Consider the following 110,999-nt stretch of genomic DNA (forward strand, 5'->3'; position numbering starts at 1 on the left):
GTGCGTGCCGGCGCGGGAGAGCTCGATCATCTGGTACAGGTAGGCCGGGACGGGATCCCAGTCCTGGTCGGACAGCAGCGGACCGACCTTGTCTTTCCAGAACGCGGCCGTATCCACGCCCAGGCTATCGAGGAAGCCGGACGTGCTGTCGGGCGCCAGCGTGTCGTCGAAGTCGAATATCAGGGCGATGACGTCGGACATGAGTACGGCGGAAAGTCGGCAATAGGCGCCATTTTGCCTGAAGCGGCCGTCGGCGGGAAACGCCGCGGCCGCCGCCCCGCCCTGCCCTTAGCGCACCGGCACCGGCGTGGCGCTGCCGGGCGCGGTGCCCGGCGCAGCGCCCGGCACGGTCGCCGGCGCGGGACTGGCCGGCATCGTGCCGGACGGCTGGGCCGGCACGGGAATGACGGTTTCGCGCAGTACCCCGCCGCCCTCGACGCTGCCCTTGACGCTGGTGGGCGAAGACATCTGGCGCAGGCAGTCTTCGCGCTGGGCCTGCGGCAGCTTGTTGCAGCGCGCCACCGCGTTGGTGTCGTAGTTGGCCGACTGGCCGTTATCCAGCCGGTTGCGCCGCGCCTCGTCGCGCGCCGCGCCGGCCTCGCGCAGGCAAGTCGCGCGGTCCTGGTGCGTCTGGCCGCTGTTGCAGCGCTGCACGTCGAGTTCATACTGGGACTGGATGGAGCCCGACGCGGCCGCGCCGGCGGCCTGGGCGACCGTCGCGCCGGCCAACCCCGCCACGCCCAGGGCCAGGGCGCAGGTCAGTTTCTGCATACGTCGCATAGTCATCTTGCACTCCTTGGAAGCATGCCGCGCAGCCAGCGCGCGGCGGTCTTTTTACGGTACGAGAAAGCCGCGTCCATATGGGAATGCAGATGTTACAAATTCATCCGGCGGTAACCGGCCCGGCATGGCGCAGCGCCGGATACGCCTGCACCCGCCCTGCCCGGCTACTTCAGTTCGCCGCGCTGGCGCTGCCCGCGGTACACCGCCGCCCGCATGAGCAACATGGCGGTGACCGGCGAGGTCAACAGCAGCAGCAGGGTGATGAGGATCTCGTGGAACACCGGCCGCTGGTCCAGCGCGGAAAACACCAGGATGGAGGCCAGCAGTACGCAGCCGGCGCCCATCGTATTGCCCAGCGTAGGCGCATGGATGCGGCAGAAGAAATCGCGGAAGCGCAGCAGGCCGGCCGAGCCGATCAGCGCCAGCAGGCCGCCCAGCACCAGCAGGAAGGCGGCCGGTATGCCCGCCCACAGGGGGATATCGCCGCTCATGGTTCGATGACCTCGCCGCGCAGCAGGAACTTGGCCATGGCCGTGGAGCCGACGAAGCCGAACAGGGCGATCAGCAGCGCCACGTCGAAATACACCGGGGTGCCGGACCGGATGCCGAAGGCCAGCATGGCCAGCATGCCGTTGATATACAGCGCGTCGAGCCCCAGCACGCGGTCTTGCGCGGTGGGGCCGCGCACCAGCCGCACGGCGGCGCACGCCATGCCCAGCATGAAGCACAACAAGGCGAAGGAAGCGGCCCAGAACAGGACGACGTTCATTCGAAGATCTCCATCAGGGTGCGCTCATAGCGCTGCTTGATCAGGTCGATCCAGGCCTGTTCGTTCTCGAGATCGAGCACGTGCAGGGTCAATTCGGAGTCGGACACGTCCACCCATACGGTGCCCGGCGTGTAGGTCAGGATGCAGCCCAGCAGCGCGCGGCCGTGCGGGTCGCGCAATTCGAGCGGGATGTGGACGTAGCCGGGCGAGAATGGGCGGCGCGGCTGCAGGATCAGCCTGCCCACCGCGATGTTGGAACGCACGATGTCGACCAGCACCCGCCACATCAGGCCGGGCACCAGCCACGGCCTGTGCGGACGGCTGCGCAGCGGCCGCAGGCGGCTGGAGGCGAAGCCCAGCCACAGGGCCAGCACCCCGCCGATCAGCAGCTGGCCGGGCGAGGCGGACTGGTTGAGCAGCAGCCACAGACACAGCAGCGCCGCCGGCAGCAGGAACTTGTAGCAGCGCCGCATCATTGGCCTCCCAGGGTGCGGACCGTGTCGGCCGACAACACGGCGTCGATGTACTGGGCGGGCTGGTCGAGCGAGCGCGCGGCCTCGTCCAGGTATGCCGAGACGGGCCCCGCGCCGGCGGCCAGGGCGATGCACAGCAGGATCAGCACCGCCACCGGCCCCGCCTCGCTGATGCGCAGCCGCGGCGTGGTGCGCTCGTCGGTGCTCCAGAAGATGCGGATGCCAGTGCGGCCGAATGCCACGATGCCGGCCAGCCCGGAGACCAGCACCGCCGCCACGAGGATCCAGGCATCGGCCGGCTGCACCGAGGCATTGGCGGCAGTGACCGCAGCCGACAACAGCGAAAACTTGGCCACGAAGCCCGACAGCGGCGGCAGCCCGGTGACCAGCAAGGCGCAGGACACGAAGGCCAGGCCAAGGAACGCCATGGCGGCCGGGATCGCCACGCCCACCACGTCGTCGGAGCGGTTGGGCGTTTCCGGATCGTCCAGGTCGAACATGTCCATGGTGACGGCCAGCACGTTGGCGCCGAAGGTGCGCGTGCGCTCGACCAGTTCGACCAGCATGAAGAAGGCGCCGGTGGCCAGCACGGAACTGAGCAGGTAGAACAGCGCCGGCCCGGTCAGCGTGACGCCGGGCATGCCCAGCGCGGTGAGCAGCGTACCGGCCGAGACAATGACGCAATAGCCGACCAGTTGCTCCAGTTGCTGGGTGGCCAGCAGGCCGATGGCGCCGAAAACCAGGGTGGCCAGCCCGGCCGCGAACATCCAGTCCAGGCTGAAGGCGGCCGGCGCGCCGGTGGGCAGCAGCAGCGAGCCGATGCGCAGCAAGGCATAGATGCCGACCTTCGTCATGATGGAGAACACCGCCGCCACCGGCGCGCTGGCCGAACCGTAGCCGCGCACCAGCCAGAAGTTGAGAGGCCAGGCGCCCGCCTTGACCAGGAACGCCACGCCGAGCACGGCCGCGCCCGCTTCGAACAGCAGGCGCTCGCTGCCGGCCAGGGTGCCGGCGCGCACCGCCAGGTCGGCCAGGTTGAGCGTGCCGGTCACGCCATAGATGAGGGCGATGCTGATCAGCAGCAGGAACGAGGCCACCAGGTTGACGGCGATGTACTGCAGGCCGGCGCTGACCCGCGCCACGCCCGAGCCGTGCAGCAGCAGCCCGTAGGAAGCCGCCAGCAGCACTTCGAAGAAGACGAACAGGTTGAACAGGTCGCCGGTGAGGAAGGCACCGTTCAGGCCCATCAGCAGGAACTGGAACAGCGAGTGGAAGTGCACGCCCAAGCGGTCCCAGCGCGCCAGCGAATAGATGAGCGAGGCCAGTCCCAGGACCGCGGTGAGGCCCAGCATGATGGCCGCCAGCCGGTCGACCACCAGGACGATGCCGAACGGCGCCGGCCAGTCGCCCGGCAGGTAGACGCCCACGCCGTTGGGCCAATGCCCCCCTGCCCCGGCCGCCAGCGCCAGCAGCGCGATCGCGGCGGCCAGTTGCGCCAGGCATGAAGCCACCGCGATGCCGGCGCGCGCGCCCCGCTGCGTGTCCGACAGCAACAGCATCGCGGCCCCGGCGACCAGGGGCACCGCGATGGGATAGATGGGAGCGTGCTGCAGCCAGTCGATCAAGATTCAGACTCCCTGCCGTCGACGTGATCGGTCCCGGTGAGCCCGCGCGAAGCGAGCAGCACCACCAGGAACAGCGCGGTGGTGGCAAAGCCGATCACGATGGCGGTCAGCACCAGGGCCTGCGGCAGCGGATCGGCCAGCGTGGCCGGATCGGGCGCCACCGCGGCGTCGATGATGGGTGGCCGCCCCACCGTCAGGCGCCCCATGCCGAAGATGAAGAGGTTGACGGCATAGGACACCAGCGTCAGCCCCATGATGACCTGGAAGGTGCGCGGCCGCAGGATCAGCCACACGCCCGATCCGGCCAGGACGCCGACCGCCGCGGCGTAGATCAATTCCATCAGGCAGTACTCCCGGATTGTGCGGCGGCCTGCGCATCGGCGGCCGCCTTGCGTTGCGCGCGCAGCGATTGGTGCGCCAGGGCCACCAGCACCAGCACGGTGGAGCCGACGACCAGCATGTAGACGCCCACGTCGAACAGCAGCACGCTGGACAAATGCACGTGGCCGAGCACGGGCAGTGAAAAATCCCAGGCCAGCGCCGACAGGAACGGACGCGCCGCCAGCCAGGCGGAGATGGCGGTCAGGCCCGCGCACAGCAGCCCCAGCCCGACCCAGTGCTGCGGGTTGAGCCGGCTGCGCGACTCGACCCAGTACACGCCGCCCACCATATATTGCAGGATCACGGCGGTGGCCATGACCAGGCCGCCCACGAAGCCGCCGCCGGGCAGGTTGTGGCCGCGCAGCAGCAAATAGGCGGACGCCATCGCGGCCACCGGCAGCAGCAGGCGCACCAGCACGGCGGGCAGCATCATGCCATCCGGCGGCAGCACCGCATGGATGTCCGGCGCGACCGTGACGGTCTCGGCCTGGTCGCGCTGCTGCAGCGGCATGCCGGCGCTTTCCGGGGCCGGGCGGAAACGGCGCAGCAGCGCATACACCGTCAGGGCGACGATGCCCAGCACGGTAATTTCGCCGAGCGTGTCGAAGCCGCGGAAATCCACCAGGATGACGTTGACGATGTTGGTGCCGCCGCCCTCGGGCAAGGCCATGTGGACGAAGAATTCCGAAATGGGCTGGTCCTGCGGGCGCGTCAGCATCGCATAGGCCAGCGCCGCCAGCGACGCGCCGACGACCGCCGCGATGACCACGTCGCGCGTGCGGCGCACGCGGGCCCGCGCGTCGGCCTGTTCGCCGTCGGTCTTGCCCTCGATGCGGCGCGGCAGCCAGCGCAGCCCCAGCAGCAGCAGGACCACCGTCACGACCTCGACGGCAAGTTGCGTCAGGGCCAGGTCCGGCGCGGAAAACCAGACGAAGGTCAGGCAGACCGCCAGGCCCGCGCCGCCGGCCAGGATCAGCGAAGCCAGGCGATGGTACTTGGCCTGGAAAGCCGTGCCCACGGCGCAGATGCCGCCCACGACCCAGAGCACCGCGAAGGCCGGGTCCAGCGGCGTCAGCGGGGCGGCCGTGTCGGTCCAGGTGCCGCGGCGCAGCGGCAGCCAGGCGACCAGCAGCGCTCCCACCACGATCAGAACCATTTGCATCTGCAGGCGCGGCGAGGAAATGCGGCCCAGCAGCCAATTGGCCGCCACGCTGGAATAGTCGAGCAGGAATTCGAACGAACGCCGGCCGTCGAGCCGGTAGATGAACGGCACGCGCCCCGGATAGGCGCGCTGGCGCGCCCGCAGCGCCAGGTAGAGCAGCACCCCGCTGATCATGGCCACGAAGCTCATCACCAGCGGCAGGTTCAGGCCGTGCCATACGGCCAGGCTGTAGGAAGGCATGCCGTCACCCAGGATGCTGTAGGCGGCGGTATCCAGGAACGGCCCAACGGTGATGCCCGGGATCACGCCGACCACCAGGCAGCACAGCACCAGCAGCCCGCTCGGCACCAGCATCCAGCGTGGCGGCTCGTGCGGCGCGCGCGGGAGGTCGTGCGCCGGCGGCCCGAAGAACACCTGCAGGATGAAGCGCAGCGAATAGGCGACGCTGAACGCGCTGGCCAGCACCGCCATCGCCGGCAGCCCGTACTGGATGAGCGGATCGCCGCTGACGAAGGTCGTCTCGGCGAAGAACATCTCTTTGGAGATGAAGCCGTTGAGCAGCGGCACCCCCGCCATCGCGGCCGCGGCCACGGTGGCCAGCGTGGCGGTGATCGGCATGGCCTTGCGCAGTCCGCTCAGCCGCCCGAGATCGCGCGTGCCGGTTTCGTGGTCGACAATGCCGGCGGCCATGAATAGCGAGGCCTTGAAGGTGGCGTGGTTGACCATGTGGAAGATGGCCGCCACCAGCCCGAGCGGGCTGTTCATGCCGAGCAGCAGCGCGATCAGGCCCAGGTGGCTGATCGTGGAATAAGCCAGCACCCCCTTCATGTCCTGCTGGAAGATGGCCGCGTAGGCGCCCAGCACCAGCGAGCACAGCCCTGCCCCGCCGATGATCCAGAACCATTCCTCGGTGCCCGCCAGCACCGGCCAGAACCGCGCCAGCAGGAACACGCCGGCCTTCACCATGGTCGCCGAATGGAGGTAGGCCGATACCGGCGTGGGCGCCGCCATGGCGTTGGGCAGCCAGAACTGGAACGGGAACTGCGCGCTCTTGGTGAGCGCGCCCAGCGCCACCAGCACCAGCACGGCCGGATACCAGGGATCGGCGCGCACCAGGTCGCCCGCCGCCAGCACGCGGTCGAGGTCGTAGCTGCCGACGATGTGGCCGAGGATCAGCACCCCGGCCAGCAGGCACAGGCCGCCCGCCCCGGTGACGGTCAGCGCCATGCGCGCGCCGCGCTTGGCGTCGAGCCGGTGGTGCCAGTAGGCGATCAGCATGAACGAGGCCAGGCTGGTCATTTCCCAGAACAGCACCAGCTGGATGAGATTGCCCGACAGCACGACGCCCAGCATGGCGGCCATGAACGCCTGGAAGAACGAGAAAAAGCGCGGCACCGGGTCTTCGGGCGACATGTAGTAGCGCGCATACAGCACCACCAGCGTGCCCATGGCCGAGACGATCAGTGCGAACAGCCACGCGTAGCCGTCCATGCGCAGGGTGAACTGCAGGCCCAGCGCCGGCGCCCAGGCCAGGTCGGCCCGCACCACGCCGCCATCGACGACTTGCGGGAACAGGCTGGCCACCAGCACGGTGCAGGCCAGCGCGGTCAGCCCTGCCAGCCAGGCCTCGGCGTTGCGGGCGTTGGACGGCAACAGCGCGGCGCACAGGCTGCCAGCAAATGGCAGAGCGAGGATGAGAATCAGCGACATGGCGTTCCGGGAGGGCCGGCGGCTCGTCTCGTGGCGTGAGCCAAGCATAAAGCCGGCATGACGTTACTCGGAACCCCGGACAAGCGCGCCGTTGCAGCGACACCGCGGCCGCGGCGCCAAGGCGTCGACAGAGCCGGCCAGGAATCCACCCCGAAAAATATCAGATTCTTGTAAGGTTCGCACGATGCAATAGCCCACCCTGCGCCGCCATTTCCCGGCGGCGCGCTTTCAGGAGACTCCCCTTGAAGAAAAATACGCTGTTCAAGTCCATGCTGTTGGCGCTGCTGGCGGCCAGCCTGGCCGGCCCCGCCGCCCATGCCCAGGGCTACCCCGAGCGCCCGGTGCGGCTGATCGTGCCGTTCGCGGCGGGCGGCACCACCGACATGGTCGCCCGCATCGTGGCCGACGGCCTGGGCCGCGCGCTGGGCCAGCCGGTCGTGGTCGAGAACCGGGGCGGCGGCGGCGGCGCCATCGGCGCCGACGCGCTGGCCAAGTCGGCGCCGGACGGCTACACGCTCGGCGTGGCGACGGTCAGCACCATGGCCACCAACCCGGCCACCAACGCCCAGACGCCGTACGACCCGCTCAAGGACTTCACGCCCATCACCAACCTGGTCAACGTGCCCAACGTGCTGACGGTCAACCCCAAGACGCCGGCCAACACGCTGCAGGAGTTCATCGCGCTGCTCAAGTCGGAACCTGGCGCCTACAGCTATGCCTCGGCGGGCACCGGCAGCATTTCGCACCTGGACGGCGAACTGTTCAAGTCGCTGACCGGCACCGACATGATCCACGTGCCCTATCGCGGCTCGGGCCCGGCGCTCAACGACACGCTGGCCGGCCAGGTCAGCGCGCAGTTCGACAACCTGCCCTCGTCGTATGCCCACATCCAGGCCGGCAAGCTGCGCGCGCTGGCGGTGGCCGCGCCGGCGCGGGTGGCCGGCATGCCCGATGTGCCGACCTTCGCCGAGGCCGGGCTGCCAGCCATGAACAACATGGCCTGGTATGGGCTGGTGGCGCCGGCCGGGGTGCCCGCGGACATCGTCGCGCGCGTGCATGATGCGGCGGTAAAGGCGCTGCAGGATCCGGATATCCGCCAGCGCCTGATGGACCGCGGCTCGCTGGTCGACGGCGGCACGCCGCAAGCGTACGCCGCGCTCATCAAGCGCGAACTCGAGCTGCGCAAGCAGATCGCCGACCAGCAGAACATCCGCCTCAACTGAGGCCGGCGTCAGTGGCCCGCGGGCGCGCCGGGCACGTCCTGCACCGGCACGCCCATATCCTGCCAGGCCTCGCCATGGCAGGTGAACAGCAGCACCTGGTGCCGCGAAGCGGCGTCGTACAGGGCCCGCTTCATCAATTCGCGCCGCGCCTGGTCGGCATGCACGAGCGCGTCGTCGAGCATCAGCAGCGTCGGCCGGCCAGCCTGCTGCAGCAGGTCCGCATAGGCCAGCCGGGCCAGCACCCCCAATTGTTCGCGCGTGCCGAAGCTGAGCGCCTCGAGGGGGTCGTCGCCAGCGCCGCGCGCCAGCGCGGCCGGCAGCAAGGCATCGTCCAGGCGCCATTGCGCGCCGGCAAACAGCAGCGCGGCATAGTGCTGCAGGCGGCGCGCCAGGGGGTTCAGCAGCCGCTGGGTCGCGGCATTGCGCCGTTCGCCCAGCAACTGCCATAGCAAATCCAGCGCCTGGGCGCGCGCGGCGAATTCATCCCGGCGGCGCGCCAGCCGCTGCGCCTCGGCTTCGGCCACCAGCAGCCGCTCGCCCAGGCCTTGCGCCTGCGCCTGCTCGAGCTTGCCCTGCAGTTGCAGCAGCTCGGCATGGCGCCGGTCCTGGGCGTCGCGCGCCAACACCGCGGACTGTTCCAGGCGCTGCGCGTCCTGTTCGATAAGCTCGGGCTGGTGAGCCCGCAGGACAGCCTGCGCCGCTTCGCAACGCTGCGCCAGCGCGGCGCGCCGCGCAGCGGCCTCGGCCAGCCTGGCATCGCGCTGCTCGCGCTGGTCGCTGCGCCCGGCGGCCAGGAATTCGTTGTGCCGGGCCGTCCAATGGGCCTGCAGCGACTGCGCCCGCCCCTGCTGGGTATCGAGTGCCGTGCGCGCCGCCGCCAGCGCCTGCGCGGCATGCTCGGCCTCGACGCTGGCGGCGCGCAACGCTTGCTGCGCCTGCGCCAGGTCAACGGGCGCCGCGGCCTCGGGCAAGGCGGCGCGCTGCGCGTGGAGCTGCTCGCGCCGGGCGCGGGCCTGCGCTTGCGCGGCATGCAGCGCCTGCACGCCATCCGGGGCGTGGATGCCCAAGCCCTGGCGCGCCATATCGAGGTCGCGCCTGGCTTGCTCATGGCTGGCGGCGCGCGCCTCGGCCTCGGCCAGGCCGGCCACGCCCAGGCTGGCCAGCAGCGCGTCGCGCTCGGCGCGCGCGGCCTGCAGGCCGCCCAGCACGGCCGGCAAGTCGCGCCCGCCCGGTTCGATGCGCAGCATGCCTACCCCATCGATGTGCAGCTCGGCCGCGTCGCTCACCAGGACCTCGCCCTCGCCTGCCAGCGGCGCGCCGTCCAGCCGGATCGCGCGCCCGTCCTGCAAGCGGTGATACAGGCGCGTCGCGCTGGCGCGCTGCTGCGCCTGCAATTCGCCGATGCGCTGCTCCAGGCCGCGCAGTCTGCGCAGGCCGGCGGCGTCGATCGCCAGGCTTGCCGCCGCGATCTGCAATTCCTGGATGTGGGCGGCCAGCCGCGCGGCCTCTGTGATCGCGGCATCCCAGCGCTGCATTTCCTGGTCGAGGCGGGCGATCTGTTCATCGCAATCGAGCCGCTGCGCCGCCTGTTGCGCGGCGGCGACCTGCGCCTGCGCCTCGGCCAGGCGCCCGGCGCCTTTCTGGTGCTGCTGGCGCGCCCGCTCCAGCGCCTCGCGCGCCGGCGCCAGCGCCGCGTCAGCCTGTTCGGCCTGGACCTGCAGTTCGCGCAGCGCCTCGGCATCGCGCCGGTCGCGCTCGACCTGCTCGCGCAGCAGGCCGAGCGTGTCGTCGGCCTGCGCCAGTTCGCGCGCCAGGCCCGCCACCGTTTCACGTTCGCGTTCGATCTCGGCCAGCCGCGCGCGCGCCTGCGCCGCGCGCTGCTCCAGTTCGCGCCAGGGTTGTTCGCGCTTGGCGTGCTCGTAGTCGTGCCGCAGGCTCGCCAGCCGGTCCACGTCGGCGTCGAGCGCGCGCTTGGCCGCCGCCAGTTCCGCGGCAGCCTGCGCGGCCCGCGCACAGGCCTCCTCGGCTTCTTTGTAGGCGCCCTTGGGCTTGCCGCTGCGGGCGTCGCGCAGCATGGCGCGTTCGGCCTCGACCCTTTCATACAGGTCATCGCCCTCGGCCGAGGTCAGCTCGCCGGTCAGGCGGGTGAGCGCATCGCGCACGTGGACCTGCGCATGGGCGGCCGGCTCCAGCAGGTTGTGGCCGTCCCCCTGCTGGATCCACAACAGTCCCGGAATGCCGCCATGCTCCGGCCGGCTCTGCCCCTTGGCGGGAAACTCGAATCCCAGCAGCGCCGCCAGCGCGTTCTCGGCCGCCTCGCCTTCGTGGCGCTCGGCGCCGCCGTCGATCGACAGTTCGCAGCGCGCCCGGCTCAGGAACGACTTGCGCAACAGGTAGCGGCGCCCGCCGTGGTCGAACTCGACCTCGACCGTGGGGCGCGCGCCGTGCATGCCCCATGGCGCCAGGCCGGCCACCTTGGTGGTTTTGTAGCGTTCGAGGAACGCCGCGCGGATGGCCGCGGCCAGGGTGCTCTTGCCGGCTTCATTCGGGCCGGCGATGACGTTCAGGCCGTCGGCCAGTCCGTCCAGTTCGACGGCATCACGGAACTTGCGGAATTCCGCCAGGGCCAGGCGTCGCAGTTTCATGTCTGCCCCGCCGCCCGTTCGCGCTGGAACTGGACCAGCAGGCGCAGGGCATGGCGCGCCACGCCCGCCTGCCCCGGATCGTGCTGCAAGGCCTGCAACTGTGCCGCCACCTCGCCCACATAGCCGCTGCCGCCCAGCGTCGACAGATCGTGCTCGTCCGGCGCCAGCGACAAGCGGTCGGTATCGAGCAGCAAGGCACGCGCCCGCGCCGCCGCGCGCGCCGCGGCATCTTGCAGGGCTTGCCAGGCATCGAGTGAAATCTGGCCGGACAGCTCGAGGCGCAGCACCTCGTCGGCGCCGACCCCGTCCAGGCGGTGCGCCAGCGCCTCGGCATCGGAGGCCAGCTCGAGCGGCTCGATCCATTGCGTCCAGCGATAGCGGCCCACCGGCACGGCCTCGACCAGCGGCTCGGCCCCGGCGCCCGGCAGGCGCACGTCCAGCACGCTGCCGGAAGCGTTAGCGCGGAAGCGGTCCGGCTCCGGCGTGCCGGCATACCAGGTGCGCGCGTCGATCTGCAGGCAGCCGTGCCAGTCGCCCAGCGCGAGATAGTCCAGCCGGGCGCGCGCCGCCCGGTCGGCAGCGATGGGGTTGGCCGAGTCCACCGCGTCGGGCAGGCGGCCGGCGATGCTGCCATGGGCCAGCCCGACCCTCAGCCGGCCGGGGCTGGTCTGCAAGGTGTCGAATATCGCCGTGGTGTCGTCATACGTGTGGCGCTGCGTCAGCGGCGCGGCCAGCACGGCAAGATTGGCGCCCGCCACCTCGACCGCGCCGGGCCGCAGCGGAATGTGCACATTGGGGCCGATGCAGCCGAGCTGATGCGCACGCGACCAGACGCTGTCGGCCAGCGCGGCGTCGTGGTTGCCGGCGATCATCACCCAGGGGCCGGCATAGGTCGCCAGCGCGCCGAACAGGCGCCGGATACTGCGGTCGGATACGGCCTGGGTATCGAAGACGTCGCCCGCCACCAGTACGGCATCGACGCCCCGCTGCGCCGCCAGCGCGGCGATCCGCGCCACGGCGTCGAAGCGGGCCTCGGCCAGCAAGGCCGCGTCATCGGTATCGAACTGGCCGTACTGCCGGCCGATCTGCCAGTCGGCGGTATGGAGGAGATGAATCACGGGAAACCTGGGGAGTGCCTGCGCCACGACGGGCCGTCATGGCGCGATTGTGGCACAACCCCGCGGCGCTCAGGCGACCGAGCGTTCCCCCATGGCCATGCCGGCGCGGCGCGGCCGCGCGCCATAGCGCGACAAGGCCAGGTCGTCGGCCCGGATGGCCGGCCGCTGCCCGGTGACCAGGTCGGCCACCAGCTTGCCGGAGCCGCAGGCCATGGTCCAGCCCAGGGTGCCGTGGCCGGTGTTGAGGAACAGGTTGCCATAGCGGGTGGCGCCGACGATGGGGGTGCTGTCGGGCGTCATGGGCCGCAGGCCGGTCCAGAATTCGGCGCTGGCGACGTCGCCGCAACCGGGATAGAGGTCGTTGACGACGTGCTCGAGCGTGCGGCGGCGCGCCGGGTTCAGGCGCAGGTCGAAGCCGGCCAGCTCGGCCATGCCGCCCACCCGGATGCGGTTGTCGAAGCGCGTCACCGCCACCTTGTAGGTTTCGTCCAGCACCGTGGAAACCGGCGCCGCGTCGGCATCGGTCAGCGGAATCGTGAGCGAATAGCCCTTCACCGGATAGACCGGCAGGTCCAGCCCCAGGGGAGCCAGGAAGCCGCGCGTATAGCTGCCGAAGGCGGCGACATAGCGGTCGGCGGACAGCGACTCGCCCCCCACCTGCACGCCGACGACTTCGCCGCCGCGCGTCTGCAGGCCGTCCACCGGCTGGCCATAGCGGAACTCCACCCCCAGCCCGGCCGCCAATTGTGCCAGGCGGCGCGTGAACAGGCGGCAATCGCCGGTTTCGTCGTTGGGCAGGCGCAGGCCGCCGGCCAGCTTGTGGGCGGTGCGCGCCAGCGCCGGCTCGGCCATTTGCAGGCGGGCGCGATCGAGCAGCTCGTAGGGCACGCCGTTGGCTTCCAGCACCTCGATGTCGCGCTGCGCGGCCTCGTACTGGGCCTGGGTACGGAACAACTGCAGGGTGCCGCGGGCGCGTTCTTCGTACTGGATGCCGGTGTCGGCGCGCAAGGCGCGCAGGCAGTCGCGGCTGTATTCGGCCAGGCGCAGCATGCGCTCCTTGTTGACGGCATAGCGGTCCGCCGGGCAGTTGGCCAGCATGGCGGCCATCCATCGCCATTGGAACAGGGTCCCGTCCGGGCGGATGGCCAGCGGGGCGTCTTTCTGGAACAGCCACTTCAAGGCCTTGAGCGGGATGCCGGGGGCCGCCCAGGGGGTCGAGTAGCCGGGCGAGACCTGGCCGGCGTTGGCATAGCTGGTCTCGCAGGCCGCCTCGGGCTGGCGGTCCAGCACGGTGACCTTGGCGCCCTGGCGAGCCAGGTAGTAGGCGGTGGTCGTGCCGATCACGCCGCCGCCCAGGACGATGACATGCATGAGAATTCCCCGTCTTGGACTAGTCATATGGGTAATTGAATAGTCTAGAAGCGGCACGGCAGTGAAAAGCACTAAAATCACCCCTTCCTATCCACTTTTCGACTGGCGGCGCCTTGCCTGGCGGCCTCCAGGAGTGAAATGCGCGAGCTCGACCGCATCGACCTGAAAATCCTCGACATCCTGCAGCGCGACGGGCGGATCTCCATCACCGACCTGGCCGAGCGCATCAGCCTGTCGGCCACCCCCTGCTCGGAGCGCGTCAAGCGCCTGGAGCGCGAAGGCGTCATCGCCGGGTATCATGCGCGCGTCAATCCGGCGGCCCTGGGCCGAAACTTGCTGGTGTTCCTCGAAATCAAGCTGTCGGCCAAGTCGGGCGACGTCTTCGACAAGGTCAAGCAGGAACTGCTGTACGTGCCGGAGGTCATGGAATGCCACCTGGTGTCGGGCGATTTCGACTACCTCGTCAAGGCCCGCCTGACGGAAATGAACGAGTACCGCCGGCTGCTGGGCGAGATCCTCAAGCGCCTGCCGGCCTCGGCGGAATCGCGCAGCTACGTGGTGATGGAAGAAATCAAGGAAACCCTGTACCTGCCCACCACCGGGCACTAGGGCCAATACTTCGCGCGACGCCGCGCTGCAACGCCCGGCTGCTATGCTCCGGGGGCCGGCCCGATGGCGGCCGGACGCGCGGCGCTGCGCTCGCCTTACCGGAGAATCTTTCCGATGACACGCTTGTACCGATATTTTTTCCGCGGCCTGATCACCGTCCTGCCGATCGCGCTGACGATCTATGTGCTGTTCCTTTTCCTGTCGTGGACCGAGCGGGTCGCGCTGGCGCTGCTCAGCCCGTTCATCGGCAGCTTCTACATCCCCGGCATGGGACTGCTGCTGGGCATCCTGGGCATCCTGCTGATCGGCTACCTGGTCTCCAAAGAGCGGGTGCAGCGCGTCTTCCACCTGGTCGAGATGCCCTTCACCAACCTGCCGGTGGTCAAGAGCATCTATTCATCGCTCAAGAGCTTCGCCGATTATTTCTCGCCCAGCGCCAAGACCGACACCCAGCACGTAGTGGTGCTGCGCATGCCGGGCCAGCCGCTGGAGCTGGTCGGCCTGATCACGCGGCGCGGCACCGAAGGACTGCCGGAAGGCTTCCTGCCTGGCGAACGGGTCGCCGTCTACCTGCCGATGGGCTACATGATCGGCGGCTACACCGTCTTCGTGCCGGCCGACTGGGTGCAACCCATCGACATGTCGGTCGAGGAAGCCATGCGCGCCTCGCTGATCGCCTGGATGGCGCGCGCGCAGGATGCGCCGGCCGCCGTGCGCGCCGCGCCACCCGGCCCCCCCGCGCCGCCCACGGCGCCGGGTGGCGCTCCGTCGGGGCCGTCGGCGCCGCCCGCGCCGCCGGCCGGCACGCCGGCCGCCTGACCGCCATCAACAGTATCGGGACCGCGCATGAAGTTCATGGCCAAGAATTCGCTGTTCGCCATCCTGCTGCGCTCGCGCTGGTGGATCAGCCTGCTGGTGGCGGCGGCGCTGGTGGTGTTCGGCTTCGCCGCCCTGCCGCCGGCCTACGCGCCGTTCCCGGTATTCGCCGCGATTCCGTTCGTGGCCATCGCCGGCATCGCCGCCTGGAAGCAGCGCGACAAGCCCTCCCGGGCGCGGGTCGAACAGACGGCGGCGGCGCTCGCGGGCATGCCCTGGGCGGCCTTCGCCGACACCCTGGAAGCGGCGCTGCGCCGCGACGGCTGCGAAGTCAGGCGGCTGGACGGCGCGGCGGCCGACTTCGAGGCGACGCGCGCCGGCAGCGGCCGCGCCCTGGTATCGGCGCGCCGCTGGAAAGCCGCCCATGTCGGCGTCGAACCCTTGCAGCGCCTGGAAGCGGCGCGCGCCAAGGCGGGCGCCGGCGAGAGCATCTACGTCGCCCTGGGCGAAATCTCGGACGCGGCGCGCGCCTATGCCGGCCGCCACCAGATCCGCTTCATGGACGCAGAGGCATTGGCCCGCCTGCTGCCGCCGGGGGCTATGCAAACCGCGCCGCGGCAGTAGAATCTGGCGCCTGACGGCGCGCGTTGTCCCCCTCATCGGGCGCGCACCGGTTTGCGGAGCCGACGCATGCCCTCACCCGAATCGCCACGCCCGCCCGCCGCCCGGCAGGGTATCCGCATTGCCGCGTCCAGCCCGGCCGGCTTGCGGGCACACTGCCAGGCCGCGCACGACTACCTGGCCGCGCTCGGTCTTGAGCCTTATCTGGCCGTCCGCCCGGACGGCCCGCTGGCCATGCATTTCGAGGCATCCCCTGCCCTGCACGCGCTGGCGCCGGAGCGCGACACCACCGGGCTGCATGCCGCGCTGGGGCTGGGCCCCCAGGCCAGCGGCGACAGCCTGGCGCGCGAGATCGTGCTGGCCATGCTGCTGGGGCCGGTGGCGTTCCCGTTTCCCGACGCCGCCGAGCTGCGCAGCGCCGTGCGCATCCGCCAGCATATCGTGGAGGCGGCGCGCCGCACCGCGCTGGCGTTCGACACCGAACACGCCGAGCGCCCGGCCGGCTATTGGCGCTACGACGAGGCGCGCGGCTTCACCATCGAGCCGGGCGTATCGCTGATCGAGGCGCTGCGGCTGGCCACCCAGCCGCAGGCATCCGGCAAGCTTTACTCCTTCTCGTGCTATCGCGCCACCGAGTACGTGACGCTGCTGGGCATCGCCCAGGAGCTGCACGATGCCCACCCGGCCCTGTACGCCCGGCTGCAGCGGCAATGGGAGACGCGCGCCATCATGTCCGGCCAGTTCCACGAGGTGTTCCTGCGCGAGTACGGCTCGCTCGACCAGCCCCTGCCGGCCCGCTATTACGTGCCGGGCGACCGCCTGTGGTTCCGCAACCCCGACGCGCGTTCGTCCAATGTCGAGGGCTACGAAGGCTCGTGGCTGTTTTACCTGGGCGGCGGCCTGTTCAATAACTTCTGGAAGCGCGACCAGCCGTATACGCTCACCGCCAAATGCGTCGAGATCCACCACTGGCGGGACGGCGCGCGGCACGACGCGCGCGGGCGGCTGATACTGGACGAGGCCATTGTCGAGGAACGCGTGGCCCGCACCCTGCGAGACCCGGCGGCGGTGCAGGCCGTGCTGGCCCGCATGCTGCGCCGGCGCGATCCGCAAGGGGTCTACGCCGACGGCGGCTGCATCGACGCCACGCGGGAATGCGCGCGCTGGGTGCTGCCCGGCACGGCGCAGATCGAGCTGCCGGATTGGGCGGCTGCGACGTAGCCGCCGCCGCGGAGTCAGGCCGGCGGTGAACCGGGTTCGTCGGCGTTCATGCCGGCCGCCACGGCCCGATAGGAAGCGTGCAGCAGCGCCTTGGCAGCGCGCTCGGCCGCCTCGCCGTCTCCGGCGGCGACTGCCTGGGCCAGGCGCGCCCAATCCGCGGCTGATTCGCGCCGCCGTTGCTGAGTCCGGAAACTGACCGATTTCTCCCGTATGGCGTAGCGCCACAACGCCTGGTCGCTAAGCCCTTCGTAGATGGTGCGCAGCCGCTTGCCCGGGCATGCGCCGATCAGCATGCGCTGGGTGTCGATCGACAGGCTGGCATAGTCGGCGGGAGACGTGTCCGCCTCATCGGCCCGCGCCCGCAGTTCGCCGGCGCGCTCGAGCAGCGATGGCACAAGGCCTTCCGGCGGCCTTTCCGCCACCAGGCGGGCAGCCAAGCCCAGCAGTTGCGCCCGGATATTGAAAATCTCCTCGATTTCCTCGGCATCCACGGCAATGACGCGTACACCGTAGCGGGGAATGCGCTCGACCACGCCGCGCCGCTCCAGCAGCGCCATGGCTTCGCGCACGGTGCTGCGGCTGACGGCGAAAAGTTCGGCGTAGGTTTCTTCCTTCAGGCGTTCGCCAGGCGCGAGGGCGCCATCGTGAATGGCTTTCAACAAGGATTCGGCCACTTGCTCCGGCAGGGATTTGGCCAGGCGGCCGATTTGCGTCGTTTCTTTCTCGAAATAGGCGTTCGCGCCGGACATAGGCTTTTGGCGAGAGAGGATTGAGGGCCAGTATACCGTCGGGACCCGGGCAAGAATCACCTGCCGGACCAGGGTTGGTGGCCGCAGAATTTTTTGTCGACAAACGACAATCGACGTTAATATACTGTACCGGGGGCCGCCACCGCCCCACAAACAGGAGACCTTCATGACCGATATCAACGTCACCCCGCTTGGCTATGCGGCAGGTGCCCGGGTAGCCGGACTGGATTTGCGGCAGCCCCTGTCGCCCGTCCAGGTCGCCGCCGTGCAGGCCGCTTGGCATCGCCACCTGGTGCTCGTATTTCCCGGCCAGGACTTGAGCGCGCCGGAGCTGATCGCCTTCACCGCCCAGATGGGCGAAGTCGAGCGCAACGACAACGTGCCCTATTACCGGGACCCCGACTACCCGGAGGTGCTGCTCGTATCGAACAAGCCGCGCAACGGCAAGCCCTCGGAAACGCGCAACACCGGGCGCAACTGGCACGCCGACCTGACCTATACCGACCGGCCCGCCAAGGGTTCGGTGCTGATGTGCAAAGAAAAGCCGGCCATAGGCGGCGACACGATGTTCGCCAACATGTACATGGCCTACGAGACGCTCAGCCCGGTCCTGCAGAAGTTTGTCGAGTCGCTTGAAGCGGTGCACGACATCACCCTGATCAAGGGTTTCGAGCGCCGCGACCCGGCCCAGATCGCCGACATGAAGCGGGCCAACCCTCCCATTGCCCACCCCGTCGTGCGCACCCATCCCGAGACCGGCCGCAAACTGCTGTTCGTCAGCGAACGCATCCGCCATTTCGTCGGCATGACCGAAGAAGAGAGCCGTCCGCTGCTGCAATTCCTGAACAGCCACGCCACCTCCCCGGAATTCGTCTACCGGCACCAATGGGCACTGAATGACGTGGTGATGTGGGACAACCGCTGCACCCTGCACATCGCCCTGAAAGACTTTGACCAGAGCCAGGCCCGCCACATGATGCGCTGCTCGATGCGCGGCGAGAAATCCGGTTATGTCGTCGCGCCGGACACGGAGGACGGCGGCTCCCTCAAGAGCGCGCTGGCCGCGGTGTCCTGACCCAGGCGCGGCCCGCGCCGGGACACCAGAACAACACCCGCATTCCCCCTGGAGGAGACAACAAAATGCCTGGATTTTTCTCGCGTCGAGCGCGCCTGCTCGCCGTGCTGGCCTGTTTGACGGCCCTGCATACCGCAGGGCGCGCGGCGCAGCCCATGCGCCTGGAAGTGGGATTTCCGCCCGGCGGCACCACCGACGTCATGGCCCGCTTGATCGCCAATGAATTGAGCGCGCAAATCGGTCGCGACATCATCGTCGAGAACCGCGCAGGCGCCAGCGGCAACATCGCGGCCTCGTCGGTAGCCCAGTCCGCGCCGGACGGCAACACCCTGCTCTTCGCGCCCAGCAGCCATGCCGTGAATGCCTCGCTCTACCCCGACTTGCCGTTCGATACGGCACATGCCTTCACGGCAATCGGCATGGTGGCCACCACGCCTTACGTGCTGGTCGTCAACCCACGGCTGCCGCACGGCTCGCTCGGCGAACTGACGGGCTATCTCAAGCAGCATCCGGGCGAAGTGGCCTTTGCCTCCGCGAGTCCCGGCACCGGACAGCACCTGGCGGGAGAGCTGTTCAAAAAATCGGCCCAGGTCGACATCCTGCATGTGCCCTACAAAGGCAGTGCGGCCGCCCTGCCAGACCTGATCGCCGGTCGCACCGGCATGATGTTCGACAACATTGCGGTCATGCTGCCACACATCAAGAGCGGCAAAGTCAACGCCCTGGCCGTCACCACGGCCCAGCGCTCCCGCCTGCTGCCGGACCAGCCCACCGTGGCGGAAAGCGGCTATCCCGGATTCGACGTGACGGGGTGGTTCGTACTGCTGGCGCCGGCCGGCACGCCCGACGCGGTGGTCGATCGTCTGAACCAGGGCCTGAATACCGTTTTGCGCGGCAATCGCCTGGCCGGCAAACTGGCCGAACTGGGCGCCGAGGTGAAGACCAGCACGCCGCGAGAAGCCGACCGCTACGTGCAAAGCGAGATCAGCCGCTGGTCCTCGGTGGTGGAGCAAGCCGGAATCAGGCCGAACTGACGCTTGATCGAAAAAAAAAGCGGGCGCCGCGCGGCGCCCGCCCTTTATTCGGCTCTCGGGCCTCAGCGCACCTTGCCCTCCTTCCAGGCCTGCAACAGCTTGTCGTAGGGAATCGTCTGACCCTGCGGCTTCTCGTTGGCCAGCTTCTGCCACGGCGCGTGCTGGTCCGACAGCCACTTGGACGGGTCGCTCTTCTTGTTGAGCTTGGGCGCGCACTGCGCCATGCCGGCCCGTTCCAGGCGCGCCATGACCCGGTCCATCTCTTCGGCCAGGTTGTCCATGGCCCGCTGCGGCGTCTGCTCGCCCGTGACCGCGGTCGCCACGTTCTTCCACCACAACTGGGCCAGCTTGGGATAATCGGGCACGTTGTTGCCGGTGGGCGTCCAGGCCACCCGCGCCGGGCTGCGGTAGAACTCGATCAGGCCGCCATAGCGGTCGGCATTCTTGGTGAAGTAGTCGCTGTGGATGTCGCTGTCGCGGATGAACGTCAGGCCGGTGATCGACTTCTTCAGCGACACGGTCTTGGACGTGACGAACTGCGCGTACAGCCAGGCACCGGCCAGGCGGTTGGCGTCGGTGGACTTGAAGAAAGTCCATGAACCCACGTCCTGGTAGCCGTTCTGCATGCCGTCCTTCCAGTATGGCCCGTAGGGCGACGGCGCCATGCGCCATTTGGGCGTGCCGTCCTCGTTGACCACCGGCAGGCCTTTCTTGGTCATGTCGGCCGTGAAGGCGGTGTACCAGAATATCTGCTGGGCGATATGCCCCTGCGCCGGCACCGGCCCGGACTCGGAGAACGTCATGCCCATGGCCTGCGGCGGCGCGTACTTCTTCATCCAGTCGATGTACTTGGTCAGGGCGTAGACAGCGGCCGGGCTGTTGGTGGCGCCGCCGCGCTCGACCGAGGCGCCCACCGGCGTGCACTTGTCGTCGGCCACGCGTATGCCCCATTCGTCCACCGGCATGCCGTTGGGCAGCCCCTTGTCGGCCGCGCCGGCCATCGACAGCCAGGCGTCGGTGAAGCGCCAGCCCAGCGACGGGTCCTTCTTGCCGTAGTCCATGTGGCCGTAGACTTTCTTGCCGTCGAGCTCCTTCACGTCATTGGTGAAGAAGTCGGCGATGTCCTCATAGGCCGACCAGTTGGTGGGCACGCCGAGCTCGTAGCCGTACTTGGCCTTGAACTTGTCGCGCAGGTCCTGGCGGGCGAACCAGTCGGCGCGGAACCAGTAGACGTTGGCGAACTGCTGGTCCGGCAACTGGTACAGCTTGCCATCCGGCGCGGTGGTGAACTTGGTGCCGATGAAGTCCTTCAGGTCCAGGCCGGGGTTGGTCCATTCCTTGCCGGCGCCCGCGATGTAGTCCGACAGCGGCAGGATGGCGCCGTAGCGGTAGTGGGTGCCGATCAGGTCCGAATCGGAGATCCAGCCGTCGTAGATGGACTTGCCCGACTGCATCGACGTCTGCAGCTTCTCGACCACGTCGCCTTCCTGGATCAGGTCGTGGTTGACCTTGATGCCGGTGATTTCCGTGAAGGCGCGCGCCAGCGTCTTGGACTCGTACTCGTGGGTGGTGATGGTCTCGGACACCACGTTGATCTCGGTGACGCCCTGGGCCTTGAGCTTGGCCGCCGCGTCGATGAACCACTGCATTTCCGCCATCTGCTTGTCCTTGGACAGCGACGACGGCTGGAATTCCGAGTCCACCCATTTCTCGGCCTCGGGCAGACCGGCCCATGCGGCCGAGCACCCGATCAGGGCGATGGCCGCCGCCATGGCTTGCCTACGCAATTTCATGACCTATCTCCTCGATATGCCTTCCCTTTGTGCTGCGGACCTGGGCCTGGGAAGATGCCGGCCGGCGGTCGTTCGGCTACAACTCTTTTTGTTTCATCCCTTGCGCATGATCCAGGCCAGTACCAGCATCGACACCGCGAAGCTGATCCAGACCGTGGGCGGGTCCTCCAGCCCGAACCAGTCCATCATCTGCTCGCCCAGGCCGACGTAGGCCAGATTGACCCACGCGGCGGCCATCAGGCCAATGAACAGCCGGTCGCCGCGCGTGGTGGCAATGGGCAGGAACCCCTTGCGCAGGCGCGTGGGCGACTTCAGTTCCCAGACCGTCATGCCGGCCAGCATCAATACGATGCAGGTGAAGAAAACCGCCACCGGCGTGGTCCATACCATCCAATCGAACATGGCCCCCCCTATACGCGCCCCATCGCGAAGCCCTTCGCGATGTAGTGCCGCACGAACCAGATGACGATGCCGCCGGGCACGATGGTCAGCACCCCGGCCGCCGCCAGCACGCCCCAGTCCATGCCGGAAGCCGACACGGTGCGCGTCATGGTGGCCACGATGGGCTTGGCGTTGACCGAGGTGAGCGTGCGCGCCAGCAACAGCTCGACCCAGCTGAACATGAAGCAGAAGAACGCCGCCACGCCGACGCCCGACTTGATCAGCGGCAGGAAGATGGTCAGGAAGAAGCGCGGGAAGGAATAGCCGTCCACGTAGGCGGTCTCGTCGATTTCGCGCGGCACGCCGGACATGAAGCCTTCCAGGATCCACACCGCCAGCGGCACGTTGAACACCAGGTGCGCCAGCGCCACCGCCAGGTGCGTGTCCATCAGCCCCAGCGAACTGTAGAGCTGGAAAAACGGCAGCAGGAACACCGCCGGCGGCGTCATGCGGTTGGTCAGCAGCCAGAAGAACACGTGCTTGTCGCCGATGAACCGGTAGCGCGAGAACGCGTAGGCGGCCGGCAGGGCCACCGCCAGCGAAATCAGCGTATTGATGCCGACATAAATAAGCGAATTGATATAGCCGGAATACCAGGCCGGGTCGGTGAAGATGGTGCGGTAATGGTCGAGGGTGAACTCGCGCGGCCACAGGCTCAGCGTGCCGACGATCTCGGTATTGGTCTTGAACGACATGTTCAGCATCCAGTACAGCGGCAGGATGGCGAACGCCAGGTACAGCAGCAGGAAAGCGGCGCGCCAGGCCGAACCTCGCTTATCCATGGGAGACCTCCTCGGTGGCCGCGCCGGCACGCTGCATCCAGTTGTACAGGATGAAGCACAGCAGCAGGATGATCAGGAAGTACACGATCGAGAACGCGGCGGCCGGCCCCAGGTCGAACTGGCCCACCGCCTTCTGCGTCAGGTATTGCGACAGGAAGGTGGTGGCATTGCCCGGGCCGCCGCCGGTCAGCACGAACGGCTCGGTGTAGATCATGAAGCTGTCCATGAAGCGCAGCAGCACGGCGATCATCAGCACGCCGCGCAGCTTGGGCAGCTGGATGTAGCGGAATACCGCGTAGCGCGAGGCGCCGTCGATGCGGGCGGCCTGGTAATAGGCCTCGGGGATGGCCCGCAGTCCCGCATAGCACAGCAGCGCCACCAACGGCGTCCAGTGCCAGACGTCCATGACCAGCACCGTCAGCCAGGCGTCCAGCGCGTCGCCGGTATAGTGGTAGTCCACGCCCAGCCAAGTCAGCGCCGCGCCCATCAGGCCGATATCGGTGCGCCCGAACACCTGCCAGATGGTGCCCACCACGTTCCACGGGATCAGCAGCGACAGCGCCACCACCACCAGCGTGGCCGAGGCGCGCCAGCCCGCGGCGGGCATGCACAGGGCCAGCAGGATGCCCAGCGGGATCTCGATGGCCAGCACCGCCAGCGAGAAGCCGATCTGCCGCAACAGCGCGCCATGCAGTTCTTCGTCCTGCAGCACCATCGCATACCACTCGGTGCCGACGAATACGCGGCGCTCGGGCGAGATGATGTCCTGCACGGAGTAGTTGACGATGGTCATCAGCGGCAGGATCGCCGAGAAGGCCACGCAGACGACCACGGGCAGCACCAGCAGCCAGGCGCGTTGGTTGAGGGGCTTCATGAGATCCGTTCCTCGTCGCGGTAGAAGCAGGTGTGCGCATTCAGCAGCGGCAGCCAGACGGTATCGCCAACCGCGGCCGTGCTGCCGGCCGCCGTGCGGGCGCGCAGCGTCATGCCGTCGAAGTCGCCGGTCAGCAGCCGGTAGGTGCCCAGGTCCTGGACGCGCGATATCCGCACCGGCACGGCGCCCTGCGCGCCGGCGGTGCACGGCTGCAGGTATTCAGGGCGCACGCCCACGCGCACCGGGCCGGCGGCGGCCAGCGTGTCGGCCAGGGCGGCTGGCAGGCCGGAGAACCGCAGCGTCCCCACCACCAGCGCGCCGTCGCGCCATTGCGCAGGCAGGAAGTTCATGCCCGGGGAGCCGATGAAATGGCCCACGAAGGTATGCGCGGGCCGTTCGAACAGGTCTTCCGGCGTACCGATCTGCACCGCCTTGCCGCGCGACATGACCATGACCTGCTCGGCGAAGGTCAGCGCCTCGGTCTGGTCGTGCGTGACATAGATGAGGGTCAGGTTGAGCTCGTGGTGGATCTCTTTCAGCTTGCGCCGCAGCTGCCATTTCAAGTGCGGGTCGATCACCGTCAGCGGCTCGTCGAACAGCACGGCGGACACATCGTCGCGCACCAGGCCGCGGCCCAGCGAGATTTTCTGCTTGGCATCGGCCGACAGTCCGCTGGCGCGCCGGTCCAGCAGCGCCGACATGTCCAGCATTTCCGCGATGCGACCGACCCGCTCGCGCGCCTGGGCCGGCGGCACGCCGCGGTTGCGCAGCGGAAACGCCAGGTTCTGGGCCACCGTCATGGTGTCGTACACCACCGGGAACTGGAACACCTGGGCGATGTTGCGCTGCTGCGGTGTCAGGGCGGTAACGTCGCGGCCGTCGAACAGGATGCGCCCTTGCGAGGGGCGCAACAGGCCGGACATGCAGTTCAGCAGGGTCGTCTTGCCGCAGCCCGACGGCCCCAGCAGCGCATAGGCGCCGCCATCGCGGAAGGTGAAGCGCAAGGGCAGCAGCGCGTAATCGTCGTCCGACTCCGGCCGGCTGAGGTACGAATGAGCCAGGTCCAGCTCGATTGCCGCCATCAGGCCACCTCCGCGGCGCGGCCGGCGGCCAGCAGGGTTCCGGCGGCGTCGAATGCGTACAGGCTGGCCGGGTCGAAATACAGCGTCAGACGGTCTTCGAGCGCATAGCGATGCACGCCCGGCAACTGGGCCACCACCGGCCCCGCCGCGGTCTCCGCATGCACGAACGTGTCCGACCCCGAGATCTCGGCCAGCTTGACGGCCCCGGACAGCGCCACGCGCCCCGCGCCCGGCGCGATGCCGAAGGCGCCGGCGCGCAGGCCCGCCGTGATGCGCGCCTCGCCGTCGCCATCCGGCAGGGCGCGGGCCGCCGCCACCCCGCCTTCCAGTACGATGCCGCCGGCCTGGCGCCGGGCCGCGAACAAGTTCATGGGCGGATCGCTGAATGCCCGCGCCACCCGCAGGGAGGCGGGCCGGTGGAACACCTCGGCGGCCGGGCCGTATTGCAACAATTCGCCGGCATCCATGACGGCGGTATACCCCCCCAGCAGCAGCGCCTCGGCCGGTTCGGTGGTGGCGTAGACCACCGTGGCCTGGCCATCGGCGAACAGGCCGGCCAATTCGTCGCGCAGTTCCTCGCGCAGCTTGTAGTCCAGGTTCACCAGCGGCTCGTCGAGCAGCACCAGCGGCGCATTCTTGGCCAGCGCGCGCGCCAGCGCCACGCGCTGCTGCTGGCCGCCCGACAACTCGGCCGGATAGCGATCCAGCAGGTGGCCGATGTGCAGGCGGCCGGCCATTGCCCGCACGCGCCCGTCGATGTCGCTGGCGCCGCCCAGCTTCAAGGGCGAAGCGATGTTGTCGTACACCGACATGGAGGGATAGTTGATGAACTGCTGGTAGACCATGGCGACATTGCGGCGGCGCACCGGCACGCCGGTCACGTCCGCCCCGTCGACCCGCACACTACCCTCGGTGGGCCGGTCCAGGCCAGCCATGATGCGCAGCAGCGAGGTTTTGCCCGCCAGCGTGGCGCCCAGCAGCACCGTCATGGCGCCGGCCACCGGTGCCAGGCTGAGCGGGTACAGATAAGACTGCGACCCGACCTGCAAGGCGATTCTGTCCAGCGTCAACTGCATCGTTCTCCTCCAGGTGGGCGGATGCACTCGCTTTCGTTGTTTTTTTGCTTTTTTGCGTTTTACCCAACAAGCGAAAGAAAAACAATCTTGCAGCGCGTCATTATTTTTCGCTTTTGTTGTTTTATGATGCGAATATGACATTGAACCCTCGACAAAGCGCGCTCGTGGAAATGGTCCGTTCCCAGGGTTCGGCCACCATCGAGGCCCTGGCCCGCCATTTCGACGTCACCCTGCAGACCGTGCGGCGCGACGTCAACCTGCTGGCCGAGGCCGGGCTGTTGTCGCGCTTTCACGGCGGGGTGCGCATCGAGGCCTCGACCATCGAGAACATCGCCTACCGCAAGCGCCAGGGACTGCACGCCGAGGCCAAGCAGCGCATCGCCCAGGCCGTGGCGCGCGCCGTGCCGGACGGCTGTTCGCTGATCCTGAACATCGGCACCACCACCGAGGCCATCGCGCGCGCCTTGCTGCGCCACCGCGGCCTGCGCGTCATCACCAACAACCTGCATGTCGCCGACATCCTGTCGGACAACCCCGATTGCGAAGTCATCGTGGCCGGCGGCGTGGTGCGGCCGCGCGACCGCGGCATCGTCGGCGAGGCCACGGTGGACTTCATCCGCCAGTTCAAGGTCGACATCGGCCTGATCGGCATCTCGGGCATCGAGGCCGACGGCACGCTGCGCGACTACGACTTCCGCGAGGTGCGCGTGGCGCGCAGCATCATCGAGCAATCGCGCGAGGTCTGGCTGGCCGCCGACAGCAGCAAGTTCCAGCGCCAGGCCATGGTCGAGCTGGCGCACATCTCGCAGATCGACCGCTTCTTCACCGACGCATATCCGCAAGAACCCCTGGCGCAAGTCCTGCAAGAGTCCGGCGTGCGCTGCGAAATCGCGACGGCCGAGGCCGGCGCCGAATCCGCCGAGGACTGAGCCCGCCCCGTTTCCCTTGCCGGTCCGACACCACGCCGCCATGACCCCTGCCCCCGCTCCCCTTCTCCCGCCCAGCCGCGCCGCGCTGCTCCAGGCCCTGCAAGACCCCGCCCCATGGGACGTGGTCGTCATCGGCGGCGGCGCCACCGGCCTGGGCACGGCCGTCGACGCGGCCGCGCGCGGCTACCGGACACTGCTGATCGAGGCCGACGACTTCGCCAAGGGGACGTCCAGCAAGGCCACCAAGCTGGTGCACGGCGGCGTGCGCTACCTGGCCCAGGGCAACATCAGCCTGGTGCGCGAAGCCCTGCACGAGCGCGGCCTGCTCAACCGCAACGCGCCGCACCTGGTGTGGCCGCTGGGCTTCGTGGTGCCGGCCTACGGGCTGCTGGACCAGCCGTTCTACGGTGTCGGACTGAAGATGTACGACATGCTGGCCGGGCGGCTCAACCTGGCTCCCAGCCGCTGGCTGTCGCGCGCCGAAACCCTGGCGCAGGCCGCCACCGTGGCGCCCTCGGTAGGCGGCCGGGCCTTGCGCGGCGGCGTGCTGTATTACGACGGGCAGTTCGACGATGCGCGGCTGGCGGTGGCCTTGATGCGCACCCTGTTCGACCTGGGCGGCACCGCCATCAATTACGTGCGCGCCACCGGCCTGACCCGCGACGAGCGCGGCGCCATCGGCGGCGTGCTGGTGCAGGACGCGCTGGACGGCGGCCAGTACGCCGTGCGGGCGCGCTGCGTGGTCAATGCCACCGGCGTCTGGGTCGACAGCGTGCGCCGCATGGACGACGCGCAGGCCCAGACCATGGTCGCGCCCAGCCAGGGCGTGCACCTGACGCTGCCGCGCGACTTCCTGCCGGGCGACAAGGCCATACTCATCCCCAAGACCGACGACGGCCGCGTGCTGTTCGTGGTGCCCTGGAACGGCCGCACCATCGTCGGCACCACCGATACGCCGCGCGACGACCTGCCGCTGGATCCGCCGGCCCTGCCGGCCGAGGTCGATTTCATCCTGGGCACCGCCAGCCGCTACCTGAGCCGCAAACCCACGCGCGCCGACGTCACCAGCGTGTGGGCGGGCCTGCGGCCGCTGGTCAAGGCCACGGGCGAAGCCGCCACCAAGACCCTGTCGCGCGAGCACACCATCGTGGTGTCGCGCGCCGGCCTGGTTACCGTGACTGGCGGCAAATGGACCACCTATCGCCGCATGGCGCAGGACGTGGTCGATACCGCCATCCAGCGCCAGCTGTTGCCGCAGGCGCACTGCCGCACCGCCGAGCTGCCCCTGCATGGGGCGCCTGCGGCCGGCGCGCCGGCCGCCGCCCCGCAGGGCACCCCCGACAGCTACTACGGCACCGACCTGCCTGCGCTGCGCGCCCTGCCCGGCCACGAGCGCGTACTGGTGCCGGCCAGCGGGCTGACGGAAGCCCACGTGCGCTTCGCCGCCCGCCATGAACTGGCCCGCAGCGCCGAAGACGTGCTGGCGCGCCGCAATCGCGCGCTGTTCCTCGACAGCGAGTCGGCCGTCCGGGCCGCGCCCGAAGTGGCCCGCATCCTGGCCGAAGAACTGGGCCTGGACGCCGCCTGGCAAGGCGCCACGCTGGCGGACTTCGAACGCAGCGCGGCGCATTACCGGCTGGCCTGAGCGGCGCCGCCACGGCGGCGAAATTGCAACAGGTGCTTTTAATTAATTAAATCATTAATTAGAATGCCAGCATGAATCCAGCCCTTCCCGCTTCCCGCAAGCTCGGCCGCCCGGCCCGCCCCGCCGGCGCCGGCGGTCGCGACGCCATGCTGGACGTCGCCACCGAACTGTTCGCCTCGCAAGGCGTGGCGGCCACCACCATCGCCCACATCGCCAAGGGCGCCGGCGTGACTTCCGCAATGGTTCACTACTACTTCAAGAACCGCGAACAACTCATCGACGTGGTGGTTGCCGAGCGCCTGGCGCCGGTCATCGCCTACGTCTGGGCGCCCGCCGCAACCGGCCCGGCCGCCGACGACGCCACGGCGGCCGGGCCGCATGCCATGGTGGCGCGAGTGGTGCGGCGCATCGTCCAGTGCGCCAGCGAGCGCCCCTGGCTGGCGCCGCTCTGGATGCGCGAGGTAGTCAACGCGGGAGGGCAGTTGCGCGAACGCGTGTTCCGCCAATTGCCCTTCGATCACTTGCATGCCTTTGCGGCCCTGATCGCGCAGGGCCAGCGCGCCGGCGCGGTGAATCGCGACGTCGAGCCGCGCCTGGTATTCCTGTCGGTACTGGGCATGACCCTGGTGCCGCTGGCCACCTCCGACTTGTGGCAGCGCATCTGGGCCGACGACGGCAATGCCGCCACGCTCGACCCCGACACCATCGCGGCGCACGCCATCGCCATTCTGTCGGGCGGCCTGTTCCCGCCTTCCTCCTCCACCCGGCGCCGCCCCGCGCGCCTCCCGCTCCGGCCAGGATCCTGACGCCATGCCCGCCCGTCTTCCGCTTCCCGGTTTCCCCGCGCGGCGCCGCGCCTTGGCCGCCCTGTGCCTGCCGCTCCTGCTGGCCGCTTGCGGCAACGACGAACAACCGTTCTACCAAGGCTATGTCGAGGGCGAATTCGTCTACATGGCGGCCTCGCAGGCGGGCCGGCTGCAGGCGCTGCACGTATCGCGCGGACAGCAGGTCCAGGCCGGCGCGCCGCTCTTCGCGCTCGAGACCGACCCCGAGGCCGAGGCGCAACGCGAGGCCCAGGCCCGCCTAGCCGCGGCGCAGGCCCAGCTGCTCGACCTGGACACCGGCCAGCGTCCGCCGGAAATCGAAGTGGTGCGCGCCCAACTGGCGCAGGCCGAGGCCGAAGCCCGGCGCGCCGCCGCGCAGCTGGCCCGCGACCGCGTGCAGTTCCAGGCCGGCGGCATCGCCCGGGCCCAGCTCGACGACAGTCGCGCCCAGGCCCGTTCCAGCGCCGCGCGGGTACGCGAACTGCAGGCCCGCCTCGACGTCGCCGCGCTGCCCGGCCGCGACCAGCAGCGACAGGCCCAGCAGGCGCAGGTCGAGGCAGCGCGCGCGGCACTGGCGCAGGCCGATTGGGCGCTGGCGCAAAAGCAGGTGGCCGCGGCCGCGGCGGGCCGGGTATTCGACACGATGTACCGGGTGGGCGAATGGGTGCCGGCCGGCAGCCCGGTAGTCCGCCTGCTGCCGCCCGGCAACGTCAAGCTGCGCTTTTTCGTGCCCGAGACGGCGCTGGGCGCGCTACAGCCTGGCGGCCAGGTCAGCGTGCGCTGCGACGCCTGCGGCGAGGCGGTGCCCGCTGCCATCACCTACGTATCCGAACAGGCCGAGTACACGCCTCCGGTCATCTACAGCCGCGACAGCCGCGGCAAGCTGGTCTACATGATAGAGGCGCACCCGGCGCCGCAGGATGCGGCGCGGCTGCATCCGGGCCAGCCCGTCGAGGTCGTGCTGCCATGAACCGGCCCGACGCCGCCGAGCTGGTCATCGATGTGCATGGCCTGAATAAGCATTTCGGCGACAAGCACGTCGTCAACGATGTGTCGCTGCAAGTACGGCGCGGCGAAATCTATGGCTTCCTGGGCCCCAACGGCAGCGGCAAGACGACCTGCATCCGGCTCATGTGCGGCCTGCTCACGCCCGACTCCGGCAGCGGCACCTGCCTGGGCTACGACATCCTCACCCAGAGCGCCGACATCAAGCGCCACGTGGGCTACATGACACAGAAATTCTCCTACTGGGAAGACCTGACCATTCGCGAGAATCTCGATTTCGTGGCGCGCATGTACGAGATGCCCGACCGCCGCCAGGTGGTGGAGCAGGCGCTCGAGGGACTGGGCCTGCAGAGCCGCGCCGACCAGCTCACCGGCGCCCTGTCGGGCGGCTGGAAGCAACGGCTGGCGCTGGCGGCCTGCCTGCTGCACGAACCGCAACTGCTGCTGCTGGACGAGCCCACTGCCGGCGTCGATCCGACCGCGCGGCGCGATTTCTGGGAAGAGCTGCACGCGCTGGCCGCGCGCGGCATCTCGGTGCTGGTCAGCACCCACTACATGGACGAGGCCGAACGCTGCCATAAGCTGGCCTACCTGGCCTACGGGCGCCTGCTGACCCAAGGCACCGCCGAAAGCGTCACCGCCGAGCAAGGCCTGGCCACCTGGGCCATCCACGGCCATGACCTGGTCTCGCTGGGGCAGCGCCTGCGCGGCAGCCCCGGCGTCGACCAGACCGTGGCGTTCGGCTCGGCGCTGCATGTCAGCGGCAAGGACCACGCGCAGCTCGAGCGCACGCTGCGCGAGGCGGTGCAAGGTTCCGGCCTGCGGCTCGAACCGGTCGACACCAGCCTGGAAGACGTGTTCATCTATCTGATGAACCGCTCCACCGACAACTACGGAGGCCGGCCATGACGACGCGCGAGCGGCGCTTTTCGTGGATGCGCTGGTGGAGCATGGTGCTCAAGGAGTTCCTGCAGCTGCGGCGCGACCGCATCACTTTCGGCATGATCGTCGGCATTCCCATCATGGAGCTGGCGCTGTTCGGCTACGCCATCAATACCGATCCGAAGCAGATGCCCACCGCCGTGATCGTGTCCGACCACAGCGAGTTCACGCGCACCTTCGTCGCGGCCATGAAGGCGTCCGATTACTTCAACATCGTCGAGGAACTGCCCGACGAGGAAGCCGGCCGCGCCGCCCTGGCCCAGGGGCGCGTGCTGTTCGTGCTGACCATCCCGCCCGACTTCACCCGCAACCTGCTGCGCGGCGAGCGTCCGGCGCTGCTGATCGAGGCCGATGCCACCGACCCGATGGCCACCGGCATGGCGGTCAGCGCCGCCGCGCAGCTCGGCCAGACCGTGGCGCGCAAGGACCTGACCGGCCCGCTGGCGCACCTGGCGGGCGGGCAGCCGCCGTTCGAGGTACGCGTGCACCGCCTGTACAACGAAGAACAGATCGCCCAGTACAACACCGTGCCGGGCCTGATGGGCGTGATCCTCAGCATGACCCTGGTCATGATGACCGGCCTGGCCATGACGCGCGAACGCGAGCGCGGCACCATGGAAAACCTGCTGTCCACGCCGGTGCGGCCGCTGGAAGTCATGACCGGCAAGATCGTGCCCTATATCGCCATCGGCCTGCTGCAGGCCACCATCATCCTGCTGGCGGCGCGCTACGTGTTCCATGTGCCGTTCATGGGCAGCCTGCTGGCGGTATACCTGGCGGCGCTGCTGTTCGTGGCGGCAAACCTGACGGTCGGCATCACGCTGTCGTCGCTGGCGCAGAACCAGCTGCAGGCCATGCAGCTGACGATGTTCTATTTCTTGCCCAACATCCTGTTGTCGGGGTTCATGTTTCCCTTCCAGGGCATGCCCCTGTGGGCCCAGCACCTGGGCAACCTGCTGCCGCTCACCTACTTCAATCGCCTGATCCGCGGAATCCTGCTCAAGGGCAATGGCTGGGCCGACCTTTGGCCGCATGTCTGGCCGCTGCTGGTGTTCACCGTCCTGATCATGGCGCTGGCCGTGAAGTTCTATCGCCGCACGCTGGATTGACATGCCGAACCGACACCCACCCTCGCGCAGGTCCCGCGGGCGCGCCAAGCCGACGGCACTGGCCTTGCTGCTGATGCTGGGCGGCTGTGCCGTGGGGCCTGATTTCGAACGCCCTCCCGCGCCGGACGCCAGCCACTACGGTGAAACCCCCGCGCCGGCCGCGACCGCCGGGGATGCCCACGTGCCGGCGCAGCGGCTGCGCGCCGGCATGGACATTCCCGCCCAGTGGTGGCAGCTCTTTCGCTCGCCCGAGCTCGACCGGCTGGTGCGCGAGGCGCTGGCCCGCAGCCCCACCATCGACCAGGCCCGCGCCCGCCTGCGCGAGGCGCAGCAAACCCTGGCGGCCGAAACCGGCGGCCGCACCCTGCCCTCGGTGGATGCCAACTTGTCGGCGGGCCGCCAGAAGGTCGATCCGTCTGCCTATGGCGTGCCGGTGGCCGAGCAGCCGGCGCCGTTCACCCTGTACAACGCCTCGATCGACGTGTCCTACACGCTGGACGTGTTCGGCGCCGAGCGGCGCGCGCTCGAGGGCCTGCGCGCGCAGGTCGACGCGCAGGCCCGGGAATTGCAGGCCGCGCGCATGACGCTGGCGGGCAATGTGGTCACGGCCGCCATCCGCCAGGCCGGCCTGCAGGCCCGGCTGGAAGCCACCGAAGCGCTGCTGGAGGCCCAGGCGCGCCAGCTCGCCATCATGCGCCAGCGCCAGCGCGCCGGCGGCATTGCCGCCCTGGACCTGCACAACCAGGAATCGCTGCTGGCCCAGACCCGCGCCACGCTGCCCGGCCTGCGGCGGCAGCGCGACCAGGCGCGCCACCAGCTGGCTGTCTACCTGGGCCGCACGCCCGGGCAGGCCGACCTGGCGCTGCCCGCCTGGGCCGCCTTGCACTTGCCGCTGGACGTGCCCCTGGGCGTGCCCTCGCAACTGACGCGCCAGCGTCCCGACATCCTGGCCGCCGAGGCACTGTGGCATCGCGCCGCCGCCGATGTCGGGGTGGCCACGGCCAATCGCTACCCCCGTTTCACCCTCACTGGCAGTTTCGGTTCGCAACGGACCCGGGCCGGCGACGTGGCCGACGGGGTCAATGTGTGGAGCCTGGCGCTGGGCCTGACGCAACCCTTGTTCCGCGGCGGCGAGCTGCGGGCCCGCCAGCGCGCCGCCGAGGCGGCATATGATGCGGCGGCCGCTGCCTATCGCGAGACCGTCCTGCAAGGCTTCCGGCAGGTGGCGGACGCGCTGCGCGCCGTCCAGGCCGACGCCGCCGCCCTGCAGGGGCGCGCCGAGGCGGAGCGGCAAGCGCAGGCAGCCTACGCCATCGCGGTCCGCCAATACCAGGCAGGCGGCATCAGCCAGTTCGCCCTGCTCGACGCGCAACGCGAACAATTGCGCACCCGCGCCGAACGGATCCAGGCCCAGGCCGACCGCTATGCCGATACGGCCGCGCTGCTGCAGGCACTGGGCGGCGGCTGGTGGAACGAAGCGCCGGAGGGCGTATCATCCTCCCGTTCGCCCTCACCGCCTTCCGCATGCCATGGATGTCTTCCTGCGACTGCAAGCCCTGCTGACTGAACACCGGATTCCCTACCGCCTGCTGCAGCACCGGCCGGCCGGGAAATCCGAAGAAGTGGCCGCCATCCGCGGCACGGCGGTCAGCCAGGGCGCCAAAGCCCTGGTGTGCCGCGTGAAGGTCACCTCGAACCTGCGCAAGCACGTGCTGGCGGTGTTCCCCGCCGACAAGCAGGCCGACCTGGCGGCCATCGCCGCGGCCGCCGGCGGCAAGAAGGCCTCCCTGGCTTCCCATGAACTGGCGCGCGAGCTCACCGGCTGCGAGATCGGCGCGATCCCGCCGTTTTCGTTCAACCAGGACCTGTCCTTGCTGGTGGACCCGAGCCTGCGCGCGCGGCACGATGAGATCGTCTTCAATGCGGGCCGGCTCGACGCCTCCATCGTGATGCGCGCCGACGATTATTTTCGCCTGGCGCAGCCGGCCCAGGCCCCGTTCGTGCATCCCTGAGGACACCGCCATGTGCCTTGCCGTCCTCGCCCTGCACAGCGTCCCCGGCGTGCCGGTGCTGATCGCCGCCAACCGCGACGAGTTCCACGCGCGCCCCACCCGGCCGGCGGCGGCCTGGCCCGGCCGGCCCGCCATCTATGCCGGACGCGACCTGCGCGCCGGCGGCACCTGGATGGGCGTCGACGAGCGCGGCCGCTACGCGGTGGTGACCAATTTCCGCGATCCGCTGCACATCCTGCCGCAGGCCCGCTCGCGCGGCGCGCTGGTCGAAGACTACCTGCGCGGCAACGCCCCGCCCGCGGAATACATCGCCGCCGTGCACGCGGACGGCGCCCGCTACAACGGCTTCAACCTGATCGCCGGCGACGCGGCCGGCGCCTGGTATTGCAGCAACCGCGACGGCGCGCCGCGCGCGCTCGCGGCCGGCATCTATGCCGTCTCCAACCACCTGCTGGACACCCCCTGGCCCAAGCTGGCGCGCACCAAGGCGGCCTTCGCGGCCGTGCTGGGCCGCGCGGCGCAGCCCGACCTGCCAACGCTCTACGCGGCCCTGGCCGACCGCACCCCGGCCGAGGACGCCAGCCTGCCGGACACCGGCATCGGGCTGGCGCGCGAGCGCCTGTTGAGCAGCCCGTTCATCGTCAGCCCCGACTACGGCACGCGCGGCTCCACCGTGCTGGCCCTGCACGCGGACGGCCGCGGCGAGCTGCACGAGCGCCGCTTCGGCCCCGATGGCATGCCTGCCGGCGACAGCGACCTGGCCTTCACCTGGCACGCCTGACGCCGGCGGTGGCGAACTTCGCTGGCGCGGACTAATCTAAAGACAATGTCCCGCACCACGGGACCCGCCAGGCCCGGCCGCGGCCAAGCGCCGGGCTTTCCTGGAGAACGCCCATGAACAAACGCCACGAACGTTCGCGCATGGCCGCCGCGCTGGCCGCCGGCAGCCTGGCCCTGGCGGCCGGCGTCGCCGCCGCGCAGACCTCTTCCGCGCTGCCCGCGGTGCAGCAGCAAGGCAGCGTGCAATACATCACCGGCGGCGTCGGCATCGACGAGTCCGAAGCCATCAAGGCCGCCAGCAACCGCTACCCCCTGGCCCTGACTTTCGCCTCGCGCGACGGCGGCGCGTACCTGGCCAGCGTGCAGGTGACCATTACCGACGCGCAAGGCAACACCGTGCTCGACACCGCCACCGACGGCCCCTACCTGCTGGTGAAGCTGCCGGCCGGCCGCTACAAGGTGTCGGCCCGCTTCAACGACAAGGAGCAGACCCGCCAGGTCTCGGTGTCCGGCCACGGCACGACGCGCCAGAGCTTCACCTGGAGCGCCTGACGGGCCGGTCGCGGGCGGCTCAGGCCCCTGCGAACAGGATGGCAATATTCACCGCCAGCGCCAGGGCCCAGACGATGGAGCGCAGGGTGCCCCGACCGGCCGCGTACAGGGCCGCGTAGGCAACGCGCAGCGCCAGCCAGGCGCCGGCCAGCCACGCCAGGTGGCCCGCGGCGGCGCCGTTGTGCAGCGCCAGCAGCACCGCGGCAAAAAAGAACGGCAGCGCCTCGAAGGCATTGGCCTGGGCCGCGTTGGCCCGCGCGCGCCAGCCTTCCTGGCGCGCCAGCCAGGCGCGCGGCGCCTCGTTGTCGAAGCCGCGGCCGCCGGCCTTGGCGGCCAGGGCGGTCAGGGATGGCAGCAGCGCGGCCGCCAGCATCAGGCAGGTCAGGGTCGTCATGTTCGTCTCGCATGGCCGGGAACTTGCTGCAGACTGTAAACCAGCCCGTCGCGATGCGGGCCATTTGGCGGTACGCTTGCGGTCCCGCAACCTGCCGCCCTGCCAATGCCGCCCCTGCCCGATTCCTTGCCCTGGCTCGCGCTGTGCGCCGCCGCCGCGCTGCTGTGGCCCGCCGCCACGCGCGCCTGGGCGCTCGCGCCGCTGGCGGCAGGCTACGCCTGGGCACTGGCCAATGGCGCGGTCGAGCCGGGCGCCCTGCTGTGGCCCGCCCTGCTGCTGGCGGCGGCCTGGTGCCTGCGCGCCCCCGCTGCGCGCTGGCGCGCGGCTGCCGGGCATGCGCTGTTCATCGTGCTGGCGGCCGGCCTGAGCCTGCACCTGCTGCCGGGGTTCCACAACGTGCCGGCCATTGTTGGCGCGCGCTACACGGCCGATGCGCTGCCGTTCACCATGTACCTGAACCTGGACAAGCCGCTGGCGGCATTCTGGGTCGTGCTGGCGCTTGCACCGCCCATGTGGGGCGCGACGGCCGGCACCACGCTGCGCGCGGCGTTGGCCGCGTGCGCCGCGGCCGCCGCGGCGTGCCTGGGCATCGCGCTGGCGCTCGGGCTGGCGGGCTGGGCGCCCAAGTGGCCGCCGCAAGCGTGGCTCTGGCTGGCCAACAATGCCCTGCTGGTGAGCCTGGCCGAGGAAGCGCTGTTCCGCGGCTATGTGCAGCAGCAACTGGCGGAGCGCTGGCGTCATCGGCGCGGCGGCGCCCTGCTGGCGCTGGTCGCGGGCGCCCTGCTGTTCGGCCTGGCGCACGCGGCCGGCGGCCCTGCATGGATGGCGCTGGCCACCCTGGCGGGGCTGGCCTATGGCGCGGCATACCGCCATGGCGGCCTGGCCGCCGCCGTGCTGGCGCACCTGGGCCTGAACACCCTGCACTTCGCCTTGTTCACTTACCCGATGCGCGCGCTGGCGGGCTGAGCGCCCGCCCGGCCGCCGTCGCCATCGCGCGGCGGCTTGAGGCTGTCGGCCCATTCGCGGGCCAGGTCGCGGCGCGCGCCCCGGTTGGCCAGCGCCGTGGCGACCATCGCGATGCAGGCCCCGCAGGCGGCCAGCGCCATGTCCTTGTGGGCGTCCCAGATATCGCCCTGGGTGCCCAGGTAAGCCGCGCCAAGCTCGCCCCCGAAGGCGGCGGCCGCGCCCCATTCGATGAGCTCGTACAGGGCCGAGGTCGACAGCGCCACGTCGAGCGGCAGCAGATACCCCCAGAACCCGCGCACCTCGACCACCCGCAGGAAGATTTCGCGGATCGGGTAGGCCAGCAGCAGGCCGTACGAAAAATGCACCAGCCGGTCGAAATGATTGCGGCGCCAGCCCAGCGCCTCGTTCAGGCCGTGCCCGGTCAGGGCGCGCCACCAATCGTCGTATGGCACCAGCGAATAGGTATAGTGCGCCCCCACGGCGTGCAGGCACAGGAACAGGAATATCAGCGTGTACGACACCCGCGAGAATGCGAACCAGCGGCGCGTGACCAGCAGCGCCGCGCCGAACAGCAGCACCAGCGCGTTCTCGAGCAGCCAGTCGGCGCGGTCGTGCGGCTCGATGGCCAGCGCGACCCACAAGACGGCATAAAGGGCGGCGAGCAGGCCCAGGTACAGATGACGGGCGCGGGTGGGACGGGCCATGATTCAGTCGTCGGCCACCCGGCCGCGCAGGCGCTTGACCTCGCCATGCAGTACCTTGCGCTGCACGCGCCGCCGCTGCGACGCGCGGGTGGGCCGCGTGGGCCGGCGCGGCTTGGCCGGCCGGGCCACGCCACGCACCATCTCGGCCAGCCGCTCGAGCGCCTCGGCGCGATTTTTTTCCTGGCTGCGAAACGACTGCGCCTTGATGACGATGACGCCGTCCTTGGAAATGCGGCGGTCCGGCAGCGCGCACAGCGCCTCCTTGATGTGGGCCGGCAGGCCGGAGGCGCGCACGTCGAAGCGCAGGTGGACGGCGCTAGATACCTTGTTGACGTTCTGCCCGCCCGCGCCCTGGGCGCGGATCATGCCGAAGTCGATATCGCGTTCGTCCAGGTAGATGTCGTCCTGAACATGGTACATAGGCCGCCAGTCTACGCGACTCGGCCGGCCGCCGCGACCGGCGCCGGACCGGTAAAATAGCGGTTTGCCCCGGGGCCGGCCGCGCGCCGCCGCCATACGCATGACCTACTCCGCCAAAGAAATCTTCAAGACCCTGCAGGGCGAAGGCGCCCAGGCCGGCCGCGCGGCCGTGTTCTGCCGCTTCGCCGGCTGCAACCTGTGGTCGGGCCGCGAGGCCGACCGCGCCGCGGCCGCCTGTACTTTCTGCGATACCGACTTCGTCGGCACCGACGGACCGGGCGGCGGCAAGTTCGCCAGCGCGGCCTTGCTGGCCGACGCCATCGCCGCCGCCTGGGGCCCCGGCGACGCCGACCGCTATGTGGTCTTCACCGGCGGCGAGCCGCTGCTGCAGCTCGACGCCGCCCTGCTCGACGCCGTGCACGCGCGCGGCTTCACGGTGGCCATCGAGACCAACGGCACCCTGCCCCCGCCGCCCGGCATCGACTGGATCTGCGTCAGCCCCAAGGGCAGCGCGCCGGTAGTGGTCGAGCGCGGCAACGAACTCAAGCTGGTCTACCCGCAACTGGACGCGCGGCCCGAGGCGTTCGCCGACCTCGATTTCCAGCATTTCTTCCTGCAGCCCATGGATGGCCCCGCGCGCCTGGCCAACACCGAACGGGCCGTGCAATACTGCCTGCAGCATCCGCAGTGGCGCCTGAGCCTGCAGACCCACAAATACATAGGCATTCCATGAAACACCCCTACGCCGCGCGGAGCGCCCGATGATCTCGGTGACCCGCAGGCTGGAATTCGATGCCGGCCATCGCATTCCCGACCACCGCAGCCAATGCCGCAACCTGCATGGCCACCGCTACGTGCTCGAAGTCACGCTGGCCGGCGACGTGGTCGAAGCGCCGGGCGCGTCCGACAACGGCATGCTGATGGACTTCTCGGAGATCAAATCGATCGCCAAGCGGCATATCGTCGACCCCTGGGACCACGCCTTCCTGGTCTACCAGGGCGACGCGGCCGTGCGCGCGTTCCTCGACACGCTGCCCGGCCACAAGACCGTGGTGCTGGACTGCATCCCCACCGCGGAAAACCTGGCCGCCGTCATCTTCCGCACGCTGGCGCCGCACTATCACGGCCACTACGGCGCCCAATTGCGCCTGGCGCGCGTGCGGCTGTACGAAACCCCCAACTGCTGGGCCGACTGCGACGGCTGAGCGGCGCTACAGCCCGCGCTCGCGCGTGGCCATCAGGTAGTTCTCGGCCGCCCCGTCGTTGACGCTCGCCCACAGCAACTGGCCGTCGCGGAACGCACGCCACGAAGCCAGCACCTTGGCGAATTCCGGGCTTTTCGCGGCGTAGTCGTCGAGCACCTCGCGGGTGGCCCGCTGCATGGCATCCATCACGGCGGGCGGCCAGCCCTTGAGCTTGACGCCCTGGCCCACCAGGCGCTTGAGCGCGGGAATATTGTTGGCGTCGTACTTGGCCAGCAGGTCCGCGGCGGCACTGGCGCTGGCGGCGCGCAGCACCTCCTGGTAGCGCGGCGGCAGCTTGGCCCAGCTGTCGCGGTTGATCGCCAGGCACAGGCTGGCGCCCAGTTCGAGCACGCCCGGCCCGTAGTAGTAGCTCGCCACCTTGGCGAAGCCCAGCTTCTCGTCGTCGTACGGCCCCACGAACTCCACCGCGTCCAGCGCGCCCTTCTCCAGCGCGGGATAGATGTCGCTGCCGGCCACCTGCTGCGGAATCGCGCCGAGCTTCTCGTAGACCATGCTGAGCAGGCCGGGCGTGCGGATGCGCAGGCCTTTCAGGTCGTCCGGCGCCTTGATTTCCTTGCGGAACCAGCCGCCCATTTGCGCGCCGGTGTTGCCGCACGGGATCGCCAGCGCATTGAAGCCCGCGTACAGTTCGTCGACCAGCGCCTGGCCGCCGCCGTGCAGCAGCCAAGCGGTATGCTGGCGCGGCGTCAGGCCGAACGGCACGCCCGTATCGAACACCAGCGCGGGCTGCTTGCCCAGGTAATAGAATCCCGCCGTGTGCCCGCATTCGGTGGTGCCGTTCTGCACGGCATCCAGCACTTGCAGCGGCGGCACCAGCTCGCCGGCCGAGAACGGCCGTATGGTGAACTTGCCGTCGGTCATCGCCGCCACCCTGGCGGCCAGGAATTCGGCGGCGCCCCACACCGTGTCGAGCGAGCGCGGAAAACTGCTGGGCATGCGCCAGTTCACGGCGGGCGCTTCTTGCGCCACCGCGGGCGCGGCCAGCGCGGCGCCACCCGCGCCAGCCAGGGTCAGGAATCGACGGCGTTGCATGGCGGGCTCCTCTCAGGCGGTGCAGTCGGGCGCCTCGCGCAGCACCCGCCGCGCGAAATAGGCGAAGGTCAGTTCCAGGATCTTCGGCTTGACCAGGAAATCGTGCGACTCGCGCGCCAGTTCGGCAGGCACCGGCTTGACCGGCCCGATGGCCCGTGCGCGCAATTGCAGCGCCGCCACCTGTTCCAGCCAGATCGCCATCACCGTCGCCTCCTCGATCGACTTGCCGGCGGTCAGCATGCCGTGATTGGCCAGCAGGATGGCGCGCTTGTCGCCCAGCGCGCCGGAGATGATCTCGCCCTCGTCGTCGCCGATCGGCAGCCCGGGCCATTCCGGCAGATAGGCGCAATCGTCGAAGAACGGCGTGGCGTCCATGTGCGCCACCACCAGCGGCTCGCCCACCATGGACAACGCCGAAACGGCCGGCGGGTGCGTGTGCACGATGCACTGGACTTCGGGCCGGTGCCGGTATACCCAGGCATGGAAACGATTGGCCGGATTGGGCAGCGATTTGCCGTCCAGTGGATTGATGTCCTCGTCGATGAGGATCAGTTCGCTGGCGCGCGCCTCGTCGGCGCCCAGCCCGAAAGGCAGCGTCCAGATGGTGCCCGGCTGCTCGCCGCGCGCGGTGATCTGCCCGGCCAGGCCGCCATGCCAGTGGCCCTGCGCGGCCAGCATGCGGCAGGCCAGCGCCATTTTCTGCGCCGGGCTCCAGGCCGCCGCGGCGGGCGCGCGTTCATCGATCTCGCGATCGACACGACGGCGCAGGACGTCCTTGTCCTGGGAAGAATAGCTTTGCATCGTGGTCATCCGTGGTAATGGCTTGAAGATACTTTGTTGTCTTATAGGCAACTTGTTGCCCAAAGTACAAATAATTGCCCCGGCCTTCAACGCGGGGAAACCCTCGGGCGGCGCTGTCCGCCCGCTGCAAAAGTGGCATCATGCAGCCTTCGTCCGTCCGATCGCCGCCTCCATGCCGTCCAATCGCCCGCCGCCCGCCGCCACCGCGCCCGATGCCCAGCAGGTCGGGCTGCGAATACGGGCCACGCGGCGGCGCCGCAAGCTGACCCTCGCGCAGGTCTCGGCGCAGACCGGCCTGGACAAGGGGTTCCTCTCGCGCCTGGAACGGGGCGAGAAGTTCGCCTCGGTCGGCACGCTGCACACGGTGGCGACGGCCCTCGGTACCACCTTGTCGGCGCTGCTGGGCGAAACCGATCCCAAGGACGAGATCCATATCGTGCGGGCCGGCGAGCGCCATCGCGTGGCTTCGTCCGAACGCGACCCGGGCGAGCACGCCTACGAAGCCATCACCATGGGCGGCTCCGGCAGCGGGCTGTCGGTCATGGTGGTGCAAGTGGGCAGCCATGGCGAGCGCACGGTCGCCAACCATGCCGGCGACGAGCTCATCTTCGTGCTGGAAGGCCGGGTGCGCGTGTATTTCGGCGAACATACCGTGCTGCTCGAGCGCGACGACAGCGTGCGCTTTCCCGGCTACCTGCCCCACAGCCTGCGCGCCGAGGGCCGCAAGACGGCGCGCGCCCTGATCGTCATCGCCAGCGACCGGACCTGAACCCCGCCCCGCGGGCCGCCGCCCGCCCGTCGCCCTCGTCCACCCTATCCGTAGCGGCACAGCGGCGCCCCTCCTGCGCGCCGATTGATTGCGCCGCTCGAGATATTGATAGGATGCTAATAAATAGGATACAATCAAACTCATGAACACGCCGTCCGATTCCCGCCTCATGGCCGCCACGGCCAGCCTGATGGTGTTGTCGCGCGCCTATCGCGGCGCGGCCGACAACGCCCTGTCCGAATACGGCCTGTCGCAGGCCACGGCCTGGCCGGTCATCATCGCCGGCCGCCTGGGCGACGGGGTGCGCCAGGGCGCGCTGGCCGAAGCCCTGGGAGTCGAAGGCCCGTCCCTGGTGCGCGTGCTCGATCACCTGGTCTCGGCCGGCCTGATGGAGCGCCGCCCCGACCCGCACGACCGCCGCGCCCGCACCCTGCACCTGACGCCCGACGGCCAGGCCCTGCGCGAGCGCGTCGAAGGCGTGCTGGCGACCCTGCGCCGCCGGCTGTTCAAGGACGTCAGCGACGCCGACCTGGAAGCCTGCCTGCGCGTGTTCGACACGCTCAAGACCACGCTCGGCCGGCAGGCGGCCTCGGCCACCGAGGAGGACTGCCGGCCATGAAGCTCCCCGACGGCAACGAACTGCTCTTTTCCGTGAAGTGCTACCTGGGCGCCATTACGGCGCTTTATCTTTCCTACACCATCGGCCTGTCGCGCCCCTTCTGGGCCATGACCACCGCCTACGTCGTGTCGCAGCCCTGGGCCGGCGCGGTCCGCTCCAAGGCCGTGTTCCGCCTGGGCGGCACATTCTTCGGCAGCGCGGCCATGGTGTACCTGGTGCCGCGCTTGTCCAACGCGCCGGTGCTGATGATCCTGGCCATGGTGCTGTGGGTCGGCCTGTGCCTGTACATCGCCGTGCTGGACCGCACGCCGCGCTCGTACCTGTTCATGCTGGCCGGCTACACCGCCGCCATGATCGGTTTTCCCAGCGTCACCGACCCTTCCACCGTGTTCGACACCGGGCTGGCGCGGGTCGAGGAAATCAGCCTGGGCATCGTCTGCGCCACGCTCGCGCACAGCCTGGTGCTGCCGCGCGGCATCGCCGGCCCCTTGATGGCCCGGCTCGACGCCACCGTGCGCGATGCGCGCAACTGGATCCACGACACCCTGGCGCGCCGCGGCGCCGAGCAGAACGGCAAGGAACGGCGCGTGCTGGCGGAAGACATCACGCTGCTGCGCATGCTGTCGACCCACGTGCCGTTCGACACCGGCAACATCCGCTGGACCGCCGGCGCGGTGCGCGCCATGCAGGACCAGATCGCCGCGCTCACGCCCCTGGTGTCGGCCGTGGACGACCGCCTGCGGGCCTTGCAGGACAACGGCCAGGCGCTGCCCGAGCCGGTAGACGCGGTGCTGCGCGATATCGCCGCCTGGGTCGACGCCGGGCCGCAAAGCGAGCGCGCCCAAGCCGGCGCGTTGCGCGCCGCGCTGGCGCGCCTGGCGCCGCAGATCGGCCCCGCCGCGAGCTGGCGCGACACGCTGTTGGCCAGCCTGGTGACGCGCCTGCGCGAACTGGTCGACGCCTACGACCGCTGCCTGGCGCTGCGCCACGACATCCGCGCCGGGCTGGCCGGCGCGCCGCGCCGCGGCGGCCGCCAGGCCCGCCTGGGCGCCGGCGCCACGCTGCACCGCGACCACGGCCTGGCGCTGCTGTCGGCCCTGGCGGCCGGCCTGGCCATTTCGGTGTGCTGCGCCTTCTGGATCGGCACCGCCTGGACCAACGGCGCCACGGCGGCCATGATGGCGGCCATCTTCAGCTGCTTTTTCGCCGCGCAGGACAACCCGGTCCCCGGCATCATGCAGTTCCTGGCCTACACCATTTATTCGATCCCGCTTTCAGCGCTGTACCTGCTGGGCATCATGCCGGCCATCCATTCGTTCGAGATGCTGGCGCTGTCCATCCTGCCCGTGGCGCTGGCGCTGGGCGCGCTGATCCCCCGGCCGGCCCACACCGGCAAGGCCATGGCGCTGCTGTTCGGCTTCCTGGGCACGCTCGCGCTGCACGACACCGGCACGGCCGACCTGGTCTCGTTCGTCGACACCATGGCGGCACAGATCATCGGCGTGGCGACGGCCGCGCTGGTCGCCGCCATTTTCCGCACCATCAGCGCCGAGCAGAGCGCGCGTCGCATCCAGGCGGCCAACTGGAAAGAGCTGGCCGCGCTGGCCGGCGCCGGCGGCGCGCCCTCGCGCTCGGCCTATAACTCGCGCATGCTCGACCGCATCGGCCTGTTGCAGCCGCGCCTGGCGCTAGCCAGGCGCGCCGACGACCAACTGGCTGCCGATGCCCTGAAAGACCTGCGCGTGGGCAACGACATTGCCGAACTGCAGCGCGCGCGGCGCCTGCTGCCGGCCGCCGATGCGGCCATCCGGCCGGTGCTGCGCGGGCTGGCGGGATTCTTCCAGCAGCGCTCGGCCGGCCGCCCGCGCGGCGAATCGCCCGGCTTGCTGGCCGACATCGACCGCGCCCTGACGCGCGTGACCGCCACTCCCGGCGCCCTGGCGGCGCGCGACCGCGCGGTGGTGGCGCTGGTCGGCATCCGCCGCGCGCTGTTTCCCGAAGCCCTCGACTACCAGCCCGGCGTGCTGCCGCCGGCCCACGCATCATGATCGGCGAGTTCGATTTCTACGGCATTTATTTCCCCTGGCTGCTGGTGCTGGGCCTGGTCACGCTGGGCGTGGCCTGGGCCGTGCGCCGCGTACTGGCGCGCGCGGGCTTCTACCGGCTGGTGTGGCACCCGGCGCTGTTCGATGCCGCGCTGTTCGTCGTACTGCTGTACGGCGTGTACCTGATTTCCCCTTACGTATTCAAGACAGCATCATGAAAATCCTCAACGCGCTGCGCCGCCCCGTGGTGGGCAAGTTTCTCGTGACGGCATTGACCGTCGCCGCGGCCGTCTATGCGGGCTGGCAATTGTGGAATCACTACGAAGTCGAGCCCTGGACGCGCGACGGCCGGGTCAAGGCCTATGTGGTGCAGGTGGCGCCCGACGTGTCGGGCCTGGTGACCGCCGTGCCGGTGCGCGACAACCAGGACGTCAAGGCGGGCGATGTCCTGTTCGAGATCGACCGCGCCCGCTTCCAGCTCGCCTACGACCAGGCGCAGGCCGCGGTGCGCGCGCAACAAGTGGCGCGCGACCAGGCGGCGCGCGATGCGCGGCGCAACCGCTCGCTCGGCAAGCTGGTGGCGGCCGAAGTCCTGGAACAGAGCCAGGCCCGCCTGCAGCAAACCGAGGCGGCCCTGGCCGAAGCCCAGGTGCAGCGCGCCACCGCCAAGCTCAACCTGGAACGCAGCCGGGTGGTCGCGCCGACCGACGGGCGTGTCACCAACCTGGACCTGCGCGTGGGCGCATACGCCACCGCCGCGCATCCGGTCATGGCGCTGGTGGACGCCGGCTCGTTCTATGTGGAAGGCTATTTCGAGGAAACCAAGCTGGTGCATATCCATGAGGGCGACGCGGCCACCGTCACGCTGATGGGCGAATCGCGGCAGATCCGCGGCCACGTGGACAGCATCGCGCTGGGCATCGCCGACCGCGACCGCAGCACCGGCGCCAATCTGCTGCCCAACGTCAACCCCACTTTCAACTGGGTCCGGCTGGCGCAGCGCATCCCGGTGCGCGTGCAGATCGACCAGGTGCCCCAGGGCGTGCGGCTGGTGGCGGGCCAGACCGCGACCGTGGAGGTCGACGCATCATGATCGCCCGTCCGCTCACCGCCCTGGCGCTGGCCCTGGCGCTGGCCGGCTGCGCCGCGGTCGGCCCCGATTACCACCTGCCCGCCAGCGCGGCGGCCCAGCGTCCGGCGGCATCGGCCGGCTTCCAGCAGGCCCGCGAGACGGCGTTCCGGCAGGACAGCGTGCCCGGCACCTGGTGGCGCCTTTACCAGGACCCCACACTGGACGCCCTGATCCAGCAGGCGCTGCAGGCCAACACCGACCTGCGCATCGCCGCGGCCAACCTGCGGCGGGCCCAGGCCGTCACCCAGGAAGCGCGCGGCCAGCAACAGCCCACGCTGGGTATCGACGCCTCGCCCGCTTTCGGCCATGCCTCCGGCGTCCAGGCCGGCGCCCCCGATACCCGTCCGATGGACCGCTGGTCTTATTCCAGCGGCATCAGCATCGCCTACCAGGTCGACTTGTTCGGCCAGATCCGCCGCGCCGTCGAGGCCGCGGCCGGCGACGAACAGGCCGCGCAGGCTGCCTACGATGCCGCGCGCGTCACCGTGGCCGCCGAAACGGCGCGCGCCTACGCCGATATCTGCGCGGCCGGCATGCAACTGGCTTCGGCGCGCCGGTCCGTGCAAGTGCAGCGCGACTCGCTGGATGCCGTGCAGCGCCTGCAACAGGCGGGCCGCGGCACGGCGCTGGATGTCTCGCGCGCGCGCAGCCAGCTCGAGCAACTGCAGGCGGAACTGCCGCCTTTCCAGGCCAGCCAGCGCACCGCGCTGTACCGCCTGGCCGCCCTGACCGGCCGCGCGCCCGCCGAGATGCCGGCCGCGCTGCTGCAATGCGCGCGCCCGCCGCGCCTGGACCAGCCGATTCCGGTGGGCGACGGCGCGGCGCTGCTGCGGCGCCGCCCCGATATCCGCCAGGCCGAACGCACCCTGGCCGCCGCCACGGCGCGCATCGGCGTGGCCACGGCCGCGCTGTACCCCAGCATCACCCTCGGGGTGTCGGGCGGCTCGGCCGGCCCTGCCACCATGCTGGGCGAGCGCGGCACATTCAGCTGGAGCGTCGGCCCGCTGATCTCCTGGACGCTGCCCAATACCGGCGTGGCACAGGCCCGCATCGCCCAGGCCCGCGCCAGCGCCGGCGCCGCGCTGGCGCGCTTCGACGCGGCGGTGCTGGGCGCCTTGCGCGAAACCGAGAGCGCGCTGGTGATCTATGCGCGCCAGCTCGACCGCGACGCCGCGCTGCGGGCCGCGCGCGACCAGAGCGCGCTGGCCGCTCGCCAGGCTGAACAACTGTTCCGGGCCGGCAAGACCGACTACCTGACCGTGCTGGACGCCCAGCGCACGCTGGCCGCCAACGAAAGCGCGCTGGCCGCCTCGCAGGCCGCGCTCAGCGACGACCAGATCGCCCTGTTCCTGGCATTGGGCGGCGGCTGGCAGGATGCGCCGGCCGGGAGTGGGGCAGCGGCCGGCAGCCACGGATAGGCGACTGGAAGCCGGCGCCGCGCTGCGGTGTCAGACACCCCTGGCAACGCTTGCGAGTATTTGCGCCATCTACGCAGGGGGTGTCTGACACCTGGGCAACCGGCATCGGGTTGCGGTGTCAGGCACCATCGGCTTGTTGTGTCAAACACCCCTTGCGACGCTTGGGCCTATCCGCGCCGCTTGCGCAGGGTGTCTGACACCTGGGCGACATCCGGGCACCCCGGCCGACCCGCGTTCAATGCAGCGTCGATCCTTCGGGCGGTTTCTGGTTCAGCCCCAGCGCGGCTTCCCAACTGCGCAGCGGCACGCAGGTCTGCAGGCGCTCGATGGCCCGCTGCACCAGGGCGGGATGCAGCTCGTGGCCCACCCTGCTCGCCACGTCGATGGTGGAATCGCCATGCAGGGCATCGAGCCGCGCCTGGGCGGCCTGGGCATGCGCCACCGCCATGACCTGGTCGTCGGCGCCATGCAGCAGGTGGATGGTGGTGTACTGCGGCGCGCTCTTGGGCAATTGGGCATAGCGGCCGGAAAACGCCAGCACCCGGCCCGCCAGCCCGTCGTGGGCCTGCACGGCTTCCAGCGCCATGATGGCGCCCTGCGAAAAGCCCGCCAGGGCGGTATCGGACTGCAGCAGGCCGAGGCGGGCCTGGGCGGCGCGGATATAGTCGACCAGCGCCGGCAGGGCGCGGGCCACGCGCTCGCCGCGGTTGTCCTCGTTTATGCCGCGCACCGAAAACCATTGCCGTCCGACGGCCCCGCCGTCGTAGGGCTCGAAGCCCGCCGGCGCGAGAATGGCGGCCGCCGGGAAAGCGGCGCCCAACTCCCGCGCGAGCGGCAGCAAGTGTTGCGGCGTGCCGCCCACGCCATGCAGCAGGATGAACAACTGCTGGACGGCAGTGCCGGGGGCGGGCAGGAATTCGAGTTCGGCAGGATCGGCCATGGGGTTCCGGGGGCGCGCGCTGGCGCGCGCCGCAAAGTTTCATTGTAGAGGCCGCCCCGGGCAGTCCCAAGCCTGGTCCGCGCAGCGCCAGAAATACTGTATATTTGTACAGTAAACCAGGCCCATCCTATGTTGTCTCCCGAACGCATCCACCCCGCTCTGTGGCGCGCCACGCAACTGGCGCGCGGGGCCAGTTGCGGCGTGCCGACCGGCCACGCCGCGCTGTCGGCGCAGCTGCCCGGCAGCGGCTGGCCGCCAGGCGCCCTGGTCGAATTGCTGGCCCCGCACCCCGGCATCGGTGAAATCCGCCTGCTGCAGCCCGCCCTGGCGCAGCGGGGCGGCCGCCCCATCGCCCTGGTGCAGCCTCCGCACGTGCCGCACCTGGCCTGCTGGCAGGCCTGGGGGCTGGACCCGCGCCACTTGCTGTGGGTCGCCCCCGAGCGCCCCGCCGATGCCCTGTGGGCGGCCGAACAGATCCTCAAGCACGGCAGTTGCGGCGCCCTGCTGTGCTGGCTACCACGCGCCCGCGCCGAGTCGCTGCGCCGCCTGCACCTGGCCGTCCAGGGCAGCGATACGCTGTGCTTCGCCTTCCGTCCCGCCACGGCGGCGCAACAGGCTTCGCCCGCCCCGCTGCGCCTGGCGCTGGCGCCCGCGCCGGGCGGCCTGTCGGTGCACATTCTCAAGCGGCGCGGCCCCGCCTGCCCCGAACCGCTGGCCATCGTCTTCGAACCCGGCACCGCGCCGGCCGCCGTTCCTCATCATGCGCCTCTGGATCGCCGTCTTCCTGCGCTGCCTGCCGCTGGACGCCGCACGCCCGCAATGGCCTCCTGACGCGGCATTCGCCGTGATGGACCAGGAACGCCTCGCGGCCTTGACGCCGGCGGCGGCCACGGCCGGCCTGCAGCCCGGCATGCGGCGCGCCGGCGCGGCCGCCATTGCGCCACACGTGTCCCTGCTGGCGCGCGACCCGGCCGCCGAAACGCGGCTCCTGCACGAGACCGCCCTGGCCTTGCTGCAATACACCCCGGAAGTCGCCCTGGCCGGCGCCGATGCGGTGCTGCTGCAGGTCGGCGCCAGCCTGGCATATTTTGGCGGCCCGCGGGCGCTACACCGGCGCATTGCCGCCACGCTGCGCGCCATGGGCCTGCACGCCCGCCTGGGCATGGCGCCCACCGCCCAGGGCGCCTGGCTGCTGGCCCGCCAGCCGGAACGCGGCAGGCCGCGCCGCGCATTGCAACTCGCCACCCTGGCGCGCCGGCTCGACGCCTTGCCGTGCGAACTGCTGCCCTGCGCCCTGCCGCGCCAGGACTGGCTCCACGACATCGGCTGCCGCACCCTGGGAGCGCTGCGCCGCCTGCCGCGCGCCGGCCTGCAGCGCCGCTGCGGCACCGAGCTGCCGCAGGCCCTTGACGCCGCCTATGGCGTGGCGCCCGAATGCCACGCCTGGATCCAGGCGCCCGCCCGGTTCCGGCAACGCCTGGAACTGCCCGACTACATCGAGCACGCCGACGCGGTGCTGGCTTCGGCGCGGCGCCTGCTCGAACAATTGTGCGGCTGGCTGGCCGCCCTGCGGCGGGCGGTGCGGCACGTTACGCTGGTCCTCGAGCACGAACGCGGCCGGCGCATGCGCGCGCCCACGATGCTGCACCTGCAGCTGGCCGAGCCCGCCTGGCAGCCGTCGCACCTGCTCAGCCTGCTGCGCGAAAAGCTGGGCCGCCTGCAGCTCGAGGCGCCGGTCATCGCGCTGGTGCTGCGGGTAAGCGAAACCGTGGAGCAGCCGGCCGCCAGCACCTGCCTGTTTCCCGAACCGGGCGGCACGCCCGCCGAACACGCCCGCCTGCTGGACCTGCTCAGCGCCCGCCTGGGCCGCGCCCGCGTGCTGCATGCCCGGCCGCTGGCCGACCACCGGCCCGAAGCCGCCAACCGCTGGCAGGCCGCGCAAGACGGCCCCGGCGCCGCGGCCACGCTGCCCGGGCCGCTGGACCGCCCTTTCTGGCTGCTGGATCCGCCCGTGCCCCTGCAAGTGGCGCAGCACCGGCCGGTCTATGCCGGCCAGCCCCTGCGCCTGGTGCGCGGCCCGGAACGCATCGAAAGCGGCTGGTGGGACGCGGCCCTGACGGTGCGCGACTACTTCGTGGCCGAGGACGCCGCCGCGGCCCGCTACTGGATCTACCGCGAGCGCGATACCGAACACGCCCGCTGGTTCCTGCACGGGCGCTATGCCTAGGGCCTGCCCACGCTGAAAGGAGCCTCGCATGGACCTGCCCTCATCCGCCCTGCTGCCCGGCTACGCCGAGCTGCAATGCCTGACCAACTTCTCGTTCCTGCAAGGCGCCTCGCACCCCGGGGAACTGGTCGAGCAGGCCGCGCGGCTGGGCTATGCCGCCCTGGCCATCACCGACGAATGCTCGCTGGCCGGCGTGGTGCGCGCCCTGGTGGAAGCCGAAAAACACCGCCTGCCGCTGATCATCGGCAGCACCCTGGCGCTGCGGGCCGATCCTGCCGCGCCGGCCTTGCAGCTCGTGCTGCTGGCGCAAACCCGCACCGGCTACGGCAACTTGTCCGAACTCATCACCCTGGGCCGCTCGCGCGCGCCCAAGGGCGAATACCGGCTCGCGCCCGGCGATATCGCCGCGCCCGGCGCGGCCCACGCGCATTTGCGCAGCATGCCCGAATGCCTGGCCATACTGTCCCCGCCGCATGGCGTGGATGCGGACTTGCTGGCCGAGCAGGCGCGCTGGCTGGCGCGCACCTTCCCGGGCCGTGCCTGGGTCGGCCTGACCCTGCTGCACCAGGCCCGCGACGACCTGCACAAGGCAGCGGTGCAGCAGGCGGCGCAGGCCGCCGGCCTGCCGGTGGTGGCGCTGGGCCGGGTGCAGATGCACTTGCGCTCGCGCAAGCCGCTGCACGACACGCTGGCCGCCATTCGCAGCAAGCGGACCGTCGCGCAATGCGGCTACGACCTGCTGCCCAATGCCGAGCAGCACCTGCGCACCCGCATGCGCCTGGCCGCGCTGTATCCGCCCGAGACCCTGGCCCAGACCCTCGCCATCGCAGAACGCTGCACGTTCTCGCTGCGCGAACTGAAATACGAATATCCCGACGAGATCGTGCCCGCCGGCGAAACGCCGACCAGCCACCTGCGCCGCGCCGTGCTGGCCGGCGCGCGCGACCGCTTCCCCGACGGCATACCCGCCTGGGTGGCCGGGCTGATCGAAAAAGAACTGGCCCTGATCGCCGAACTGGAATACGAGCCCTACTTCCTCACCGTCCACGACATCGTGCGGGAAGCGCGCCGCCGCGACATCCTGTGCCAGGGGCGCGGCTCGGCGGCCAATTCGGTGGTGTGCTATTGCCTGGGCATCACCGCCGTCCACCCGCACCAGAGCCAGACCCTGTTCGAGCGCTTCATCAGCAAGGAGCGCAACGAGCCGCCCGACATCGACGTCGATTTCGAACACCAGCGCCGCGAAGAAGTCATCCAGTACATCTATGAAAAATACGGCCGCGACCGCGCCGCCCTGACCGCCGTGGTCATCTCGTACCGGCCGCGCAGCGTGCTGCGCGACACCGGCCGCGCGCTCGGCGTGGACCCGGGCATCATCGACGCGGTGGCCCGCGCGCACCAATGGTGGGACGGCAAGCAGGCGCTGCTGCGCACCCTGGGCTCCTGCGGCCTCGACCCGCAGTCGCCGGTGGCGCGCCACTGGGCCATCCTGGCCGAGACGCTGATGGGCTTCCCGCGGCACTTGTCGCAGCATCCGGGCGGCTTCGTGATCTCGCGCGGCAACCTGGCGCGGCTGGTGCCCATCGAGAACGCCGCCATGCCCGAGCGCAGCGTCGTGCAATGGGACAAGGACGACCTGGACGCCCTGGGCCTGCTCAAGGTCGACATCCTGGCGCTGGGCATGCTGTCGGTGCTGCACCGCGCGCTGGATTTCGTCGGCCGGCGGCGCGGCCGGCCGCTGGCGCTGCACGAGATTCCCGCCGACGACGAAGCCACCTACGACATGATCTGCGAGGCCGATACCATCGGCGTGTTCCAGATCGAATCGCGCGCGCAGATGAGCATGCTGCCGCGCCTGAAGCCGCGTAAATATTACGACCTGGTGGTGCAGGTGGCCATCGTGCGGCCCGGCCCGATCCAGGGCGGCATGGTGCATCCGTATCTGCGGCGACGCAATGGCGAACCCGCAACCTATCCCAGCAAGGAAGTGGAAGGCGTGCTATCGCGCACGCTGGGCGTACCCATCTTCCAGGAACAGGTCATGCAGATCGCCGTGGTAGCTGCCGGCTTCACACCGGGAGAGGCCGACGCGCTGCGGCGCTCGATGGCGTCCTGGAAGCGTAAAGGCGACGTCGACCGGTTCAACAAAAAATTGGTCGAAGGTCTGCTGAAAAACCAGTACAGCCCCGCATTCGCCGAGGCCATCATCCGCCAGATCGAGGGTTTCGGCGAATACGGGTTTCCCGAAAGCCATGCCGCCAGCTTCGCGCTGCTGGCCTACGCCAGCGCCTGGCTCAAATGCCACGAGCCCGAAGCCTTCCTGGCGGCGCTGCTCAATTCCCAGCCCATGGGCTTCTACGCGCCAGCCCAGCTGGTGCAGGACGCGCGCCGCCACGGCGTGACGGTGCTGCCGGCCGATGCCGTCATCAGCGGCTGGGAAGCGTCGCTGGAAGTCCTGCCCGCCGCCGGCGCGGCCGCCGAGGCGCCGCGTCCGGCCGTACGGCTGGGCCTGAACCAGGTGCAAGGGCTGTCGGAAGACGCCGCGCGGCGCATCGAACGGGCGCGCCAAGCACGGCCGTTCGCCGATACCCGCGACCTGGGCCGCCGCGCCGCGCTCAGCCGGCACGAGCTCGACGCCCTGGCCGCCGCCGACGCGCTGCGCAGCCTGGCCGGCCACCGCCGGCTGGCCAGCTGGCAGGCCAGCGCCAGTGTCGCCAGCCGCGACCTGCTGCGCGATGCCGATATCGTGGAGACCGACACGCCCGCCCTGCCCGCGCCCACCGAAGGGCAATCGATTTCCGCCGACTACCGCAGCCTGCGGCTGACCCTGCGGCGCCATCCCCTGGCGCTGCTGCGTCCGCGCCTGCAGGCGCTGCGCTTCCAGACCGCGGAAACGCTCAGATCCTATCCGCACCGCCGCCTGGCGCGGGCCTGCGGCCTGGTCACGGTGCGCCAGCGCCCGCAGACCGCCAAGGGAGTGATCTTCGTCACCCTGGAAGACGAGACCGGGCCGGTCAACGTGGTGGTGCGCACCGAGCTCATCGAGCGCCAGCGCCGCGAACTGCTGGGCGCCACGCTGCTGGGCGTGTACGGCACCTGGCAAAGCGTCGAGGGCGTGAGCCACCTGGTGGCGCAGCGCCTGGTGGACTTATCCGAGCTGCTGGGCGGCCTGGAAGCGCGCAGCCGCAATTTCCATTGAGGCGGCCCGCCGGGCCAGGCCCGCACGGCGCTACGGCTTGAACGGCGCCGCGTCGATCGGCAGCTCCAGCCCCGACATCTGCGCGGTCAGCAAGGCAGCGCTGCCGCAGGCCAACGTGAACCCCAGCGCGCCCTGGCCGATGTTCAGCCACAGGTTGTCGGCCGCCCGGCTGGCGCCGATCAGGGGCTTGCCGGTCGGCGTGGCCGGCCGCTGTCCGGCCCAGGGCACGGCCTGGCTCAGGTCCAGCTGCGGGAAGGCCTCGCCGACCTGGCGCTTGAGCAGCGCGATGCGGGCCGGCTCGATGTCCGCATCCGGGCTGCCGATATCCACCATGGCCGCGATGCGCAGCACCCGTCCCAGGCGGGCATAGACGATGCGCCGCTCGTAATCGGTCACGCTGATGGCCGGCGCGGCCTGGTCGTCCGCCGCCAGGGGCACGCTCAGGCTGTAGCCCTTCAGGGGATACAGCGGCACGTCCTGGCCCAGCGGCTTGAGCAGCGCGCGGCTGCCCGTGCCGGCGGCGATCACCACCGCGTCGGCGCCGATGTCGCCGGCCGCGGTCTCGACCGCGACGATCCTGCGGCCCTCGCGGCGCAAGGCCCGCACCGGGCTGGCCATGCGGCATTCGACATTGCCCAGCGCCTTCAGGCGCCGGAACAGCGCCTCGGTGAATTGCCGGCAATCGCCCGCCTCTTCGCTGGGCGTATAGACGGCGCCGGCCAGGCTGCTGCCCAGGCCGGCCAGGGCCGGCTCCAGCGCCACCGTCTCCGCGGCATCGAGCACGCGCTGCTCGGCGCCCAGCGCCGCCTGGTAATCCACCAGCTTGCGGGCCTTCGCCAGCAATTCGGGGCTGCGATAGGCGATCAGCTTGCCGTTGCGCACATGGCCGAAATCCAGCGGCTCCTGTTCGAGCAGTCCGTGCATGACGTCTCGGCTCAAGTACGACAACGCCTGCAACTGCGCCGTGGAAGCGCGCGCCACCGAGGCCCGGCACGCCAGCGCGAAGCGCAGGCACCACAGCCACTGGTGCGGGTCCAGACGCGGACGGAAGCGCAGCGGCGAATCGGCGCGCAGCAGCCAGCCCGGCACACTGGGCAACACCCCGGGACCGGCCAGCGGCGCCACATAGCTATAGCTGAGCTGCCCGCCATTGGCATAACTGGACACCGTGGCCGGACGCGCCCGGCTGTCGACCAGCACTACCTCGTGGCCCTGCCGGGCCAGGAAATACGCCGACGTCACACCCACGACGCCGGCCCCGATAACGCAAACCCTCATGGAAAACCCTGATAAAAAGACTCCGGACCATTCTGTAACAGTGCTGCCCCCGTGGCAAATTCCAAACTCGCGGGTGGGCATAACCTAAGGTTCGGGGTAAGAGGTCGACACCCCGGAGTGTGTCCGTGGATGCTGATGGCGTCGTTGCGGGTGGGCGGGGCCAGGGATGGATTGGGTTCTTGCGTTTGGGCGTCGCGCCCGCAGAAAGGACGACAACTTTGCAGGCCCATTCGTTGCTGGCGCCGGGCGCACGCTGGCGGAGCCCAGCAGGCACGAATTCAGCCTGGCTCAGGCTGCCCGATGCAGCCGCACGATGGCGGCCTGGGTGGGTTCGCGCACCAGGTCGGCCAGGCTGTGGCGGTTCAGGCTGTCATAGAAGCCCTGCAGGCTGTCCGCCAGCACGCCGGACAGCCTGCAGGAGCCGTTCAGCGCGCACGGCGGTTCGGCGCAGTTGATCAGCGGGCCCTGGTGTTCCAGCGCGCGCACCAGGTCGCCTACCGGATACTCGGCCGCCGGGCGCGCCAGCCGCAGGCCGCCGCCCTTGCCGCGGGTGGTCGACACCCACCCCTGCGTCGCCAGGAAATGCACCACCTTGGCCATGTGATGGCGCGACACGCCGAAGCGCGCGGCGATCTCGGGGATCGTTGCGGGCATGTCGCGGCCATCGCTTTGCGTCAGGTACATCATGACGCGCAGGCCGAAATCGGTGTACCGGGTCAGCTGCATGCGGCCAGACTATACCGTCTATGCGCCCGGCCCGCCCGTGCCGAACACTTCGGCATGGATGCGCTCGGGCGCTACGCCCAGCCGCGCCAGCGCCTCGCACTGGGCGCTCATGAAGGGCAGCGGGCCACACAGGTAGTAATCGGCGTCGGGCAGCACCGCCACGTCGCGGATCGCCTGCAGGTCAATGCGGCCCACATAGTCGTAGTCGCGTCCCGGCTCGTCGCCGGCGCCCACGGTCTCGTAGTAGACGATCTTGCGCACGTTGGGCCGGGCGGCCGCCGTGTCATTGATATGCTGCTTCATCGCATGCACCGAGCCGTCGCGGCAGGCATGCACGAAACGGATCTGCCGGCCATCGTCGCGCGAGACCAGGTGGTTCAGCATCGACACCATGGGCGTCAGGCCCACGCCGCCGCTCAGCAGCACGACCGGCGCGGGGCGGCTGGTCTGCAACACAAAATCGCCCTGCGGCGGCGCCACGTCCAGCACGTCGCCCTCATTGACGCAGCCATGCAGGACATTCGAGACGCTGCCGGCCGGCGCGCCGCCGGCCCCGCCCTCGCGCTTGACCGAGATGCGCAGGCGCCCCTGGCCGGGCGCATCGGACAGGCTGTACTGGCGCGGCTGCATCATCCCCAGCTCGGGCACGTAGACGCGCAGCGAAATGTACTGCCCCGGCAGGTATTCGGGCACCGGCCCGCCGTCGGCCGGCGCCAGGTAGAACGAGGTGATCTCGGCGCTCTCCGGTACCTTGCGCTCGACCCGGAAGGCGCGCCAGCCGGTCCAGCCGCCGGGTTTCGCGGCCGACTGGGCATACAGGCGGCTTTCCTCGGCGATCAGCAAGTCGGCCAGTTGCCCATAGGCGGCGGCCCAGGCGGCGACCAGCTCATCGGTGGCCGCCTCGCCCAGCACCTCGCTGATCGACGCCAGCAAATGCTTGCCGACGATGGCGTAGTGTTCCGCCCGTATGCCCAGGCTGACATGCTTATGCACGATGCGCTCGACCACCGGCATCAGCACCGATGGATCGTCGATGTGCTCGGCGTACGCGGCCACCGCCGCCGCCAGCGCCTGTTGCTGCTGCCCGCCCTGCTGGTGTCCCTGGTTGAAGACCTGCTTGAGTTCCGGGTTGTGGCGGAACATGCGGGCGTAGAAATGGCGGGTCAATGCCTCGCCATGGGTTTTCAGGACGGGCGCGGTGCCCTTGACCAGCGCGCGGACTTCCTGGCTCAACATGAATACGGCTCCTTCGACAACGGTTGCGGCTAAAACATGTATTTATAATACATCTTTAAACGCCGCCTCGCTGCCACCATTCAGCCAGGCCGCTGATCAGGCGTTTGCGCGCCATGCTGCCGGGCGGTTAAAACAACAGTTTCGCCGTACTCACCACAAAGGTTTTCACCATGAGCAGCATCCCGCTCAAGACCCGCCTGTCCGACGCCGTCAAGGACGCCATGCGCGCCCGCGACTCGCAGCGCCTGTCCACCCTGCGCTTCCTGGTCGCCGCGGTCAAGCAGAAGGAAGTCGACGAGCGCCGTGAACTGAGCGACGCCGACGTCACAGCCATCATCGAGAAACAGGTCAAGCAGCGGCGCGAATCCATCGCCGCCTTCGAGCAGGCCGGCCGGCTGGAAACCGCCGCCCAGGAAACCGCCGAACTGGACGTGCTGCGCGAGTTCCTGCCACAAGCCGCCTCGCCGGAAGAAATCAGCGCCGCCATCGACGCCGCGCTGTCCGAAGTGGCCGCCCAGGGGGTCAACGGCGCGTCCGCCATGGGCAAGGTCATGGCCATCCTGAAACCGGCCCTGGCTGGCAAGGCCGACATGGCGGCCGTCTCGCAGCAGGTCAAGCAACGCCTGGCGTAGCGGCCGGCGACACGCCGAACAGGTCCAGGTCGGCCTGCCGCGCCTGCGCGGCGCCGTCGCTGAAATTGCTCATTCCCACCCCCGCCAGCCGATAGCGCGTACTGGCCGGCAGGTCGACGCGCCCGCGCAACTGGCGGGCCACCTCGGCCAGCATCTCGGCCGACTCCGGGGCGCGCGCCAGCGTCAGCGTGCGGGTCAGAATGCGGAAGCGGTCGGTCTTGAGCTTGAGCACCACGGTGCGGCCGATGGCGCCCTTCTTCAAGCCCTGCTCCCATACCTTCACGGCCAGGCGCTGCAGCGGCTCGTCCAGCGCCTCCAGCGGCAAGTCGGTGAGAAACGTGGTTTCGGCCGAAATCTGCTGCAGCGGCGCGTCGGTCTGCACCGCGCGCTCGTCGATGCCCTGCGACAACTCGTGCAGGCGCACCCCGTAGCGGCCGAAATGTTGCTCCAACTCGGCCGCGCCATACCGCCCCAGGTCGCCCACCGTGCGCACGCCCAGCGCTTCCAGGCGGGCCTGCATGACCTTGCCCACGCCCGGCACCTTGCGCACCGGCAACGGCTGCAGGAATGCCAGCACCTGCGCGGGCTTGATGACGAACAGCCCATCCGGCTTGTTCCAGTCCGACGCAATCTTGGCCAGGAACTTGTTGGGCGCCACGCCGGCCGAGGCGGTCAGGCGGGTTTCCTGCAGGATCTCGCGGCGAATGGCGCGGGCGACCTCGGTGGCCGACGCCAGGCCCAGCTTGTTGACCGTGACATCCAGGTAGGCTTCGTCCAGCGACAGGGGCTCGATCAGGTCGGTATGGCGCGCGAATATGCCGCGCACCTGGCGCGACACCTCGCGGTAGCGGGTGAAATCGGGCGGCACGTACACCGCGTCCGGACAGAGGCGCTGCGCGCGCGCCACCGACATGGCCGAATGCACGCCGAAACGCCGCGCCTCGTACGAGGCCGCGCACACCACCGAGCGCGGCCCCTCCCAGGCCACCACCACCGGCAGCCCGCGCAAGGCGGGATTGTCGCGCTGCTCGACCGACGCGTAGAAGGCGTCCATGTCGATGTGCACGATCTTGCGCGGGGACGAAAGCATGGTTGGCGAAACGGCAAAGCGGAAAAGAGAATATTATGGCGCGCTTGTCGCGCTTTCATCTCTACCGCACGCCTTCATGACCACGCCCGCCTCCCCCGACTACTTCGGCCTGACCATTCCCCTGATGAGCCTCATGGGGCTGATCCCCGACAGCGTCGGCCCCGACACCGCCCGCACGCGGCTGCCCTGGCGCGCCGACCTGACCAACAGCCGCGGCGACATCCACGGCGGCACCCTGATGAGCGTGCTGGACTTCACCCTCAGCGCGGCGGCGCGCGGCGCCGATGCCAGCCTGGGGATGGCCACTATCGACATGACCACCAGCTTCCTGTCGCCGGGCACCACCGACCTGGTCATCGAAGCCCGCTGCCTGCGGCGCGGCGCCTCCATCGCGTTCTGCGAAGGCGAGATCCGCGGCGCCGACGGCCAGCTCGTCGCCAAGGCCTCGGCCACTTTCAAGGTCATCAAGCGCCGCCCCGGCGGCGACTGAAGCGGTCCCGCGCCGTAGGTCCTTCCGATTTAACCGGGCATCCGTCATCGGCCCCGTTCACCACGCCAGCCTCCGCCCTTCAACGACATAACGAAGGACACTTGCGGCCTGAGGCGTCTTCAGCCTCGCCATGTTCATCGCCACGCCGCGCGGCAGGGCCATCCGCCGGCGGGTCAACGCGGCTGCGGCAGCGTCCAGGCTTCCTCGGACGGCCGCGGGTCGCCCGGCATGTACGACACGCACGACGGCACTCCATAAATGATGGCTTCGCGCATGGCGCGCACCGCGTCGCTGTTCCAGATGCCGCGGCCCCACATCGTGATGTCCACTTTCGACTGCCGCTCGTTCAGCGCCGCGATGCGCACGCGCGCCACGTCGGCGCCGGTAAAGGGCGCCACCACCCGCAGCGAGGCGCCGCCGCCGGCCTGGTCGAGCCCGCCCACCACCTGGTAGGCTCCCGAACCGCGCAGGCAGCGCTCGGCCTGCGCGTTGGCGGCCCGATAGGCTTCGCGGTAATCCGACTGGGCAGTGAAGGAATCCGTGGGCGAGTTCCCGCCGGCGGAAATCCCGCTGGAGCATCCCGCCAGGCCTACGGCGCAAGCCGCCGCCGCAACTGCAATTCTGATCATGTTGACTCCCGTGATATGGCTGCGATTATCCCGCAATCGGGCATCGCCCTGCCAGCCGCGCCACGCGGCGTCCCGGTTCGACGCCGCCAACGGCCTGTGGCATGATCGGCGCATACTGCCGGGCCTGCCCGGCGCAGGAGATCCGCCTTGCCCAATGCCACGTTCCCCGCCCGCCGGCCGCCGCGCCTCTATCCGCTGAAGGACTTCTTCCGCAACCCCGAGCGCGGCTTTTTCCGCCTGTCCGACGACGGCAAGACCCTCGGCTTCATGCAGCCCGTGGCGCTGGACGAACACCCGCCGCGCATGAACATCCATGTGCAGGCCTTGCAGGACGGCCGCCCGGTCGGCGCGCCGCGCCGCCTCACCGGCGAAACCGCGCGCGACATCAGCAATTTCTTCTGGAAGGGCGACGATACCGTGCTCTACCAGAAGGACTTCGGCGGCGACGAGAACTTCCACGTGCTGGCCGTCAACGCCCGCACCGGCACGGCGCACGACCTGACGCCCTATCCCGGCGTGCGCGCCGGCATCGAGGACGACCTGCCCGACGACCCCGACCACGTCCTCATCAGCCACAACCAGCGCGACTCGCAGGTGTTCGACGTCTACCGCGTCAACGTGCGCACCGGCGCGGCGGTGCTGGTGGCGCAGAATCCGGGCAATGTGGTGGGCTGGCAGACCGACCACGCCGGCAAGGTGCGCGCCGCCCTCACCAGCGACGGGCTGGACACCACCCTGCTCTACCGCGACGACGAAGGCGCGCCGTTCCGGCCGCTCATCACCACCGACTACCGCACCACGGTCAGCCCGGCGTTCTTCACCTTCGACGACCGCAAATTCTATGCGCTGAGCAACCGCGGCCGCGATACGCTCGCGCTGGTCATCATCGACCCCGCCGCGCCCGACGCGGAAGAACTGGTCTACGCCAGCGGGCAGGTCGACCTCGACGCCGCCGGCTATTCGCGCAAGCGGCGGGTGCTGACCCTGGCCGCCTACCAGACCGACAAGCCGCGCCGCCATTACTTCGACGCCCAGACCGAAGCCCTGTACCGCCAGTTCGAGGCGCTGCTGCCCGGCTACGACGTGGCCCTGCAGGGCTGGAACCGCGACGAGGACACCTTCATCGTGGCCGCCTACAACGACCGCACCCCGGGCGCGCGCTACCTGTTCCAGTCCGTCACCGGCGCGCTGCACAAGCTGGCCGATATCAATCCGGCCATTCCCGAAGCCGACATGGCGCCGGTGCGGCCCATCCAGTACACCAGCCGCGACGGCCTGGCCATCCACGGCTACCTGACCCTGCCGGCCGGCCGCGAACCGCGCGGCCTGCCGTGCATCGTCAACCCGCACGGCGGCCCATGGGCGCGCGACGGCTGGGGCTACAACCCGGAAATCCAGTTCCTGGCCAACCGCGGGTTCTGCGTGCTGCAGATGAATTTCCGGGGTTCCACCGGCTATGGCCGGCGCTTCTGGGAGGCCGGCTTCGGCCAGTGGGGCCTGGCCATGCAGGACGACATCACCGACGGCGTGCGCTGGCTCATCGACCAGGGCATCGCCGACCCGGCCCGCATCGGCATCTATGGCGGCAGCTACGGCGGCTACGCCACGCTGGCCGGCATCGCCTTCACGCCCGACCTCTACGCGGCCGCCGTCGATTACGTCGGCGTCTCCAACCTGTTCACCTTCATGAACACCATCCCGCCCTACTGGAAGCCGCTGCTGGCCAAGATGCACGACATGGTGGGCCACCCCGAGCGCGACCGCGAGCGCCTGGCCGCCACCTCGCCGGCGCTGCACGTCGACCGCATCCGCACCCCGCTGCTGATCGCCCAGGGGGCGCAGGACCCGCGCGTCAACAAGGCGGAAAGCGACCAGGTCGTGCAGGCGCTGCGCGAGCGCGGCGTCGAGGTCGAATACCTGGTCAAGGACAACGAGGGCCACGGCTTTCACAACGACGAAAACAAGTTCGAGTTCTACGCCGCCATGGAAACCTTCTTCGTCGAGCACCTGAAACCATAAAAAACGGGACAAATCGGCCCGGACGGCTACCCGCTTCCTTGGCATGTTTGGTTACGGAAACCTAAACCCTCGCGGGCGGGTCTATCCGGTTCTGACCTAGAATCGGCAGCAATGAATACCCCTGAGCACCACACATCCGCCCCCTCGCGGGGCGCCAGACAACGCCTGCGCAAGCCCATCCTGGCCAAGGCCGCCGTGGCCCTGGCCGGGCTGGCCGCCTGCGGCGCCGTTTTCCTGACCCTGGCCATCGCCCTGGCCTGGCCCAGCCTGCCCGCCCTGCACGCCATGACCGACTACCGGCCCAGCGTGCCGCTGCGCATCTACACCGCCGACCGCGTCCTGATCGGCGAGTTCGGCGAAGAGCACCGCAACGTGCTGCGCTTCCAGGACATCCCCCTGGTCATGAAGCAGGCCATCCTGGCGGCCGAGGACGACAGCTTCTACGAACATGGCGGAATCGACTGGATGGGCATGCTGCGCGCCGGCCTGGCCAACATCGTCAGCATGTCCAAGTCGCAGGGCGCCAGCACCATCACCATGCAGGTGGCGCGCAATTTCTACCTCAGCTCCGAGAAAACCTACTCGCGCAAGTTCTACGAGCTGCTGCTGACCTTCAAGATCGAATCCGAGCTCACCAAGGACCAGATCCTCGAGCTCTACATGAACCAGATCTACCTGGGACACCGCGCCTACGGCTTCGCGGCGGCCTCGCGCACTTATTTCGGCAAGCCGCTGTCCGAGGTCACCGCCGCCGAGGCGGCGCTGCTGGCCGGCATCCCGAAGGCGCCGTCGCGGTCCAACCCCATCACCAACCTGGACCGCGCCAAGGCGCGCCAGCACTATGTGCTGGGCCGCATGCAGGCGCTCGGCTACCTGACGCCCGAGCAGGCCCAGGCCGCGCTCGAGCAGCCGCTGCTGATCCGCGGCAGCGAGGGCGCGCTGCCCGACGGGTTCCCCATCCATGGCGAATACCCGGCCGAGCTGGTGCGGCAGATCATGTACGGCATCTTCCAGGACGAAACCTACACGCGCGGCATCGACGTCTACACCACCATCGACTCCAAGGCGCAGCAGGCTGCCTACGAGGCGGTGCGCGCCGGCGTGCTCGACTACACCCGGCGCGCGCGCTACCCCGGGCCGGAGGACCAGCTCGATCTGCCCGACGGCATCGAGCAGGACGCGCAGGCATTCGAGGAAATCCTCGACGGCGTCCAGGAAGAATCCCCCGACAGCGACGGCCTGCTCTCCGGGGTGGTGCTGTCGGCCAGCCCGGCCGAGGTCAAGGTGGCGCGCAGCGCCCGCGAAATCATCACCGTGTCCGACAAGAAAGCCCTGGCCGTGGTGGCGCGCGCGCTCGACCCCAAGGCCGACGATGCGCTGCGCATCCGGCGCGGCTCGGTCGTGTACCTGCACAAGAACGGCGACACCTGGGAAATCGTCAACATGCCGGCGTTGCAAGCCGCGCTGGTCTCGATGTCGCCACAGGATGGCGCGATCCGCGCGCTGATCGGAGGTTTCGATTTCTACCGGGGCTCGTTCAACCGCGCCACGCAGGCCTGGCGCCAGCCGGGCTCGACCATCAAGCCCTTCGTGTATGCCGCCGCGCTCGAACGCGGCATGACCCCGGCCACGCAGGTGTCCGACCAGCCCTTCGTCCTCACCGTCGAGCAGACCGGCTCGCGCCCCTGGATGCCGAAGAACGACGGCAACCGCTACGAGCCCATGCAAACCTTGCGCCAGGGCCTGTACCGGTCCAAGAACATGGTGTCGATCCGCATCCTGCAGGCCATCACGCCGCAGTACGCGCAAGACTACCTGACCCGCTTCGGCTTCCAGAAAGAACGCTGGCCCGCCGTGCTGCCCCTGGCCCTGGGCGCCGGCGGCGCCACGCCGCTGCAGGTGGCGGACGCCTATGCCGTATTCGCCAACGGCGGCTACCGGGTGCCGCCCTACCTGATCTCCCGCGTCACCGATCGCGCCGGCGAAGTGCTGATGGAGGCCCAGCCGAGCGTCGCTGGCGACGCCGCCGCGCGCGCCATCGACCCGCGCACCGCCTGGGTCATGGACGACATGCTGCGCGACGTGGCCTCCATCGGCACCGGCGCCCGCGCCAAGCGCACGCTGCAGCGCGACGATGTCGCCGGCAAGACCGGCACCACCAACGACGCCGTCGATGTCTGGTTCGCGGGCTACACCCCCGCGCTGGTCACCACCGTCTGGATGGGCTTCGACCAGCCCAAGTCGCTCGGCAGCAACGCCTTCGGCAGCGGGCTGGCGCTATCGACCTGGCTCGACTACATGAAGCCCGTCCTGGCCGATGTGCCGGTGCAGCCGCAGCGGCCCATGCCAGGCGGCCTGATCACGCACAACGGCGAATACTATTTCTCCGAATTCCCGCCCGGCCAGGCGGTGGCCTCGCTGGACCTCTCCAGCGGCGACACGCTGACGGATTTCCTGAACAACATGCGCCAGAGCGACGACGCGCCCACCCGCGTGCGGCCGCTCGACGCCCCGCCCGCAGGCGGGCCCATGCCGTCCATCGCCGTGCCGCGCGTCGGCCAGGCTGCGCCCCCGGCCGTACCGGCGTCGGCCGGGCCCGGCGGCGGCACGCCCGTCGAACCGGATGCGCCGGCCCTGGCCATTCCCGTGCCCAAGGCGCCGGGCCCGGCCAATGCCCGGCCGGTCATCGCCCCCCAGGCCATGGAGTCGCGCCCGCTCTGATGGGCGGGCCGGCCGTGCCCGCCCGCAGGGGTCCAGGGCACCCTTTGCCGCCGCGTGCGTCGACAAAATTCGCGATCTCGGCAAAGATCACGATGAGAATCGATATTGTTCATGATATCGTTCAGGTTTTAGTCAATTCCCCTGCCCTCCATGACCGCCGCGACCACCGTCAAGACTTGGTATCTGGTCCACAAATGGACCAGCCTGGTCTGCACCCTGTTCTTGCTGGTCATCTGTTTGACCGGGCTGCCGCTGATCTTCCACCACGAGATCGAGCATCTGCTCGACGAAGGCAAGCCGGTGGCCGAGCTTCCCGAGGGCACGCCCAGCATCAGCCTGGACCAGGCGGTGGCGCAGGGCAAGGCGCTGTACCCCGCCGAGCACATCGACTATCTGTTCATGGACGACCACGAGCCCCAGATCTGGGTCGGCATGGTGCCGGAACTGGGCAAGGGGGTCGAAAAAGGCCATGCCGTGCGAGTGGACGCACGCACCGCCGAAGTCCTGCACGACGGGCCCCTGTATGCCGACGACCGCTTCTCGTTCATGGGCATCATGCTGGCGCTGCACGTGGACCTGTTCGCCGGCCTGCCGGGCGAACTGTTCCTGGGCTTCATGGGGCTGCTGTTCGTGGTGGCCACCGTATCGGGCGTGGTGCTGTACGGTCCGTTCATGAAAAAGCTCGAGTTCGGCACCATCCGCGCCGGACGCTCGACGCGCCTGAAATGGCTCGACCTGCACAATCTGCTGGGCATCGTCACCCTGGTGTGGGTATTCGTGGTGGGCGTGACCGGCGTCATCAACGAATTGTCCACGCCCTTGTTCCGCCTGTGGCAGTCCACCGAACTGCCGCGCATGCTGGCGCCCTACCAGGGCCGCAGCGTGCCCACCCAGCTGGCTTCGGTGCAAAGCGCCGCCGACACCGCCATGCAGGCAGTGCCCGGCCGCGAAGTGTCGTTCATTTCGTTCCCCGGCAACGCCTTCGGCAGCCCGCATCATTACATCGTGTGGCTCAAGGGCAATACGCCCCTGACCTCGAAGCTGAACACGCCCGTGCTGGTCGACGGAGTCACCGGCGAACTCAGCGCGGTGGCGCGCATGCCGTGGTACCTGACCGCGCTGGAGCTGTCGCGTCCGCTGCACTTCGGCGATTATGGCGGCATGCCGCTCAAGATACTCTGGGCCCTGCTCGATGTGATCGCCATCGTGGTGCTGGGCAGCGGCCTGTACCTGTGGCTGGCCCGCCGCAAGGCGACCGACGCGCGCGTCGCCGAACTGGTGCGCCGCCACCAGCAGGCCGCGACGCCCCAACGGAGCCCCGCATGACCCCGCGCAGCCGTTTCTGGTTCATCTGGGGCGCCCCCATCGTGCTGGGCGTGCTGAGCGTCTTCGGATTGCTCGCCGCCCTGCTGGGCACGGGCCTGTGGCACTGGGCTTCCTGGCTGTCGCTGGCGGCCCTGCTGGCGGTCATCGCGCGGTACTGGTGGTTCCCCCCGTCCCGCTCCTGAGGGCCGGCCGCCGCTAGCCCTTGAAGCGCTCCGGGTCGGGACCCAGCCGCCCGGTCTCGGGCAGGCCGTCGATGGCCGCCATGTCCTGCGCCGACAGCTCGAAATCGAACACGTCGATATTGGCGCGGATGCGCTCGGGCGTGACGGATTTCGGAATCGCGATCAAGCCGTTCTGCACATGCCAGCGCAGCGTGACCTGCGCGGCCGATTTGCCGTATTTGCCGGCCAGCGCCGCCAGCGTCTGGTCCTGCATCACCGTGCCCTGGCCGAGCGGGCTCCAGGATTGCGTGGCGATGCCCTGGTCGGCATGGAATGTCCGCAATGCCTTCTGGGCGAACCCGGGATGCAGCTCGACCTGGTTGACCGCCGGCGCCACGCCGGTCTCGTCGATGAGCCGCTGCAGTTGCGCCGGCGGGAAATTGGACACGCCGATGGAACGCGCGCGGCCGTCTTCCTTCATGGCGACCAGCGCGCGCCAGGCATCCAGGTACTTGTCGCTGCCCGCCACCGGCCAGTGGATCAGGTACAGGTCCACATAGGCCAGGCCGAGCTTGCGCAGGCTCTCGTCCATGGCCCGCTGCGCCTCGTCGTAGCCGTGCCTGTCGTTCCAGAGCTTGGTGGTCACGAACAATTCCTTGCGGCCCAACCCGGCCGCGCGCAGGCCCTCGCCCACGCCAGCCTCATTGCCGTAGATGGCAGCCGTGTCCACCAGCCGGTACCCCGCCGCCAGCGCCTCCTTCACGCAACGCGCCGCCTCGTTGTCCGGCACTTGCCAGACTCCCAGGCCCAGTTGCGGAATCGTATTGCCGTCGTTGAGCTTCACTACGGGAACCTTCGCCATGAGACCTCCGATGTCAATGAGGTTGAGTGCGGACTCCCCCGCACGAACGGGTTTTCCCTGGCATGATAGCGCCGCGGCCGCGCAGCGCCCAATGCGTGGCCTCATGCGGGCAGCGCCTGGCGCAGGATGGCGCCGCAGGCCACCACCAAGTGCCCGGCGCACTCCGCCATGGCCGCCTGCATGCGATGCCTGGGGCCGGCCACGGCAATCGCGAAAGTCTCCTGGTGCAACACCAGCGATGTCGCCACCGCCCAGACATCGTCGACGTTCTCCCCGCGCGTCTGGAAATACCCCTGGCGGCGCCCGCGCTGGATGTCCGCCCACAGGGCCTGCGGATCGGTCAGCGTGGCCGGCGTGACGCCGGCCAGCGCATGGGTGGCCAGCCACGCCTTCAGGTCGGCTTCTTTCATGCAGCCCAGCAGGGCCTTGCCGATCGAACTGGAATGCAGCGGCTTGATTTCGCCTGGCCGGGCCGAATAGCGGATCGAATGCAGCCCCTCGAGCACCTGCAGGTAGACCACCGCGTCGCCCTGCCGCTTGCCGAGGATGACGGTCTCGCGCAGGGCATCGCGCAGCCGCTCCAGCGCCGGCGTCATGCGTTCCACGAATGGGTCCTGCGCCAGGATATCGCGCGCCACATCGAACAGGCGCTTGGTCGGATACAGGGAACGCGGCCGCGTCAGCGAATACAGGTATCCGCGCGCGCCCAGCGTGGCCACGATGGCATGGCAGGTGCTCTTGGGGATGCCCGTGGCCTCGGCCAGCTCGGTCAGCGACAGCGGGCGCTGACTGGCCTGGAAAGCCTCGAAAATGTCGAGTATGCGTTCGATGGCGGTAACGCCGGAATCTGGCATGAGCGTCCTCCGGATAGCCGGCGCGGCGCGGAAATCGCGCCCCCGATGGCCTCGGCCGGCCGTTCGAGTGCCGTTTGTTCAGAATATCGAACTTTCGTCCTTGATGCAGAACAAAAGTCTGCCTAGCATGACGGCGGCCGGCACACACGGCTCGCGGGCGGCATGCGCCGGCCGCCAACAAGGAGAGAGACATGCGCTACGTTCGCCGGGCCGCCGCCCTGTTCCTGTCGCTTGCCCTGGCCGGGCCGGCCGTCGCGGCCCAGGACTATCCCGACCATCCCGTGCGCATCGTCGTGCCGCAGACGCCGGGCGGGGCCTCCGATACGCTGGCGCGCATCATCGGCCAGCGCCTGGGCGATACCTGGCACCAATCGGTGGTGGTCGAGAACCGCGCCGGGGCGGGCGGCAATCTCGGCATGGAAGCCGTGCTGGGGGCCGACGCCGACGGCTACACGCTGCTGATGAGCTACGTCGGCACGCAGGCCATCAATGGCGCCTTGTACAAGCAGTTGTCGTTCGACCCGGGCACCGACTTCGCCCCGGTGGCCACGCTGGCCACCCTGCCCTTCGTGCTGGTCACCCGTCCGGACGCGCCCTTCAAGACCGTGCAGGACGTGATCCAGGCGGCCCGCCAGGGCCGCATCACCTACGGCTCGGCCGGCAATGGCTCGGTCAACCACCTGCTGGGCGAAATGTTCAGCAGTGCCGCCAAGGTACCGCTGCAGCACGTCCCGTACCGGGGCGCGGCCGCCGCGCTGCAGGACCTGCGCGGCGGCCGCATCGACGTGGTGTTCACCAGCCTGCCGTCGGTGGCCGGCTCGATCAAGAGCGGCGCGCTGCGGCCCATCGCCGTCACCAGCGCGCGCCGCGCCAGCGCCTTCGACAGCATCCCGACCATTGCCGAGGCCGGCCTGCAGGGCTTCGACGTAAACCCCTGGTTCGGCCTGATGGCCCCCAAGGACACCCCCGCCGAGCGCATCGCCAGGATCAACCGGGACGTCAACGCCGCGCTGCGCGACCCGCAGGTGATCGAGCGCTTCACCGCCCAGGGCGCCGAGCCCTTTGCCACCAGCCCCGAAGAATTCGCCGCCCTGCTGCGCGCCGACGTTGCCAAGTGGGGCGAGGTCGTGCGCGCCTCCGGAGCGAGCGTGGATTGACAAGTCCCCGCGCGCCGGCGGGATTTTCCGGCCGGCGCGCACGGCGTAGCCGATAATGCCGGCAGCGCGGCCGATGGGCGCGCGCCGCCACTCTTGCGCACGCCATGTCCCCGCCAGCCTCCCCCCGCCCCGAGCGCGGCAGCCTCGCCACGCTGCGCACCCTGCTTCCCTATCTATGGCCGCGCGGTCGCCACGGCCTGAAGGCGCGGGTCGTCATCGCCCTGGCCAGCCTGCTGGCCGCCAAGGCGGCGGTGGTGTATGTGCCGATCCTGTACAAATCGGCCATCGACGAGCTGGGCAAGAATACCGGCGGCGCCGTGGCCGTGCCGGTCGGCCTGATCCTGGCCTATGGCGCCGCGCGGGTCTTTTCGCTGCTGTTCTCGGAACTGCGCGACGCGGTGTTCGCCCGCGTCGGACAGCACGCGATCCGCGCGGTCGGGCTGCAGATTTTCCGCCACCTGCATGCCCTGGCGTTGCGCTTTCACCTGTCGCGCCAGACCGGCGGGCTGACGCGCGCGATCGAGCGCGGCACCAAGGGCATCCAGACGCTGCTGTCGTTCCTGCTGTTCAACGTGCTGCCCACCTTCTTCGAGATCGGCCTGGTCTGCGTCGTGCTGTGGCGCATGTTCGACATCTGGCTGGCCGCCGCCACGGCCCTCACCGTGGCGCTGTATCTCGCGTACACGCTGGTAGTCACCGAATGGCGCACCAAGTTCCGCCGCCTCATGAACGAGACCGACTCCGAGGCCAACACCAAGGCGGTCGAGAGCCTGCTGAACTACGAGACGGTGAAGTACTTCGGCAACGAAGAGCACGAGGCGCGTCGCTACGACGCATCGCTGACCCGCTATGAACGCGCCGCGGTGCGCAGCCAGGTCAGCCTGTCCATCCTCAACATCGGCCAGGCGGTCATCATCTCGGCCGGCCTCACCGCGGTGATGTGGATGGCCGCCAACGGCATCGCGGCCGGCCGCTACACGCTGGGCGACTTCGTGCTCGTCAATACCTACCTGCTGCAGCTCTACGATCCGCTCAGCTTCTTCGGCTTCATCTACCGCGAGATCAAGCAGTCGCTGATCGACATGGAACGCATGTTCGAGCTGCTGGGCCAGCAGCGCGAAGTGGCCGACAGCCCCGGCGCCGCCCCGCTGCGGCTGGCCGGCGCCGAGGTGGAGTTCCGCGACGTCGTGTTCGGCTACGATCCGCGCCGCCCCATCCTGAAAGGCGTGAGCTTCCGCATCCCGGCCGGCCGCACGGTGGCGGTGGTCGGCACTTCGGGCGCCGGCAAGTCGACCCTGGCGCGGCTGCTGTTCCGCTTCTACGACGTGGACGGCGGCGCCATCCTGGTAGACGGCCAGGACGTGCGCGGCGTCACCCAGGCCAGCCTGCGCGCGAGCATCGGCGTCGTGCCGCAGGACACCGTGCTGTTCAACGACACCATCCACTACAACATCGCGTACGGGCGGCCCGGCGCCAGCGATGGCGAAGTCCAGGCGGCGGCGCGCCTGGCCCATATCCACGAGCTGGTCATGAGCATGCCCGACGGCTACCGCACCATGGTGGGCGAGCGCGGCCTGAAGCTGTCGGGCGGCGAAAAGCAGCGCGTGGCCATCGCCCGCACCATCTTGAAGAACCCGTCGATCTTCCTGTTCGACGAGGCCACCAGCGCACTCGACACGCACACCGAGCGGGAAATCCAGGCCAACCTGCGCGAAGTCAGCCAGGGCCGCACCACACTCATCATCGCGCATCGCCTGTCCACCATCGCCGATGCCGACGAAATCATCGTGCTGGGCGACGGCCGCGTGGTGGAAAGGGGCCGGCATGCGGCGCTGCTGGCGCGCGGCGGCCCCTACGCGGCCATGTGGGAACGCCAGCAGGCCGGCGCGGCCGACCCGGCGCTGGCCTGAGCCGGGTCGTTTGACACGCCGGCCGTCCTCGCCGAATATCGGCCTCTTTGCGCCCTGTGCCCGCCATGTCCGCTGCCGTCCCGCCCACCGCCGTCCGCGTCTGCGCCAGTGCCGCACTGGCCGACGGCGGCCTGGGCATCAAGCTGCCCGCCACCGATGGCGACAGCCCCGCCACCGTATTCTTCATCCGCTACCAGGGCCGCGTGCATGGCTACCTGAATCGCTGCGCCCACGTCGGCGTCGAGCTCGACTGGGAAGGCAGTTTCTTCACGCGGGCCGGCGACCTGCTCATGTGCGCCCGCCATGGCGCCACCTACCAGCCCGACACCGGGCTGTGCGTGGGCGGCCCGTGCAAGAACGGCCGCCTGGCGCCGCTCGACGTGCAGGAGCGCGACGCCGCAATCTACTGGCTGCCGGCCGGCCGCATCCGGCCGCTCTCCCCCGGCGAGGCCGGCGGCGGCGCTACGGGGCCAGCCTGAACCCCTGGTCGGTGCCCCATTTGTCGGTTTCGCGCAGCCATTTGGCGCCGCACTCCAGGCAGCGGAAGCGGTCCTCCCGGCAGCCTTCGCGCCCCTTTTGCTCTGAATGGATGAAACCCTGGTGCCCGAGCCGCGCGTGCGGCGCCACGCCCGGCAGGCCCGGCGCAATGGCCTGGCAGGCTACACACATGACGCTCATGCAATACCTCGACACATAACCTGCCAAATTGTAATCGAGAGGCGGGATTATGGCCGTCCGGCACGCCGGGCTTCAGCCCGGCAAGGCCGCGTAGCAGGTGGCCAGGTGGTAAGGCGTGGTCGAGGGCATGTCGGCGCGCGCCAGCGAACCGTCCGGGTTCAGGCATTCACGCCAGCCGCCCGGATGCAGGAAGCGGTCGCGCAGGCCGGCCAATTGGCCGGCGAGCGCCTGCCAGTCCCCCGTAGCGGCCAGATAGCGGGCATATTCGGTCTGGGCCCAGATCCGCTCGGTGGCGTCGCGTATCTGCCCGTCTTCATGCAGCGCCGCGCGTACGCCGGCGGTAGCGCCGTCGACCCCATGCTGGCGCGCCCAGCCGCAGCCGCGCGGCAGCGCCAGGGTCAGGTCGAGCTCGGCGAACACGGCCGGGGCGCTGTCGAGCAGCACGAACCATTCGAATTGATGGCCCGGCTCGATGCGGTTGTCCGGCGTACCGACCGGCGCCTCGGCGATGCACTGGCTGGGCGCATGCAGGAAGGCGTCAGCGACCCCCTGGGCCATGCCCCGCAGCGTCTGCGCAAACCAGGCCGGCTCGGCCACTCGCGCCGCCGCCAGATAGGCCTCGGTCAAGTGCATGACCGGATTCTGCGCCGGCCCCTGGCGCACCTGGCGCCAGTCAGCCGAGAGCGCGGCATGGTACAAGCCGTCGGGCCTGCGGAACCGCGCCTCGATCAACTCGGCCGCCTGCAGCAGCATCTGGCGCGCCTGTGCATTGCGCGAGCGCTCGAAATAGGCGGCGCAGGCAAACACCACGAAAGCGTGCGTGTACAGGTCCTGGGTATCGTCGAGCGGCCGGCCTTCCGGATCGATGCTGTAGCGCCAGCCGCCATGCCGCTCGTCGCGGAAATGGCGGCACAACCCCTCGAACAGCAGGTCCGCGTGCTGCGCATGCGCCGCCCCCGGCGCGGCCGCATACAAATACAACTGCCGCGCGCAGGCCATCGCGCGGTAGCGTACCGGCGCCAGCGGCAAGCCGGTATCGCCGGCCACTGCCTCGAACGGCAGGCCCATGCGCTCGTTGAAGCCGCGCCCCATCCAGAGCGGCAGGATCACGTCGTTGAAATGCTGGCGCAGGGCCAGGATGGTGCTGGAGAGTTGAGGAGGAATGACAGCGGTGGCCATCGCTACGCGGCGCGCCGGTTGCGCGCGCCCCAAATGACGAAACAGCGACGATAACCCGGATTTGCGGCGCAACCGGCCCCACCAGTGATCGACCGTCATGGCGGGGCGCCCCGGTATGCAGGCCCGTCAGCGAAAGATGTTTTCTTCCACCCAGTTCTGGGCGAAGATCTCGGCCCGGTCGCGCGCCTCGTGCAACGAGGCGCAATCGCCCAGGTAGGAAAAGGCGGCATCCACTTCGGTGCCTCCTTCGGCCGTTACCGTCAGCAGTACACCGTATCCGCCGGTATCCATGGCCGCTGTGGAAACGTCGATCAGTACTTCCTGGTCATGATGCTGCATGGCTTCCTCCCAGTCGGTTACCCCAACGCGTGAATCCACGCGTGGCGCTGGCGGGGTCCATTTATCAGGTCCGCATGACAATTGGACGCGCGGGCGGCACGCAAGTTCATCTTACTGGGGCCGGGCCGGAAAAACGCCCGTAGATTCCCTAACCGAGGTGAATGGCGCCGGGTGATTCCATGCGCAGGGCCAGGCGGCCCTTGTCGGTCAGTTCCAGGTCGCCGCTGTCGTTTTCACGCACGCAGCGCAGGATCAGCAGGGCCTCGGCCAGGTGCGCCGGCACCCGCTCGCGCGCCACGGCCCCGCCGTCGGCGACGAACTGCAGCCAGTGCGCCAGCTCGCCTTGTTGAATCTTCATACGCGCCATGGCGTCCATCATTGAGTAGTGCTTGGCCTACGATAGCACACGGCCGCCCGCAAGCCTTGGGCCACGGCCCCTCGCCGTAACAGCCCTGAAACGATTTTCTGCTTGCCCGGGGTGCCGGGCAGCGCTAAATTGAAATTGCCGGGCGTTCTGACACCCATGCGTGCGAAACCCGGCAAGAGCGCCTCAGACTCGTCCCGAGCTGGGGCGCTCTTCATTTGAGACGCGCCCGGCGGCGCCCGGCTCACTGCCCGTACACGGGCTCGCCCGACTCCCCCACCCGCTTGATTCTCTTCAGCAGGCGCTGCGCTCGCCGCTCGGCCTCCGCCAACTGGTTGCAAGGCTCCCAGTCCGGCACCTGCCACACCTGCTCAGTATCGGGGTTGCCGTCCACATGCGAGCTGACGGCCAATTGATATTGTCCGGAGCGCAACTCGATCACATCGCAGTGAATACGATACCCATCGATACGCACGCCTTTCGCGATATTCACGAATGCCCCTCGGGATGCAAGAGTCAGTCATGCCTGCAGGGTATTCCCGGGATGCGACAGGACAATTTCACTATCATGGCGAGAATGTGACTGCGCCGCCCGCCACGCCGGTCCGTCCGGCCACTCTGCACCGAGGACACGCCATGATCGACCACCTGGACCACCTGGTGCTCACCTGCACCGATCCCCGCGCCACCATCGATTTCTACACGCGCATCCTGGGCATGCGCCTGGAGACCTTCGGCCAGGGCCGGCAGGCGCTCTGCTTCGGCAACCAGAAGATCAACCTGCACGTGCGCGGCAGCGAGTTCGAGCCCAAGGCCCACCTGCCCGTGCCCGGCGCGCTCGACTTGTGCTTCATCGCGGACCGGCCGCTGGACAAGGTCATCCTGCGGCTCGAGGCGGCCGGGGCGCGCATCATCGAAGGGCCGGTGGCGCGCACCGGCGCCACCGGCAAGATCCGCTCGGTATATCTGCGCGACCCCGACTTGAACCTGATCGAGATATCGGAGCTCTCCGCGGACGCTTGATCAGGAAGGTCCGCTGGTCTTGGGCATGGTGCCCGCCGCGCCCGTGCCGGATTGCATCAACTGGCTGGCGCACAGGTCGGCAGCCCCGTCCACCGGGGTCTTGGCATCGCCGAACGTCACCCAGCCGCCCTCTTCGATCATGGTGTCGCGCTTCCAGGAGTCCGCCGATTGCAGCGCGGCCAGCTTGGCCTGCGCATCTGGCGCAGCCATGAAGCGATGCACGCAGATGCCCGCCGCCAGTTGCGCCACTGCGGCCTCGGTGGATGCTTGTGCCTGTTCCGTCGCGGTCTTGCCGGTGACCCAGCCGCCGGCCGTGAAGCCGACGATCATCGTCAGCACGGCGGCGCCCACGCACGACCAAAACCAGATGGTCTTGCTGGGTTTGTAGTCGCTCCAGGCCGTCATGGCTCTATTCATGTTTTCGTCTCCTTGGTGGTTGCGCATGCGAAAAAAACTTCACAGCGCGGCCCACTGTAGTGCAGTTCGGACCACAAAGTAGGACGGAATTACCCTTACCTAATGTAATACCGGCGGCATGGCGCTTGCTGGCATCCGGGTGTCATCCTCCTGGAGAGAGCAATGAGCGACAACCTCCAAGACCGCGGACCGCGCGATCGCGCGCGCGTCAATATCGATGAGGAATGGGAACGCCGCTACTGGAGCGAGCAATTCGGCGTCACGCTGGAACAGCTGCAAGAGGCCGTCCGCCAGGTCGGCCCCTCGGTGGAGGCGGTCCGGTCCTATCTGGCTACGCCAGCCACCGGCCGCACCACCTGAACGGCCTTGCGCCCGCCGGCGCAAGGCATGCGCGCGGCTATGGCTTGACCGCCACCTTCAGCACGTTGTCGCGCTGGTTGGCGAACAGCTCGTAGGCCGCCACGATGTCGTCGAGCCGATATTCATGCGTCACCAGCAGCTCCAGGCCGACGCGGCCCGATTCGACCACATTCAACAGGCGCCGCATGCGCTCCTTGCCGCCGGGGCACAGGGCCGTGACGATCCGGTGGTCCCCCAGGCCGGCGGCGAACGCGTCGAGTGGAATACGCAAGTCCTGCGAGTACACGCCCAGGCTCGACAGCGTGCCGCCCGGCTTCAGGACGCGCAGGGCCGACTCGAAGGTTGCCTGGGTGCCGAGCGCCTCGATGGCGGCGTCGGCGCCGCGGCCGCGGGTCAGCGACATGACCTCCTGCACCACGTCGCATTCCTTGAAATTCAAGGCCACGTCGGCGCCCATCTTGCGGGCGATGTCGAGCCGGTGTTCGTTGCCGTCCACCGCGATGATGGTGGTGGCGCCGGACAGGCGAGCGCCGGCGGTGGCGCACAGGCCGATGGGGCCTTGCGCGAAGACCACGACGGTGTCGCCGATGCGGATGCCGGCGTTCTCGGCGCCCTTGAAGCCGGTCGACATGATGTCGGGGCACATCAGCACCTGCTCGTCCGTCAGGCCGTCGGGAACTGGCGCCAGGTTGGCCTGGGCGTCCGGCACCAGCACGTACTCGGCCTGGGTGCCGTCGATGATATTGCCGAAGCGCCAGCCGGCGGTGGCCTTGTAGCCGTGGCACCCGCACAGGCCGCGCGGCACCAGGTAGCTGCCATCCTGCGACGGCGCGCCATCCTGGGCGGCGTATGAATTGAAGTTGGGGCAGATCGCGCCGGCGATGACGCGCTGCCCTTCTTCGTAGCCCGCCACCGCGCTGCCCAGCTTCTCGATGATGCCGACCGGCTCGTGTCCGACGGTCAGCCCGGCGGCGACCGGGTATTCGCCCTTGAGGATATGGATGTCAGTGCCGCAGATCGTGGTGGTGGTGATGCGCACCAGCGCATCGTTGGGGCCGACGTCGGGAACGGGCTTGTCGGCAAGCTCGATGCGGCCGGGCGCGACGAATACGGCGGCTTTCATCATGGCGGTCATGGTCGATCTCCTTCGGGTCGAAAGAACCATCAGACGCCAGGTCCAGGTCGCCAGCAAGCCCATTGCCGACCTTGGCGCGATGTCTGTTTGATCGACGACAAGCAAGGGCTTGGCACCGTGCCCAGGCCGCCCGGCTCCACCTGCCGACCACCTCGATCCTGCTGCCAATGACGCAAGCGATTGCGTGGCCGCCGCGAAAATCGCCGAAACGCCAAACGCCAAATGCCGCCACCCACAACACCGGCAAACCAATTCGACACAAAAATGCAATGTTTAGTGGTAAAATTGAAAGGTCAAGCAATAACTTGACATTGGGCCAAAGCTTCGCTTTTCAAGTGGGGCCTGGTATAGGAATCAACTAACAAGAGGTGATCGTCATGGACTTGATCAATGGATTGTTGGAGTCGATTTTGGGCCTGATCGGCAGCATTCTTGGCGGGATTGGTGGTGGCGGCCTGCCGCTTTGATATCGTTGCGATAAACGGCAAGATCAGCCTCCGGCCGGCTTCATCCGTTCGCGTTTGACCTGCCGGAAGCGGCATCGAGCCGTGAGAACAAACCGCCGTACTGGTAATCAGCTACGGCGGTTCTCTTATCTTCCCGGGTGAATGGACAACCCACCACCTGGTCCGCTATTCCAGATACCCTTCACTTCGGCAAAGAACCGGGAATTCGTCCGGTCCCATGGCTTCACGCCGAAACCAGGCCAACAACGCGGCAAGACCCTGCCGGCCGTCGCGCCCGCCACGCGCAACCCCGCATCGACAGCGCTGATGAAGCACCGGGAAGCTTGGTGGAAAGCCCCCAACAAAGGAAAAGGGAGTTAGTGACTGTTATCACTAACTCCCTTGGAACTGCTGGTCGGGACGGCGGGATTCGAACTCGCGACCCCTTGCACCCCATGCAAGTGCGCTACCAGGCTGCGCTACGCCCCGAAAGAAAAAGAGTATATCAGAACGGGAAAAAACCTGCATGGCTCATGCAGGTTTTCGATGGGAAATTTTCAGTGCGAAGCGTTGCCGGCAGGCGCCGCGGCTGCCGGTTTTTCGCCCAGGGCTTCGGCCAGCATGGCCGAGACATTGCCGAGCTCGGTGCGCAGCGCCTGGATTTCGGCGGCGCTCAAGCGCACGGCGGCGTCCTGGTCGTGCGGCGTGTCGCGCGCATCGCCGAGGCGATTGCGGGCCCCGCTGATGGTGAAGCCTTGCTCGTACAGCAACGAACGGATGCGGCGGATCAGCAGGACTTCATGGTGCTGATAGTAGCGGCGATTGCCACGCCGCTTCACCGGCTTGAGCTGCGTGAATTCTTGTTCCCAGTAGCGCAGCACGTGCGGCTTGACGCCGCAGAGATCGCTGACTTCGCCAATAGTGAAATAGCGTTTGGCGGGAATGGGCGGAAGCGCAACGGTGGAGTCGGGACGGGTCATGGAAGGATTTTATGCCGTGGTGCGTCGTGAGCCGATAACAATTGCCGACAAAGCGTATCACTCCCCGCCGTCGGGCGCACCTGCCGGCTCGGCTTGCTCGACCACGCTCTTGAGCTTCTGGCTGGCATGGAAGGTGACGACACGGCGCGCTGCAATGGGGATGGTCTCGCCGGTCTTGGGATTGCGTCCGGGACGCGGCGGCTTGTTGCGCACCTGGAAATTGCCGAAGCCCGACAGCTTGACCGAGTCGCCGCGCGCCAGGGCGTCGCGGATTTCCTCGAAGAACGTATCGACGATGTCCTTGGCTTCGCGCTTGTTCAGCCCCACCCGCTCGAACAGCAGTTCGGCGAGTTCGGCCTTGGTCAGGGTACGCGGCTCGGCAAGCATGGAAGTCCCCTTGTTCATGTGCGCTGCCGCGCGCCATGGGCGGACGCCAGCGCCTGGTTGATGCGGGCCAGGCAATCGGCCACGCGGGCTTCGTCCAGCGTGACTTCAGTGTCCTGTAGCCAGAAGCGGAAGGCAAGGCTTTTTTCAGCGGCGGGCGACTGGCTGTCGCGGGATTTCTCGCGCCATACATCGAACAGGCGCACATCCTGCACCACCGCCAGTTGCGGATCGGCCGCCACCGTGGCGGCCACCGTGTCCAGCATGGCCTGGGCGCTGACACCCAGGTCGACCCACAGCGCCAGGTCGCGCACCACCATTGGCTGGCGCGACAGGTCGCGCACCTGCGGCAGGCGCCCTTGCGACAGCGCGTCGGCATCCAGCTCGAACACCACCGGCGCGTGCGGCAGCTCGGCCTGCAAGGCCCAGCGCGGATGCAGCTCGCCGAGCCAGCCCACCGGCTGACCGTCCAGGTCGATGCGGGCGCTGCGGCCCGGGTGCAATGCGGGGTGGACGGCGGGCTCGAAGCGCAACTGGCCGGCGCGCGCGCCGAACAGCGCCATCACGTCCATCTTGACGTCGTAGAAATCGACGTGTCGGGTGGGCGTGCCCCATTGCTCTTCCAGCGCCGGCCCCCAGGCCGCGCCGGCCAGCCGCAGCGGCTGGCGCACGCCGGCCACCTCGAGCGGGCCGTCGGCATGGCCGGCATCGCGCAGGAACACGCGCCCCAGTTCGAAGACCCGCACACGCGTCTGCTTGCGATTGGCGTTGTAGCGGATGTTCGCCACCAGGCCGGCGATGAGGCTGGAGCGCATCACCGACAAATGGCTGGCAATGGGGTTGAGCAAGCGCACCGGGTTGCCGTTGGCGGCGTAGTCGCGCTCCCAGTCGGCTTCCACGAAGCTGTAGTTGACCACTTCCTGGTAGTCCTGCGCGGCGGCCAGGCGGCGCAGCAGGTGCGGGCCGCGGCGCTCCTCGGGCTGCGAGAACATCTTGGCCGGCGCCATCGGCGGCACGTCGGGCAGGCGCTCGAAGCCGTAGATGCGGGCCACTTCCTCGATGAGGTCTTCTTCGAGCGTCAGGTCGAAACGGTACGACGGCGGCTCGACGATGAAGTCGTCGCCCTGCACCTGGTGGGGCAGCCCCAGGCGGGTGAAGATCTGTGCCACTTCGGCCTGCGGCACGGGCACGCCCAGCACGCGATGGCACCGCGACAGGCGCATGCGCACCGGCTCGCGGCTGGGCAGCCTGGCGACCTGGTCATCCAGCGGGCCGGCCTGGCCGCCGCAGATGTCGAGGATCAGGCGCGTGATGAACTCGAGGTGTTCCGGGATGCTGGCGTAGTCGACGCCGCGCTCGAAGCGATGGCTGGCCTCGGAGCTGAATTTGTAGCGCCGCGCGCGGCCGGCGATGGACTCCGGCCACCAGAAAGCGGCCTCGACGTAGATATTGGAAGTGTCCAGGGTGACGGCCGTGGCTTCGCCGCCCATGATGCCCGCCAGGCTCTCGACCTGGTCGCCGGCGACCACCACGCCCACCTTGGGGTTGAGCTCGATTGTCTGGCCGTTGAGCAATTCGAGGCTTTCGCCTTCGCGGGCCCAGCGCACCTCGATGTCGCCGCGGATCTTGTCCAGGTCGAATACGTGCGACGGACGGCCCAGCTCGAGCATGACGTAGTTGGAGATATCGACCAGCGCCGACACCGAGCGCTGCCCTGCCCGCTCGAGCCGGGTTTTCATCCAGGCAGGCGTGGCGGCGCGCGCGTTCACGCCGCGGATGACGCGGCCGGCGAAGCGGCCGCAGAGATCGGGCGCCTGGATCGACACCGGCAGGCGGTCCGCCAGCGTGACCGGCACCGCGGCGGCACTCGGCACCGACAGCGGCGCGCCGGTCAGGGCGGCGACTTCGCGCGCCACGCCCAGGATCGACAGGCAGTCGGCGCGGTTGGGCGTGAGCTTCAGCGTGAACAGCGTGTCGTCGAGATCGAGCGCCTCGCGCAGCGACTGGCCGGGCGCCAGTTCGGCAGGCAGTTCGAGCAGGCCGGCGTGGTCCTGCGACAGGCCCAGCTCGCGCGCCGAACACAGCATGCCGGCCGATTGCACGCCGCGCATTTTGGCCACGCCGATCTTGATGCCACCGGGCAGTTCGGCGCCCACGCGCGCCAGCGGCACGGTCAGCCCGGCGGCCGCGTTGGGCGCGCCGCAGACGATCTGCAGCAGGTCGCCCGAGCCGTCGTCGACCTGGCAGACGCGCAGCTTGTCGGCGTCGGGATGCGGGGCGATGGCGGCGATGCGGGCCACCACCACGCCGGCGAAGGGCGGCGCGGCGGGCGCGGTTTCTTCGACTTCCAGGCCGGCCATGGTGAGCCGGTGCGCCAGTTCATCGGTTGTGATCGCGGGGTTGACCAGGGCGCGCAGCCAGGATTCGGGAATTTGCATGATCAGCCGTGGGTTATTCGTTGAACTGGCGCAGGAAGCGCAGGTCGCCTTCGTAGAACTGGCGCAGGTCGTTGACGCCGTAGCGCAGCATGGTCAGGCGCTCGAGGCCCGAGCCGAACGCGAAGCCGATGTAGCGCTCGGGATCGAGCCCGAAATTCCGCACCACTTGCGGGTGCACCTGGCCGGAACCGGAGATCTCGAGCCAGCGGCCGCGGTTGGGGCCGGACGTGAACATCATGTCGATCTCGGCCGAGGGCTCGGTAAACGGGAAGAACGACGGGCGGAACCGCACGACCAGGTCGTCGCTCTCGAAGAAGCGGCGCAGGAAGTCGGTGTAGACCCCCTTGAGATCGGCAAAGGAGATGTCCTCGGCGATCCACAGCCCTTCGACCTGGTGGAACATGGGCGAATGGGTGGCGTCGCTGTCGACGCGATAGGTGCGGCCCGGCGCGATGACCTTGATGGGCGGCTGGTGCATGCGCGCATAGCGCACCTGCATGGGGCTGGTATGGGTGCGCAGCAGCAGCGGCAGACCGTCGCCGTCCTGCAGGTCGACGTAGAAGGTGTCCTGCATGGAACGCGCCGGGTGGTCCAGCGGGTTGTTCAGCGCGGTGAAGTTGGTCCAGTCGTCTTCGATCTCGGGGCCGTCGGCCACGTCGAAGCCGATCGAGCGGAAAATCTCCTCGACCCGTTCCCAGCTGCGGGCGATGGGATGGATGCCGCCCATGGCCCGGCCGCGGCCGGGCAAGGTGACGTCGATGGTCTCGGCGGCCAAGCGGGCGTCGAGCTCGGCCTGCGCCAATTGGGCGCGGCGCTCGTTGAGCAGGGCCTCGATGCGCTGCTTGGCCTGGTTGATGCGGCCGCCCAGCTCGCGCTTCTGCTCCGGGTCGAGCTTGCCCAGCCCCTTGAGCAGCATGGTGAGCGCGCCTTCCTTGCCCAGGAAGCGCGCCTTGGCGTTCTCCAGGGCGGTGGCGTCGCGCGCCGCGGCGAATCGTTCTTGGGCCTGGGAAACCAGGTCGTCAGCCAGTAGAGTCATGGAATCACAGCCTAAAAACAATGCCCTCGCGCTGCGCCGGCTTGCGGCCCCGGCGGGCTGTTTTGCCTTGGGGCGGCGGCAAAACGCAAACGGGGCCGACAGCCCCGTTTGCAGCGATACGCGATACGATCAGCGCGCGGTCAGGCGGACAGGGCTGCCTTGGCCTGCTGCACAATGGCGGCAAAGCCGGCCTTGTCGCGCACGGCCAGGTCGGCCAGAACCTTGCGGTCGAGATCGATCGAGGCCTTCTTCAGGCCGGCGATGAACACGCTGTAGCTCATGCCCTGCTCGCGCACGGCGGCGTTGATGCGGGTGATCCACAGGGCGCGGAAGGTGCGCTTCTTGTTGCGGCGATCGCGGTAGGCGTATTGCCCGGCGCGCATGACCGCCTGCTTGGCGATGCGGAATACGTTGCCGCGGCGGCCACGGTAGCCCTTGGCGGCGGCGATGACTTTTTTATGACGGGCGCGGGCGGTAACGCCGCGTTTGACGCGAGGCATAGTGGATCTCCGTTATCAAGCGAAAGGCATCATGGCTTTCACGGAAGCCACGTTGGTTTCATGGACCGCCGCCGAACCGCGCAGCTGGCGCTTGTTCTTGGTGGTTTTCTTGGTCAGGATGTGGCGCTTGAAGGCCTGGCCACGCTTGATGGATCCGCTGCCGCGAACCTGAAAGCGCTTGGACGCGCTTTTCTTGGTTTTCATCTTGGGCATGATGATTCCTAAGTTTGTTGATTACATGGACACAGGTGCTTGGTTCCGGCCGCTTGCATGGGCAAGCGGCGGGGCCAAGGCTTGCCGGACCTGGGGCCACTTCTGGTTTTTCCCCGATAAACCAACTGGCTGACCGGGAAAAGCCCTTGATTATATGGTGATTTCGGGTTTTTTGTCGAATTGCCCGGGCCCGGCGTGTCAGCGCAGCGTGCAGCGATATTGCAGCGCCTCGGCCACATGGCGCGCCTGGATGCGGTCCTGGCCGTCCAGGTCGGCCACGGTGCGCGCCACCCGCAGGGCCCGGTGGGTGGCGCGGGCCGAGCCGTGCAGGCGCTGCATGGCCTGCTGCAGCAACTTGCGCCCGTCCGCCTCCAGGGCGCAGCCCGCTTCGATGGCGCGCCCCTGCAGCATCGCGTTGGGCACGCCCTGCCGCCCCTGCTGGCGGGCCCGGCACTGGGCCACCCGCTCGCGCACGACCGCGGACGACTCGCCCGGCGCGGCGTCCAGCCAGTCCGCCGGGACGGCGGGCAGCTCGATGAGCAGGTCGAGCCGGTCCAGCAGCGGCCCGGACAGCTTGCCCGTATAACGCGCCACCTGATCGGGCGTGCAATGGCACGGCCGGCCCGGATGGCCGCGCCAGCCGCAAGGACATGGGTTCATCGCCGCCACCAGCTGGAAACGCGCCGGATACTGCACGGCGTGGCGCGCCCGGACGATGTCCACCCGGCCCGTTTCCAGCGGTTCGCGCAGGGACTCGAGGGCGCGGCGGTCGAATTCCGGCAATTCGTCCAGGAACAGCACGCCATGGTGCGCCAGGCTGATTTCGCCCGGCCGGGGTCGCGCGCCGCCGCCGATCAGGGCCGCCGCCGAAGCGCCGTGATGCGGGGCGCGGAACGGCGGCTGGCCTTGCAGCGCCGCGACCCCGCCGGCCAGCCCCGCAATGGCGGCCACTTCCAGCGCCTGCTCGCGCGACAGGGGCGGCAGCAGGCCCGGCAGCCGCTGGGCGAGCATGCTCTTGCCGGCGCCGGGCGGACCGATCATCAACAGGCTGTGTCCGCCCGCGGCCGCGACCTCCAGGACCCGGCGCGCCATCGCCTGGCCGCGCACGTCGGACAGGCATGGCGGCGGCGCTGCCGCCTGCCACGGCGCCGGCTCGGCGGCGGGCAGCGCCGCGCCGCCCGCCAGGTGCGCGGCGATCTCGGCCAGCGTGCCGGCCGCCAGCACGCGCAACCCCGGCACCCAGGCGGCCACGGCGGCGCTCGCCCCCGGCAGCACGAGCGTGGCGTCGGGCTGCTCGCGCGCGACCGCCAGCGCCAGCGCCAATGGCGCGCCCACCGGCACCAGCGCGCCCGTCAGGGACAGCTCGCCGGCCAGCACCAGGGACTGCAGGCCCTCCGGCGCCGAGCCGCCCGCCGGGCCGGGCGTGGCGACCTGGCCGCTGGCCAACAGGACACCCAGCGCGATCGGCAGGTCGAAACGGGCCGAGGCCTTGGGCAAGTCGGCCGGCGACAGATTGACGGTGATGCGTCCGGCGGGAAACTCGAAGCCGCTATTGAGGATGGCCGCCCGCACCCGCTCGCGGCTTTCCCGCACTTCGGTATCGGGCAGCCCGACGACATTGAAGGCCGGCAGCCCCGGGCCGAGGTGGGTTTCGACGCGCACGGCGGGCGCATCCATGCCGGACAGCGCCCGGCTGGCAAGTACGGCGAGAGTCATGGCGGCTCCTGAGGAAACACCGCCAGTATGGGCAAGCGGGGGCCGCCCGGCTTGCCCGGCGCGACCGGAATGTCGCAGCGCCCGTCTTTACTTGCTGGCCAGCGACTGCCCTTCCAGCGCCGCCACGCGGGCCTCGAGCTGCTGGATGCGGGTATTGAGCTGCTCGACCCGCTCGCGCGCGCGGGCCAGCAGGTCCGCCTGCACGTCGAACTCCTCGCGCGTGACCAGATCCATTTTGTTGAAAGCCTGGCCCATCATGGCCTTGACGTTGCGCTCGAGATCAGCGGCCGGGCTGCGGGCGATCAGGTCGGACAGGTTTTTCTGGATGTCTTCGATCCACTGGGTACGGTTGTTCATGGCGTGCTCGCGTTCGCGACTTCAATGTGCACAGTGTAGCGGCAAAGGAAAGCGCCCAGGCCCGCGGCACGCGCACAAAAAAAATGGGCGGGCCGCACGCGACACCGCCTCAAAGCACAGGAGAAAACCGAATCGCCCCAAGGCGACTCCCAGAAGCAATCGCACCACTCGGGCGCTCGCCGCACTGTCGTACGGCATGACCTGATTCTTCCCGAGGCCGCGCCCGCCAACAAGCCGTCGCATGTAATGCCGCGTTTCAGGTGATTCGATACATTTATGTCGAAACCGCACTGAATTCTGACATGCATGGCGATACAAACGTGTCCCTATATGCCTTTGGCATGGGGCTCATAACGCCACACAGGACGTCCAGCCTGGCGCCGGGCCATGTGATAGCCGGCGCCGGCCCCATCGCCACGTCGCTGCAATTCGATACAAGATAGGGGCCAGCGAGACGTTTTGTTTCAGGGTGCCCTGCCCACGTGCCACGCACCATCATGGAGCGCACGGGCGCCTTCTTTTGCACCATTTCCGGGCAAGCCCGCACGCCAGCGGGGCAACCCGCCCGCTGGCCGTGCGCCGACAGCCTTCCGTCACATGGCATGGATATTGCTTGATTGGGCATGCCTGAGTGCAACCATGAGAGGAATGCCATGAAACTCATCATCGCCATCATCAAGCCGTTCAAGCTCGACGAGGTGCGGGTGGCCCTGTCCGGGATCGGTGTCCAGGGATTGACCGTCACCGAAGTCAAGGGGTTCGGCCGCCAGAAAGGCCATACTGAGCTTTACCGGGGCGCGGAATATGCCGTCGATTTCCTGCCCAAGCTGCGGGTCGAGGCCGCCGTGCCCGACCACCTGGTCGACCAGGTCATCGATGTCATTGAGCAGGCCGCGCGGACCGGCAAGATCGGCGACGGCAAGATCTTTACCGCGCCGCTGGAACAAGTCATCCGCATCCGGACCGGCGAATCCGGCGAAGCCGCGCTGTAACAACAACGATAAAGCAAGACGCATTGGAGCCTGAAAAATGGATAAAGCGGATATCTCCTGGTTGCTCGTTTCGACGCTGCTGGTATTGATGATGGCGGTGCCCGGCCTGGCGCTGTTCTACGGCGGCCTGGTGCGCAGCAAGAATGTACTGTCGGTGCTGATGCAGGTCCTGTGCACCTTCGCGCTGGGCCTGGTGCTGTGGTTCGCCTATGGCTATTCGCTCGCCTTCACCGAAGGCAACGCGTTCTTCGGTGGCCTGTCGCGGGCCTTCTTCTCGGGCATGTTCACGCCCGCCGATGGTGCATACGCCATGTCGGGCTCGCTGACCGAATTGCTGTTCGCCTCGTTCCAGGCGACCTTCGCGGGCATCACCTGCGCGCTGATCGTGGGCAGCTTCGCCGAACGGGCCCGCTTTTCGGCGGTACTGGTGTTCACGGTGATCTGGTTCACCTTCGCATACGTGCCGATCGCCCACATGGTGTGGTTTGCCTCCGAGACGGCCCCCGGCCTGCTGAACGCGCGCGGCGCGCTGGATTTCGCCGGCGGCACCGTGGTGCACATCAACGCCGGGGTCGCCGGCCTGGTGGGCGCCTATGTGGTCGGCAAGCGCGTGGGCTACGGGCGCGAGGCCATGCAACCGCACAACCTGCCGATGACCTTCATCGGCGCCGCGCTGCTGTGGGTGGGCTGGTTCGGCTTCAATGCGGGCTCGGCGCTGGCGTCGAACGAAGCCGCCACGCTGGCCTTCTTCAACACCATGATCGCCACCGCTGGCGCGGTGCTGGCATGGCTGTTCACGGAATGGGCCGTCAAGGGCAAACCTTCGATGCTGGGCGCCGCCTCGGGCGCGGTGGCCGGCCTGGTCGGCATCACGCCCGCCGCGGGCCTGGTCGGACCCGGCGGCGCGCTGGTCATCGGCGTGGTCGCGGGCGCCGTGTGCGTCTGGGGCGTCAACGGCCTGAAGCGGCTGCTGCGCGCTGACGATGCCCTGGATGTGTTCGGCGTGCATGGCGTGGGCGGCATCATCGGCGCGCTGCTGACCGGCGTGTTCAATGCCCAGGCGCTGGGCGGGCCGGGCCTGGCCGACGCGGGCGCCATCCTTGGCCAGGTATGGGTGCAGCTCGAAGGCGTGCTGCTGACCATCGTGTGGTCCGGCGTGGTGGCGTGGATCGCCTACAAGATCGCCAACATGCTGTGCGGCGTGCGCGTGCCGGAAGACCAGGAACGCGAAGGCCTGGATGTGACCAGCCACGGCGAATCGGCGTATCACAGCTGATCCCGGTTTTGCCAGGTGTCTGACACCCCGTGCGACGCTCACTGCCTGCGCAGCGCGTTTCGCGGGGTGTCAGACACCTTCACGCGAGGCACCTCCGCTCGCGCACATGCCGGCGCGCTTCCAGCGCGGAGCGGCACCTGTCATCCGGAACCCAGGCTGGCGTCGATCAAGCGGCGCGCGGCTTCGGGCAGGTGGCGGGCGGGACCGCCCTGCCCGAACAGCTGGCTGGAAACGAACGCGCCCTCCAGCAACAGCAGCAGGCCGTCGGCCAGCACCTCCGGCTCGGCCGCGCCCATGGCGCGCGCCAGTTCGACCATGCGCGCGCGCAACTGGATCTTGTGCGCCACCGCCACCTGGCGCGCCGGATGGTCCGGCTCGGGGTACTCGACCGCCGCGTTGGTCAGGCCGCAGCCGCGATAGCGGGCGCTGCTGGAAGCGCGCTGGGCCAGCCCCTCGAAATACATCATCAGGCTGGCGCGCGGGTCGTCCGGATACACCTGCTCGCCGGCGTTGAACTTGGCCCAGAACTCGGCCTCGTAGTCGCGCAGGTACGAGGCCGCCAGCTCGTCCTTGGATGAAAAGCTGCGGTACAGGCTGGGCTTGGTCACGCCCGCCTCGGCCACCAGCGCGTCGACCCCGACGGCGCGAATGCCGTCTTCATAGAACATGCGGCGGGCGGTCTCGCGGATGCGGTCGGCGGCAGGCTTGTGCGGGCCGGCCGTTTCAGCGGATGCGGGGATCTTGCGGGCCATGGCGGCACTCCGGACAAACGGGTCATCAAAAATCACTTGACGATGTTACTGACCGGTACGTAGCATACGAGTTCCCGCAACGTACCGGTCAGTAACATGAGTATATCCCAGCTTCCCCGCCCCTTCCGGCGCTATGGCCAGGCGTATGCCTTCGTCGTGGTGGCGGTGATTTTCCTGGCCTTGCTGGTCTCTGCCGGCCTGCGTTCCACGCCCAGCGTGCTGCTGGTGCCCCTGGAGGAGGCTTTTGGCTGGAGCCGCGCCACGGTGTCCTTGTCGGCAGCCGTCGGGATTTTCCTGTACGGCCTGGTGGGGCCGTTCGCGGCCGCCGCCATGGAACACTTCGGACTGCGGCGCGTGCTGATCGGCGCGTTGGCGCTGATGGCCGCCTCGACTTTCGCCAGCAGTTTCATGACGCAGCCCTGGCACCTCTTGCTGACCTGGGGCGTGTTCTCCGGCATAGGCTCGGGGGCCGTCGCGGTGGTGCTGGGCGCCACCGTGGTCAACCGCTGGTTCAGCACCCGCCGCGGCCTGATGATGGGCCTGCTGACCGCCAGCACCGCCACCGGCACCCTGCTCTTCCTGCCGGGCCTGGCGGCGCTCGCGTCGTCGGGCGATTGGCGGCGCGCGGTATGGGCAGTTGCCGCGGGCGCGGCGGCGCTGGTGCCGCTGGCCTGGTGGCTGGTGCCGGACCGGCCCGCCAGCGTGGGCCTGGCGCCCTACGGCACGCCGCCCGGCACGCCCGTGCCGCCTGCAGCGCCGCGCACCGGCCTGCTGGCCGCCACCTTCGGCGCGCTGGGCCGCGCCGTCCGCACCCGTACGTTCTGGTTCCTGTTCGCCACTTTCTTCGTGTGCGGCTTCACCACCAATGGCCTGGTCGGCACACACCTGATCGCCCTGTGCGGCGACCATGGCATCCCGGAAGTGCGCGCCGCCGGCCTGCTGGCGATGATGGGCGTGTTCGACCTGGTCGGCACTACCGCCTCGGGCTGGCTCACCGACCGCTACGATCCGCGCAAGCTGCTGTTCATGTATTACGGCCTGCGCGGTCTGGCGCTGATGTACCTGCCCTATTCCGACTTTTCGTTCTACAGCCTGTCGATCTTCGCGATTTTCTTCGGGCTGGACTGGATCGCCACCGTGCCGCCCACGCTGCGCCTGACCACCGAGGCCTTCGGCGAGCGCGACGCGCCGATCGTGTTCGGCTGGATCGTCGCCGGACACCAGGTCGGCGCGGCCAGCGCCGCCTGGCTGGCCGGCTTCATCCGCGAGACCCAGGGCAGCTACCTGGTGGCGTTCGTGCTGGCGGGCGCCACCGGGCTGGCGGCGGCGGTCATCGCCCTGATGATCCGGCGCAGGCCGGCGGCCGGCGCCCCGGCCATCGCGCCGGCCTGAGGCCGCACGCGCGGACGCCGCCCGTTCAGGCTGCGTCCGCGGCTTCGCCCAGGTAGGCGGCGCGCACTTTCGGGTCGGTCAGCAGTTCCCGCGCCGGGCCGGACAGTGTCAACTCGCCCGACTCCATCACGTAGCCGCGATGGCTGTGCTCGAGCGCCAGCCTGGCGTTCTGCTCGATCAACAGAATGGTGACTCCCTCGGCGGCGATGGCGCGCACTACCTCGAAGACCTTTTCCACCATCAGCGGCGCCAGCCCCATGGAGGGTTCATCGAGCAGCAGCAGCCGCGGCCGCGCGATCATCGCCCGTCCCATGGCCACCATTTGCTGCTCGCCGCCCGACAGCGTGCCGGCGGCTTGCCGGCGGCGCTCGGCCAGGCGCGGGAACAGCGTGAAGACGCGCTCGGTATCCTGGCGCACCTGCGCGGCATCGCGCCGCACGTAGGCGCCCATGGCGAGGTTTTCCTCGATGGTCAGCTGCCCGAAGATGCCGCGGCCCTCCGGCACCATCACCAGGCCGCGCCGCACCAGCTCGAACGACTTGCGGCCGTTGATCGACTGGCCGTCGTAGACCACGTCGCCGCCAGCCAGCGGCACCAGGCCGCAGATGGCGCGCAGGGTGGTGCTCTTGCCCGCGCCATTGGCGCCGATCAGGCAGACCAGTTCACCGGGATCGACGCGCAGGTCGATGCCGCGCACCGCGCGGATCCCGCCATAGGCCACTTCCAGCCCGCGCAGTTCCAGTAAGGGTCGGGATGCGCTCATGATGCCGTCTGCTCCGATGATTGGGCGGGCGCATCGTGGGCCGCGCCCGCGCCCAGGTAGGCTTCGATCACCTTGGGATCGCGCTGCACCTGGGCCGGCTTGCCCATGGCCAGCACCTTACCGTATTCCAGCACCAGCACGCGGTCGCACAGCCCCATGACCAGCTTCATGTCGTGCTCGATCAGCAGCACGGTGATGCCGTCGCGGCGGATCTTTTCGATCAGCTGGCGCAGCACCACGGTTTCCGAGGCGTTCATGCCGGCGGCCGGCTCGTCCAGCGCCAGCAGCTTGGGCTCGGTGGCCAGCGCCCGGGCGATTTCCAGCCGCCGCTGATCGCCATACGACAGCGAGCGCGCCACGTCGTTGGCGCGCGCGCCGATGCCCACATAGTCCAGCAGTTCGTGGGCGCGCCGCTCGATGGCGGCCTCTTCGGCGCGGGCGGCGCGAGTCCGCAGCACCGCGCCCAGCACGCCGGCGCGGGTGCGCGCGTGGCGGCCGATCATGACATTCTCGATGGCGCTCAGGTTGGCGAACAGCCGGATGTTCTGGAAGGTGCGTGCCAGCCCCCCCTGCGCCACTTCATGCGGCTTGCGGCCGGTGAGCGGCGCGCCGTTGAACGTGCAGCGCCCTTCTTCCGGGATATAGAGGCCGGTCAGCACGTTGAACAGCGTGGTCTTGCCCGCGCCGTTCGGGCCGATCAGGCCGTAGATCTCGCCCGCGCGGATGTCGAAGCTGACCTCGGACAGCGCACGCAGGCCGCCGAACCGCTTGCCCAGGCCTTCTGCTTGCAGGATGACGCTCATGCCTGGCCTCCCGCGGTGCCCGCCAGTTCGCGCTTGCGCACGGCCGATGGCCACAGGCCGGCCGGGCGGTACAGCATCACGCAGACCATCGCCAGGCCGAACAGCAGCATGCGAATGCCTTCGGGATCGAGCACGACTTCGCCGAACACCAGCCGCTGCAGCGGTTCCACGACGGCGCGCAGGAACTCCGGCAAGGCCGCCAGGATGATCGCGCCCAGGATCACGCCGGGAATGTGCCCCATGCCGCCCAGCACCACCATGCACAGCACCGAGATCGACTCGGTCAGGCTGAAGCTCTCGGGGCTGACGAAACCCTGCATGGCGGCGAACAGCGCGCCGGCCACGCCGCCGAACGAAGCGCCCATGGCGAACGCCAGCAGCTTGATGTTGCGCGTATTGATGCCCATGGCCTTGGCGGCGATCTCGTCCTCGCGGATCGCCTCCCAGGCGCGGCCGATGCGCGAGTTCTGCAGGCGCACGCAGACCAGCACGATCAGCAGCGTGATGGCCAGCAACAGGTAGTAGTATTTTTCCGGACCGGTCACGCGCATGCCCAGCAGCGTCTCGCTGCGGCCGAACATGAACTCGCCGACCTTGAAGCCGTCGATGCGGTTGATGCCCTGCGGCCCATTGGTGATGTTGACGGGCGCGTTGAGGTTGTTGAGGAAAATGCGGATGATCTCGCCGAACCCCAGGGTGACGATGGCCAGGTAGTCGCCGCGCAGCTTCAGCGTGGGCGCGCCCAGCAGCACGCCGAACACGCAGGCCAGCCCCAGGCTGATCGGCAGGATCGCCCAGAACGGCAGGTGCAGGTCGAAGTGCGGCGACGCCAGCAATGCCCAGGCATAGGCGCCCACCGCATAGAACGCGATGTAGCCCAGGTCCAGCAGGCCGGCGAAACCCACCACGATGTTCAGGCCCAGCGCCAGCATCACATACAGCAGCGCGAAATTCAGGATGCGCACCCAGCTCTGCCCCGCCATGCCCAGCACGAACGGCAGCACCGCCAGCGCCACGCCGATCAGCACGATGCCCAGCAGGTTGCGGCGCGACAGGCCGGTTTTTTTCAGGGCGCCGCTCATGCCCGGTCTCCCACGCGCTCGCCCAGCAGGCCCGAGGGACGGAAGATCAGCACCAGCACCAGCACGATGAACGCGAAGACGTCCTGGTAGTGGCTGCCCAGGAACCCGCCGGTCAGGTCGCCGATGTAGCCCGCCCCCAGCGATTCGATGATGCCCAGCAACAGGCCGCCGGCCATGGCGCCGACCAGGTTGCCGATGCCGCCCAGCACGGCGGCGGTGAAGGCCTTCAGCCCCAGCATGAAGCCCATGGTGTACTGCGCCACGCCGTAATAAGTGGTGACCATCATGCCGGCCACCGCCGCCAGCGCCGACCCGATCAGGAAGGCGGCCGAGATCACGGTATTGATGTTCACCCCCATCAGGCCGGCCACCTCGCGGTTCTGCGCGGTGGCCCGCATGGCGGTGCCCAGGCGCGTCTTGTGCACCACGGCCAGCAGCGCGCCCATGATGAGCGCGGCGATCAACACGATCGCCAGCTGCAGCGTGCTCATGCGCGCGCCGCCCAGCTCGAAGACCTGCGGCTGCAGCACTTGGGGGAAATTCAGGTAATTGCGGCCCCAGACCATCATGGCGATGTTCTGCAGGATGATCGACACCCCGATGGCCGTGATCAGCGCGGCCAGCCGCGGCGCGCGGCGCAATGGGCGGTAGGCCACGCGCTCGGCGGTCCAGCCCACCGCCATGCACAGCGGCACCGAGACCAGCAGGCCGGCCGCCAGCACGGCGAAGGCCGAGACCGACGGGTCGCCGCCCACCATGGCCGCGGCGACCATGGTGGCCGCCATGGCGCCGATCATGACGACGTCGCCATGCGCGAAATTGATGAGGCCGATGATGCCGTACACCATCGTGTAGCCCAGCGCGACCAGCGCATAGACGCTGCCCAGCGTCAGGCCGTTGATGAGTTGCTGTATGAAGATATCCATAGGGGCTCGGAGCCTGCGATGTGCTCGCTGAGGGGAAAGCCGCGCCACGCGGGCGCAAGGGCCGCGCGCGACGCTGGTGCTGCGGTGCGGCCGCGACGCGCGCCCGCGGGTGCGGGCCGGCCGCTCAGTTGGCCTGGCTGACCATGGTCTCGACCATTTCCCACTTGCCGTTCTTGACTTCGTAGATGGTGACCGAGATTTCCTTGAGGTCGCCCTTGGCGTCGTAGGCGATATGCTCGCTGGTGGCGCCCTTGCGCTCCAGCTTGGCCAGCTTGGGCAGGTAGTCTTCCGGGTCCGCGGAACCGGCCTGCTCGATCGCCGTGATCATGTTCCAGGCGCCGTCGTAGGCGTACGGCGCATACACGCCGGGCGCCTTCTTGAAGCGGGCCTCGTAGCGCTGGGCGAAGTCCTTGCCGGCCGCCATTTTCTCCAGCGGCACGCCCGCCAGCGACGCATAGGTGCCGTCGGCGGCATCGCCGGCCAGCTTGATGAAGGTGTCGCTGCGGGTCATCTCGCCCGAGACCAGCGGTGCCTTCAGGCCCAGCCGCACCAGCTGGCGCTTCATGGGACCGGACTGCGCGTCCAGGCCGCCGTAGAAGATCGCGTCGGGTCCGGCGGCCTTGATGTTGGTCAGGATGGACGTGAAGTCATTGGCCTTGTCGGTGGTGTACTCCCGGCGCACGATCTCGCCGCCGGCCTTCTTGACCGCCTTCTCGACCTCGTCGGCCAGGCCCTGGCCATAGGCGGTGCGGTCGTCGATGATGGCGACCTTCTTGGCCTTGAGGTTCTCGACGATGAACTGGCCGACCGCCGCGCCTTGCTGCGTGTCGCTGGTCATCATGCGGAACGTGGTGTCGTAGCCCTGGTTGGTGTATTCAGGCGAAGTCGCCATGGCGATCTGCGGCAGGCCGGCCTCGTTGTACACCCGCGAAGCCGGGATGGTGGTGCCCGAATTGAAATGGCCCAGGATGCCGTCGACATCCTCGTCCACCAGTTGCTGCGCCACCTGCACGGCGGTGCGCGGGTCGGCCTGGTCGTCGCGCGAGACCAGCACGAACTTGGCGACTTCGCCGTCGACCTTGATGCCCTTCTTGTTGGCTTCTTCGAGCGCCATGGTCAGGCCGTTCTGCATGTCCTCGCCATAGTGCGACTGCGGACCGGTCAGCGGCGCGGCAAAACCCAGCTTGATTTCTTCGGCCTGGACGGCGCCGGCCAGGCAGGCGGCGGCCAGGGCGGCCAGCAAGGCCGGGCGGGAAAATGCGGCTTTCATGTAAACCCTCCTGTGTGAATGGGGTGGCAAACCAGGACACGCCGCCGCTTGTGGCGCGGGAGTCCTTTATGAATCGGAATATTAATGTCAACGACCGGCCGGCCGGCGCCAGCCGAGCGGCGCGGCCCCCGGGGCTACCGCAGGCCGGAAAAGTTGCACCGGATTTTCGGCCAGGTGCAACCCCGTGCGCTATTGGCGATAACCCGGTACAACCCGGTTGCTACAGGGCCGCCTTGAAGGACTTGTTCCAGTAGTCCAGGAAACTGGCCTTGGACTCGACCAACGGCTTGAGGTCATAGGGGTGGATGCGCTCCAGCTCCGCGTCGGTGAAACCCACCCGCTTCTGCAGGTCGGGCGGCAGGCTGGCGTTGCGCACCGTGGGCGCATAGCCCATGGCGCGGGCGAAATGCACCTGGCCGGCCGGGTCCAGCATGGCATTCAGGTATTGCCAGGCCGCCTCGTCGTTGCGGGCGTTGCGCGCCACGGCGGCCTCGAACGTCACCGGAATGGCGCCTTCCTTGGGGATCACGAAGCCCAGCGGCAGGCCGGCGTCCTGCCACTGCAGCGCGCGCGCCTTCCACATGACGGCCATCCAGATCTCGCCGGACTTGAACGCCGCCGCCACGGCCTCGTTGGAAGGATAAATGCGCGGCGCGTTCTGCTTGAGCCGGTCCAGGAATTTCTTGCCGGGCTCGAAGCTGTCGGCACGCTTGGCGCCGCCCACGAACAGGCCGTTGTACAAGTAGAGAATGTCGGAAAAGCCGGTGCGGCCCTTGAAGGCCGGGTCCAGCATCACCTCGAGCGAATCCGGCGGCGTGGGGAATTTCTCGGTGTTGTACACCAGGGTCATCGCGCTGAAGATGTGCGGGATGGAGTACGGCGTCTTGAACTGGTCGTACACCTGCGCCAGGTTCGGCACGCGCTTGGGGTCCACGTCCGCCAGCGTGTTCGAGCGCGCCGCGTCGAACATGTCGACCTCGCCCAGCAGCGCCACATCCATGCTGCCGCGCCGCGAATTGCGCTCGGCGCGCAACTTGGTCACCCGCGGCACCGCATTGCCGGTGTCGAACACCACGTCGATGCCCTGCTTCTCCAGCAGCGGCGAGATGAATTGCTGCAGCAGGCGCTGGTAATCGCCGCCCCAGGTGCCCACCACCACTTTCGACTCGGCCGCGCCGGCCAGCCCGGGCACGAGCGGCAGCGCCGGGGCCAGCGCCAGGCCGGAGGCGGTCTTCAGGAAGCTGCGTCGGTTCAATCCGCTTGGTTTCATGATTTCCCTCTTTTGTAGTGGTCAACAGGCGGGTTCCTGTTGTTCAATGCTGACGGCGCGCCGCATGGCGCCATGCCGCCTGGCTCGTCCGGGCAACATCCTGGCTGCGTGGGTTGCATCGGGGCATTCTCGATTCGGCGATACCTCAGGAATATTGGCGGAAACCCGCAAGCGCGGGCGGCGTGGCGCCGGCCGGCGCCAGCGCCACCGGCGCGTCTGGGCCGAACGCGGCCGCCAGCTCGGTGGGATCGATGTCGCGTGCGATCACGACCACGGCTTCCTGGACGTCGGCCAGCCGCGCCATGCGGCGCGGCACACCATAGGTCGTGCCCACCCCCTGCACCAGGATCGGCTCGGCACAATCGGTCACGCGCAACAGCGCCTTCACCCGCAGCAGGCGTTCGCCGCAATAGCCGGCCAAGTCGTCCAGCCACTGCGCGACGTCGTCCCAGGCCACCGGCGCGCGCGCCTGCCCGGCCAGCACGCTGATGCGCGGGTGGCGCTGCGCCGCGCCGGCCGAGGCCGCCAGCGCCTGCGCCGCCAGGCCGGCGGCCGGCTCGCCGGCGACGCCCTCGAATACCTGGCGCAGCATGCCGGCGCGCCCGGCGCCGCCGACCACCTCGGCCAGCGGGTTGAACGCGGCGGCGCGCCGCTGCTGCGCCTGCAGCGCCTGCGGCTCGACCAGGTCGGTCTTGGTCAGCACGATGCGATGAGCTGCCGCCAATTGCGCGGCCGCCTCGTCGAAATGGCGCTCATGGGCGCCGGCCAGGCAGTCGTACGTCGAGACCACCGCCAGCCGCGGCTGGAACGCCGCCAGGACCGGATCGGCCAGCGACGCGATGATGGGGCCGGGGCGGGACAGGCCGCTGGTCTCCAGCACGATGCGCCGCAGCGGCCCGCGCCCCGGCGGGCGCGGCGCGTCCAGCAGCGCGGTCACAGTGTCCACCAACCCGCTGCGCAGCGAGCAGCACACGCAGCCGTTGGACAGCATCAGCATGGGCGCCTGGCTGCCGGCGTCGGCCACGATCGCGCCGTCAATGCCGATCTCGCCGGCCTCGTTCACAATGACCCCGGTCTCGCCGGCCTGGTCCTGCCGCAAATAATCCACCAGCAGCGTGGTCTTGCCGCTGCCCAGGAAGCCAGACAGGATGATCAGGTCAACGGACATGGGGCGGACGCCGCGATTCATCGCCGGCCCAGCTGTCGCGCACCATGGCGCGCACATCGGCCAACAGCTGCCCGGTGTCGTAGACGATGCCCGACTTGATGGTGTACTGCAGCGAGCGCCGCCATTCGACCTGGCCATTGGCGTCGTTCAGGCGCATGGCGCCAGTGCCGTACAGCAGCTTGAAATCCTGCAGCGGGTTCTGGTCGTGCACCAGCAGGTCGGCGCGCTTGCCTACGTCCACCGAACCAGTGTCCTCGTCCAGGCCCATGAGCTCGGCGCCCAGCGAGGTGGCGGCGCGCAGCACCTCCAGCGGATGGAAGCCGGCTTCCTGCAGCAATTCCAGTTCGCGCACCAGCCCGAAACCGTAGATCTGGAAGATGAAGCCTGAATCGCTGCCGGCGCAGACCCGGCCGCCCAGGTTCTTGTATTCGTTGATGAACTGCATCCACAACCGGTAATTCTGCTTCCACTCGATCTCGTTGGTGGTGCTCCAGCGATACCAGTAGGCGCCGTGGCCGCCGCGCTGCGGCTGGAAATACTTCCAGACCGCGTTCCAGGTGTATTCGTCGTGCCAGTCGGCGCGCCGCGCCCGCATCAGGTCGCGGTTCGCGTCGTAGATGTTGAAGGTGGGCACGAAGGTGTGTCCCAGCTCCAGGAACTGCTCCATGACCTCGCGCCACTTGGCGCTGCCGGGCTGGGCGGCCTGCATGAAGGTCTGCCCCGCGAGCGCGAAGCGGTAGTATTCATCGCCGTAGTTGTAGTCGGTCGGGAAATCCTGCACCACGCGGTTCTCGAACAACGCCTCGGGCAGGCCGTAATAGTGCTCGGAACTGGTCAGACCCCAGCGGGCCGATTTCAGCGCGTTGACGCGCGTCACCGCCATCTGCGCGTGATGGCAGCCCGAGCGCAGGCCATGCTTGGCCGCTTCGTCCAGCGCCGCCTGCATCAAGGCCGGCGCCGCGCCGAAGAACTTGATGCCGTCGGCGCCGCGCGCATGGATGTTGCGCACCCACTCGCGCGCCTGGTCCGGCGTGTGGATGGTCTTGACGCGGTCGTTGACGGCCGGGAACACCACGTGCGAAACGATGCGCGGCGCGGCGATCTCGTTGCGCTCGGCCAGCGCACGTTGCTGCAACACCCAGCCCAGGCCGTTCATGGCGCCCATCTCGCGCACCGTGGTCACCCCGTGGGCCAGCCACAGCTTGTAGATGTAGTCGGCCGGCGGCACCTCGCCGCTCATCGCATGGTAAGGCGTGCCGATGTGCGCATGCGAGTCGATCAGCCCGGGCGTGATGAACTTGCCGTGGCAATCGATCTCGTGTTCGCCCGCCGGCGGGCGGCGGTCCGGGTTGATCGGCTTGCCGGGCGTGCCCACCGCTGCCAGCGCGGCGATGCGCCCGTCCTCGACCACGATGTCGACCGGCCCCCAGGGCGGCGCGCCGGTGCCGTCGATCACGGTGGCGCCGCGCAAGACCAGCCGCTTGAACGGCCCCGCGCCGCGGTCGCGCCGCGTGGCGGCCGCGGGCGGGTGCCAGCCCTTGGCCGCGTTGACATCGCGCGATTCTTCGCCGGGTTCACTGTGGGCAAAGGGGTTGTCGAGCGCCATGGCGAAGTCCTTGGAGTGAAGTGGGGAATCAGCCGATCGACATCAGGCTGGCATTGCCGCCGGCCGCGGCCGTGTTCACGCTGATCGAGCGCTCCGTCACCAGTTGCTCGAGCGCATAGGCGGCGCCGGCCGCCAGGGCGTCCGGGGTCAGCCCCTGCACCGCCAGGATCGGGCCGCCACGGGCGGCGATGCGCTGATTCCATGCGCGCAACGCATCGCCATCGCCTTCGAACAGGACCGCATGGAACACGGCCTCGTCGACCGCGCCGTCGGCCAGCAAGCTCGCCCCCGCCGCCGCGTCGCCCACGCCCGCCTGCCAGGCACGGGCGGCCGGCGTGTCGAGGAACAACGCCGCATTGCCGGTGGCTTGCACGGCGGCCCATTGCGCCCGCGCGCCCGCCTCGGTGGCCGCCACGCACAGCACCGTGCCGCGCGGCTGCAGCCGATAGCTGTTCTGCTCGCCGGTCGGGCCGGGCAAGGTGAAAGTGCGCGGCAAGGGGCCGGCGCCATCGACCCCGGGCGGCAGGCCGGCCGGGCGCGTGGCCAGCAACCGGTACAGGTACAGGGGCCCGCCCGCCTTGGGGCCAGTGCCCGAGAGGCCCTCGCCACCGAAGGGCTGCACGCCTACCACCGCGCCGACGATGTTGCGGTTGACGTACATATTGCCCGCATGGACGCGCTCGGTGACGTGGCCGATGGTCTCGTCGATGCGGCTGTGCACGCCGAAGGTGAGCCCGTAGCCGGTGGCGTTGACCTGGTCCAGCACCTGGTCCAGGTCCTCGCGGCGATAGCGCAGCACGTGCAGCACCGGCCCGAACACTTCGCGCGTCAGCTCCTCCATGCGGTCGATCTCGATCAGCGTGGGCGGCACGAACGTGCCGTGGCGGCACTGCGGCCCGAGCTCGACCTGGTCGACGCGATGGCCCGCGGCGCGCATGGCCTCGATATGCCGCAGAATGCCGTCGCGCGCCCCGGCGTCGATGACCGGGCCCACATCGGTGGAAAGCCGGTCCGGGTTGCCGACGCCGAGCTCGCGCATCGCCCCGCGCAGCATGTGCAGCACGTGATCGGCGCTGTCCTCCTGCAAGCACAGCACCCGCAGGGCCGAGCAGCGCTGGCCGGCGGAGTCGTAGGCGGAGTTGAGCACATCGAACACGACCTGCTCGGCCAGGGCCGAGGAATCGACGATCATCGCGTTCTGCCCGCCGGTCTCGGCGATCAGGGGGATGGTGTGGCCACGGTCGTCCAGGCGGCCGGCCAGGGTGCGCGCGATCAGGCGCGCCACATCGGTGGAGCCGGTGAACATCACCCCGTCGATCTCCGCGCTGCCCACCAGTTGCGCGCCCACCGTCTCGCCGCGTCCCGGCAGCAGCTGCACCGCGCCGTCGGGCACGCCGGCCGCGCGCAGCACCTGCACCGCCTGCGCGGCGATCAGGCTGGTCTGCTCGGCCGGCTTGGCGATCACGGTGTTGCCGGCGACCAGCGCGGCCGCCACCTGGCCGGTGAAGATCGCCATGGGGAAATTCCACGGGCTGATGCACAGTACGGTGCCGAGCGGACGATGGGTGTCGTTGCCGAACTCGCGCTCGGCCTGGTCAGCGTAATAGCGCAGGAAGTCGACGGCCTCGCGCACTTCCGCTATGGCATTGGGCAGCGACTTGCCGGCTTCGCGCACGATCAGGCCGAGCAGCGTCTGCATCCGCTCTTCCAGCATCTGGGCGGCGCGGCGCAGGCATTGCGCGCGCTCGGCGACCGGCGTGGAATGCCAGATCGGCGCGGTGTTCGCCGCCGCGCGCAGCGCCAGCTCCACCTCGTGCGGCTGCGTCTCGATGACATGGCCGACCACGTCGCGGTGATCGGCGGGATTGCGCACCTCGAGCGCCCGCGCGGGGTCCCAGGCGCCGTCGCCTTCGCCCAGCATGGGCGCCGCCTGCCATGGCGTGGCGGCGCTGGCCAGCAGCGCCGCAGCCAGCGAGCCCAGCCGGTGTTCGTTGGTGAGATCCAGGCCGGCCGAATTGAGGCGCGCGCCGCTGCCAGGCGGGCCATACAGCTCGCGCGGCAGCGGGATCTTCTCGTGCGGCGCGCCCAGCGGCGTGATCCGCAAGGCCACTTCGACCGGGTCGGCCACCAGCTCGTCGACCGGAATATCCTCGTCGCCGATCAGGTTCACGAACGACGTGTTGGCACCATTCTCGAGCAGGCGCCGCACCAGGTACGCCAGCAGCGTCTCGTGGGTGCCGACCGGCGCGTAGATGCGGCACGGCCGGTTCAGCTTGCCTTGCGCGAGCGGCCCCACCACCTCCTCGTACAGGGGCTCGCCCATGCCGTGCAGGCATTGGAATTCGTACTGGCCGGGGTAATAATTCTGGCCGGCCAAGTGATACACCGCCGCCAGGGTATATGCATTGTGGGTGGCGAATTGCGGATAGACAGCCTCCGGCGCGGCCAGCAGCTTGCGCGCGCACGCCAGGTACGCGACGTCGGTATAGACCTTGCGCGTATAGACGGGATAGCCCTCCAGGCCGTCGAGCTGGGCCTGCTTGATTTCGCTGTCCCAGTAGGCGCCCTTGACCAGGCGCACCATCACGCGGTGGCGGCTGCGGCGCGCCAGGTCGATGACATAGTCGATCACGAACGGCGCGCGCTTCTGGTAGGCCTGCACGACGAAGCCGATGCCGTTCCAGCCCTCCAGCCCGGGCTCGAAGCACAGCGATTCGAGCAAGTCCAGCGAGATCTCCAGCCGGTCGGCTTCCTCGGCGTCGATATTCAGGCCGACATCGTAGCTGCGCGCCAGCACCGCCAGGGCCTTGACGCGCGGCAGCAGCTCTTCCATGACGCGCTCGCGCTGCGCCCGCGCATACGTGGGATGCAGCGCCGACAGCTTGATGGAAATGCCCGGCCCTTCATAGATGCCGCGTCCCGCGGCCGCCTTGCCGATGGCGTGGATGGCCTGCTCGTACGACGCGTAGTAGCGCTCGGCGTCCTCGCTCGTCGTGGCCGCCTCGCCCAGCATGTCGTAGGAATAGCGAAAGCCGCGGGCCTCCAGCTTGCGGTTGTTGGCCAGCGCCTCGGAAATGGACTGGCCCGACACGAATTGTTCGCCCATCATGCGCATGGCCAGGTTGACGCCCTTGCGCACCAGCGGCTCGCCGCCCTTGCCGATCAGGCGGGTCAGCGCCCGGGACAACGACTGCTCGCTATTGACCGCGACCAGTTTGCCGGTCAGCATCAGCCCCCAGGTGGCGGCGTTGACGAACAGCGACTGCGAGCCGCCCATGTGCGAACGCCAGTCGCCGCGCGCGATCTTGTCGCGGATCAGCGCATCGCGCGTCGCGCGGTCCGGGATGCGCAGCAAGGCTTCGGCCAGGCACATCAGCGCCACGCCTTCCTGGCTGGAAAGCGAGAACTCCTGGATCAGTCCCTCCACCCCGCCGCCGCCGCGCTTCTCGCGCAGCGTCTGCACCAGGCGCGCGGCCATGGCGTGGATTTTCTCCGGACTGGGCATGCGCGCCTGCCCCAGCAGCAAAGGCACGCATTCGGGCTCCGGGCGCCGGTAGGCGGCGGTGATCGCCGCGCGCAGCACCGACTGGGGCTGCACGTCCTGCCCGAACTCGAAGAACGGCGGCGTCGGGTTCGGCGGGCTGGACTCGGCGTCGTCGTCGTCCGCTTCCTCCTGCGACAAGTGCGAGATTTCCGCTGGCAGCTGGCCGCGCTCGATTCTGTCGAGATAAGCCAGGAGCGCCTGTTTGTGCAGCCAGTGCGGCGTGCAGTTCAGTTGCCGCGCGGCGGCCTTCAGGCGATCGCGCAAGGTGTCGTCCACCTTGACGCCCAGTGTCGTACTGGCCATGATGAATTCAAGTCCTCAGTTCATTGTGAAAAATCTTGCCGTCCTTCATGACCAGCGGGATGCGTTCCCCCTGGCCCAGCAGGCAGGCGACGTCCTGGTACGGGTTGCCGTCGACCACCAGCACATCGGCGTGCGCGCCCGGCACCAGCCGGCCCAGCCGGTCCTCCATGCGCAGCACCTCGGCCGCGATGGTGGTGGCGCCCTGGATCACCTCATAGGGCGACAGTACCTGCGTGCGGATGCGGAACTCGTCGCTCTGCAGCCGCTGCGACGGCCCCAGCAGGTCGGAGCCAAAACCCATCTTGACGCCGGCATGCTTGTAGATTTCCAGCGAATGCAGGCCGGCATTGCGCACGGTGGCGATCTTGGCCACGCTGTCCGGCGGCAGCCCGTATTCGGCGCCCTCGTTGGCCAGCGCCTCGTAGGTCACCAGCGTGGGCACCACATAGGCGCCCTTCTGCGCCATGAAGGCCGCCACCCGCTCGTCGACCAGGTTGCCGTGCTCGATAGTGCGCACCCCCAGCCGGACGGCGCGCTCGATGGCCTCGGCCGTATACGAGTGCGCCATCACGTAAGTCTGGCGGCCGGCCGCCTCCTCGACGATGACGCGGATCTCGTCCTCGGAATAGCCGAACGAGGCAATCGGGTCAGTGGGCGAGGCCACCCCGCCCGATGCCATCATCTTGATCTGGTCGGCGCCCATCTGCAATTCCTGGCGCACCGCCTTGCGCACATCCTCGATGCCGTCGGCCACCCGGCCGATGTAGCCGGCGCGGAAACAGCAGCCGCACGGCTCCATCGAAGACAAATGATCCGAGCGCGGGCGCGGATCGCCGTGCCCGCCGGTCTGGCTGAGCGCATGGCCGGAAATGAACAGGCGCGGTCCCGCCACCACGCCCTCTTCCACCGCGCACTTCAGGCCCCAGCCCGCCCCGCCGGCATCGCGCACGGTGGTGAAGCCGCGCCGCAGCATGCCGGCCATGATGGGCACCGCCCGCATCATGACCAGCGCGTCCGGCAACACCCCCTGCGTACTGAGGTTGAGCTGGGTCGCCATGACATGCGCATGCAAGTCGATCAGGCCCGGCATCAGGGTCTTGCCCGCCACGTCGATGACCTGCGCCGACGAGGCCTGCAGTGGCCGGTCGGAGACCTCCTTGACCCGGCCGTCCTCCACCAGCACGTGAAAGCCTTCCTGCAGCTCGGGGTTGGCGGGATCGAGCAGCGTGGCATTCTTGAACAAGACCGCGGTCATTGGCATACCTCCATGAAGAGAGTGTCACGCGCCCATCGTCTTGACATAGCGGCGATGGATCATCCAGTTCGACAACAGCGCCATGATCAGCGTGACGCAGACCAGCACCAGGGCCAGCGCCGCGCCGAACGGCCAGTTCGAGGCGCGCGCGATCTGGTCGTAGAGGGCCGGCGCCATCATGGTCAGCCCGGTGCCTCCCAGCAGCACCGGGGTGGCATAGGCATTCATGCAGAGGATGAACACCAGCAGCGTGCCCGCCGCTACGCCGGGCGCGGCGATCGGCAGCACGATGCGGCGGAAGGTGGTGAAGAAATCGGCGCCAAGGTTCTGGGCCGCCTCTTCGACCGAGAAGTCCATGCCCTCCAGCACGCTCTGCAGGGTCAGGATCATGTACGGCATCACCACGGCGGTCATGCCGATCACCACCGCCGTGGGCGTGTACATGAGCTGCACCGGCTGGTCGACCCAGCCCAGGCCCACCAGCACCGCGTTGATCACGCCGGCGTTGCCGAGCGCGACCATCCAGCCGGCCGCGCGCACCACGTTGCCGACCATCAGGGGAAACACCAGCAAGATGATGAACAGGCTCTTGTAGCGGCTCTGCGTCCTGGCCAGGAAATAAGCCACCGGGAAGCCCAGCACCAGCGCCAGCAGGGTGCACAGGCCCGCCACCCACAGGGTGGTGAAGAGCACGTCGCGATAGTAGGGGTCGGACAGGAACCTGGCGTAGTTCTCCAGCGACAGCCCGGTCTGCATCATTTCGACCGGATCGAAATGATTGAAGCTGTAGCGGAACAGTTGCAGGATCGGCACCATGATGATCAGCAGCACGACCAGCGACGCCGGGAACGCCAGCGTCGCGCCGAACAGCCCGCCACGCCGCCCGTCACGGGGAACCGGATTCATGGCGGCGTCCGTCATTGCGAGAACAGCACGCAATCGGCCGGCGCGAAGCAAGCATGGACGCGCGCGCCCTGCTCCAGCGGCACATCGCGCGCGGCGCCGTTGACCACGCGGCTGCTGATGGCCTCGCCGCTGTCGAGCCGCACCCGCACCTCCAGCATGGAGCCCAGGTAGACGGTGGATTCGATGGTGCCGGCCAGCGCATTGGCGGCCGCCGCGTCGCGAGCCAGGCACACGCGCTCCGGCCGCACACCAAGATGCCGCGCGCCCTCGCCCACGCCTTCGGCCAGGATCTCGTCGCCCTGCTCGGTGCGGAAGCGGCCGCCGCCCGCCGGCCCGCCGCGGAAAAAATTCATCTTGCCCAGGAAGTCCGCCACGAACAGGTTGGCCGGCTTGGCATACAGCTCTTCAGGCGCGCCCAGTTGCTGCACCTTGCCGTCGTGCATGATGGCCATGCGGTCGGCCATTGCCAGCGCTTCCTCCTGGTCGTGGGTGACGAAAATCGTGGTCAGCCCCAGGCGCTGCTGCAGGGCGCGGATTTCCTCGCGCACCTCCAGGCGCAGCTTGGCGTCCAGGTTTGACAGCGGCTCGTCGAGCAGGAACACCTTGGGTTCGATGGCCAGCGCGCGGGCAATGGCCACGCGCTGCTGTTGCCCGCCCGACAATTGGCGCGGATAACGGTCGCGCAGCTCGGTCATGCGCACCATGTCCAGCACGCGGCGGATGCGGCCGTCGCGTTCGGCCGCCGGGACCTTGTGCATCTCCAGCCCGAACGACACATTCTCGGCCACCGTCATGTGCGGGAACAGCGCATAGCGCTGGAACACCATGCCGGTGCCGCGCCGATGCACCGGCAGCGCCGTCACATCGGTGTCGCCGATGCGGACAGTACCGGCGGTTGGCATGATGAAGCCCGCGATCATGCGCAGCGTCGTGGTCTTGCCGCATCCGCTGGGGCCCAGGAACGCGACCAGCTCGCCGTCGGCGATCTCCAGCGAGAAATCCGCCACCGCCACCGACGCCCCGAACTGCTTCTTCAGGTTTTCCAGCACGACCTTGGCCATTTTCTATACCACCTGACTGAGTTTGACGTAGCGGTCGGTCACCAGCATGATCACCCCCAACAACAGGATCTGCACCGACGACACCGCGGCAATGGTCGGGTCCAGGGTGAACTCCAGGTACTGCATGATCGCGATGGGCAGCGTGGTGCTGCCCGGCCCCACCAGCGACAGCGACAGCTCCAGGTTCTCGAACGACACGATGAAGCTGAACAGCGCCGCGGCCACGATGGCGGGCCGCAGCATCGGCAGGGTGACGCGCAGGAACGCCTGCCGGCCGTTGGCGCCCAGGTTGCGCGCGGCCTCCTCGATGGACGGGTCCAGCCCCTGCATGCTGGCCGAGACCAGCCGCACCGTCCAGGGAATGGTCAGGCACACGTGCGCGATCACCAGCCCGCCGTAGGTGCCGACGATATCGGTGTCCAGCAGGTTCTCGGCACGCAAGTAGAACAGGTAGATCGCGATGCCGGCCACGATGCCGGGGATCAGCAGCGGCGACAGCAGCAAGGTGTTGACCCATTGCCGGCCGGCATAGCGGTAGCGGATGATGCCCAGCGCCGCGAGCACGCCCATGGCCACGCCGCAGCACGCAGCCAGCAGGGCCACCTGCAGGCTGAAGATGAAGCCGTCGGCGAAGGCCTGGTTTTCCCAGGCCTTCACATACCACGACAGGGTATAGCCCGAGGGCGGGAAATAGAGGATGGCATCCTCGAAGAAGCTCAGCCACACCACGAAGAACAGCGGGCACAGCATGAAGCCGTACATCAGCGCCACGAACAGCCGGTGCAGCCAGCGCGCCAGCGGCCAGCGGCGCGCCCGCACCGGCGACTGGCGGATGCCCGCAACGCCCGGGCCAATGGAGTGGCTAGCCAAGTTGGTTTCCTCGTATCGGTCGTGCCTGCCGGCGGGCCCGCGCCCGGGCACCCGAAATACTAAGGAAGATGCAACCCGCTTTGAATTGTGGTTAACCTTTACGGGTTTACCCTGTCATTTGGTACAACCCGCCAGTTGCACCTCTGCGCCCGGCGGACTTGCCTCGCGGCCGCCCGCCTGGATGGCGCTGGCCATGGTGGCCCCCAGCAAGGCGATGGCGCGCTGCTGGGCCTGTACCAGCGATGACACGCCTACGCCGGCGCCCACCGGGACCGTCACGATGCTGCGGCACGCCAGGGTGCTGGCGCCCGCCAAATGCAAGGGCCGCACGCGCCAGGTGGCGTCGATGCGGGCCGGTCCGCCTTCGATCATGTCGAACCGCTGGACGTCCGCCTGCACGCGCCAGACCGGCGCACCCTCGGCCGGCTTGATGGTGCGCACGTCCAGGGTACCCAGGCTGCGCGTCAGCGTATCGGACAAGGCGGCGCCGATCTCGTCGGCCAGCGGCGCGCTCCAGCGGTCGGAATACAGGGGCGTCAGCGATCCGGCGTCGTTGCGCAGCATGATCTGCGGCTGGTCCGCCTGCATGGGAACCGACACGGGCGCCACCTCGATCAGGTAATTGGCATGCCGGGTGCCGGCCGCCGCGTCGAGCGGCGCCTGCAGCGTGTGGTACCGGGCCGGTGGCGAGCCGCCGCAGCCCGCCAGCGCCGCGCCGAGCGCCAGTGAAGACAGGAGAAGCGGGAGGCGTCGTGTGGACATGGATCAGTTCCTGGTAGTGCCGATGACTGGATCGTCCGCGCGGCCGCGGATCAACGCTTCGGGGTTGGCCTGCAGGTAGTCGGCCAGCGCGCGCAGCGAGCGCGCCGCCCGGCCCAGCTCCTGCATGGCGCTCTCGGCGTTGACCGGCAAGGCGGCGTCGTTGGCCAGCAGCGCGTTGATGTTGTCCAGCGACTTGCGCGCCGCGCGCAGCGTTTCCCGCGCCTCGGGCGCCACCGTCTTGTCCAGGCTGGCCATCAGGCGCGAGGTGCTGGACAGCGTGGTGCGCAGGTCGCGTCCGATCTGGTCGAAGGGAATCTTGTCGATCTTGTCGACGATGTTGGTGATCTGCTGCTGCAGCTGTTCGAGGTTGCCCGGAATGGTCGGGATCATGACCGGATCCGACATGTGGAATTCGACTGGCTTGGCTTTCGGGAAGTGCTCGAGCACGATGTAGAGCTGGCCCGTCAGCAGGTTGGAGGTGCGCAGCTGGGCGCGCAGGCCGTATTTGATCATCGCCCCCAGCAGGCGCCCGCCGGCCGGATCGCCCGCCTCTTCGGAACGCGCCCGCACGCGGTCGTAGACCGGCCCCAGCCGTTCGGGATAGAGCACCGCGTCGACCATCGCATAGAAGCGCTTCTTGTCGTTGTCGAAATCGATCGAGATGCGCGAGACTTCGCCCAGGGCGATGCCCTGGAAGTCGATCGTGGCGCCCACCGCAAGGCCGCGCACCGACTGGTCGAAGCGCATGCGGATCGGGAACGGCTCGCCGTCCGGGTTGGCCTTGGCTTCGGCCTCGCTCGCGTAGAGCTGGAATTCGCTGCGGGCGGCCGCCGGGTCGTTGTCGTTCAGGTTGACCGGCGCGAACGCCACGCCGCCCAGGGCCAGCGACACCAGCGACTGGGTATGCAGCTTCAACCCGCTGCCGTCGACCGACAGGTCGATGCCGCTGGCATTCCAGAAGCGCGCGCCTTCCGTGACGAACTTGTCGTTGGGCGCATCGATGAAGACGTCGACATTGACTGCCTCGCCGCTCTGGTCGAGCTCGTAGCCGATGACCCGCCCCACCGTGATGCGGCGGAAATACACCGGCGAACCGATGTCCAGCGACCCCAGGTCGTGTGCCTTGAGGGTGAAGCGCTTGCCGTCGCGGTCGTGCGTGACGGGCGGCGGTGTTTCCAGCCCCTCGAACTCGAACTTGGTGGCCGTGGTCGTGGCGCCCGCCCCGTCGGGCGCGTCCACGCCGATATAGGCGCCCGACAACAATGTGCCCAGGCCTGACACGCCGCTCAGGCCCAGGCGCGGGCGCACCACCCAGAAATTGGTGTCGTCGGCAGCTAGCCCGGCGGCCTCCTTGGCCAGCCGGGCTCGCACCAGCACCTTGGAACGATCCTCGTTGAAATGGATGTTCTCGACCGTGCCCACCACGACATCCTTGTAGCGGACTTGCGTCTTGCCGACTTCCAGGCCCTCGGCGGTCTTGAAGGAAATCGTCACTTCAGGCCCGGCCTGGACCCAGGTGCGCACCACCAGCGACAGGCCGGCCAGCGCGGCCACCACCGGCACCAGCCAGATCCAGGAAATGCGGCGTTGCTTCTTGCGGTTCACTTCCGGAGCGTCGATGCCCTGGTCGGGCGGCGGAGTCTGCTCGGCCATGCGGGTGGTCCTTAGTTTTCTTGTGGAGCGGCGTGCGGCCGGGACGCGGCATCGGCGAGGCCCGGGCCGGGCGCCGCCGCGTCATGCCGTGATTCGAGGTCCCAGGCCTGCCGCGGGTCGAAGCTCATGGCCGCCAGCATGGTGAGGATGACCACCATGCCGAAGGCGCCCGCCGCCGGTCCGGCGGAAATTTCCATCAGCGCGCCGAAATGCGCCAGCGCCGACAACAATATCACCACGAAGACGTCCAGCATGGACCATTGGCCGATGAATTCGATCATTTCGTACATGCGGGTACGCTGGCGCAAACTGAAACGGCTGCGCCGCTGCAGGGCGATCGCCAGGGCGCCGAGCGCGAGTATCTTGGTCAACGGCACCACGATGCTGGCCACGAAGACGATCAGGGCGATGTCCCACGAGCCGGTGCGCCAGAGATCGACCACCCCGCCCAGGATGGTATGGCCGCTGTCGCCGAAGAATACCGACCGGATGTACATGATGGGCAGTACGTTGGCGGGCACATACAGCACCGCGGCGGCCAGCAGCAGGGCCCAGGTGCGGCCCAGCGCGTTCGGCTTGCGGTGGTGGACGATGGCGTGGCAACGCACGCAATGGTGCGCGGCGCCCTCCTCTGCGTGCGCCGGCAGCGCCTGCACCTGGCCGCACACGTGGCAGCCGGCGAGGACCTGGCCAGGCCGGCGCCGCGGCACGTGTGCCGGCACCACGCCGTTTTCTTCGGCGTAGCGCCATATGGCATGGGGCGAAAGGCGATCCAGCATGGTGAGCAGCACCGTGAGCGCGCCAAAGGCGTACAGGCCGATGTCGGGCTTCACGGCCGCCATGCCCGCCAGCTTCACGACCGACACCACGACGCCCAGCAGGAATACCGGCACCATGCACCAGGGCCGCAACAGGCCCAGCAGGCGCATCGCCGACCGCAGCCCGCGGGGCTCCCGTCCGTGCGCCAGCGGCGCCAGCACCCACAGCAGCACGCACAATTGCAGCAGCGGCAGCGCAAACCCTGCCATCCCGGTCATGATGGCGGCCGCCGCATAGCCCTGTTGCCAGGTCATGCCGACGGCGTCGAGCAGCGAGGCGCGGCTGGTCATGCCCTGCACGGACATGCTGATGACGGGATACGCGTTGGCCGCGATGAAGACGATCAGCGCGGCCAGCGCGAGCGCCAGCCACGCCGACAGGTTCAGGCTGCTATAGCGCCACAGGATGGTGCCGCAGCGAGCGCAGGAAGCCGTCTCCCCAGGCTGCAATTCGTGCCGGCGGAAAACACTGGCGCAGTGCTCGCACGAAATCAGGGGCTGAGGGCTCAAGATCAATCGACCAGTTCGACTTCCTGTTTGTCGGGTGCGCCGGAACCGGACGGCTTGCCGGCGCCGTCGAACGTGAGACTGACCTTGCCCGCCTCGTCGAGATCGACCGTGACCGTCCCGCCGTCGGCCAGCTTGCCGAACAGTAGTTCGTCGGCCAGCGCCCGGCGGATGGTGTCCTGGATGAGGCGCTGCATGGGACGCGCGCCCATCAGCGGGTCGAAGCCTTCCTTGGCGAGATGTTCGCGCAGGGCGTCGGTGAAGACGGCCTCGACGCGGCGCTCGTGCAGTTGGTCTTCGAGCTGCATCAGGAACTTGTCCACCACGCGCAGGATGATCTCGCGCGACAGCGGCGCGAACGGGATGATCGCGTCGAGCCGGTTGCGGAACTCGGGCGTGAACATGCGGCGGATCTCGGCCATCTCGTCGCCCACGACGCGGCTGTTGGAAAAACCGATGGCCGGCCGGTTGAGCGTTTCGGCGCCCGCGTTGGTCGTCATGATGATGATGACGTTGCGGAAGTCGGCCTTGCGCCCGTTGTTGTCGGTCAGCGTGCCGTGGTCCATGACCTGCAGCAGGATGTTGAACACGTCCGGGTGCGCTTTCTCGATTTCATCGAGCAGCAGCACGCAGTGCGGCTGCTTGGTGATGGCCTCGGTCAGCAGCCCGCCCTGGTCGAAGCCCACGTAGCCGGGCGGCGCGCCGATCAGGCGCGACACCGCGTGGCGTTCCATGTATTCGGACATGTCGAAGCGCAGCAGCTCGACGCCCATGGTGAACGCCAGCTGGCGCGCCACTTCGGTCTTGCCCACGCCGGTCGGGCCCGAGAACAGGAACGAGCCGATCGGGCGATCGGGCTTGCCCAGGCCCGAGCGGGCCATCTTGATGGCGGCCGACAGGGCCTCGATGGCGGTGTCCTGGCCGAACACGACGGTCTTGAGGTCGCGGTCGAGCGTGGCCAGCTTGCTGCGGTCGTCGTTGGAGACCGACTGCGGCGGGATGCGCGCGATTTTCGAGACGATGTTCTCGATGTCGATCTTGCCGATGACTTTCTTCTGGCGCGAGCGCGGCAGCAGGCGTTGCGCCGCCCCGGCTTCGTCGATGACGTCGATGGCCTTGTCGGGCAGGTGCCGGTCGTTGATGTAGCGCGCCGAGAGTTCGGCCGCGGCGCTCAGGGCGGCAGCCGAATAGCGCACGTTGTGATGCTCTTCGAAGCGGCTCTTCAGGCCGCGCAGAATCTGCACGGTCTGTTCGACGCTGGGCTCGGAGACATCGATTTTCTGGAAGCGCCGCGACAACGCGTGGTCTTTCTCGAAGACGCCGCGGAATTCGGTGTAGGTGGTGGCGCCGATGCACTTGAGCTGGCCGGAGGACAGCGCCGGCTTGAGCAGGTTGGACGCGTCGAGCGTGCCGCCCGAGGCCGAGCCCGCGCCGATCAGGGTGTGGATCTCGTCGATGAACAGGATGGCATCGGGATTGCCGCGGATCTGCTTGAGCACGCCCTTGAGGCGCTGTTCGAAATCGCCCCGGTACTTGGTGCCGGCCAGCAGCGCGCCCATGTCGAGCGCGTATACGTGCGCGGCCTGGAGGATCTCGGGCACTTCGCCGCGGGTGATGCGCCAGGCCAGGCCCTCGGCGATGGCGGTCTTGCCGACGCCGGCCTCGCCGACCAGCAGCGGATTGTTCTTGCGGCGCCGGCACAGGACCTGGATGACGCGCTCGACCTCGTGCTCGCGGCCGATCAGCGGATCGATGCGGCCAGCCAGCGCGGCCGCGTTGAGGTCGTTGGCGTACTGGTCGAGCGGCGATTGGCGCGCCTCGGCGGATTCCTCCATGCCGGGCTGCTCCTTGGGCGCGGCGGCGGATTCTTCCTGCGGCTGCTTGGTGATGCCGTGTGACAGGAAATTGACGACGTCCAGCCGCGTGACGCCCTGTTGTTGCAGGTAGTACACGGCGTGGGAGTCCTTCTCGCCGAAAATGGCCACCAGCACGTTGGCGCCGGTGACCGGCTTCTTGCCGGTGCCGCCGGCCGACACGTGCATGATGGCGCGCTGGATCACGCGCTGGAAGCCCAGCGTGGGCTGGGTGTCGACTTCGGCGCCCGTGGGTATGACCGGCGTGTTCTCGGACACGAACTGACGCAGGTTACGGCGCAAGTCATCCAGATTGGCGGCGCAGGCGCGCAGGACTTCCACGGCCGAC

General features: G+C 69.0%; 107 protein-coding genes and 1 tRNA gene (2 of these 108 running past the window's edge). 43 read left to right on the forward strand and 65 right to left on the reverse strand.

Annotation, left to right across the window (positions count from 1 at the left end):
- The 8 genes from ACKTT0_RS21570 to ACKTT0_RS21605 all read right to left on the reverse strand — a co-directional run.
- Positions 1-201, reverse strand: partial view of an HAD family hydrolase gene (locus ACKTT0_RS21570; RefSeq protein ID WP_407851810.1) — the 5' portion only. It extends 648 nt beyond the left edge of the window; the window shows 201 of its 849 coding nt (coding positions 1-201); the start codon lies at positions 199-201; its stop codon lies beyond the left edge, outside the window.
- Positions 202-288: 87 nt separating this feature from the next.
- Positions 289-786, reverse strand: coding sequence for a hypothetical protein (locus tag ACKTT0_RS21575; protein WP_407851811.1), 498 nt, complete (start codon positions 784-786; stop codon positions 289-291).
- Between the two features lie 161 nt (positions 787-947).
- Positions 948-1,274 carry a monovalent cation/H(+) antiporter subunit G gene (mnhG, locus tag ACKTT0_RS21580; protein WP_407851812.1) on the reverse strand — a complete coding sequence of 109 codons (327 nt, stop codon included), beginning with the start codon at positions 1,272-1,274 and terminating at the stop codon, positions 948-950.
- Positions 1,271-1,552, reverse strand: a complete 282-nt coding sequence (locus tag ACKTT0_RS21585; RefSeq protein WP_407851813.1) for a K+/H+ antiporter subunit F — start codon at positions 1,550-1,552, stop codon at positions 1,271-1,273. Before ACKTT0_RS21585 ends, mnhG begins: the two co-directional genes overlap by 4 nt.
- Complete coding sequence (locus ACKTT0_RS21590) at positions 1,549-2,028, reverse strand: Na+/H+ antiporter subunit E (protein WP_407851814.1); 480 nt, start codon at positions 2,026-2,028, stop codon at positions 1,549-1,551. Before ACKTT0_RS21590 ends, ACKTT0_RS21585 begins: the two co-directional genes overlap by 4 nt.
- Complete coding sequence (locus tag ACKTT0_RS21595) at positions 2,025-3,650, reverse strand: monovalent cation/H+ antiporter subunit D (RefSeq protein ID WP_407851815.1); 1,626 nt, start codon at positions 3,648-3,650, stop codon at positions 2,025-2,027. Before ACKTT0_RS21595 ends, ACKTT0_RS21590 begins: the two co-directional genes overlap by 4 nt.
- The gene (locus ACKTT0_RS21600; protein WP_407851816.1) at positions 3,647-3,991 is read right to left on the reverse strand and encodes a Na+/H+ antiporter subunit C; all 345 of its coding nucleotides are present in this window, start codon (positions 3,989-3,991) and stop codon (positions 3,647-3,649) included. Before ACKTT0_RS21600 ends, ACKTT0_RS21595 begins: the two co-directional genes overlap by 4 nt.
- The gene (locus ACKTT0_RS21605) at positions 3,991-6,903 is read right to left on the reverse strand and encodes a monovalent cation/H+ antiporter subunit A (protein ID WP_407851817.1); all 2,913 of its coding nucleotides are present in this window, start codon (positions 6,901-6,903) and stop codon (positions 3,991-3,993) included. The genes ACKTT0_RS21600 and ACKTT0_RS21605 overlap by 1 nt, the downstream gene beginning before the upstream one ends.
- A 269-nt stretch (positions 6,904-7,172) precedes the next feature.
- On the opposite strand from ACKTT0_RS21605, the gene ACKTT0_RS21610 reads away from it, so the two are divergent.
- Complete coding sequence (locus ACKTT0_RS21610) at positions 7,173-8,126, forward strand: tripartite tricarboxylate transporter substrate binding protein BugE (protein ID WP_407852479.1); 954 nt, start codon at positions 7,173-7,175, stop codon at positions 8,124-8,126.
- 8 nt (positions 8,127-8,134) lie between these two features.
- Here ACKTT0_RS21610 and ACKTT0_RS21615 read toward each other — a convergent pair whose 3' ends face one another.
- From ACKTT0_RS21615 to ACKTT0_RS21625, 3 genes are all read right to left on the reverse strand, one after another.
- Positions 8,135-10,771 (reverse strand): AAA family ATPase, encoded by a 2,637-nt coding sequence (locus ACKTT0_RS21615; protein ID WP_407851818.1) that lies wholly within the window; start codon positions 10,769-10,771, stop codon positions 8,135-8,137.
- Entirely contained in the window at positions 10,768-11,889 is a 1,122-nt protein-coding gene (locus ACKTT0_RS21620; RefSeq protein WP_407851819.1) for a metallophosphoesterase family protein, read from the reverse strand. The genes ACKTT0_RS21615 and ACKTT0_RS21620 overlap by 4 nt, the downstream gene beginning before the upstream one ends.
- A gap of 69 nt (positions 11,890-11,958) precedes the next feature.
- Positions 11,959-13,260 (reverse strand): D-amino acid dehydrogenase, encoded by a 1,302-nt coding sequence (locus tag ACKTT0_RS21625; protein WP_407851820.1) that lies wholly within the window; start codon positions 13,258-13,260, stop codon positions 11,959-11,961.
- 138 nt (positions 13,261-13,398) lie between these two features.
- Between ACKTT0_RS21625 and ACKTT0_RS21630 the strand changes: the two genes are divergently transcribed.
- The 4 genes from ACKTT0_RS21630 (at position 13,399) to ACKTT0_RS21645 (ending at position 16,527) form a co-directional block, all read left to right on the forward strand.
- Entirely contained in the window at positions 13,399-13,869 is a 471-nt protein-coding gene (locus tag ACKTT0_RS21630) for a winged helix-turn-helix transcriptional regulator (RefSeq protein ID WP_407851821.1), read from the forward strand.
- A gap of 114 nt (positions 13,870-13,983) precedes the next feature.
- Positions 13,984-14,688 carry a DUF502 domain-containing protein gene (locus ACKTT0_RS21635; protein ID WP_407851822.1) on the forward strand — a complete coding sequence of 235 codons (705 nt, stop codon included), beginning with the start codon at positions 13,984-13,986 and terminating at the stop codon, positions 14,686-14,688.
- Positions 14,689-14,715: 27 nt separating this feature from the next.
- Positions 14,716-15,309, forward strand: coding sequence for a restriction endonuclease (locus ACKTT0_RS21640; RefSeq protein WP_407851823.1), 594 nt, complete (start codon positions 14,716-14,718; stop codon positions 15,307-15,309).
- Positions 15,310-15,375: 66 nt separating this feature from the next.
- Positions 15,376-16,527: a hypothetical protein gene (locus tag ACKTT0_RS21645; RefSeq protein WP_407851824.1), complete on the forward strand. Its 1,152-nt coding sequence runs from the start codon at positions 15,376-15,378 to the stop codon at positions 16,525-16,527.
- 14 nt (positions 16,528-16,541) lie between these two features.
- Here ACKTT0_RS21645 and ACKTT0_RS21650 read toward each other — a convergent pair whose 3' ends face one another.
- The gene (locus ACKTT0_RS21650; RefSeq protein WP_407851825.1) at positions 16,542-17,444 is read right to left on the reverse strand and encodes a GntR family transcriptional regulator; all 903 of its coding nucleotides are present in this window, start codon (positions 17,442-17,444) and stop codon (positions 16,542-16,544) included.
- Here ACKTT0_RS21650 and ACKTT0_RS21655 point away from each other — a divergent pair.
- Both ACKTT0_RS21655 and ACKTT0_RS21660 read left to right on the forward strand, forming a co-directional pair.
- Positions 17,443-18,351, forward strand: coding sequence for a TauD/TfdA dioxygenase family protein (locus tag ACKTT0_RS21655; RefSeq protein WP_407851826.1), 909 nt, complete (start codon positions 17,443-17,445; stop codon positions 18,349-18,351). The genes ACKTT0_RS21650 and ACKTT0_RS21655 overlap by 2 nt on opposite strands.
- Before the next feature lie 65 nt (positions 18,352-18,416).
- A complete protein-coding gene (locus tag ACKTT0_RS21660) occupies positions 18,417-19,385 on the forward strand; it encodes a tripartite tricarboxylate transporter substrate binding protein (protein ID WP_407851827.1) in 969 nt (322 codons plus the stop codon).
- Between the two features lie 62 nt (positions 19,386-19,447).
- On the opposite strand, the gene ACKTT0_RS21665 is transcribed toward ACKTT0_RS21660, so the two are convergent.
- The 6 genes from ACKTT0_RS21665 to ACKTT0_RS21690 form a co-directional block, all read right to left on the reverse strand.
- Positions 19,448-21,178 carry an ABC transporter substrate-binding protein gene (locus ACKTT0_RS21665; protein ID WP_407851828.1) on the reverse strand — a complete coding sequence of 577 codons (1,731 nt, stop codon included), beginning with the start codon at positions 21,176-21,178 and terminating at the stop codon, positions 19,448-19,450.
- Positions 21,179-21,271: 93 nt separating this feature from the next.
- Positions 21,272-21,580: a DUF2160 domain-containing protein gene (locus ACKTT0_RS21670; RefSeq protein ID WP_028355908.1), complete on the reverse strand. Its 309-nt coding sequence runs from the start codon at positions 21,578-21,580 to the stop codon at positions 21,272-21,274.
- An 8-nt stretch (positions 21,581-21,588) separates the two neighbouring features.
- Positions 21,589-22,401, reverse strand: coding sequence for a carbohydrate ABC transporter permease (locus ACKTT0_RS21675; RefSeq protein ID WP_407851829.1), 813 nt, complete (start codon positions 22,399-22,401; stop codon positions 21,589-21,591).
- The gene (locus ACKTT0_RS21680; RefSeq protein WP_407851830.1) at positions 22,394-23,275 is read right to left on the reverse strand and encodes a carbohydrate ABC transporter permease; all 882 of its coding nucleotides are present in this window, start codon (positions 23,273-23,275) and stop codon (positions 22,394-22,396) included. Before ACKTT0_RS21680 ends, ACKTT0_RS21675 begins: the two co-directional genes overlap by 8 nt.
- Positions 23,272-24,357, reverse strand: a complete 1,086-nt coding sequence (locus tag ACKTT0_RS21685; RefSeq protein WP_407851831.1) for an ABC transporter ATP-binding protein — start codon at positions 24,355-24,357, stop codon at positions 23,272-23,274. The genes ACKTT0_RS21680 and ACKTT0_RS21685 overlap by 4 nt, the downstream gene beginning before the upstream one ends.
- Positions 24,357-25,433 carry an ABC transporter ATP-binding protein gene (locus ACKTT0_RS21690; RefSeq protein ID WP_407851832.1) on the reverse strand — a complete coding sequence of 359 codons (1,077 nt, stop codon included), beginning with the start codon at positions 25,431-25,433 and terminating at the stop codon, positions 24,357-24,359. Before ACKTT0_RS21690 ends, ACKTT0_RS21685 begins: the two co-directional genes overlap by 1 nt.
- Positions 25,434-25,567: 134 nt before the next feature.
- Here ACKTT0_RS21690 and ACKTT0_RS21695 point away from each other — a divergent pair, with 134 nt between their 5' ends.
- From ACKTT0_RS21695 to ACKTT0_RS21740, 10 genes are all read left to right on the forward strand, one after another.
- The gene (locus ACKTT0_RS21695) at positions 25,568-26,362 is read left to right on the forward strand and encodes a DeoR/GlpR family DNA-binding transcription regulator (RefSeq protein ID WP_407851833.1); all 795 of its coding nucleotides are present in this window, start codon (positions 25,568-25,570) and stop codon (positions 26,360-26,362) included.
- Between the two features lie 40 nt (positions 26,363-26,402).
- Entirely contained in the window at positions 26,403-28,007 is a 1,605-nt protein-coding gene (locus tag ACKTT0_RS21700; RefSeq protein ID WP_407851834.1) for a glycerol-3-phosphate dehydrogenase/oxidase, read from the forward strand.
- 71 nt (positions 28,008-28,078) lie between these two features.
- Positions 28,079-28,813: a TetR/AcrR family transcriptional regulator gene (locus tag ACKTT0_RS21705; protein WP_407851835.1), complete on the forward strand. Its 735-nt coding sequence runs from the start codon at positions 28,079-28,081 to the stop codon at positions 28,811-28,813.
- Between the two features lie 4 nt (positions 28,814-28,817).
- Positions 28,818-29,801, forward strand: coding sequence for an HlyD family secretion protein (locus tag ACKTT0_RS21710; protein ID WP_407851836.1), 984 nt, complete (start codon positions 28,818-28,820; stop codon positions 29,799-29,801).
- Positions 29,798-30,745: an ABC transporter ATP-binding protein gene (locus ACKTT0_RS21715; protein ID WP_407851837.1), complete on the forward strand. Its 948-nt coding sequence runs from the start codon at positions 29,798-29,800 to the stop codon at positions 30,743-30,745. The genes ACKTT0_RS21710 and ACKTT0_RS21715 overlap by 4 nt, the downstream gene beginning before the upstream one ends.
- Positions 30,742-31,887, forward strand: coding sequence for an ABC transporter permease (locus tag ACKTT0_RS21720; RefSeq protein WP_407851838.1), 1,146 nt, complete (start codon positions 30,742-30,744; stop codon positions 31,885-31,887). The genes ACKTT0_RS21715 and ACKTT0_RS21720 overlap by 4 nt, the downstream gene beginning before the upstream one ends.
- A 1-nt stretch (position 31,888) precedes the next feature.
- Positions 31,889-33,454, forward strand: coding sequence for an efflux transporter outer membrane subunit (locus ACKTT0_RS21725; RefSeq protein WP_407851839.1), 1,566 nt, complete (start codon positions 31,889-31,891; stop codon positions 33,452-33,454).
- The gene (locus ACKTT0_RS21730) at positions 33,417-33,899 is read left to right on the forward strand and encodes a YbaK/prolyl-tRNA synthetase associated domain-containing protein (protein WP_407851840.1); all 483 of its coding nucleotides are present in this window, start codon (positions 33,417-33,419) and stop codon (positions 33,897-33,899) included. Before ACKTT0_RS21725 ends, ACKTT0_RS21730 begins: the two co-directional genes overlap by 38 nt.
- 10 nt (positions 33,900-33,909) lie before the next feature.
- Positions 33,910-34,680, forward strand: a complete 771-nt coding sequence (locus ACKTT0_RS21735) for an NRDE family protein (RefSeq protein WP_407851841.1) — start codon at positions 33,910-33,912, stop codon at positions 34,678-34,680.
- Positions 34,681-34,793: 113 nt separating this feature from the next.
- Entirely contained in the window at positions 34,794-35,231 is a 438-nt protein-coding gene (locus tag ACKTT0_RS21740) for a carboxypeptidase-like regulatory domain-containing protein (RefSeq protein WP_407851842.1), read from the forward strand.
- A 19-nt stretch (positions 35,232-35,250) separates the two neighbouring features.
- Here ACKTT0_RS21740 and ACKTT0_RS21745 read toward each other — a convergent pair whose 3' ends face one another.
- Positions 35,251-35,625: an MAPEG family protein gene (locus ACKTT0_RS21745; RefSeq protein WP_407851843.1), complete on the reverse strand. Its 375-nt coding sequence runs from the start codon at positions 35,623-35,625 to the stop codon at positions 35,251-35,253.
- Positions 35,626-35,730: 105 nt separating this feature from the next.
- Here ACKTT0_RS21745 and ACKTT0_RS21750 point away from each other — a divergent pair, with 105 nt between their 5' ends.
- On the forward strand, positions 35,731-36,591 hold the full coding sequence (locus ACKTT0_RS21750) for a CPBP family intramembrane glutamic endopeptidase (protein ID WP_407851844.1): 861 nt from the start codon (positions 35,731-35,733) through the stop codon (positions 36,589-36,591).
- On the opposite strand, the gene ACKTT0_RS21755 is transcribed toward ACKTT0_RS21750, so the two are convergent.
- Positions 36,564-37,295 carry a DUF2238 domain-containing protein gene (locus ACKTT0_RS21755; protein WP_407851845.1) on the reverse strand — a complete coding sequence of 244 codons (732 nt, stop codon included), beginning with the start codon at positions 37,293-37,295 and terminating at the stop codon, positions 36,564-36,566. The genes ACKTT0_RS21750 and ACKTT0_RS21755 overlap by 28 nt on opposite strands.
- 3 nt (positions 37,296-37,298) lie before the next feature.
- Positions 37,299-37,715 carry an alternative ribosome rescue aminoacyl-tRNA hydrolase ArfB gene (gene arfB / locus ACKTT0_RS21760; protein ID WP_407851846.1) on the reverse strand — a complete coding sequence of 139 codons (417 nt, stop codon included), beginning with the start codon at positions 37,713-37,715 and terminating at the stop codon, positions 37,299-37,301.
- Positions 37,716-37,815: 100 nt separating this feature from the next.
- Here arfB and queE point away from each other — a divergent pair, with 100 nt between their 5' ends.
- Together queE and queD are read left to right on the forward strand one after the other, a co-directional pair.
- Positions 37,816-38,448 carry a 7-carboxy-7-deazaguanine synthase gene (gene queE / locus ACKTT0_RS21765; RefSeq protein WP_407851847.1) on the forward strand — a complete coding sequence of 211 codons (633 nt, stop codon included), beginning with the start codon at positions 37,816-37,818 and terminating at the stop codon, positions 38,446-38,448.
- A gap of 28 nt (positions 38,449-38,476) precedes the next feature.
- A complete protein-coding gene (gene queD / locus ACKTT0_RS21770; protein WP_028355890.1) occupies positions 38,477-38,920 on the forward strand; it encodes a 6-carboxytetrahydropterin synthase QueD in 444 nt (147 codons plus the stop codon).
- 6 nt (positions 38,921-38,926) lie between these two features.
- On the opposite strand, the gene ACKTT0_RS21775 is transcribed toward queD, so the two are convergent.
- A complete protein-coding gene (locus tag ACKTT0_RS21775) occupies positions 38,927-40,012 on the reverse strand; it encodes a TRAP transporter substrate-binding protein (RefSeq protein WP_407851848.1) in 1,086 nt (361 codons plus the stop codon).
- A 12-nt stretch (positions 40,013-40,024) separates the two neighbouring features.
- Positions 40,025-40,813 (reverse strand): aldolase, encoded by a 789-nt coding sequence (locus ACKTT0_RS21780; protein WP_407851849.1) that lies wholly within the window; start codon positions 40,811-40,813, stop codon positions 40,025-40,027.
- Between the two features lie 172 nt (positions 40,814-40,985).
- Between ACKTT0_RS21780 and ACKTT0_RS21785 the strand changes: the two genes are divergently transcribed.
- The 6 genes from ACKTT0_RS21785 to ACKTT0_RS21810 all read left to right on the forward strand — a co-directional run bounded on the left by ACKTT0_RS21785 (position 40,986) and on the right by ACKTT0_RS21810 (position 46,796).
- Complete coding sequence (locus ACKTT0_RS21785) at positions 40,986-41,582, forward strand: helix-turn-helix domain-containing protein (RefSeq protein ID WP_407851850.1); 597 nt, start codon at positions 40,986-40,988, stop codon at positions 41,580-41,582.
- 142 nt (positions 41,583-41,724) lie between these two features.
- Positions 41,725-42,201: a MarR family winged helix-turn-helix transcriptional regulator gene (locus ACKTT0_RS21790; RefSeq protein WP_407851851.1), complete on the forward strand. Its 477-nt coding sequence runs from the start codon at positions 41,725-41,727 to the stop codon at positions 42,199-42,201.
- Positions 42,198-44,249 carry an FUSC family protein gene (locus ACKTT0_RS21795; RefSeq protein ID WP_407851852.1) on the forward strand — a complete coding sequence of 684 codons (2,052 nt, stop codon included), beginning with the start codon at positions 42,198-42,200 and terminating at the stop codon, positions 44,247-44,249. The genes ACKTT0_RS21790 and ACKTT0_RS21795 overlap by 4 nt, the downstream gene beginning before the upstream one ends.
- Positions 44,246-44,464 carry a DUF1656 domain-containing protein gene (locus tag ACKTT0_RS21800; RefSeq protein ID WP_407851853.1) on the forward strand — a complete coding sequence of 73 codons (219 nt, stop codon included), beginning with the start codon at positions 44,246-44,248 and terminating at the stop codon, positions 44,462-44,464. The genes ACKTT0_RS21795 and ACKTT0_RS21800 overlap by 4 nt, the downstream gene beginning before the upstream one ends.
- Positions 44,461-45,339 carry an efflux RND transporter periplasmic adaptor subunit gene (locus tag ACKTT0_RS21805; RefSeq protein WP_407851854.1) on the forward strand — a complete coding sequence of 293 codons (879 nt, stop codon included), beginning with the start codon at positions 44,461-44,463 and terminating at the stop codon, positions 45,337-45,339. Before ACKTT0_RS21800 ends, ACKTT0_RS21805 begins: the two co-directional genes overlap by 4 nt.
- Positions 45,336-46,796 (forward strand): efflux transporter outer membrane subunit, encoded by a 1,461-nt coding sequence (locus ACKTT0_RS21810; RefSeq protein WP_407851855.1) that lies wholly within the window; start codon positions 45,336-45,338, stop codon positions 46,794-46,796. The genes ACKTT0_RS21805 and ACKTT0_RS21810 overlap by 4 nt, the downstream gene beginning before the upstream one ends.
- A 235-nt stretch (positions 46,797-47,031) precedes the next feature.
- Here the strand turns inward: ACKTT0_RS21810 and ypfH are convergent, their stop codons facing one another.
- Positions 47,032-47,736 (reverse strand): esterase, encoded by a 705-nt coding sequence (gene ypfH, locus ACKTT0_RS21815; protein WP_407851856.1) that lies wholly within the window; start codon positions 47,734-47,736, stop codon positions 47,032-47,034.
- A gap of 129 nt (positions 47,737-47,865) precedes the next feature.
- Here ypfH and imuA point away from each other — a divergent pair, with 129 nt between their 5' ends.
- Genes imuA through ACKTT0_RS21830 form a run of 3 tightly spaced genes read left to right on the forward strand, consistent with a single transcriptional unit; the run spans position 47,866 to position 53,162 of the window.
- Positions 47,866-48,567 (forward strand): translesion DNA synthesis-associated protein ImuA, encoded by a 702-nt coding sequence (gene imuA, locus ACKTT0_RS21820; RefSeq protein ID WP_407851857.1) that lies wholly within the window; start codon positions 47,866-47,868, stop codon positions 48,565-48,567.
- Positions 48,497-49,963 (forward strand): Y-family DNA polymerase, encoded by a 1,467-nt coding sequence (locus ACKTT0_RS21825; RefSeq protein ID WP_407851858.1) that lies wholly within the window; start codon positions 48,497-48,499, stop codon positions 49,961-49,963. The genes imuA and ACKTT0_RS21825 overlap by 71 nt, the downstream gene beginning before the upstream one ends.
- A gap of 28 nt (positions 49,964-49,991) precedes the next feature.
- The gene (locus tag ACKTT0_RS21830; RefSeq protein ID WP_407851859.1) at positions 49,992-53,162 is read left to right on the forward strand and encodes an error-prone DNA polymerase; all 3,171 of its coding nucleotides are present in this window, start codon (positions 49,992-49,994) and stop codon (positions 53,160-53,162) included.
- Positions 53,163-53,192: 30 nt separating this feature from the next.
- On the opposite strand, the gene ACKTT0_RS21835 is transcribed toward ACKTT0_RS21830, so the two are convergent.
- From ACKTT0_RS21835 to hmpA, 3 genes are all read right to left on the reverse strand, one after another.
- Positions 53,193-54,440 carry a D-amino acid dehydrogenase gene (locus tag ACKTT0_RS21835; protein ID WP_407851860.1) on the reverse strand — a complete coding sequence of 416 codons (1,248 nt, stop codon included), beginning with the start codon at positions 54,438-54,440 and terminating at the stop codon, positions 53,193-53,195.
- A gap of 288 nt (positions 54,441-54,728) precedes the next feature.
- On the reverse strand, positions 54,729-55,166 hold the full coding sequence (locus tag ACKTT0_RS21840; protein ID WP_407851861.1) for an Rrf2 family transcriptional regulator: 438 nt from the start codon (positions 55,164-55,166) through the stop codon (positions 54,729-54,731).
- Positions 55,167-55,184: 18 nt separating this feature from the next.
- A complete protein-coding gene (gene hmpA / locus ACKTT0_RS21845; RefSeq protein WP_407851862.1) occupies positions 55,185-56,402 on the reverse strand; it encodes an NO-inducible flavohemoprotein in 1,218 nt (405 codons plus the stop codon).
- Positions 56,403-56,572: 170 nt separating this feature from the next.
- Between hmpA and ACKTT0_RS21850 the strand changes: the two genes are divergently transcribed.
- Positions 56,573-57,034, forward strand: a complete 462-nt coding sequence (locus ACKTT0_RS21850; RefSeq protein ID WP_407851863.1) for a GatB/YqeY domain-containing protein — start codon at positions 56,573-56,575, stop codon at positions 57,032-57,034.
- Here the strand turns inward: ACKTT0_RS21850 and dinB are convergent.
- The gene (gene dinB, locus ACKTT0_RS21855; RefSeq protein WP_407851864.1) at positions 57,015-58,124 is read right to left on the reverse strand and encodes a DNA polymerase IV; all 1,110 of its coding nucleotides are present in this window, start codon (positions 58,122-58,124) and stop codon (positions 57,015-57,017) included. The genes ACKTT0_RS21850 and dinB overlap by 20 nt on opposite strands.
- Before the next feature lie 76 nt (positions 58,125-58,200).
- Here dinB and ACKTT0_RS21860 point away from each other — a divergent pair, with 76 nt between their 5' ends.
- The gene (locus ACKTT0_RS21860; RefSeq protein WP_407851865.1) at positions 58,201-58,614 is read left to right on the forward strand and encodes a PaaI family thioesterase; all 414 of its coding nucleotides are present in this window, start codon (positions 58,201-58,203) and stop codon (positions 58,612-58,614) included.
- A gap of 173 nt (positions 58,615-58,787) precedes the next feature.
- Here ACKTT0_RS21860 and ACKTT0_RS21865 read toward each other — a convergent pair whose 3' ends face one another.
- Positions 58,788-59,243: a BPTD_2524 family lipoprotein gene (locus ACKTT0_RS21865; RefSeq protein ID WP_407851866.1), complete on the reverse strand. Its 456-nt coding sequence runs from the start codon at positions 59,241-59,243 to the stop codon at positions 58,788-58,790.
- A gap of 147 nt (positions 59,244-59,390) precedes the next feature.
- Between ACKTT0_RS21865 and ACKTT0_RS21870 the strand changes: the two genes are divergently transcribed.
- From ACKTT0_RS21870 to ACKTT0_RS21885, 4 genes are all read left to right on the forward strand, one after another.
- Positions 59,391-61,262 carry a S9 family peptidase gene (locus tag ACKTT0_RS21870; protein WP_407851867.1) on the forward strand — a complete coding sequence of 624 codons (1,872 nt, stop codon included), beginning with the start codon at positions 59,391-59,393 and terminating at the stop codon, positions 61,260-61,262.
- Positions 61,263-61,373: 111 nt separating this feature from the next.
- The gene (locus tag ACKTT0_RS21875; RefSeq protein WP_407851868.1) at positions 61,374-63,983 is read left to right on the forward strand and encodes a penicillin-binding protein 1A; all 2,610 of its coding nucleotides are present in this window, start codon (positions 61,374-61,376) and stop codon (positions 63,981-63,983) included.
- Between the two features lie 150 nt (positions 63,984-64,133).
- The gene (locus ACKTT0_RS21880) at positions 64,134-65,309 is read left to right on the forward strand and encodes a PepSY-associated TM helix domain-containing protein (RefSeq protein ID WP_407851869.1); all 1,176 of its coding nucleotides are present in this window, start codon (positions 64,134-64,136) and stop codon (positions 65,307-65,309) included.
- Positions 65,306-65,491, forward strand: coding sequence for a hypothetical protein (locus ACKTT0_RS21885; protein ID WP_407851870.1), 186 nt, complete (start codon positions 65,306-65,308; stop codon positions 65,489-65,491). The genes ACKTT0_RS21880 and ACKTT0_RS21885 overlap by 4 nt, the downstream gene beginning before the upstream one ends.
- A 13-nt stretch (positions 65,492-65,504) precedes the next feature.
- Here the strand turns inward: ACKTT0_RS21885 and ACKTT0_RS21890 are convergent, their stop codons facing one another.
- Positions 65,505-66,332: an aldo/keto reductase gene (locus ACKTT0_RS21890; RefSeq protein WP_407851871.1), complete on the reverse strand. Its 828-nt coding sequence runs from the start codon at positions 66,330-66,332 to the stop codon at positions 65,505-65,507.
- A gap of 101 nt (positions 66,333-66,433) precedes the next feature.
- The gene (locus tag ACKTT0_RS21895; RefSeq protein ID WP_407851872.1) at positions 66,434-67,186 is read right to left on the reverse strand and encodes an IclR family transcriptional regulator; all 753 of its coding nucleotides are present in this window, start codon (positions 67,184-67,186) and stop codon (positions 66,434-66,436) included.
- 191 nt (positions 67,187-67,377) lie between these two features.
- Between ACKTT0_RS21895 and ACKTT0_RS21900 the strand changes: the two genes are divergently transcribed.
- The 3 genes from ACKTT0_RS21900 (at position 67,378) to ACKTT0_RS21910 (ending at position 70,732) form a co-directional block, all read left to right on the forward strand.
- On the forward strand, positions 67,378-68,343 hold the full coding sequence (locus ACKTT0_RS21900) for a Bug family tripartite tricarboxylate transporter substrate binding protein (RefSeq protein ID WP_407851873.1): 966 nt from the start codon (positions 67,378-67,380) through the stop codon (positions 68,341-68,343).
- 104 nt (positions 68,344-68,447) lie between these two features.
- On the forward strand, positions 68,448-70,253 hold the full coding sequence (locus ACKTT0_RS21905) for an ABCB family ABC transporter ATP-binding protein/permease (protein ID WP_407851874.1): 1,806 nt from the start codon (positions 68,448-68,450) through the stop codon (positions 70,251-70,253).
- 65 nt (positions 70,254-70,318) lie between these two features.
- Positions 70,319-70,732, forward strand: a complete 414-nt coding sequence (locus ACKTT0_RS21910) for a Rieske (2Fe-2S) protein (protein ID WP_407851875.1) — start codon at positions 70,319-70,321, stop codon at positions 70,730-70,732.
- Here the strand turns inward: ACKTT0_RS21910 and ACKTT0_RS21915 are convergent.
- The 5 genes from ACKTT0_RS21915 to ACKTT0_RS21935 all read right to left on the reverse strand — a co-directional run bounded on the left by ACKTT0_RS21915 (position 70,716) and on the right by ACKTT0_RS21935 (position 73,306).
- Positions 70,716-70,931 (reverse strand): hypothetical protein, encoded by a 216-nt coding sequence (locus tag ACKTT0_RS21915; protein ID WP_407851876.1) that lies wholly within the window; start codon positions 70,929-70,931, stop codon positions 70,716-70,718. The genes ACKTT0_RS21910 and ACKTT0_RS21915 overlap by 17 nt on opposite strands.
- Before the next feature lie 72 nt (positions 70,932-71,003).
- Positions 71,004-72,110, reverse strand: coding sequence for an AGE family epimerase/isomerase (locus ACKTT0_RS21920; RefSeq protein WP_407851877.1), 1,107 nt, complete (start codon positions 72,108-72,110; stop codon positions 71,004-71,006).
- Between the two features lie 126 nt (positions 72,111-72,236).
- The gene (locus ACKTT0_RS21925) at positions 72,237-72,449 is read right to left on the reverse strand and encodes a hypothetical protein (protein WP_012249539.1); all 213 of its coding nucleotides are present in this window, start codon (positions 72,447-72,449) and stop codon (positions 72,237-72,239) included.
- A 148-nt stretch (positions 72,450-72,597) separates the two neighbouring features.
- A complete protein-coding gene (locus tag ACKTT0_RS21930) occupies positions 72,598-72,807 on the reverse strand; it encodes a hypothetical protein (protein WP_407851878.1) in 210 nt (69 codons plus the stop codon).
- A gap of 250 nt (positions 72,808-73,057) precedes the next feature.
- Entirely contained in the window at positions 73,058-73,306 is a 249-nt protein-coding gene (locus ACKTT0_RS21935; protein ID WP_407851879.1) for a hypothetical protein, read from the reverse strand.
- A 143-nt stretch (positions 73,307-73,449) separates the two neighbouring features.
- Here ACKTT0_RS21935 and ACKTT0_RS21940 point away from each other — a divergent pair, with 143 nt between their 5' ends.
- The gene (locus ACKTT0_RS21940; protein WP_407851880.1) at positions 73,450-73,836 is read left to right on the forward strand and encodes a VOC family protein; all 387 of its coding nucleotides are present in this window, start codon (positions 73,450-73,452) and stop codon (positions 73,834-73,836) included.
- Here the strand turns inward: ACKTT0_RS21940 and ACKTT0_RS21945 are convergent, their stop codons facing one another.
- Positions 73,837-74,253: a hypothetical protein gene (locus tag ACKTT0_RS21945; RefSeq protein ID WP_407851881.1), complete on the reverse strand. Its 417-nt coding sequence runs from the start codon at positions 74,251-74,253 to the stop codon at positions 73,837-73,839. It abuts the gene before it with no gap.
- 162 nt (positions 74,254-74,415) lie between these two features.
- Between ACKTT0_RS21945 and ACKTT0_RS21950 the strand changes: the two genes are divergently transcribed.
- Entirely contained in the window at positions 74,416-74,613 is a 198-nt protein-coding gene (locus ACKTT0_RS21950) for a DUF3606 domain-containing protein (protein ID WP_407851882.1), read from the forward strand.
- Between the two features lie 37 nt (positions 74,614-74,650).
- Here ACKTT0_RS21950 and ACKTT0_RS21955 read toward each other — a convergent pair whose 3' ends face one another.
- The 10 genes from ACKTT0_RS21955 to ACKTT0_RS22000 form a co-directional block, all read right to left on the reverse strand.
- On the reverse strand, positions 74,651-75,748 hold the full coding sequence (locus ACKTT0_RS21955) for an NAD(P)-dependent alcohol dehydrogenase (protein WP_407851883.1): 1,098 nt from the start codon (positions 75,746-75,748) through the stop codon (positions 74,651-74,653).
- A gap of 858 nt (positions 75,749-76,606) precedes the next feature.
- Positions 76,607-76,683 (reverse strand) — tRNA-Pro (locus tag ACKTT0_RS21960).
- A gap of 68 nt (positions 76,684-76,751) precedes the next feature.
- Positions 76,752-77,174 (reverse strand): MerR family transcriptional regulator, encoded by a 423-nt coding sequence (locus ACKTT0_RS21965; protein WP_407851884.1) that lies wholly within the window; start codon positions 77,172-77,174, stop codon positions 76,752-76,754.
- Between the two features lie 57 nt (positions 77,175-77,231).
- Positions 77,232-77,561: an integration host factor subunit alpha gene (locus ACKTT0_RS21970; RefSeq protein WP_028355850.1), complete on the reverse strand. Its 330-nt coding sequence runs from the start codon at positions 77,559-77,561 to the stop codon at positions 77,232-77,234.
- 14 nt (positions 77,562-77,575) lie between these two features.
- Entirely contained in the window at positions 77,576-79,996 is a 2,421-nt protein-coding gene (pheT, locus tag ACKTT0_RS21975) for a phenylalanine--tRNA ligase subunit beta (RefSeq protein ID WP_407851885.1), read from the reverse strand.
- Positions 79,997-80,009: 13 nt separating this feature from the next.
- Positions 80,010-81,032 (reverse strand): phenylalanine--tRNA ligase subunit alpha, encoded by a 1,023-nt coding sequence (gene pheS / locus ACKTT0_RS21980; RefSeq protein WP_407851886.1) that lies wholly within the window; start codon positions 81,030-81,032, stop codon positions 80,010-80,012.
- Positions 81,033-81,172: 140 nt separating this feature from the next.
- Complete coding sequence (gene rplT / locus ACKTT0_RS21985; protein ID WP_012249551.1) at positions 81,173-81,532, reverse strand: 50S ribosomal protein L20; 360 nt, start codon at positions 81,530-81,532, stop codon at positions 81,173-81,175.
- Between the two features lie 15 nt (positions 81,533-81,547).
- Complete coding sequence (rpmI, locus tag ACKTT0_RS21990) at positions 81,548-81,745, reverse strand: 50S ribosomal protein L35 (protein WP_012249552.1); 198 nt, start codon at positions 81,743-81,745, stop codon at positions 81,548-81,550.
- Between the two features lie 198 nt (positions 81,746-81,943).
- Entirely contained in the window at positions 81,944-83,461 is a 1,518-nt protein-coding gene (locus ACKTT0_RS21995) for a YifB family Mg chelatase-like AAA ATPase (protein WP_407851887.1), read from the reverse strand.
- 87 nt (positions 83,462-83,548) lie between these two features.
- The gene (locus tag ACKTT0_RS22000; RefSeq protein ID WP_407851888.1) at positions 83,549-83,818 is read right to left on the reverse strand and encodes an accessory factor UbiK family protein; all 270 of its coding nucleotides are present in this window, start codon (positions 83,816-83,818) and stop codon (positions 83,549-83,551) included.
- A 653-nt stretch (positions 83,819-84,471) separates the two neighbouring features.
- Here ACKTT0_RS22000 and glnK point away from each other — a divergent pair.
- Both glnK and amt read left to right on the forward strand, forming a co-directional pair.
- Positions 84,472-84,810 (forward strand): P-II family nitrogen regulator, encoded by a 339-nt coding sequence (glnK, locus tag ACKTT0_RS22005; protein WP_012249555.1) that lies wholly within the window; start codon positions 84,472-84,474, stop codon positions 84,808-84,810.
- A 37-nt stretch (positions 84,811-84,847) separates the two neighbouring features.
- The gene (amt, locus tag ACKTT0_RS22010) at positions 84,848-86,086 is read left to right on the forward strand and encodes an ammonium transporter (RefSeq protein ID WP_407851889.1); all 1,239 of its coding nucleotides are present in this window, start codon (positions 84,848-84,850) and stop codon (positions 86,084-86,086) included.
- 140 nt (positions 86,087-86,226) lie between these two features.
- On the opposite strand, the gene ACKTT0_RS22015 is transcribed toward amt, so the two are convergent.
- Positions 86,227-86,838, reverse strand: coding sequence for a TetR/AcrR family transcriptional regulator (locus tag ACKTT0_RS22015; RefSeq protein ID WP_407851890.1), 612 nt, complete (start codon positions 86,836-86,838; stop codon positions 86,227-86,229).
- 96 nt (positions 86,839-86,934) lie between these two features.
- On the opposite strand from ACKTT0_RS22015, the gene ACKTT0_RS22020 reads away from it, so the two are divergent.
- Entirely contained in the window at positions 86,935-88,230 is a 1,296-nt protein-coding gene (locus ACKTT0_RS22020) for an MFS transporter (protein ID WP_407851891.1), read from the forward strand.
- A gap of 25 nt (positions 88,231-88,255) precedes the next feature.
- On the opposite strand, the gene ACKTT0_RS22025 is transcribed toward ACKTT0_RS22020, so the two are convergent.
- The 17 genes from ACKTT0_RS22025 to clpA all read right to left on the reverse strand — a co-directional run.
- The gene (locus tag ACKTT0_RS22025; RefSeq protein ID WP_407851892.1) at positions 88,256-88,993 is read right to left on the reverse strand and encodes an ABC transporter ATP-binding protein; all 738 of its coding nucleotides are present in this window, start codon (positions 88,991-88,993) and stop codon (positions 88,256-88,258) included.
- Positions 88,990-89,796 (reverse strand): ABC transporter ATP-binding protein, encoded by an 807-nt coding sequence (locus ACKTT0_RS22030; RefSeq protein WP_407851893.1) that lies wholly within the window; start codon positions 89,794-89,796, stop codon positions 88,990-88,992. Before ACKTT0_RS22030 ends, ACKTT0_RS22025 begins: the two co-directional genes overlap by 4 nt.
- A complete protein-coding gene (locus ACKTT0_RS22035; protein ID WP_407851894.1) occupies positions 89,793-90,878 on the reverse strand; it encodes an ABC transporter permease subunit in 1,086 nt (361 codons plus the stop codon). Before ACKTT0_RS22035 ends, ACKTT0_RS22030 begins: the two co-directional genes overlap by 4 nt.
- Positions 90,875-91,804 carry a branched-chain amino acid ABC transporter permease gene (locus ACKTT0_RS22040; RefSeq protein ID WP_407851895.1) on the reverse strand — a complete coding sequence of 310 codons (930 nt, stop codon included), beginning with the start codon at positions 91,802-91,804 and terminating at the stop codon, positions 90,875-90,877. Before ACKTT0_RS22040 ends, ACKTT0_RS22035 begins: the two co-directional genes overlap by 4 nt.
- A gap of 124 nt (positions 91,805-91,928) precedes the next feature.
- Positions 91,929-93,074 carry a branched-chain amino acid ABC transporter substrate-binding protein gene (locus ACKTT0_RS22045; protein ID WP_407851896.1) on the reverse strand — a complete coding sequence of 382 codons (1,146 nt, stop codon included), beginning with the start codon at positions 93,072-93,074 and terminating at the stop codon, positions 91,929-91,931.
- A 220-nt stretch (positions 93,075-93,294) separates the two neighbouring features.
- Positions 93,295-94,344 (reverse strand): ABC transporter substrate-binding protein, encoded by a 1,050-nt coding sequence (locus tag ACKTT0_RS22050; protein ID WP_407851897.1) that lies wholly within the window; start codon positions 94,342-94,344, stop codon positions 93,295-93,297.
- Positions 94,345-94,489: 145 nt separating this feature from the next.
- The gene (locus tag ACKTT0_RS22055; protein WP_407851898.1) at positions 94,490-95,512 is read right to left on the reverse strand and encodes a CobW family GTP-binding protein; all 1,023 of its coding nucleotides are present in this window, start codon (positions 95,510-95,512) and stop codon (positions 94,490-94,492) included.
- Complete coding sequence (locus ACKTT0_RS22060; RefSeq protein WP_407851899.1) at positions 95,502-97,118, reverse strand: amidohydrolase family protein; 1,617 nt, start codon at positions 97,116-97,118, stop codon at positions 95,502-95,504. Before ACKTT0_RS22060 ends, ACKTT0_RS22055 begins: the two co-directional genes overlap by 11 nt.
- A gap of 28 nt (positions 97,119-97,146) precedes the next feature.
- The gene (gene putA / locus ACKTT0_RS22065) at positions 97,147-100,965 is read right to left on the reverse strand and encodes a trifunctional transcriptional regulator/proline dehydrogenase/L-glutamate gamma-semialdehyde dehydrogenase (protein WP_407851900.1); all 3,819 of its coding nucleotides are present in this window, start codon (positions 100,963-100,965) and stop codon (positions 97,147-97,149) included.
- A gap of 7 nt (positions 100,966-100,972) precedes the next feature.
- Positions 100,973-102,220: a metal-dependent hydrolase family protein gene (locus ACKTT0_RS22070; protein WP_407851901.1), complete on the reverse strand. Its 1,248-nt coding sequence runs from the start codon at positions 102,218-102,220 to the stop codon at positions 100,973-100,975.
- Between the two features lie 24 nt (positions 102,221-102,244).
- Complete coding sequence (locus ACKTT0_RS22075) at positions 102,245-103,126, reverse strand: ABC transporter permease (RefSeq protein WP_407851902.1); 882 nt, start codon at positions 103,124-103,126, stop codon at positions 102,245-102,247.
- Positions 103,127-103,137: 11 nt separating this feature from the next.
- Entirely contained in the window at positions 103,138-104,187 is a 1,050-nt protein-coding gene (locus ACKTT0_RS22080; protein WP_407851903.1) for an ABC transporter ATP-binding protein, read from the reverse strand.
- Positions 104,188-104,190: 3 nt separating this feature from the next.
- Positions 104,191-104,949 carry an ABC transporter permease gene (locus tag ACKTT0_RS22085; protein ID WP_407852480.1) on the reverse strand — a complete coding sequence of 253 codons (759 nt, stop codon included), beginning with the start codon at positions 104,947-104,949 and terminating at the stop codon, positions 104,191-104,193.
- Between the two features lie 222 nt (positions 104,950-105,171).
- The gene (locus tag ACKTT0_RS22090; RefSeq protein WP_407851904.1) at positions 105,172-105,819 is read right to left on the reverse strand and encodes a PqiC family protein; all 648 of its coding nucleotides are present in this window, start codon (positions 105,817-105,819) and stop codon (positions 105,172-105,174) included.
- Between the two features lie 3 nt (positions 105,820-105,822).
- A complete protein-coding gene (locus ACKTT0_RS22095; RefSeq protein WP_407851905.1) occupies positions 105,823-107,472 on the reverse strand; it encodes a PqiB family protein in 1,650 nt (549 codons plus the stop codon).
- An 11-nt stretch (positions 107,473-107,483) separates the two neighbouring features.
- Positions 107,484-108,800, reverse strand: coding sequence for a paraquat-inducible protein A (locus ACKTT0_RS22100; RefSeq protein ID WP_407851906.1), 1,317 nt, complete (start codon positions 108,798-108,800; stop codon positions 107,484-107,486).
- Between the two features lie 2 nt (positions 108,801-108,802).
- A protein-coding gene (clpA, locus tag ACKTT0_RS22105) for an ATP-dependent Clp protease ATP-binding subunit ClpA (RefSeq protein WP_407851907.1) crosses the window boundary here: on the reverse strand, positions 108,803-110,999 show its 3' portion. It continues 131 nt past the right edge of the window; only the last 2,197 of its 2,328 coding nucleotides appear in the window; its start codon lies beyond the right edge, outside the window; the stop codon is at positions 108,803-108,805.

This window comes from Bordetella saccharivorans, from assembly GCF_045862855.1.
GTDB classification, from domain to species: domain Bacteria; phylum Pseudomonadota; class Gammaproteobacteria; order Burkholderiales; family Burkholderiaceae_B; genus Bordetella_A; species Bordetella_A petrii_F.

Bases quoted from the DNA above. Each gene is read 5' to 3' on its own strand.
- rplT (WP_012249551.1), bottom strand. From the start codon at position 81,532: ATGCCTCGCGTCAAACGCGGCGTTACCGCCCGCGCCCGTCATAAAAAA.
- dinB (WP_407851864.1), bottom strand. From the start codon at position 58,124: ATGCTTTCGTCCCCGCGCAAGATCGTGCACATCGACATGGACGCCTTC.
- ACKTT0_RS21660 (WP_407851827.1), top strand. From the start codon at position 18,417: ATGCCTGGATTTTTCTCGCGTCGAGCGCGCCTGCTCGCCGTGCTGGCC.
- ACKTT0_RS21645 (WP_407851824.1), top strand. From the start codon at position 15,376: ATGCCCTCACCCGAATCGCCACGCCCGCCCGCCGCCCGGCAGGGTATC.
- putA (WP_407851900.1), bottom strand. From the start codon at position 100,965: ATGGCCAGTACGACACTGGGCGTCAAGGTGGACGACACCTTGCGCGAT.
- ACKTT0_RS21895 (WP_407851872.1), bottom strand. From the start codon at position 67,186: ATGCCAGATTCCGGCGTTACCGCCATCGAACGCATACTCGACATTTTC.
- ACKTT0_RS21670 (WP_028355908.1), bottom strand. From the start codon at position 21,580: ATGTTCGATTGGATGGTATGGACCACGCCGGTGGCGGTTTTCTTCACC.
- ACKTT0_RS21965 (WP_407851884.1), bottom strand. From the start codon at position 77,174: ATGACCCGTCCCGACTCCACCGTTGCGCTTCCGCCCATTCCCGCCAAA.
- arfB (WP_407851846.1), bottom strand. From the start codon at position 37,715: ATGTACCATGTTCAGGACGACATCTACCTGGACGAACGCGATATCGAC.
- ACKTT0_RS21745 (WP_407851843.1), bottom strand. From the start codon at position 35,625: ATGACGACCCTGACCTGCCTGATGCTGGCGGCCGCGCTGCTGCCATCC.
- ACKTT0_RS22040 (WP_407851895.1), bottom strand. From the start codon at position 91,804: ATGGATATCTTCATACAGCAACTCATCAACGGCCTGACGCTGGGCAGC.
- ACKTT0_RS22020 (WP_407851891.1), top strand. From the start codon at position 86,935: ATGAGTATATCCCAGCTTCCCCGCCCCTTCCGGCGCTATGGCCAGGCG.
- ACKTT0_RS21690 (WP_407851832.1), bottom strand. From the start codon at position 25,433: ATGCAGTTGACGCTGGACAGAATCGCCTTGCAGGTCGGGTCGCAGTCT.
- ACKTT0_RS21630 (WP_407851821.1), top strand. From the start codon at position 13,399: ATGCGCGAGCTCGACCGCATCGACCTGAAAATCCTCGACATCCTGCAG.
- ACKTT0_RS21665 (WP_407851828.1), bottom strand. From the start codon at position 21,178: ATGAAATTGCGTAGGCAAGCCATGGCGGCGGCCATCGCCCTGATCGGG.
- ACKTT0_RS21925 (WP_012249539.1), bottom strand. From the start codon at position 72,449: ATGCAGCATCATGACCAGGAAGTACTGATCGACGTTTCCACAGCGGCC.
- queE (WP_407851847.1), top strand. From the start codon at position 37,816: ATGACCTACTCCGCCAAAGAAATCTTCAAGACCCTGCAGGGCGAAGGC.
- ACKTT0_RS21655 (WP_407851826.1), top strand. From the start codon at position 17,443: ATGACCGATATCAACGTCACCCCGCTTGGCTATGCGGCAGGTGCCCGG.
- ACKTT0_RS21915 (WP_407851876.1), bottom strand. From the start codon at position 70,931: ATGAGCGTCATGTGTGTAGCCTGCCAGGCCATTGCGCCGGGCCTGCCG.
- ACKTT0_RS21830 (WP_407851859.1), top strand. From the start codon at position 49,992: ATGGACCTGCCCTCATCCGCCCTGCTGCCCGGCTACGCCGAGCTGCAA.
- amt (WP_407851889.1), top strand. From the start codon at position 84,848: ATGGATAAAGCGGATATCTCCTGGTTGCTCGTTTCGACGCTGCTGGTA.
- ACKTT0_RS21800 (WP_407851853.1), top strand. From the start codon at position 44,246: ATGATCGGCGAGTTCGATTTCTACGGCATTTATTTCCCCTGGCTGCTG.
- ACKTT0_RS21900 (WP_407851873.1), top strand. From the start codon at position 67,378: ATGCGCTACGTTCGCCGGGCCGCCGCCCTGTTCCTGTCGCTTGCCCTG.
- ACKTT0_RS22025 (WP_407851892.1), bottom strand. From the start codon at position 88,993: ATGAGCGCATCCCGACCCTTACTGGAACTGCGCGGGCTGGAAGTGGCC.
- ACKTT0_RS22080 (WP_407851903.1), bottom strand. From the start codon at position 104,187: ATGGCCAAGGTCGTGCTGGAAAACCTGAAGAAGCAGTTCGGGGCGTCG.
- ACKTT0_RS22085 (WP_407852480.1), bottom strand. From the start codon at position 104,949: ATGTACGGCTTCATGCTGTGCCCGCTGTTCTTCGTGGTGTGGCTGAGC.
- ACKTT0_RS21585 (WP_407851813.1), bottom strand. From the start codon at position 1,552: ATGAACGTCGTCCTGTTCTGGGCCGCTTCCTTCGCCTTGTTGTGCTTC.
- ACKTT0_RS21945 (WP_407851881.1), bottom strand. From the start codon at position 74,253: ATGAATAGAGCCATGACGGCCTGGAGCGACTACAAACCCAGCAAGACC.
- ACKTT0_RS21865 (WP_407851866.1), bottom strand. From the start codon at position 59,243: ATGATCAGAATTGCAGTTGCGGCGGCGGCTTGCGCCGTAGGCCTGGCG.
- mnhG (WP_407851812.1), bottom strand. From the start codon at position 1,274: ATGAGCGGCGATATCCCCCTGTGGGCGGGCATACCGGCCGCCTTCCTG.
- ypfH (WP_407851856.1), bottom strand. From the start codon at position 47,736: ATGGCCGATCCTGCCGAACTCGAATTCCTGCCCGCCCCCGGCACTGCC.
- pheT (WP_407851885.1), bottom strand. From the start codon at position 79,996: ATGCAAATTCCCGAATCCTGGCTGCGCGCCCTGGTCAACCCCGCGATC.
- ACKTT0_RS21590 (WP_407851814.1), bottom strand. From the start codon at position 2,028: ATGATGCGGCGCTGCTACAAGTTCCTGCTGCCGGCGGCGCTGCTGTGT.
- ACKTT0_RS22075 (WP_407851902.1), bottom strand. From the start codon at position 103,126: ATGAATCCGGTTCCCCGTGACGGGCGGCGTGGCGGGCTGTTCGGCGCG.
- ACKTT0_RS21625 (WP_407851820.1), bottom strand. From the start codon at position 13,260: ATGCATGTCATCGTCCTGGGCGGCGGCGTGATCGGCACGACCACCGCC.
- ACKTT0_RS21790 (WP_407851851.1), top strand. From the start codon at position 41,725: ATGAACACGCCGTCCGATTCCCGCCTCATGGCCGCCACGGCCAGCCTG.
- ACKTT0_RS21730 (WP_407851840.1), top strand. From the start codon at position 33,417: ATGGATGTCTTCCTGCGACTGCAAGCCCTGCTGACTGAACACCGGATT.
- ACKTT0_RS22060 (WP_407851899.1), bottom strand. From the start codon at position 97,118: ATGGCGCTCGACAACCCCTTTGCCCACAGTGAACCCGGCGAAGAATCG.
- ACKTT0_RS22055 (WP_407851898.1), bottom strand. From the start codon at position 95,512: ATGTCCGTTGACCTGATCATCCTGTCTGGCTTCCTGGGCAGCGGCAAG.
- ACKTT0_RS21910 (WP_407851875.1), top strand. From the start codon at position 70,319: ATGTCCGCTGCCGTCCCGCCCACCGCCGTCCGCGTCTGCGCCAGTGCC.
- ACKTT0_RS21650 (WP_407851825.1), bottom strand. From the start codon at position 17,444: ATGAAGGTCTCCTGTTTGTGGGGCGGTGGCGGCCCCCGGTACAGTATA.
- ACKTT0_RS21885 (WP_407851870.1), top strand. From the start codon at position 65,306: ATGACCCCGCGCAGCCGTTTCTGGTTCATCTGGGGCGCCCCCATCGTG.
- ACKTT0_RS22045 (WP_407851896.1), bottom strand. From the start codon at position 93,074: ATGAAAGCCGCATTTTCCCGCCCGGCCTTGCTGGCCGCCCTGGCCGCC.
- ACKTT0_RS21605 (WP_407851817.1), bottom strand. From the start codon at position 6,903: ATGTCGCTGATTCTCATCCTCGCTCTGCCATTTGCTGGCAGCCTGTGC.
- ACKTT0_RS21715 (WP_407851837.1), top strand. From the start codon at position 29,798: ATGAACCGGCCCGACGCCGCCGAGCTGGTCATCGATGTGCATGGCCTG.
- ACKTT0_RS21735 (WP_407851841.1), top strand. From the start codon at position 33,910: ATGTGCCTTGCCGTCCTCGCCCTGCACAGCGTCCCCGGCGTGCCGGTG.
- ACKTT0_RS21710 (WP_407851836.1), top strand. From the start codon at position 28,818: ATGCCCGCCCGTCTTCCGCTTCCCGGTTTCCCCGCGCGGCGCCGCGCC.
- ACKTT0_RS22030 (WP_407851893.1), bottom strand. From the start codon at position 89,796: ATGAGCGTCATCCTGCAAGCAGAAGGCCTGGGCAAGCGGTTCGGCGGC.
- ACKTT0_RS21675 (WP_407851829.1), bottom strand. From the start codon at position 22,401: ATGGATAAGCGAGGTTCGGCCTGGCGCGCCGCTTTCCTGCTGCTGTAC.
- ACKTT0_RS22035 (WP_407851894.1), bottom strand. From the start codon at position 90,878: ATGAGCGGCGCCCTGAAAAAAACCGGCCTGTCGCGCCGCAACCTGCTG.
- ACKTT0_RS21850 (WP_407851863.1), top strand. From the start codon at position 56,573: ATGAGCAGCATCCCGCTCAAGACCCGCCTGTCCGACGCCGTCAAGGAC.
- ACKTT0_RS21940 (WP_407851880.1), top strand. From the start codon at position 73,450: ATGATCGACCACCTGGACCACCTGGTGCTCACCTGCACCGATCCCCGC.
- queD (WP_028355890.1), top strand. From the start codon at position 38,477: ATGATCTCGGTGACCCGCAGGCTGGAATTCGATGCCGGCCATCGCATT.
- ACKTT0_RS21835 (WP_407851860.1), bottom strand. From the start codon at position 54,440: ATGAGGGTTTGCGTTATCGGGGCCGGCGTCGTGGGTGTGACGTCGGCG.
- ACKTT0_RS21600 (WP_407851816.1), bottom strand. From the start codon at position 3,991: ATGGAATTGATCTACGCCGCGGCGGTCGGCGTCCTGGCCGGATCGGGC.
- ACKTT0_RS21920 (WP_407851877.1), bottom strand. From the start codon at position 72,110: ATGGCCACCGCTGTCATTCCTCCTCAACTCTCCAGCACCATCCTGGCC.
- ACKTT0_RS21955 (WP_407851883.1), bottom strand. From the start codon at position 75,748: ATGACCGCCATGATGAAAGCCGCCGTATTCGTCGCGCCCGGCCGCATC.
- ACKTT0_RS21635 (WP_407851822.1), top strand. From the start codon at position 13,984: ATGACACGCTTGTACCGATATTTTTTCCGCGGCCTGATCACCGTCCTG.
- ACKTT0_RS22015 (WP_407851890.1), bottom strand. From the start codon at position 86,838: ATGGCCCGCAAGATCCCCGCATCCGCTGAAACGGCCGGCCCGCACAAG.
- ACKTT0_RS22050 (WP_407851897.1), bottom strand. From the start codon at position 94,344: ATGAAACCAAGCGGATTGAACCGACGCAGCTTCCTGAAGACCGCCTCC.
- ACKTT0_RS22070 (WP_407851901.1), bottom strand. From the start codon at position 102,220: ATGACCGCGGTCTTGTTCAAGAATGCCACGCTGCTCGATCCCGCCAAC.
- ACKTT0_RS21805 (WP_407851854.1), top strand. From the start codon at position 44,461: ATGAAAATCCTCAACGCGCTGCGCCGCCCCGTGGTGGGCAAGTTTCTC.
- ACKTT0_RS21695 (WP_407851833.1), top strand. From the start codon at position 25,568: ATGACATTGAACCCTCGACAAAGCGCGCTCGTGGAAATGGTCCGTTCC.
- ACKTT0_RS22090 (WP_407851904.1), bottom strand. From the start codon at position 105,819: ATGTCCACACGACGCCTCCCGCTTCTCCTGTCTTCACTGGCGCTCGGC.
- ACKTT0_RS21780 (WP_407851849.1), bottom strand. From the start codon at position 40,813: ATGCAAAGCTATTCTTCCCAGGACAAGGACGTCCTGCGCCGTCGTGTC.
- ACKTT0_RS21775 (WP_407851848.1), bottom strand. From the start codon at position 40,012: ATGCAACGCCGTCGATTCCTGACCCTGGCTGGCGCGGGTGGCGCCGCG.
- ACKTT0_RS21880 (WP_407851869.1), top strand. From the start codon at position 64,134: ATGACCGCCGCGACCACCGTCAAGACTTGGTATCTGGTCCACAAATGG.
- ACKTT0_RS21825 (WP_407851858.1), top strand. From the start codon at position 48,497: ATGCGCCTCTGGATCGCCGTCTTCCTGCGCTGCCTGCCGCTGGACGCC.
- ACKTT0_RS21720 (WP_407851838.1), top strand. From the start codon at position 30,742: ATGACGACGCGCGAGCGGCGCTTTTCGTGGATGCGCTGGTGGAGCATG.
- imuA (WP_407851857.1), top strand. From the start codon at position 47,866: ATGTTGTCTCCCGAACGCATCCACCCCGCTCTGTGGCGCGCCACGCAA.
- glnK (WP_012249555.1), top strand. From the start codon at position 84,472: ATGAAACTCATCATCGCCATCATCAAGCCGTTCAAGCTCGACGAGGTG.
- ACKTT0_RS21615 (WP_407851818.1), bottom strand. From the start codon at position 10,771: ATGAAACTGCGACGCCTGGCCCTGGCGGAATTCCGCAAGTTCCGTGAT.
- ACKTT0_RS21740 (WP_407851842.1), top strand. From the start codon at position 34,794: ATGAACAAACGCCACGAACGTTCGCGCATGGCCGCCGCGCTGGCCGCC.
- ACKTT0_RS21930 (WP_407851878.1), bottom strand. From the start codon at position 72,807: ATGAAGATTCAACAAGGCGAGCTGGCGCACTGGCTGCAGTTCGTCGCC.
- ACKTT0_RS21890 (WP_407851871.1), bottom strand. From the start codon at position 66,332: ATGGCGAAGGTTCCCGTAGTGAAGCTCAACGACGGCAATACGATTCCG.
- ACKTT0_RS21840 (WP_407851861.1), bottom strand. From the start codon at position 55,166: ATGCAGCTGACCCGGTACACCGATTTCGGCCTGCGCGTCATGATGTAC.
- ACKTT0_RS22000 (WP_407851888.1), bottom strand. From the start codon at position 83,818: ATGAACAACCGTACCCAGTGGATCGAAGACATCCAGAAAAACCTGTCC.
- rpmI (WP_012249552.1), bottom strand. From the start codon at position 81,745: ATGCCCAAGATGAAAACCAAGAAAAGCGCGTCCAAGCGCTTTCAGGTT.
- ACKTT0_RS21725 (WP_407851839.1), top strand. From the start codon at position 31,889: ATGCCGAACCGACACCCACCCTCGCGCAGGTCCCGCGGGCGCGCCAAG.
- ACKTT0_RS21640 (WP_407851823.1), top strand. From the start codon at position 14,716: ATGAAGTTCATGGCCAAGAATTCGCTGTTCGCCATCCTGCTGCGCTCG.
- ACKTT0_RS22095 (WP_407851905.1), bottom strand. From the start codon at position 107,472: ATGGCCGAGCAGACTCCGCCGCCCGACCAGGGCATCGACGCTCCGGAA.
- ACKTT0_RS21755 (WP_407851845.1), bottom strand. From the start codon at position 37,295: ATGGCCCGTCCCACCCGCGCCCGTCATCTGTACCTGGGCCTGCTCGCC.
- ACKTT0_RS21700 (WP_407851834.1), top strand. From the start codon at position 26,403: ATGACCCCTGCCCCCGCTCCCCTTCTCCCGCCCAGCCGCGCCGCGCTG.
- ACKTT0_RS21750 (WP_407851844.1), top strand. From the start codon at position 35,731: ATGCCGCCCCTGCCCGATTCCTTGCCCTGGCTCGCGCTGTGCGCCGCC.
- pheS (WP_407851886.1), bottom strand. From the start codon at position 81,032: ATGACTCTACTGGCTGACGACCTGGTTTCCCAGGCCCAAGAACGATTC.
- ACKTT0_RS21785 (WP_407851850.1), top strand. From the start codon at position 40,986: ATGCCGTCCAATCGCCCGCCGCCCGCCGCCACCGCGCCCGATGCCCAG.
- ACKTT0_RS21685 (WP_407851831.1), bottom strand. From the start codon at position 24,357: ATGGCGGCAATCGAGCTGGACCTGGCTCATTCGTACCTCAGCCGGCCG.
- ACKTT0_RS21905 (WP_407851874.1), top strand. From the start codon at position 68,448: ATGTCCCCGCCAGCCTCCCCCCGCCCCGAGCGCGGCAGCCTCGCCACG.
- ACKTT0_RS21610 (WP_407852479.1), top strand. From the start codon at position 7,173: ATGCTGTTGGCGCTGCTGGCGGCCAGCCTGGCCGGCCCCGCCGCCCAT.
- ACKTT0_RS21950 (WP_407851882.1), top strand. From the start codon at position 74,416: ATGAGCGACAACCTCCAAGACCGCGGACCGCGCGATCGCGCGCGCGTC.
- ACKTT0_RS21875 (WP_407851868.1), top strand. From the start codon at position 61,374: ATGAATACCCCTGAGCACCACACATCCGCCCCCTCGCGGGGCGCCAGA.
- ACKTT0_RS21575 (WP_407851811.1), bottom strand. From the start codon at position 786: ATGACTATGCGACGTATGCAGAAACTGACCTGCGCCCTGGCCCTGGGC.
- ACKTT0_RS21995 (WP_407851887.1), bottom strand. From the start codon at position 83,461: ATGACTCTCGCCGTACTTGCCAGCCGGGCGCTGTCCGGCATGGATGCG.
- hmpA (WP_407851862.1), bottom strand. From the start codon at position 56,402: ATGTTGAGCCAGGAAGTCCGCGCGCTGGTCAAGGGCACCGCGCCCGTC.
- ACKTT0_RS21810 (WP_407851855.1), top strand. From the start codon at position 45,336: ATGATCGCCCGTCCGCTCACCGCCCTGGCGCTGGCCCTGGCGCTGGCC.
- ACKTT0_RS21795 (WP_407851852.1), top strand. From the start codon at position 42,198: ATGAAGCTCCCCGACGGCAACGAACTGCTCTTTTCCGTGAAGTGCTAC.
- ACKTT0_RS21860 (WP_407851865.1), top strand. From the start codon at position 58,201: ATGACCACGCCCGCCTCCCCCGACTACTTCGGCCTGACCATTCCCCTG.
- ACKTT0_RS21680 (WP_407851830.1), bottom strand. From the start codon at position 23,275: ATGAAGCCCCTCAACCAACGCGCCTGGCTGCTGGTGCTGCCCGTGGTC.
- ACKTT0_RS21970 (WP_028355850.1), bottom strand. From the start codon at position 77,561: ATGCTTGCCGAGCCGCGTACCCTGACCAAGGCCGAACTCGCCGAACTG.
- ACKTT0_RS21705 (WP_407851835.1), top strand. From the start codon at position 28,079: ATGAATCCAGCCCTTCCCGCTTCCCGCAAGCTCGGCCGCCCGGCCCGC.